The following is a 115,343-nucleotide window of genomic DNA, read 5'->3' on the forward strand; positions in this document are numbered from 1 at the left end:
TGGACCAAGACAAAGACCTGTCCCGGTTCAGCTCGCATTCTCTTTACAAGAATTGTGAGGGAATCTCCAGCATAGGAAGCAACCAAAGGTTGTCCAATGACACCACGGGCAAGTTCCGTTTCCTCGGGGGTAATAATCGCATAAGTCGTGTCATCAATGGTCTTGGCGAGCCACTTATCCGTAATAGCAATTTCAGGAATGTGCAGTTCTTCCAGATCCATACGACCTTCCTTATGGGTCAATCGCTTAATAGGATCCTTGGGATAGGCATTAAAGCACAAATGTTCCTGATTCACCACATAACTCAGGACCATACGGCTCTTCAAAAGCTCAATTTCAGCTTCTGCAGGGCTAGCAACATCCAGAAGTGCACCCATTTCACCCATGGCCTTACCAGCCTTGTTACCCTTGACGTCAATCTGCAAGAGCGCATCACTGGTATACTGGGGACGGGCCCAATTGGAGGCCAAAAAGCCAACACAACAACCAACCATAATGCAGAAAACGAGGAAAACCTTATGCTTCAAGAGAATGCCTAGCACTTCAAGGAGATCAATTTCATCATCCTTGGCTGTCGCTACCTGAGTCACATTCTGCACATTGTTCTGAGAATTCAAATCCATCATCTACCCATAAATCTAATTGACGAAAAGATAGTAAACTTCAATTAACAAAGAAAGGTTTTCGTAACATTAAAAGCATAAAAATAGGAAGGTTACGTTGAGTACAACGCAACCTTCCTTAATTTGCTTAAAAAAGTAGAAATTACTTAGACTTCTTAGCCTTTGCAGCCGGCTTCTTGGCCGGAGCCTTCTTTGCCTTAGGAGCAGAAGCCTTGCAGAAGTCAACGTATGCCTTCAGCACGTCGCAGAACACTTCGTCCGGAGTATTGTCGCCAACGATGTGAGAGATGATCTTCTTGTTGTACTTGGAAAGAACCTTAGCGGTGGATTCCTTGTAAACCTTCAGACGGTTCTTGATGACGTTTTCATCAGCGTCGTCCTTACGGCCTTCGATCTTGGCGCGGTTCAGGAGGCGAGCAACGATGGTAGCTTCGTCCTTAATGTCCAGAACGAAGATGTGCTTCACGTCAACGATGGATTCGATGAGCTTCACCTGTTCAACGGTACGAGGAATGCCGTCCAGAAGGAGGGTGTCCTTTTCCGGATTCAGCTTGTTGGTGTTCACGAGACCTTCAACATAGCGGCCGAAGATTTCGACGGTAGCTTCGTTAGGAACCAGGAGGCCCTTGCTGGAATAGGAAGCCAGGAGCTTGCCAGATTCGCTGGAGGGAGCGATGCCGCGGAAGATGTCACCAGTGGAGAGGTGCTTCAGAGAAGTAGTAGCAGCGAGCTTAGCGCCCACAGTGCCCTTACCGGAACCCGGTGCACCGAAGATAAGAACGGCAGAAATCTTTGCCATGATGTTGTCCTTTGGTTGATAGGTTAATTTTTCAAGCGCAATTATAGAAAAGTTATTCTAGCTGGGCAATGCCTCGGAGGTGAACTTCAGCTTCCCATCCACAACATCCAGAGTAATGGTAGAGAAGTCCTTGTAGATTCCAAGAAGCAGGCCTTCAGCGATTTCGTCTTCGATCAGCTGTTGGATAGAGCGGCGAATGGGGCGAGCACCCAGTGCGGAATCGTAATTGTGGCTCACCACAAATTCCTTTGCGGCCTGGGAAACTTCCAGGAGGATACCTCTTTCAGAAAGATTCTTCTGGAGGAAGGTCAGCTGAATGTCCACTACGGAGCTCAAATCAGACTTGGTGAGAGGACGGAATACGATTTGTTCGTCAATACGGTTCAGGAATTCCGGAGAGAACACGCGCTTGGTTTCTTCGCGGATTGCCGTTTCCATACGTTCGTAATCGTCGGTCTCCCCCATCTTGGTGAAGCCCATGCCGGAGCTATGACGGACTTCGCGAGCACCTGCATTACTAGTCATGATAATGATGGTGTTCTTGAAGTTGATCTTACGACCATAACTATCCGTAAGGATACCGTCGTCCAGAATCTGCAGGAGCAGATTGTACACGTCGGGATGAGCCTTCTCGATTTCATCCAGAAGGACCACGCAGTAGGGGCGCTTGCGCACCTTTTCGGAAAGCTGTCCACCGCTATCCTCAAAACCTACGTATCCCGGAGGCGCACCAATCAAGCGGCTAATGCTGTGCTTTTCCATATACTCGCTCATGTCGATACGAATCATGGAGTCTTCGCTACCAAACAGGGAAAGGCTCAGGACCTTTGCAAGTTCAGTCTTACCCACGCCCGTGGGGCCCAGGAACAGGAAGCTGCCCATGGGACGCTTCGTATCGCGAATACCGGCGCGGGTACGGCGAATAGCCTTGACAACAGCATCCACCGCCTGATCCTGACCGATCACGCGTTCCTTAATTTCGTTACCCAGCTTGAGAAGTTTCTGGGCTTCTTCACCAGCGAGACGGCTCACAGGAATGCCCGTCATCTTGCTGATGCAATCACGAATTTCATTTTCGTCAACTACCGGAAGTTCTGCAGCGTCTTCCTTATTCAAGGTTTCGCGACGTTCTGCAATCTGAGCCGTGAGGGCTTCGATCTTGTCACGAAGTGCGGCAGCAGATTCATACTGCTGTTCAGCAATGGCTTCTTCCTTCTGCTGCATGGCCTGAGCAAGTTCGTCTTCCATAGCCTTCAGGTCTTCCGGAGTGCGAATGGAATTCAGTCGGACACGAGCGCCTGCTTCATCCAGCACATCGATGGCCTTATCCGGAAGGAAGCGTTCAGAAATATAACGTTCCGCCAGGCTGACGGAAGCGCGGATAGCTTCCGGAGTGTAACGCACCTTATGGTGCTGTTCATACTTGGCGCGCAAGCCTTCCAGAATGCGGATCGATTCTTCGGAAGACGGCGGGTTTACTACGATGGTCTGGAAGCGTCTATCCAGGGCGGCATCCTTCTCGATATACTTGCGGTATTCGTCCAGAGTGGTAGCGCCAATGCACTGCAGTTCCCCGCGGGCCAGAGCCGGCTTGAAAATGTTGGAAGCATCCAGACTACCTTCAGAACCGCCAGCCCCTACGATGGTATGAAGTTCATCGATGAATAGGATGACGGAATTGTCCACGCGCTGAAGTTCCATAATGAGGCCCTTCACGCGTTCTTCAAACTGACCGCGGTACTTTGTTCCAGCGACCATAGCAGCCACATCCAGACTGACCACGCGCTTGTTAGCCAACAGTTCGGGGATCTTCTTCTGAGCAATCTTGAGGGCAAGACCTTCAATAATAGCGGTCTTACCTACCCCCGGTTCACCAATCAACGCTGGATTATTCTTCTTGCGGCGGCAAAGAATCTGAATCAGTCGTTCAATTTCCTGTTCACGGCCGATAATGGGGTCCAGTTTTCCCTGGCGAGCCATAGCAGTCAAATCACGTCCGAAATGTTCCAGAATCGGAGTCTTGGAGCGGGACTGTGCGCGAGCCTGCTGACGAGTTTCACCAACACGAGGTGCGCCCTCGCCCATTTTTTCAGCACCTTCACCCGCTTCGCCAGGCACCTGTTCATCAGTCACTTCCCGCTTAATCAGGGCCAAAGCCTGCTGGAAGTTTTCAAATGTCACACCGAAAGTGGACAAGGTACCTGCGGCAGGAGTATCGCTCTTCTGGAGAATGGCCAGCATCAAATGTTCAGGACCAATATACTGGTCGTCTTCGTCCTTGGCAATTTTAGCCGCATTAAAAAGCGCCGCCTTACAGGTTGCCGTAAAGGAGAGCAAGGAACCATGAGCATCGCCCACAGTCATAATGCCGCCATTGGAGGAAAGAGAACGCTGGACCGTTTCGCCCAGATCATTCAGGTTCACCTTAAGATACTTCAAGGTTTCTGCAGCGAAACCAGAATCTTCGCGAACCAGCCCCAAGAGTAAATGCTCCGTGCTGATACTATCACTGCCTAAGTTGCGGGCAGCCATACGGGCCGCCTGCAGGACAGCCTTAGCCTTCTTCGAAAAAATACCATTAATATCGGACATGTCTTACCTTATCGTTTCAGTATTTATCGCAACTAATTTCAAATTCGTAAAATCTATTCAATCGACTGGATGACGCCACCGTGCATGACCACTCGACGTTTGGCAAAACTAGCCAGTTTTTCGTCGTGAGTGACAATGAGGAAAGCCTGGTTAAACTTTTCATTCAGTTCCCCGAACAGTTCGTTCAACCTTGCCGAATTTTCTTCGTCCAGGTTACCGCTAGGTTCATCTGCCAAAACCAGGTCCGGCTTATTCATGAGCGCACGGGCAATGGCAATACGCTGACGTTCGCCACCGGAAAGTTCACGAGGCAAGTGCTTCAGGCGTTCCTTCAGGCCAACGGTTTCCAAAAGCATTTCCGCACGTTCGCGACATTCCTTTTCAGAAGTTCCCAGAATTCGACCAGGAACACAGACATTTTCCAACGCCGTAAACTCGCTAAGCAAGTGATGGAACTGGAACACAAAACCCACCTGAACACGATGGTACATATCACGTTCCAGACTGCTGAACTTGGACAAAGGCTTGCCCTTGAAAAGAATTTCACCGGAGGATGGAGTATCCAGCATTCCAACAAGATTCAGGAAGGTGGACTTACCAGAACCGGAGGAACCTGTAAGAGCCACCAGTTCTCCTTCATTCATGGAGAAATTCACACCCTTCAGGATTTCCAGCTTTTCGCCAGTTTCACTAAAGACGCGTCGCAGATCTCGGGTTTCTAACAAGATATTACTCATGACGAATCGCTCCCACAGGATCAAGTCTGCTGGCTTTCCAGGCAGGAAGAATGGTGGCAGCAACGCAAAGAGCAATGCCAATGACAAAAATCAGAACCACGTCAATCAAATGCACAGAAATGGGGAAATAGGGAATCACGTAAACGTCACCCGGCAGCTTGATGAAGTGATAGGCTTCCTGCAACTTGCAAAGAACAAGACCGATCGTTCCACCCACAATGGTTCCGCCCACGCCAATGAAACTTCCCATCAGCATGAACACTCGCATGATGCCAGCCTTGCTAAAGCCCATGCTACGAAGGATACCAATTTCCTTAGTCTTATCGATGACCACCATGATCAGGGAACTGATGATGTTAAATGCAGCCACCAGAATAATCAAGCAGATTACCGCTGCCACAATGAACTTTTCATAGTTCATCCATTTCAAGAGAGTGGAATTCTTTGTCTTCCAGTCAGTAGCATAGTAGGGATAACCTAACCAGGAACCCAAGCTATCCACCACTTCACCAGCAATCCAGTGGTCCGTCAGGCGGAACTGGACACCAGTTACAGCATCGCCAATACCCAGCAGTTTCTGTAATTCAGGAATTCCAATGTACGCCAAATTTCCATCATACTCGTACGTACCCGTCTCAAAGATACCGCTGACAACGCACATGAGCATCTTGGGGCCACCGCCGGCCACAACCGCATCGGGGCTCTGGAACGTCTGAAGAACAAGCTTATCGCCAACAACCACACGAAGTCTGTTTGCAAGACCGGAGCCCAGGATAATGCCCGGACGGAGCTTGCCGCTCAAGTCTTCCAGACTGTCAATGGAGTAGTTACCCCACTTGATGTACTTGTGGATGTCCGTTACCGTCTTGGCAGATTCAGTCTCGATACCGTAAATGACAATGCCGTCGTTTACCTTCTTGGAGCTGATGCCCACCTTATACACCAGGAAAGGAGACGCACCCGTCACACGAGGTTCACGAGCACGGACTTCCTTCATCAGGCTGTCGTAGGGAGCGATTGCTTCCCCATTGTAGGACATAATATCGAAGTGAGCATCCTTGCCAATCATCTGGGCAGTGACTTCTTCTTCGAAACCATTTACAGCAGCAAGAGCCACCACCAGCGCAAAAACGCCGATGGAAACGCCCAGCATACTGAAAACGCCAATAAGAGAAACAAAGAGGCTCTTACGCTGAGCCCCCAAGTATCTCCAGGCAATAAGCCATTCAAGTTTCTTCATACACAGTTACGAGAGACAAGTTACGAGATACGAGATATGAATTATGAATTAGGAGTTAAGAGAAAAACTCAGCTCTGATAATTCATAATTCATCACTGATTTACACTTCGGGCTTCATCAGCGGGAAGAGTTGCACGTCGCGGATGGTTTCCTGATTGGTCAAGAGCATGATCATACGGTCGATACCGAAGCCCACACCACCGGTAGGAGGCAGACCAGATTCGATAGCGTGCAGGAAGTTTTCGTCCATGGGGTGAGTTTCGCCTTCACCACCGCGGCCACGACGGACCTGGTCTTCCAGGAGTTCGCGCTGACGGATGGGGTCATTCAATTCGGTATAGGCGTTGCCCAGTTCCCAGCCGTTTGCGTACGGTTCAAACTGTTCGATGAGGCCTTCCTGGGTACGGTGCTTCTTGCAAAGCGGAGTAGATTCGGTAGGCATGTCGATAATGAAGGTAGGCTGGATCAGCTGTTCTTCAACAGTCAGTTCAAACAATTCCAGAATACCACGACCACGGCTGAATTCGCCATCCAGATGGCCACCCAGTTCATCGATCTTAGCCTGGATCTGTTCGTCGGACAGGTCATCCACCTTGATGCCGCCGAACTTTTCGATAGCACCCTTCATGGTGTAACGGGGCCACGGAGCCTTAAAGTCGATTTCCTTGCCCTGAGTCATGATCTTGGTGGTGCCGTTTGCAGCGATACAGGCGCGTTCGTAGATGTTTTCGAAGTGAACCATCATATCATTGTAGTCTGCATAGGCTTCGTAGAATTCCAGACCGGTGAATTCCGGGCTATGGGTACGGTCCATACCTTCGTTACGGAAGTTCTTGGAGAATTCAAAAACCTTTTCCATACCGCCCACAATGCAGCGCTTCAGGTAAAGTTCCGGAGCAACGCGCATGTAGAGGGTCATGTCGCAAGCGTTATGGTGAGTGGTAAACGGACGAGCGTTTGCACCGCCATAAATGGGCTGCAGAGTCGGGGTTTCCACTTCGATGTAGCCCTTTTCGATGAGGTATTCACGAATGGACTGCATGATCTTGGAACGCTTGATAAATACTTCCTTCACGTCGTCGTTCAGGGCCATGTCCACATAACGCTGACGGTAGCGGGTATCCACGTCGGCAAATTCGTTGAAAACAACCTTGTTGCCGTTTTCATCGATCTTTTCCTTGGCAACGGGCAGGGGGCGCACAGCCTTGGAAAGCATGGTCACCTTCTTCACGCGAACGGAGTATTCGCCACTCTGGGTTTCGAACATGGTGCCGTTTACGCCAATGAAGTCGCCAAGGTCGGTCATCTTTACGATTTCGTAGTTTTCTTCGCCAACTTCGTCGCGGGCGCAAACCACCTGCAAGCGGCCATAACGGTCCTTCAGGTGCATAAAGCACATCTTGCCCTTACGATTGAAACGAACCACACGGCCTGCAAAAGCAACTTCTTCACCGCTAGCGATCAGGGCGTCCTTGTTTTCCTTAAGGACCTTGGAATCGTGAGTGCGGTTGAACTTGTGGGGATAGGCTTCGATACCCATTTCCTTGAACTTTTCGAGCTTATCAAGGCGGGCCTTCACCTGGTCATTCATATCGGGCATATTGACGTTAATCATGTTATCTACCTTATTCTTGTAAAGGGATTAAATTTTGAACGTCAACAAGATAGAAATTTTACCAGGCGATTAAGCCTAACTCCAGAGCAAAGGTGTGGTTAATTGCAGTCGCTTCAATCCCCTTGATGTTATCTGCACGAACCCTATTCCCATCATCGTCATATTTATATGACCTGGACATCGTTTCAGAATCGTCAAAGGTACCGATTTGCATCATGTACTTGAAACGAACATTAAGTCCAAAGGAAATCGCTCCCATGTGGGAAGGTCTTGTGGCAATCAGGTGGGAATCAATATTGACCCCCAGAATATATTGGGGATCGATATACATTTCCATAGTCTCCAAGTCCGTAGATCCGTAGCCAAGGAAGGGGGTAACTTTCAAAAATCTAGAATCAAAAGCTGTATAGCCCAAGGTTACACCAACACTTTCATCCTCATAGGTTCCCCAAATCTGATAATTAAACTTAGGTTTCGTGACCAAGCCAAAAGACCAGAACACCCCAAGGGAAAAACGCTTGATTTGCAGTTCCGCTTCAACATAGAAGCTGGTTCCCATTCGATCCCTCAAGTAGTCCGTAGCCTCTCCACTAAGGAACCCGAGCCACTTACCCGCATAAACCCCAAGTCCACCTGTATAGTACTTGTGTGCCCAGGGGTCCCTAGCAAACAGGCGTTCTTCATCCATCACTCCCTGCACAAAGGGAATCGTCTGATTTTTTAGATACTCCGCATGTTCTGACATCGGGTATTTCCATACAAACTCTTTAGCTCGTTTCAGGAAATCTTCAGCCCTTATAGTATCGCGAACGACTCGATAGAAGAAAATTTTGCTTCCATATTCAATGGTCTGAATACCAATCACATGTTCTGCCGCCAGGAGGACTCCATAAAGGTCCTTATTTTCTTGACTGGCGTCAGACTGTACCGCACGATTGTAAAGGGAATCGCCAATTTCAGGAGTAAACGGTTTAAGGCCACGATAGAGGTATTTGCTTAAGTTATCCTCAACCGTAATGCGATTTTCCTGTTCCGGAGTATAGCTAGAATCCATAACCAAACGGCGGCGATTTGCATACTCGCGGATGGCCTCGTCATAGCGATTGAGTTCGGAGTAAATCAGGTATTCCTCAAAACGATTCAGAGGAGCCCCGTTGGAAACGCCGGCCTGCAGGTATTCAAATGCAGTGGCAGCCCTCTCCATGTCCTTATTTTCAAGAGCTTCTTTCAAGGCTTCGCGGGCACGGGAATAAAGTTCCTTCTTGGAAGGTTGTGAATTAGCCAGAAATGCAGGTTCCTGAGCAGTCTCTTCCGCAAAGAGAAAACTTGCAAGAAACAAAGCCAGGACAATCAATCGTTTCATCATATTACCACCAGTAAATACCTAAACCCACAGAGAACGCATGATTGGTATAATCTCCTGACACAGAATGATACACACCGTTCTCGTCGCGATATTTATCGCTATAGCTGGAGAACTTTGCCATATACTTCAGGCGAAGCTGGACAGAAGCGACGGGTGCTCTCATTCGGCGAGGAGTTGTAGTCCAAATGCGGATATCAAGATTTGATCCCATCAAGAAATGATTATGGGCATCTATTTCCAAGACTTCAATGGTGGTGGCACCAATACCGATAAAGGGTACGACCTTCAGGAATTTCGAATCAAAGACATCAAAACCAGCGGTAAAACCAATGCTGTAACCATCATCTTCATCATAGGACGGAGAATCACTATCAACGTATTTCCGTTCGGCATCAATACCATAAGCAACAAAAGCGCCCAGATTCACTCGCCAGAACTGCATTTCAAATTCCAGCATATAGGTACCCATATCCATCTTGATAAAGTTGGAAGCATCACCAGTAATACCACCCCACCATCTGGAATAATAAGCGCCATATCCGCCAGTATAGAACTTGTGCTTCAAAGGTTCCTTTTGGAAGTCGACATATTCTTGAGCCATGGGAATAAGGCCCTTTTTCAAATACCCCGCATGAACTGAATTAGGATACTTCTGGACGAAATCTTCAGCACGCTTCACAAATTCATCTGCATATGCAGTTTCCCTAACACCGATGGCAACATGATAAGTGCCAGGAACCATATAACCATTCTGTCCAAAAACCAGTTCCGAAAGCAGTAACACGCTAAACAGATCCTTACGTTCTTGATCAATATCCGTGGATGCAATCAAATTATCCAGAGAGTCCACTTGACTTCTCGTGATTTCATCAGCATTTGCGGTCAAGTAATAATTCAATCCGTCTTTTTCTTGAACTCTGGCATGAAGTGCCGGATCGTAAGGATTGTAGTCCATATCCAGGAAAAGCCTGCGCCCCTCAAAATAGGTTTCGAGAGCATCCCCGTAACGATGCATCCCCATATTGGCATAGTATTCCTCGTTTGCCGTCAGCGGGGCGCCATTATCCAAATTGGCCTTCAGGTAATCCAGAGCCTCCCCTGCCCGAGCAGTATCGCCACTTTCCAGAGATTCCTTCAGGACATCGCGGGCTCTACTAAACAATTCCTTCTTGGAAACCTGTCCGCCTTCTGCAAAGACGGATACAGCAAGAAGAACCAATAAATACAAGACAATTCTTTTCATGAATTACCAAAGATAAATGCCTAAACCCAAGGCAAAGAATGCTTCATAGCCTTCGCCCTTTGCAACATTCGTATCAATGTCCATAGAAGAAACACCAAACTTGCCCACCACAGAGAGGCTAGAAAGTTTACTGCTGGAGGCCAGGAAGTAAGCGGTAATAAACTTGAAATCCACATTGACACCAAGAATGCCACGGAATCCTTCTTCATCAAGTCCGGATGATTCGGAATTACCGGCAGGGCTTAAGCTCGTACCGCCCACCACATAGTTATTCTTGTAGCGGTAATTCATATAGGACGTTTCAGCGCCAAAATAAGGGCGAACCTTTAGATAACGGGAATCGTAAACCACCCAGCCCAGGCCCCATCCAAAGGAGGAAATTCCGGAAACCCCAGAATTGACCAGTTCCAGCAAGGCAGTAAAGCGGCCAAACTGGATATAGAATTCCCAGTTCACAGGAACAGGATCCGGTTCATAAATGTCATTACGATAGACATCCTCGTAACCAATCCCGAAACCACCCATGGCCAAATAAAGGTTGAAGCCAAAGCCGCCCGTATAAAGCTTATTCTCGATGACCGTCTCCTTATTTTCACGGCGCTTCAGCATCTTTAAATCCCAGATGCTCATGCGAGAAAGAGGTCCCAGAATGGTATGTTTCATCCAGGGTGCATCAGGATCATCGGGATACTTTTCCACAAAGGCTTCAGTCAGGGCACGGACATCCTGCCCCACCTTTTCATCCATATAGGCAAAGCGCAACATGGAAAGAATTTCCAGCTTGCGACGTTTCACATCGGGAAGCCTGGAGTTGTTGATTTTCGCAACAACCAATTCATAGGGAGCCTTTGTTGTATCCTGAGATTTCCAGAACTTGACCACATGAAGATATAGGGGATCGTCTTTGATGGTATGCACATCGGAATCATATTTGCCGGTATCCAGAAGAGTACGGTAATGATCCACATAGTGGTCCGTCAATTGGTCCAGCATATTCATTTCCGTATAAATAGTTTCCAATTCAAACGGCAAATAGGAAGCAACTCTTCTAGATTCCAAGCCTTTCAGCTGATTCACCAATTCCGCCACTTTCTTGGAATCTTTCTTCTGAACCGCTTCCAGAATCTGATCACGACAGACATAGATGGGTTCCAATTCCGTAGGCGATGTCATCAAGGATTTTTCAAATTCATCCAGAGAATTATTGCTTTCAACCGCCGTAGATTCCGTTGAATCCATCGATTCTGTTGAATCTTCAGAATTCTTTTCAGCGGCAGGCTTATCAAACAGGCTCTGTTCAAAACTGCTGAAGTCCTTTGCAAAAACAAGAGAAGACGTCAAAGCAAGAAGTGCAAATACAATATTCTTCATCTTTACACCCCTACTTTGTGGCCAACAGGTCAGCCGTTAAAACTTGACATTCTTCCATGCGGCTTACATAAATGCCACCCGCATAAAAGCCTCGACTCACAATCTTATTCTCGTACTTTTTCACAAATACAAGATCAGCACCAAGTTCCCTTGCCGCATTTTCAAGGGCAGCCACCGCATCATCTACCTTACAGTCAGAATTCGTATTGGTCTGCATCACCGCCACCAGTTCCGTATTCTCGGGAATAATGGGGAGTTCCGGCCCATAGATAAAACTCACCTTGGTAAGGGAATCCAGCGGAGCACGTTTTTCATCGGAATAACGCACCATGTATTCCGTAGAGGAGCAAGCCGTAATGAAAAAGAAAATTGCAGAAACAACAATCATCAATAAAGCAAATCGTTTCATCGGGCACTCCTTACACAGCGAACAGAATAATATTCACCAGACTGATAGTTCGTGTAATAAGCGTGGTCATCATCACCGGAAACCCACATGATGTAACCATCAACGGTCATAAATGCAGCGGCACTACCAGCTTCACGATACGCGATGTTATCCTTAAAGCCTGTAGGAAGTGCATTAAACCCAATGACATCCTCACCCTTGCGATTCTTGTCACCTACAAAAGTCTTGCTTTTGAGAGCCTTTCCTGCAACCACATAACCACCCACAATATCCCACAAGTCCTTATACTGATCCATATACGGGAGTTTAAAACCCGCTGGGCAAATACTATCCAGGGTAGAACCGGGGCCACCCACCATGTAATACCTAGTATAGAGTCTGCAGTTCTTTGCCCCCAGCAAGTTGACGCAATCATCATAGGTTGTGTTATTGCCGCCATCATAATCCAGATTTTCCGCCATCCATTCCAGGCCACCTACGATAACCGTCTTATAAGTACGGCCATCACGAGAATCCACGAAGGAACTGGTGGAATAATCAATTCTATTCGCAGGAACAGTCTGTCGAGCATCCGGATCATAATAAGGCAAGCCCTCTAATTCCGGAGCGGTGCTAGGCAGAGATCGAATTTCGGTCCAATCCTTGTCAATACAGGCATAGACTAGGGCGTTGCTCACCATATAAAAGAGCTTGCCGTCAAGAGAATCTGTGCACTTTGGCAGATAGGAATCATCCCTAGATACAGACCCCCAGAAACCATCTACAATGTAATCCACATTTTTGTCCGCATATTGCGGACGGGGGTCATAGCCAGCATCTGTGGTGCAAGCTACGAAAATTACGCTTATAAGCGCAAGAATCCAATATAATCCTCGCATAACCTTTTACCTCGCGAGGAAATATAGAATTTGGATAAAAAAAAGTCTAATAAACTAAAAAGTTAATCCTTAAAAACAAGCAAAAAACGTCTGCCGGTAAAGTTTTTTTACAACGTAGTATGTATCAGCTAGTGTTCAAAATTAAAGCTGATAGAACGGAGTTTCATCCTTATCGCGATACTCGTGCTTCTCGTAGTAGCCTATAAGTGTACCGTCTTCGTCGCGGAGGGCGACCATGTAGCCGTCCTTGTTCTGCTTGTCGTTGAAGAAGGTATGAACGCGGTTGTTGCTCGGGCTCTCGGCGAACCAGGCGATAACCTTGCGGATCTTTTCCTGGGAATCCGGATTATGGCAGTCCATAAGGCTACGGCTCACTAGGGCGGCTCCCCCACGCTTGGCATAACGTTCACAAGCGATCGGGTTCATGTACACAATCTTGTGGTCCAAGTCGCAAACAACAATGTTCGCGTTGTCCTGGTCGATGATAGATTTAAACAGTTTGTTGAGCATGTCGTAAATATAAAAAGAAGGCCACCCTTGCGAGTAGCCTTGCTGTAAAGGAAAGGAGTCCAGGGGAAAAACTTAGGTTTTCCCCTGCATCACCTTAGCAACCAAGCTTTGCAGCCAGGTATGCTTCCAGTTCGTCGATCTTAACCAGTTCCTGCTGCATGGAGTCACGTTCACGGACGGTGACGTAGCCCAGCTTTGCCGGATCGGATTCGCCTTCGCCAACGGTGTCGAAGTCGACGGTAACGCAGAACGGAGTACCCAGTTCGTCCTGACGGCGGTAACGCTTACCAATGGACTGAGTTTCATCGTATTCAACGTTCCAGCGCTGGAGCAGCTGTTCGTACAGTTCTTCAGCCTTAGCCTTGACCTGTCCCTTCTTAACCAGCGGGAGCACGGCAACCTTAACCGGAGCAACCTTCGGGTCGAAGTGGAGAACGGTACGTTCATCGTTTTCGAGCTTCTGGACTTCGTAGGCGTCGCAGAGGAGAACGAGGAGCAAGCGTTCCACACCCAGGGACGGTTCAACAACGTACGGAACGTAACGCTTGTTGTTCACCTGGTCGTTGTATTCCTGCTTAACCTTGGATTCGTTCTGGTGAGCAGTCAAGTCGAAGTTGGTACGGCTTGCGATACCCCACAGTTCGCCCCAACCGAACGGGAATTCGTATTCAACGTCGGTGGTACCGTTGGAGTAGTGAGAAAGTTCTTCCTTGGCATGTTCGCGGAGGCGGAGCTTGGATTCGTTCACGCCCAGGTCCTTGATGAGCCAGTTGAAGCAGTACTTGCGCCAGAAGTTGTACCAGTCAAGTTCGGTGCCCGGTTCGCAGAAGAATTCCAGTTCCATCTGTTCGAATTCGCGGGTACGGAAAATGAAGTTACCCGGGGTAATTTCGTTACGGAAGGACTTACCGATCTGACCGACGCCAAACGGAATGCGGGGGCGAACGTTGTCAACGATGTTCTTGAAGTCAACGAAGATACCCTGAGCGGTTTCCGGACGGAGGTAAACCTTGTTACCTTCACCTTCGATAACGCCGATTTCGGTCTGGAACATCAGGTTGAATGCGCGGGGCTTGGTGAACTCGGTCTTGCCGCAGCTCGGGCATTCGATCTTGTTTTCAACCATCAATTCTGCGATCTGGTCGAAGTTCTTGCCGGCGCAGCAGCCGTCACCCAGCTTTTCTTCCAGCAGGTGGTCAGCGCGGAAACGTTCATGGCAAGCCAAGCAGTCAACCAGCGGGTCAGAGAAGTTACCGACGTGGCCGGAAGCCTTCCAAACGCGGGGGTTCAAGAGAATGGAGCTATCAAGACCGAGAACATCCTTACGGGAAGTAACGAACTTCTTCCACCAGAGGTTCTTGATGTTGCGCTTCAGTTCGACACCATACGGACCGTAGTCCCAAGTATTTGCCAAACCATCATAAATTTCGGAACCCGGGAAAATGAAACCGCGGCGCTTGCAGAGGGAGATGATGTCCTTGAGGGCATCCTGTACTTTCTTTGCCATTTTATATATCCTTTTTCGGCCGAACCTGAACTTTGCAGGCATATCCTTTGGCCGGACTAGGAACCTACCTGGATGATAGGCCCTGACGGGGGGCAAATATAGAAAAGAAATACTAGAGCTTGTATTCTTGAGAACGTTTATAGAACACAAATTGATAGGTCAAACAACTAAATAGCTTACAATTATGACATTCAGGTAAAAAAAAGGTATCTTTGCCACCACTACCATGAATTTCAAGACGATCATTACCCTCTGTGCCCTGCCCCTGGCTATTTTCGCCCAGGATGCAAACACAGCGCCCAATGAAGCCGCCCAAAGCGTGGCTGTTACCGAAAGTGAATTTTCTGGCAATCCCGCCATTGACTCCGCCGACGCAGGCAACATCGATGCTCCTGCAAAGGCAATTTCCGAATCAGAGGCATCAGCAGCAGCTGTTGCAGCGGTTGACACCGAAGCCGATAGCACCTCCGAAGCCGATGACGAAAAGGAAATGTCCCAGGAAGAAGCGGACGCCGAACTGGCCGCTGCCATGGAAAGCGATGCCGCCAATGGCAACAGCAAGCTTGCCCTGGACATGAGCAAGGCCGCCATCCCCACCGAAAGCCGACGTATTGCAGGTCCCTATGGACTACGCACCTACCGCATGCACCGCGGTGTTGACCTGGGCTTGTGTCATGGAGAAGACCGCACCATCGTCGCAGCATTTGCAGGCAAGGTGAAGCTGGTTCGTAACCAGGGTCGCCGTAAAGGTTACGGCAAGTATGTGATTATCGATCACGGAAATGGCCTTACTACACTCTACGCCCACTTGGCTAGCTGGAAGGTAAAGGTGGGTGACGAACTCCAGGCTGGCGACACCGTAGGTGTTGGCGGCAACACGGGACGTTCCTTCGGCGCACACCTCCATTTCGAAATGAAGTATAATGGCGTCTATATTGACCCCACTACCGTCTTCAATTTCCAGGAAGGCAATTACGTTTCTGCCATGGCAGAAATCGACCCGGCGCAAATCCAGGCCGTGGAAGACGAATACCAGAAGGAACTTTCCAAGCACCGCTACTACAAGGTACGTCGTGGCGATTGCCTGGGTAAGATCGCCCGCAAGTACGGAACCACCGTAGGCAAGCTGAAACGCCTCAATGGCCTCCGCAGCGACAGCATCCGCCCGGGTCAAGTGCTGAAATGTTCCTAAATTAGCTGGACATGAAGCCAATCTACTTCGCTCCCCTTCAAGGATTTACCGAATGCGCTTACCGCCAAGCGCATTTTTCTTATGTAGGCGGAGTGGACGCGTACTACACCCCCTTCCTTCGGGTGGAAAAAGGTGAAGTCCGCCCCAAGGATTTGCGGAATCTACAGCAGGACCTGGAATTCATCAAAAGCCAACGAACCAATGAATGTCATTGCGAGAATCAGGCATACCAAGCAAGTGATGATGAAACCAGTCACTTTTACAACGTCATTCCGCAGGTCATCTGCCGCGACGCAGCAGAACTCCGCATTCTAATAGACGCTATCCAAAAGCAGAAACAAGATTACGGTTTTGCAGCCGATGAAGTCTTCCCGCAAATAGACATTAATATGGGGTGCCCCTTCCCCATGCAGGCAAAGTCGGGCCGCGGTTCCGGGCTCCTCCCGCGAGTAGACGCCGTAAAGGAAATCTTCCAGGAAATATCAAAACGAGCAACCCCTCGTCATTCTGAACGTAGTGAAGAATCCATTAAATTCAGCGTCAAGATGCGTCTAGGCTACACCTCCCCCGAGGAATGTCTAGCCCTATTGCCTCTCCTGAATGAAGCCCCCCTCGCCCACATCACGATGCACCCGCGGTTAGGCATCCAACAGTATAAGGGCGCTCTGGACTTCGAAGGATTCAAGGCGTTCTACGAGGGTTGCAAACATCCCGTTATATTCAACGGTGACATCTCCAGCACTAAGGACATTCAAGCCATCGCTGACCGCTTCCCGAACCTCAAGGGGATCATGATCGGCCGCGGCCTGCTGGCCAATCCCGCATTGGCAACGCAATATCAAGCTGGTTCAAAAAAAACAGGCAATCCCATCCCGGCGCTCATCAAAATACACAGTTCCCTTCTGGCCGATTACCGCAAGCGTCTCCAGGGCGATTCCCAAATCCTGGATAAGATTCGCCCCTTCTGGACATACGCCACAGAAGCCGCCCAGACCAATCCAGAAATGTCCAACTATCTCCCAAAGCACACTATAAAGAAAATCGCCAAGGCCAGAAACCTCAGCGAATATCTAGACGCAGTTAACGAGCTTGGTTAATCAAAAGAGAGACTGCATCCTAGCTCAACTCGCTTTCTGCTGCACAATCTTGTCGTATGCCTTAAAGATGGCGCCGTGGCTTAAGACGCCTATCACTTCCCCGTTCTTATTCTTAACGCAAAGTTCCTGCAGCGACGTGCGAACGAAAATCCGCAGAGCGGAATGCAAATCCATAGTATCCAGCAGCATGGGGGCCCTTACGGTACAGTCGGAAATCAGCAAGTGCTGAATCAAGTCCGGAGAGCTGATGTAAGCATTCTTCACGATGGACATATCCAGCAAGCCGATGTAAGTTCCCGTATGTTCGTGGCCGAGGGAAAGTCCCGCAGGTGTTCTGGAAGTACCTTCGTAAACGGGATAGACGTAGTCCACTTCAATATCCTTCAGGACGTCGGAAAGGGAATCTTCACCGCGGAGGGTTTTCATTTCGCAATGTTCAATCACATCGCCGACGGTGGTTACCTTCAACACATCCACATCCATGTCGCCACGGTGAGCAGGGGAAGCAAACTTGTTCAGGACCTGGCTCTTGTAAATGCTCCAAGGTCTGGAGAAGGCAATGTGCATCACGGCTGCAATCAAAAGTCCAGGCAGCAAGCTGTAACTTCCGGTCATTTCGCAAACCATGACCACGCCTGCAATGGGAGCCTTGGCAGCTCCAGCAAAGAAAGCGGCCATGCCTACCAAGATAAACATTTCGGGAGAACGAATCACGCCAGGGGCAACCAGTTCGCAAACGCCCGCAAAGGCAGCTCCCAGCACGCCACCGATAAACAGGGACGGTCCGAATACGCCACCGGATCCGCCGGAACCCACCGTCAATCCTGTTGCCACAATCTTTGCCAGCACAATGGCAAGCAGCAGTAAAACACCCCAGATGGTATGAGGCATCATGGCACCCATCACTTCGCCGATGAATTCAAAACCACCACCAGCCACTTCGGGGTAAGCCAGCACCAGCACAGAAATCATCAGGCCGCCAATAGCAGGCTTAATCCAGTTGGGAACTTGCCAGCGGGCAAATCGATTCTCGGATTCGCTATAGCAGCGCACATACAAGTAAGAGAAGGGGAAGCACAATATGCCAAGAACAGCACAGCATCCCAATTCCACCGCATTGGCAAAGGGGAACACCGGGACGCCCGCAATAGCAGGTTCCGTCCCCACAAAGGCAATATAGACAGTAAAGGCAACGACGGAAGAAACGATCGAAGTCGCAAATGCATTGGATTCAAAATCTTCGCGGTAAAGGACTTCCACAGAAGTCAACGCACCTGCCAGAGGAGCCTTGAAGATAGAGCCCAGGCCAGCGGCAGTACCTGCCAAAGTAAACTGGCGACGCAAACTCTGGGGCATTTTGAAGCCATGACAGAGGGTGGATGCCACTCCGGAACCAATCTGGGAAATGGGGCCTTCGTAACCAGCACTACCGCCAGTAGCCAGCGTGATAATACTGGTCAAGAATTTTACGGGAGCGACACGTTTACGAATCTTTCCACCTTCATGATGGAAGGACTTGATCATGTTATCCGTGCCCTGTCCCGCAGTTTCGGGAGCCTTGGCGATGACATAAATGATGACACCCACAATTAAGCCGCCAATGGCAGGCATAATGGCGAAAGTCCACCAGGGAAGAGCGTTTTCCCCTGTCCAGGGCATTTTCACCAAGGATGTTGCCAGTCCCAAACCAAAATGGAAGGCAACCGCCACAAGACCCGTCACAAAACCGATTACAGCCGCAAGGAAGATCTTCGGCATATAGCCGTTGACCACCAGGAATCTGTTAAACCGCTTAATAAATTGTGACATCGCGGCGCACAAGATAGAAAAAAAGAACCCCACGCATATTCTGCGCGAGGTTCTTCAATTGCGATTTACGCGAAGGGCTACGACACTAACATCATCGAGAACACCATGATGAACAAGGCAACGGTTTCACCCACGCCAAGCACCATCAGGCTGTTCACTAGACCCTTGCCGGTTTCGCCCAAACCGTTACAGGCATTAGATGCTGCCTTGCCCACATACCATCCGGAGAACATAATGCCCAGTCCACCGAAGATGCCCACACCCAGGCAAGCAGCCCAGTTGTGGAAATCAGGCTTGTTGCATGCATTCAAGATGGTATTCATCAGGAGCATGCCATAAATCGTCTGCGCAATAGGTGCGCCCACGAACACAAGCAAGGTGAACATAGCGTTCTTCCCCTTAAGGTAGGCTTTCTTCCACGATCCGATCGCCGCCATGCCGGCAGTACTGCAACCCATTGCAGAGCCGACTGCGGAAAGACCGAGAGCCGCGGCGGCGCCCATCTTGCCGAGAGTCACTATTGTTTCTTGATCCATTCTTTACCTCAAAGGTTACGAATCAATCAATTAAGCGAAGGTCTGGGTTGCGAACACCATGACGAACAGGGCAACAGTTTCGACCACACCGAGAACCATCAGGTAGTTCACCATGCCCTTGCCGGTTTCGCCCAAAGCGTCACAAGCAACAGCACCAGCCTTTCCCTGGAACCATGCGGAAGCCATCATGCCGAGGCCGCCGAAGATACCGGCACCGAGGCAAGCAGCCCAGTTGTTGAAGTTTTCAGCATTTGCTGCACCCAGGATGAAGTTCATCAGGAGCATGCCGTAAATGGTCTGGGAAATGGGAGCACCCACAAACACAAGGAGAGTGAAGAGAGCACTCTTGCCCTGAGCGTAAGCCTTCTTCCAGACGGTGATTGCAGACATACCAGCGGTACCGCAACCAAGGGCAGAACCGAGAGCACCGAGGCCGAGAGCTGCTGCTGCACCCATCTTGCCGAGAGTAACCATGGTTTCGTGATCTAACATATTTTTATCCTCTACTTGTTGTTATTAAACGTTTTTCCGTTTCTTGAACGGGTTAAAGCCAAAACCGCTCCACTGCAGGTCAAGGCCGTTAGAAAATTCAAGGGTGTTCAAACGCACTGCGTGAACCGCCACACCCATGACGGCAAGTGCAATGTTCAGGGCATGAACAAAGAGTAGCACAACGGCTGCACCAAGGAGACCGCCTACAGAACCGAACATGGGCGAAAGCATTTCGCTGAAGGATTCTGCAATGGCAGCACCGGAAAGGCCCACTGCGAACAGACGGATGTAGCTAATCACATCCACGAAGTTGTTCACGATGTTCAAGGCGAGCATAGGAATAGAAATCCATTCTTCCTTGAGCTTGGAAGGAGGCACAGAGAACAGCACCAGAAGCACTACACCAGCGATGAGCACATAGATCATCGGAGCGGAAGTAGGACCGCTGAAGAAGTTTCTGAACACTTCCGGGACCTTGTCGCCCAGCACCATGTTTCCTGCCAGGAAGAACATGTACCAGGTGGAGAACAGCCAGCCAACCTGAGCCAGAGCTGTAGTACTCTTACGCTGGATCTGGACAATCACATTCCAAACGTGTGCAATAGTCAGATGGACCACTGCAATGCAGAAACAGAAGAACTGCATGTTGGAAGACTGACGGATCCAATGCATGGCATTCTTCAGACCCTCGGGGCAGAAGGATGCATTCGCCAAATCAAGATTTGCAACCCAGGGAGCAATTTCCGGAGTCAAACCAAGATAGCTTGCATTCATGATGCCCCAAACGATGGTCGCACCACTCATAAGGTACATAAAGCTAAAGCCTGCACTCTTGGATTTCGGAGCCTTCTTGCGGGCAACGATAGTGAGTGCCAGGAACAGAGCTCCGTAGAAGGCATCACCAACGATGATGGCAAAGAACAGGCTGAAGAAAGCCAGGAACACTGCGGAAACGTCGATTTCCTTGTAGCCCGGAACGATACCGATAATATCGTACAGGAACTGCATGGGTTTCGCAATGGGCTTGTGGGTCAAAAGCGTGGGAACCATGTCGTCGTCGGAAGGATCTTCTTCACGGACGCCCCAGCCGTTTGCCTTTGCTGCTTCCTGAATTTCGTTCATGCGAGTAGCAGGAGCGAAACCCTGGATCATGGCGATGCTTGCACCTGCAAGCATACCGCTTGCAGCTTCCTGAAGATCATATTCTTCGTCGGCGTCAGCCAGTTCAGAATCGATTTCGGAACGCTTGGCAGCAAGACCTTCCAGAGTCTGGTCAGCCTTTGCAAGTTCAGCACTTGCGGCTTCCAGCTTCTGGCGCATTTCAGCCAGAGACATAGACGGCAGAGGAAGTTCCACAGCATCCTTGACGGCTGCAGGTTCTTCACCCTTGCTAATGACTGCATAAAGATTGCCAGTAAGGTTCTGGCCAAACGGCAGCACGACGGCGCCATCGGCAGCAGAAATAGTCTTGCTGGGATCAACTTCATAGAGTTTTACGAAAACACCGCTCTCTTCCAGAGACTTCACGGTCTCGGGATCCAGATTGCCGAAGTTGTTCAGGCGGTTCAAATCATTGTGGAGCTTAGAGATTTCGTCAGTAGCGTCCTTCTTGACCTGCACCATCTGGTGGACTGCTTCAACAGCAGGCATTTCAGCAACAGATGCGTCCAGAGCGACAGCATCCTTCCCTGCCTTGGCAGGAATTGCTTCAAGAGCCTTACGGATTCGGGTGACCTTGGACTTGGCAGCATTCAGCTTCACGCCCGTGGGGTTAACCAGCGGAGTGACATGAAGGATGCCCATTTCGCGGAGCTTTTCGAGAGAAGCTTCACGATCCTTGTCCAGGCAGAGAATGGTTACTTTCTTCATAGGAGTAATCATGCGGCTACCCCCTTATTCTGAGCGGCTGCGGCATCCTGTGCTGCGGCACGAGCGGTAGACTTGCCCTTGGCAAGCTTAGAACGTGCAACACCAGAAGTCTGCTGGTCACCCAGGAAGATGTTAATCTTACGGATGTTATCCTTGGCTTCGGGAATCTTGACCTTTTCGAAAAGATTCACACGCTGGCTGGTGGTACGGAGTTCCATGGAAAGCAATTCGTACTGCTTTTCGAGAACGCGGCGTTCCAGGCGCAGGGAGATAAGGCCCTGCAGACTACGGATACCGTCGTCCAGCCAAACCGGCGTAGTAAAGAAGTCAGGGATGGTCACATTAAAGTCTACCCCATCGAATGTAGGAATGCGGACACCGGCGATGTTTCCTTCGCCCTGGCGCACTTCCTTCACCGACAGGTACTTAGACCAATCGATAGGTTCGGCATACAGCGAAATCCAGGAGGACATGCTCTTACGGAGTTTGTCTTCCTCCTCTCGCTTTGCCATCACCCTCTCCTGGAGCGTACGCATTTCCATCTGCAGCTGTTGCTTTTTCAGCAAGAGCGTCGGCAGATAGCGCTGGAAGCGCTTCAATGCGTCGCGTTCCGCCTTGAGGGCGTTTTTGGTTAACTTGACTTTAGCCATGAATTACCCCTTCTTGGGCCAATACTGACTAATCATCTTGGAAGGAATACCGGTTTCTTCGGGTTCGAAGCAATCAGCAAGGATTGTCCAGCCCAGATCCAGAGCCTGTTCCAGAGGAATGTTCACAGACAGGTCCATCATTTCCTTTTCGAAACGAGTACCGTACTTCAACAGCTTCTGGTCCCAAGTACTCATGTTGAAGCCCATAGACTGCTTTTCAAGAGTTTCCTTGAAGGAAGCATAGAGCTGGATCATGGTATTCATGATGGTACGATGGTCGCTACGGGTCTTACCGTTCACCTGCTGCTTCAAACGAGACAGAGAACCGAACGGTTCGATACGGCCCTTACGGAGATAGAACTGACCTTCGGTAATGTAACCGGTGTTATCCGGAACCGGATGGGTCACGTCATCGCCCGGCATGGTGGTAACAGCGAGGATGGTAATAGAACCTGCGTCGGTGAAGTCCACAGCCTTTTCGTAACGGCTAGCGAGAGAAGAGTAAAGATCGCCAGGATAACCACGGTTAGACGGAATCTGTTCCATGGTAATTGCAATTTCCTTCATGGCGTCAGCAAAGTTGGTCATGTCGGTGAGGAGCACCAGCACGTTCTTGCCTTCGGTTGCGAACTTTTCGGCAACAGCAAGAGAAGCATCCGGAACCAGCAAGCATTCCACAATGGGGTCAGATGCAGTGTGCATGAACATCACGGTACGGCTAAGAGCACCGTTCTTTTCCAGGTAATCCTTCAGGTACAGATAGTCATCGTGCTTCAGGCCCATACCGCCAAGAACGATCACGTCCACTTCTGCCTGCAGAGCAATACGGGCAAGCAGTTCGTTGTACGGTTCACCAGCGATAGAGAAGATCGGAAGCTTCTGGGACACCACGAGAGTGTTGAACACGTCAATCATGGGGATACCGGTACGCACCATGGTCTTGGGAATCACGCGCTTTGCCGGGTTCACAGAAGGACCACCAATGGTAATGCGTTCGCCGTCTACTTCGGGACCGTTGTCACGGGGCATGCCAGCACCGTTAAATACGCGGCCAAGGAGAGCTTCGGAATAAGGAACCTTCATAGGTTCGCCAAGGAAGCGAACTTCAGAGTCGGTAGAAACGCCACGGGCACCTGCGAAAACCTGCAGGTCAACCATGTCACCGTCAATACGGATCACACGGGCGAGAGAAGTACCGAAAGAGCTAGTAACCTGAGCCAGTTCCTGGTTAGCAACGCCTTCTGCTCTCAGGGAGATCACAGAACCAGCGATGCGTTCAATACGATGGTAAGCAACATTATGCATTGACAGTTACCTCCTTCACGGAAGCAGTAATATTGGATTCGATGTCCTTGAATTCTGCAGAATCCATTGCCACACGGTTCCAGTCCTTAGTAGCCTGAGTCAGCTTCAGGAAGAAGGTACGTGCAATGTCCTTTTCTGCGAAAGTCATAGGAGTCTTCAAAATAGAGTAGACCTTGTCGAACACATACTTCTGACGGTCGCCGGTGCAGGCAGCGTCAATTTCGTGGTATGCGTCCTGCTGCAGGTAGACTGCATCAAGGTATTCAGACTTAAGATAGGTAATGAAGTCATCGATGGAGGTACCTTCTTCGCCCACCACCTTCATCATGTTGTTGACGTCAACGCCAGCAGCAAGAATCTTGCGAGCATCGGCAACCTTCTTCACATCGATAATGCCTTCGTACTTGGACCAGGAATCCAGCGGGTGGATTGCCGGGAAGCGGCGCTGGTCGGAACGTTCACGGGAAAGGCCGAGGAATGCGCCCACCACCTTCAAGGTAGCCTGGGTCACCGGTTCTTCGAAGTTACCACCTGCAGGAGAAACGGAACCGCCGATGGTCACAGAACCAGTGGAACCATCCTTCAGGCGAACAACGCCACCGCGTTCGTAGAAGGCAGCAATCACAGATTCCAAGTAAGCCGGGAAGGCTTCTTCACCCGGAATTTCTTCCAGACGGCCAGACATTTCACGAAGAGCCTGTGCCCAACGAGAAGTAGAGTCAGCAAGCAGCAACACGTTCAGACCCATCTGGCGATAGTATTCAGCCAGGGTCACGCCAGTGTAAACGGAAGCTTCACGAGCAGCCACCGGCATGGAAGAAGTGTTACAAATAATCAAAGTACGTTCCATGAGGGACTTACCGGTACGGGGGTCAATCAACTCAGGGAATTCGCGAAGGGTTTCCACCACTTCACCAGCACGTTCACCGCAAGCGGCCAGGATCACGATGTCCACGTCAGCATAACGGCTCATGAGCTGCTGCAGCACAGTCTTACCAGCACCGAAGGGGCCCGGAGTACAGAAGGTACCACCCTGCATCACAGGGAAGAAGGTATCCACAATGCGCTGCTGCATGGTCAAAGGCTTGGTGGGGCGAAGACGTTCTTCGAAAGCCTTGATAGGCATCTTCACCGGCCAGGTCTGGACCATCTTGATTTCAATCTTTTCGCCCTTTTCGTTCTTCACGACGGCAACAACGTCTTCCACGACGTGTTCGCCAGCGGCAACGACGGATTCTACGGTCACCTTGCCGAGAACCTTGAAGGGAACCATGATGCGGTGAGTGAACACGCCTTCGGGTACGGTACCGATGGTGTCACCAGCAACCAGCACATCACCCGGCTTAGCAACCGGAGTGAAAGCCCACTTGCGGTCACGGGGCAGAGCCGGCAGGTACTTACCGCGCTGCAGGAAGAAGCCGCACTGTTCGGCAAGTTCAGGCAGGGGGTTCTGCAGACCATCGAACACCTGAGTCAGAAGACCAGGTCCCAGTTCCACAGAAAGCAGTTCGCCAGTGAATTCGACTTCGTCGCCAGCCTTAAGGCCGGTGGTATCTTCGAACACCTGAAGTTCTGCATAATCGCCACGGATACGAATCACTTCGCTCTTCAGCGGGATAATTTCGGACTTGCCATCCTTAGTCTTGGAGGGCAACTTGGCGTAAGCCACTTCGTTCTGAGACACGGCGCTTTCGAACTTGACGCGAATCAAGTTACCGTTGACGCCGATGATTTTTCCGATACTAGCCATTGAAAATGGACCTCCGGTCATTCCTGAACAAAGTCAGGATCGTTTGCATTAATAACGTTGAGAACAGCTGCGTCGCCGGCCTTTTCGGAAAGGCGGGCCCAACGCGCACAAATTTGGAGCTTGATTGCGTATGCGTATACGTGCTTGACGGTTTCCTCCCCCACACCTGCGAGGCAGTCCACCAGCCAGAAACGAGCCTTGTCCAGATCCTGCTCTTTTTCCATAGGATTGGACTTGGCAAACGCATCCTGAACCATCTTGGCGAAGTAGACGTCGTAACCGGCAAAGCTACGTTCGCTGAAACGAACATCGGGGCCCCATGCCTGAGCGCGGAGCCTGCCGGAAACGTTCTTCATCTGGATTTCGTGAGCCTGGTAGGCCTGCACGAACTCATCGTCAGAAGGTTCATCGTTAATCAAGGCGTTCAGAGCTTCGATTTCAGCCTGGTCCAGGGCGCCTTCACAACGGCTACGGAAATCATCCATAGTCAGGGGCGGCACGTCACCCAGGTTGATCATCGGCAATGAAGCCATTAAATAAGAAGGAGAACTCATTGATTCGCCTTAATTACTTAGCCTGTGCTGCAGCGTTAACAACCTTGGCCAGCTGCGGGCGGAGCAATGCAGAAAGAGCGTCTGCCATTGCCTTTTCGGTAAATTCGTGGGTGACCTTGCCACCGTCCAGCTTGACGCGGAAGCCATACTTGACCCCCTTGTCGCTAGAAACTTCTACACCGTTGGAAAGCTGCTTTGCAAATTCGCCAGTGACGAAAGAGGCAAGCTTCTTGGCATCGTCTTCGCTGAAGTCTACTTCAACGTGGGCGGTGTAGCCCTTAGCCAAAGAAAGGAGCATTTCCTTGATGGTAGATTCGTCCAGGGACTTTTCCACCTGGAGGGAGAGCAGGTTAAGAATCATATCCTGAAGATTCTTGCCTACAGAGAGAAGAAGATCGCGTGCGGACTGTTCCAAAGTGCGTTCGCTACGTTCGGTAAATGCTTCTGCGTCCTTATCGGCCTTAGCAAGCTTTGCCTGAGCTTCAGCTTCGGCTGCCTTCACAATTTCGGCTGCCTTTTCCTTAGCCTTGGCAATAATTGCCGCTGCATCGTTTTCGGCCTTGTCAACTGCATCTTTCTGGATGCGTTCCATAAGGTATTGCAAATCTTCTGCCATATTATATCTCCAAATAAATCATTATCCCGATAAAAGCTCTTTCCATACGATTTCACACGGAAAAACGTCCGAAAGTAGCCTTTCAGAAAAAAGTTCGGTAAGAATATACAAGTAATTTTTGTAAAAAGGCGAGTTTTTCTTTAAAAAAAACAAAAAATCGGGATGAAAACCCCGATTTTACCGATGAAATGTAAAGTCCTTAAGCTCTTTTTTACAAAGACTGGATAAAGTAAAGAAATCTTTTCAAATTCTTATAATTATATGTTATTGAAATCCAAGGAAAAGATGATAAATCCTACTTTTTCATCCGATCCTTGCTCTTGGCAATGGCTTCCTTGGCCAATTTATCCACCAATTCGTTCCACTTGACCCCCGTATGGGCGGCAACTTTCTCGAACTTTACTCGATGAAGGAAAGGCTGGGCCGCAGAAACGTATCGTTTGGCAATATTGCTCTTGGCCTGCCACTCTCCCTTCGCCCAGCGGGCGATGCCTTCGTAGTCATGACAAATGACTCCATTCTTATCATTGGCGTCCAGCCACTTCATGGCCTGGTAGGAAGCCATAACCTCGCCATCAATGTTGCGGCTTTCGGCTTCAAAGGCAGTAATTCCAGACCCGCGGGCAATTTCTTCGTCATTTTCTGTCACGACAAAGCCCCAGCCGGAATAGGGAAAGCCAGGAGAAAAGGATCCGTCAACGAACACGCGGATTCCACCGGGAGCAGGGGCTGCCATGCCGGAAATCCAGGCTTCGGCTTCGGCCTTGGTGCCAAAGGACTTAAAAAGCACGCCTTTCACGCCGTGAGTGAGTTTCTGGCACTCATCCCAGGTGGTTACGATCTTGCTTTCCGTAGGAGTCTTAATTGCGTAGAACTTTGATTTAGCCATAAGACAAATTTAGTTAAAGTTTAGTTATATTTCGGCCCGTGAAACCATCTCTTTATTTTGCAGACCGATTCCGTTACTTTTTCAAGCGATTCTACAGCGACCTTAAGCTGTTTGAATGGTTTAAGGAACGTGCAGGCGAAGAATCCGATAGCATTTCCTATCCGGACATGGTGAAGGGATGTCCCAAGACTTTGATTTTCCTGTCCAAGGATGTTGAACATTCCTCCAGATTTCTGAAGGAACTGTCCAAGACTGTTACGCAGAATGCAAGGTTCTGTGTTCATGAAACCCTACAGACAACCGTTGCATCCCATCAGGGACACGCCTTCTACTATAGCGATTCTGAATGCCGCTATGGCGAAACCGCCTTTGAAACTCTGGAAGAAAAGATCCGAGAGTATGCACCGGAAATTTGCATCTACATTGGAGAGAACTTCCTCCCCCGCCTTTATCTGGCAAAGATCAGTGGCGCAAAATGTCGAATCGGCTTTAGATGCGAAGATGTTTATCCATTCCTGAATATCAGCCTGCAGCATGACAAATCCACCGAAGCCGCATTGCTCAACCAGTATTTCGAGGTGAAGTAATGCAGAAGGGCTTTTCTACCATCATTACGGAAAACGGCGGTTATGCGGATCTTCATCTGCATACCAAGCTTTCTGATGGTAGCCTGGACGTAGAAGAACTGCTGACCCTAAGCAAGCGCAAGGGACTCCGCTGCATTTCCATTACGGACCACGACAATCTGGATTCCTACAACCTGGCGATCGAACCCGCAAAGGCAATTGGTCTTGAGATTATCCCGGGTATCGAGATTTCTTCCGTATGGCAGGGAAAAGACATCCATATTCTGGGTTACTACTGTGACCCCACCAACTTGGCCCTGAACATGGAACTTCAGGATTTCGCCAAGCAGAGAATTACCCGAGCCAAGGCCATCATCAAGAAGTTGAACGCTCTTGGAATTGACATTACCTACGAAAAGGTCTTGAGCTACTGCAAGGGAAAGGTTATCGGACGCCCTCATATTGCCATGTCCCTAGTGGATGAGGAATATATCGGAAGTTTCTCCGAGGCATTTACCAAGTATCTGGGCGACGGCTGTGTGGCCTTCGTCGAGAAGAAGGGCCTTAACCCCCAGCAGACCATCCGCCTCATTGAAAATGCAGGTGGCATTGCGGTGCTCGCCCACCCCTACAAGTCCGGCGTCAGTGACGAATTCATCGAACAGATGGTGGAATGGGGCGTTCAGGGAATGGAAGTGTACTGCCCCTCCCAGAAGGGTGCGGTGGGACGTAAGTACAAGGAAATGGCCCAACATTTTGGCCTGGTAGGAACCGGCGGATCCGACTTCCATACGGAAAGCGGTACTTATCCGCCGAACTGCACCAAGATGCCTTATACCGTAGTCCAAGCCCTCAGGGAACGTCGTGAAAAGTTCCGTGCCGAATGGTAATGACTGATGGTTGGTCGTCTCCAACAGATTTTAACCCTCAAGTGCCTGCTCCTGCTGGTGCTGTTTCTTGCGGGTCTTACTCAGGCTGAAGTCCTCCATCAGGGAAAGGATACCCGCCCCACGCCTCAGGATTCTGTATTCCAGACACCTTGGGGAATTGACCCGGCCCCTCGTGAGACCGACGCCGGTCGTTGGGTCCTGCCCCTTCGGGAAGTGATGCAGCGGACTTATGATGTTTCCGGCCAGAAGTCGGAATGGGTTCTGGGAACCTCCATCCTGGGAAATCCGGAACTGGACGCAAGCTCCATGGGGATGGCGTCCCTTACCAAGCGCTATCCCAGCAAGTTGGCCGGACTTTACACCACCCGCTTAAGTTATGACGGATCCACCCTGAACTTGAATGGAGACAACGGAATCCTCCTGGAAGAGCCCAAGGGCATTGCCGTAGACACTCCCATTACTGACTTAGACTGGGAGCGGCCTGCCTTTAGTGGAAACGCTCTTCACCTGGATTTCAGGCGCTTGATTACAGATTCCGTAACACTGGACCTGGGACTTTCCGCCCACTCCAACGTGGATTCCAAGGAATACAGCTACACCAACGTGACCCACTCTCCCTATTTTGCCCTAGGTCGCGACTCCAGCCAGATTCCCTTTGGCGGACGAAACATCGCCATGAACAGCATGCATATCCAGCCCACCCTGACCTGGCGTTTTGGATACGGCAAGGCTTTTGCCAAGGTGAACTATTTCAGTCTAGAAAACGCAGACAACACCAACCACAAGGTGCTGTTGGATACCTTGGACAAGTCCATCAGAACGTTCCAGGCAGATCCCTACACCATTGACATCAAGGCAATGACCTACGGCGCTGGCGTGGAGTTCTACCCCATCAAGGGGCTCACCATCTCCACGGACATTACCTACGGGGAACACGAAATTGAGGAAGACTCCCTTGCAAGGATCGGCTTTGGCGTTAACGAGTATACCGACACTCTGGGATACCTTCACAGGGACACCTCCTTCTACGACACAGTAAAGACCATCAACTACCAGACCATCTATGGAAACGCAGGCATTTCCTACCAGAGCCTTTTGAACCCCGCCCTGAAGTTTAGTTACGAGTTTTTAAACGGCTATAGTGACGGAAGCCAGGTTGAAACCGTGACCTACATGCAGGACCGCGAACTTGGCTACCTGGAATTGTCGGATACTTTAGGGGGCTGGATCATGTTCCGAACCCAGACAGGTATGCAGAGAAATAGTTCCCTGCGAGACAGTGTGGATTTCGCCAAGGCCTATTCTGCAGATGTACTGGCCCTCCTCCCCTTCCACCTGCGTTTGAACGGAAGCTATAGGCACGACAATCGTTTCCCCGACATGGCACAACTGAAGTTTAACGAAACGGGCCGTCTGGCTTTTGCTAACCAGGATTTGAAATATGAAGAACGGGATCGAATGGCTCTGAATGCTGGCTGGCAGATGCGCGATGTATTCTACGGGCTGGGACTGCGTTATGAAAACGTGGACAACCTGATGAAGCCCGCCTGGGTGAAAGACGGAGCAGTAGATTCCACCAGCAATCTGAGCGATGTATACCGCTGGGAAAATATCAGCCACGTTACCTCCCTGGACTGGATCCTGCAGGTGGGCTTCAGACTGGGCAACTGGAAGTTCTATCTGGAACGTGGAGAAACGCTGGACAGAAACCGCATCCTTCTGGATACGCCTCGACTTTACTACAAGGGAAGCATTCACTGGCAGAACCGTTTTGTCCAGGATCGTCTGGGCGTCAGTGTCCGTGTGGACTGGCAATGGTTTGGCGACCGCTATGACTGCACCATTAACGAGAACGGCAAGCCCGAGCTGGAATACATGAAGAAGTATCTGGCTCTGGACTTTGAAGCCCGCATGCAGATTCTTTCCTTTGAACTTTACAGCAGAATCGAGAACTTCAACCACAGTATTTATATGCCGGAATCCGGCTATACTCCTGAAGGTCTGCGAATCGCTTATGGTATCGTATGGACCTTCGGAAACTAGCTCTTGCGATCTTTACCTGCGTGGGATTCGTTCTGGCTGCAGCGCCTGAAATCCAGCCTACCATTGTAGACTCCGTTTCCCACCCCATGAATCATTTCACCCAGGGGCTTTTCTTTGACGGGAAGGAACTGGTGGAAACCACGGGACTTTACGGCAAGTCCGGACTTTACCGCCGCACTTTGGACGGCAAGGTTCTGGATTCCGCCCGACTGGATGACCGCTATTTCGGGGAAGGTTCCATCGCCCTCGGGGATGACATTTTCTACCTGACCTGGAAAGCGAGAAAAGGTTTTATCTACAGCCGTAAGCCCTTCAAACTGAAGGGCGAATTCGCCATCCCTACGGAAGGCTGGGGCCTGACCTTCTGGCGTGATGTCCTGCTCATGAGTAACGGCAGCAACCAGCTGATTCAAATTCACCCCCGCACTTTTGCCGTACAGGGCGTCATCAACGTGATGGACGGAACCTCCGCAGTGACCATGCTAAACGAATTGGAACTGGTGGGCAATACTCTTTACGCCAACATCTGGCAGACGGATTTAATCGCGGTCATTGACTTGCCCAGCGGGAAGGTGCAGAAATATCTGGACTTTTCCAAGAAAGTAGCGGAACTCCGGAAGAAGTATCCCCGCATGGACGTGCTGAACGGAATCGCATTCGACGGCAAGGACATGTGGATCACCGGAAAGAACTGGCCCTACATCTACAAGATCAAGGGATTTTAGGAAGCGTTATGGGAGCCATCAAGGAACCGGCAAAGGTAAAAGTCATCGTAGGTATTCTTGCGAAGGATGCCGAGGCTGTTGAATCTGTGCGCGCAACCCTGAGAGAAAAGTTCGGCGAAGAGGACCTGAACCTAGCCCCCTTCCCCTTTACCTTCACCAATTACTACGTAGACGAAATTGGAGCCGCACCCGTCAGGGCGTTCTTTAGTTACGAAACCTTGATTGACCGCACGGAAATCGTGGATATTAAGCTCTGGACCAACGACGTTGAATTGGCCATCGCCGAAGCCGCAGGCACCCCGGGACTCCGTCCTGTAAATCTGGATCCGGGTTACATGACCTTGGGACAATTCTTTTTGGCCACCACCAAGGACCAGCGCCAGCGTGTGTACATGCAGCGGGGCATTTTCGTGGAGCCCACCCTCTATTTTCAGGAAGGACATTTCCATGCCTTCGACTGGACTTATCGAGACTACCAGAGCGAAACCTACATCAAGTACCTGGAACAGGTGCGTGCAAGACTCGCCTACCAGCACTCCACAGGCCGCCCCTACCGTTTGAGGAATGAAAAATGAAAGCCGGAATCTTTACCATACTTCTTCTCTGCTGCTCTAACGTCTTCATGACCTTCGCCTGGTACGGAAACCTGAAGCTGAAGGAACTGCATATTAGTACCGACTGGCCCCTGATTCTTGTGATTCTCGCAAGCTGGGGTTTGGCACTTCTGGAATACTGCTTTATGATTCCTGCTAATTCCATCGGCAGCCGCATTAACGGAGGCCCTTTTAGCCTGATGCAGCTGAAGATTATCCAGGAAGCCATCTCCCTCACCATCTTCACAGTGATTGCAGTGACGGTTTTTCATACGGAAACCTTACAATGGAATCATATTGTGGCTTTCCTCTGCATTATTGCAGCCGTATTCTTCGCTTTCCTGAAATAATAACTACCTTGTAACAACCATGGGAGTTACAGGTTCGTTCAAAAGAGTTAGCCTTCTTTTGGCTATGGGTCTTGCATTGTTGTGCATGAACGTTCCTGCTAATGCAAAGACTTCCGGAAAGGCAACAAGCCAAAAACAAACCACTGCCAAGGAAGAAGTCCAGAAGGATTCCGCAAAGGAAACGAAGAAGGACTCCAAGAAAAAAGCCTCCGCGAAAACGTCCACAAAGACCTCCGCAAAAAAAGAGACCGCTAAAAAAGAAACTGCTAAGAAAGAAAGCGGAAAGAAAGAATCCGCGAAGAAAGAGACTAGCAAAAAGGATTCAAAGAAGACTGCAAAGGATTCTTCCAAGAAGGATCCGAAGGCTGCTAAGAAGGATTCCAAAAAGGATAAGAAGGACAAGAAGTCCAAGAAAAAGAATCCTCCAAAGCACATCCGTACCGGCAAGGCGGAACTAGTCGACGACAACTTCGATCCCGAGGCAATTGCCGCAGAAGAAGCCCAGGATTCCAGCAAGGTGACCATCGAAGCGGACGACCCCAAGGCATTTACCAAGGCCCTGCTGTACGAGAAAGAAGGCGTGGACTTTGAAGTGGTGAACACCAATGAGGGAAAGGAAACCAACCTGGCCCAGCAGGATTCCGCCTTCTTGCCTTCCGTGGATTATTTTGATTTTTCCGATATGCTCATTCCCGTGACACACGAAGCGCTCCTGGGATCCCCCTACGGCGTCCGTAGCCATCGCCTGCATCGAGGCGTGGACGTAAACGTGATCATGAAGGAGCCCATTGTAGCGGCTTATCCTGGAACCGTCATTATGTCCAAATACAACAAGGGCGGCTACGGGCATTACGTGCTGGTGGAACACGAAAACGGACTGCAGACTCTTTACGGACATTTAGCCAAGAGAACCGTCAAGGTGGGCGACTACGTATATCCCGGCGACATTGTGGGTCTAGCCGGCAATACCGGGCGATCCTCCGGAGCTCACCTCCACTTTGAAATTCGTTATGGCGAAGTCAACATTGATCCGGCCACTGTAGTCAACTTCCCCAAGTGGGAGCTCCAACCTGGCGTCGACAAACTTTCCAAGAAGAAAGTCTATGACGAACACCGCAAGATGCAAGCCAAAGTGAAAAAAGAAAACACCTACGTGGTCAAGAATGGAGACACCTTGACCGATGTGGCCCTGTGGTTTAACATCTCCGAAGAAGCGGTCATCCGCATTAACAATCTCCCTCTGGACAAGCCCATCAAGGTGGGACAAGTCCTGAGAGGATGCAAATAAAAACGCATTAAAGCGTCGAGTTAGCCGCGGCGATTACAGCGCCAGAAAAGCGGCCTTCAGTTCACGAGTAGCGGCTTCTGGATCCGCAGATTTCTGAATGGCAGAAACCGCACAGATACCCTTGATACCAGAACCAGCCAGAACATGGATGTTATCCTTGTTCAAGCCACCGATTGCGTTTACGGGAATAGGCACAGCCTTTACGATTTCCTTCAGGGTGTCTACGCTAGTAAGAATGGTAACCACCTTAGTCGTTGTGGGATAGATTGCCCCAACCCCACAATAGTCCGCACCTTGTTCGTAGGCTTCAAGAGCCTGAGGCACTGTCTTGGTAGTGGCACCGATGATCTTGCCCGGTCCCATGAGCTTGCGAGCTACGGCAACCGGCATATCGGTCTGGCCCACATGAACACCCTCGGCACCTATGGCGAGAGCAACGTCCACACGGTCATCGATAATGAGGGGCACGTTGTAACGGCTAGTGACTTCATGAACCGCAGCGGCCAACTCCATGTACTCGCGGGTAGACTTGTTCTTTTCGCGAAGCTGAATGATGGTAGCGCCACCCTTGCAGGCAGCCTCTATAGAAGGCAAGAACTGTTCAGCAGGAACCGTGGAACTATCAGTGATGAAGTAAAGAGTAGTATCTAACATGATGATTTATGAGTTATGAATTACGAGTTATGAGGTCCTTTCGTAATTCATAATTCATCCTTCGTAATTGTCATTAAACGTATAGGTAATCATTCAGCACGGGTTGTAGGCCTTCGCCGCTGATGTCCTTGTACATGGCGTCAAAGCTGCGGGCATCGTTGATTTCGAACTGTTCGTCACCTTCAGCGTCGGAAGTTTCCTTGCCGGCATTCACGTCAGCCGTCTTGGTCTTAACTTCTTCCCCACCTTCCTTGTACTTTTCTTCGTGGTCGCCTACGCCGGTAGAAACGCCTGCGGAAACCTTGGTGGCACAGATCTTGACGATGCCGTTACGGAATTCCTTGGACTCGCGGCTGGAGACGGTAATACCCACGAAAGGCATAAAGATGCGGTAAGCGCAAAGCACCTGGCACAATTCCTTCTCGTGAACATCCAGCGGATTAATCTTATCGTTATTCACGATGGGACGGAGACGCGGGCAGGACAAGCTCATTTCGGCGTGAGGGTACTTCTTCTGCAGATAGAACACATGGAGGGCGCTGGCCAAGGCATCCTTACGGAAGTCGGACAAGCCAAGCAATGCAGAGAAACCGCAGCCGCGCATGCCTCCCATGAGGGCGCGTTCCTGAGAATCAAAACGGTACGGATAAATACGCTTATGCCCCATCAGGTGCAGCTGTTCGTAACGTTCGCTGTCGTAAGTTTCCTGGAAAACCGTCACGTAGTCTACCCCACATTCGTGGAGATACTTGTACTCGTCGGTATTCATGGGGTAAACTTCAACACCCACCATGCGGAAATACTTGTGAGCAATCTTGCAGGCTTCGCCGATGTATTCCACACTGCTCTTGGCGCGGCTTTCACCTGTAAGCAACAGGATTTCTTCCATGCCACTGTCGGCGATGACCTTCATCTCGTGCTCGATCTGTTCCATGGAAAGCTGCATGCGCTTGATTTTATTGTAGCAGTTGAAGCCGCAATAGACGCAATAGTTTTCGCAGTAGTTAGCAATGTAGATGGGCGTAAAGAAATACACCGTATTGCCAAAATGCTTGCTGGTTTCCAGCTTTGCCTTCTGGGCCATCTTTTCCAGGAAGGGCGCTGCTGCCGGAGATAGGAGCGCCTTGAAATCTTCCACGGTACAAGTGTGATGATCCAGAGCGGCAAGTACATCACGGGCGGTGTACTTGCTAAAGTCCACAGAATCCACATGGCTCATGACCTTCCCCGGGATTTCGGAGTGGATCACTTCCATATCCTTCATGTACTCCATGTGGTTGGTGCGAGCACTAGGATCCGTCTCAATACGGTGCTTACGCTCCAAAGCCGCTGGGGACAAAGAGTCAGAGTCAATAAAATAACGTTCGTCGTGATATTCTTTTTCAGACATAAAACAATCCCTATGTCATTCTGAGCGGAATGCCGTAGGCATGGAGTCGAAGAATCTAGATTCCTCGACTGCGCTCGGAATGACATTCACAAAAATTAGTCCCTCAGGAATCCGGTGAGGGGATCGCTGGCGGCGGCACCACGAACCAGCACGCGGCCCATGCCGGAGAGGTAAGCGTTGCGGCCGGCTTCAATAGCAGACTTGAAGGCGGCTGCCATGCGAGGCAAGTCACCTGCAGTTGCGAGAGCCGTATTGGCCATCACGGCGGCTGCGCCCATTTCCATGGCTTCGCAAGCCTGGGACGGCTTACCGATGCCGGCGTCCACGATGATGGGCAATTCAATTTCATCAATGAGAATCTGGATGAAGTCCTTGGCAGAAAGACCGCGGTTAGAACCGATGGGAGCCGCCAAAGGCATCACGGCTGCGGCACCTGCATTCACCAAGTCGCGAGCCACGTTCAAGTCGGCATGCATGTAAGGCAGCACAACGAAACCTTCCTTAGCCAGAATTTCGGTAGCCTTGATGGTTTCGTAGTTGTCCGGCAGCAGGTACTTGGAATCGCGCATGATTTCAATCTTCACGAAATCACCGCAGCCCAATTCACGAGCCAGGCGAGCAATGCGAACTGCTTCGTCTGCATTGCGGGCGCCAGAAGTATTGGGCAACAAAGTTGCACTCTTGGGGATGTAATCCAGAATGTTTTCGTGTTCCTTGGTATTGGCTCGGCGTACGGCGCAGGTAATGATTTCTGCACCAGCATACTGCACCGCAGCTTCAATCAGCTTCAGGGAGTACTTGCCAGAACCGAGAATAAAGCGGGAGTTGAACTCATGACCGCCAAGAACAAGTTTATCGTTTTCCATTATTCAATCCTTAATTATTAAACTCTTAGATCCTTCGACTTCGCTCAGGATGACACAGCGGATTCAAATCCACAGATGATTCGCACAATGGTTTGTGCTTGGTGGGCGGCGCAGGCCATGACGCGGGGGGCCACTAGCCCGATTCCATTGTTCACGTCACTGACGCCATCGCCACACAAATAAAAATTCTTCGACACGCGGCGGGTCTGGATGGAGTTAGCATCACCGAAGCCAGCCATTCCCGAGGCCGCCACCAGTACCTTGCCATTTTCCAAAACCGCATTCACCAGCATAGCCTTGGCTTCTGCATTATCAAAAGCCTCGCAAACCACATCAGCCTTCCCAACCAGTTCCATAACGTTTTCTTCCGTCACACGAGCCTGATGGGATTCCAATTCAATATAGGGAGCAATTTCGCGAAGGTTTTCGGGCAAGGCAACAGCCTTGGGCATTCCCACCTGGCAGGCTTTGTACTGCTGACGATGCAAGTTGGTCACGTCCACACAGTCAAAATCAACAAGCACCAAGCGACCAACACCAGCGCGAGCCAATGCAATAGCCACATTGGACCCGAGACCGCCCAAACCGCAGACCGCCACCGTGGCCGCCTGCAACTTTGCGACGTTTTCTTCTCCCTGGCGAGCAATCAAAGCGGCCAGCATGTCTTCCAGAGAAGGCATTAACCACCACCCATAAAGCAAACCACTTCCAAGGAATCCCCATCTTTAAGGATGGTCTCGGCGTACTTTGCCTTAGGCACAATTTCGTAGTTCTTTTCCACCGCGATACACTTGATGTTGTAATCGGTGGTGGCCAGATAATCAGCCACGGACTTTCCTGCGAAAACCTGTCCGTCTGCTTCGATGTCAATGCCATTGACTTTAATCATTATACCTCCGTTGGCATTATCCAAATCAGGTGCGGTAAGCAATCAGAACCCGGTCAAAAACAGTTCAATTGCACTCTCAGCCGGTTTTACCAGCTCCCGTATGGCACAAAGTTAAAAAAACTTGAAATTTTCGGCAACAGCGGATTCCATCACGAGACGACTCTACGCGGAACCTCCATTATTGATTCAAGCGAGATTCTTGTAGGAATTTATTCTTCGGTTTCCACCATTACACAACGAACGGATAGACCATTAGTTTTGCGAACAGGATAAATAGAATTATACGTATTTGAAGTCATTTGCAAACCAGACATAGATCTGATTGATGGATCATCAGAGCTTTCCACGGGATAATGCCAACATGTACTCTCATTCAAATCCACAAACCCTTCTTCCAAATTATATCCTGCACCAACGAGAGAGAAACCGCTATAATTAAGACCTCCAAAACCTTCTGAACGAGTCCCCTTTACCCCGGCATCGTTACCTTTTGCATTTACAATGATTTCATAGTCATCATAAGTCAACAGACGCCAACCATCCGGACAAATACCTTGGTGATTTTCCTTGATTAATTCAGCACAACTCTCCGTGTTACAACGGCTGGGCAATTGCATCATTTCAGCCCATTGGTACAATCCACCATATCGATCACATTTAGTGGTGTCATCATCATAACAATAACGTTCAATAATCGAATCATCCTTTTGATCTTCTACGCCAGGAACATCAACGCCGATATTCAAGTTTTCGGCCATGACTGTAATAGGAACGAATTTTTTAAGGTTATTCCTTCCATTGATTGTCAAATAGTAATACTTTCGGCCATTTCTTGCATCGGTAAACTGTTTGTACGCCCCAGAATGAATGCTATCTGAATAGAAAACCCTACTATGATTGTAAGGTTTATACTGGCTACTACTAGACACGATCACACTACTAGAAGAGGCCACAGAGCTGCTGCTCTTGCTCTCCGAGCTTAGACACTGCGCCTCGGCAATGCCGATGCAAGCATCGCCGCTGCTCTCGGCTTGAGGGTCTTTGGCTTCGGCGCTAGAGGTCGGTTTTACAGAACTGCTGGACTTGTCCTTGGTTTCTACACTAGAGCTCGAGACCTCGGTAGAAGAAGAGGACTTTGCTTCAGAGGAGCTGCTGCTCTTAGCTTCTTCGCTAGAAGAGCTGTTCTTGCTGCAGGAATCATCATCCTGAGCAACGCTAGAGCTGGATGGATCGTCATTATTTGCGTTTGAGCCATTATCGCCGCCACATGCGACAAAACCAACGACAAAAGCCATTACAGCCAAAGTCTTGAATACATTCATCTTAATCCTCCTAACTAAACCTATGGCAGTTTAAACCCAACAGGCAAAATATAATAAAGCCTCGAAAGTTTTTTTCTAACTTTCGAGGTTCATATCAAATATCGCGGCTAATACTACTAATGCCGAGATTCCTATGCATGACTAAAGGACCTTTAAGGATTTACAACCTTCAGAGTTTCTTTACCGGAACGGACTAGGAACGTTCCGCGCCCCACGTTATTCATCGATACTTGAGAGCCAAATCCACACTGGACAATATGCCCGTTCAGGCTAAATACAGTCCAATGCGCCTCCCCCGCCAGGCGCACCATTCTTGCAAGAGGATCATAGTTCATGGAACGAGACAAGACCTTTGTTGCAAGGTGCAATGAAGTTTCGGAGGAACTAGATCCCTCGACTGCGCTCGGGATGACACCAGAGGAACTGCTCGGGATGACGCTTGAAGATGAGCTCGGGATGACAGAGGAGGAGCTGCTAGATCCCCGATCGGGGTCGGGGATGACATCGGAGGAACTGCTGGATTCCTCGACTGCGCTCGGAATGACACTCGATACGAATTGGATTTTCTGGTTATCGGTTCCGGAGCGGACCCAGGTAATGAGGGGCATGCCGGGTTCCTTGGAAACGTTTAGAATGTCGCCCAGATAGTCGTCGTCGTAATTGGCGAACAGATAGTAACCCTTCTTTTCGGAGGCGTTTTCAATACGGATTTCGCAGGGTGTTGCGCTGGTGCGGACGGTATCCAGCAACACGGCCTGGGGGCAGTAATATTTCTTGGTGCCGTAATTCTGCAAAGTGTAATGGCGAGCGGTCTTCCCGGCGGCAACAATCCACAGCTGATTATCAGCCGTTTCGTCAGCAGTCTGCTGAATGACCATGTCACCATCATCCTGCAACGCCAAATTACTGTGGGAAACGGTCAAGCGATACGCACCATCCTTAATGAGGGCGTTGTTCACCTTGTCTACACCATCGGTGCGAACAATCTTCTGGATGTTTCCATCGCGATCATAGTACAGGTAGTCGATATTCACGGAACGGCGGTAAGTCCAGCCGCCAGGAGAATTGGCGCCGTGGTGCATAAAGTACCAGTGGCCCATGTACTTGAAAATGGCCTGATGATTGGTTTCGGAATTGTCTTCCTTGGCGTTAATCACGCCCTTCTGTGTCCAGGGGCCATTAATGGAAGGCGCCATGGAATAGTTGGTGGTAGAAGGATAACCGGAAGCATAACTGAAGTAATAGTTCCCGCGGAACTTGTGCATCCAGGGAGCTTCAAAGAAATCCTTGATTCCAATATCTTCCGGCTTGCTGGCCAGCTCAATCATGTTCTCTTTCAGCTTAACGCGGCGGCCGGCATTCCAGGAGCCCCAATACATCCAGATGTCGTCACCGTCATAGAAAATGGCGGGGTCAATATTCAGCTTGACATCATTTTCAGTAAGGTCCGTCACCAACGCATGACCGATGGCATCTACCCACGGACCCGACGGATGGTCGGCTACAGCAACACCGATTGCAAAGCCTTCATCCTGCTTGATGGAGCCGTGATGTACCGCCACATACCAGTAGTACTTACCATTTCGATATTCGCAGTGGCCCGCAAAGGCGCTTGCATCGGCCCACTTGAAAGTCTTGTAACTGAGCACGGCACCGTAATCATGGTAATTCTCCATGTCGGTAGTTACCAGAACGTGCCAGTCGTTCATCAAGAAGAACTTGTTGTTGGTACCCTGCGCCCCCTGTTCATCGTGGCCCGCAAAAATAAACAAGCTATCGTTATGAACCAACGCTGCAGCATCGGCAGAATAGAATGCAGTCGTAATAGGATTAGCTGCCTGTGCAACGGTAACCACACCGAACATTGCACAAGCAGTAACCCCCAAAAGTTTCCACAAACCCATCTTTTACTCCCTTTCAAAATCCTCAAAAATGCTAGATCCCCGATCTGGGTCGGGGATGACATTTGGGGACTTATTTCACCTTAACGATGTAATTTGCCTTAGGCAGATTTTCGAATCGGACTTCTGTACCAGCCATTGCCCCACGAATATCGCGAGAGGCAACAACCTGACCCATGGAATTCAGCAAGTAAACTTTCTGAGCCCCAGCAAGATTCAAGCGTACGAGATAAGAACCATCCATACGGGTAACGGTAAAGCCTCGTGCCGCAACAGAAGCAGTTACAAGTGCATCCTTGCTGTCACTACTAGATCCCTCGGCTCCGCTCGGGATGACAGAGGAAGAGGAGCCCGGGATGACATCGGAGGAAGAGCTGGAGATGACAGCGGAAGAGGAGCTGGGGATGACAGCGGAAGCCTTGAACATCATATTACCCACCACAACTTCACCGGATACGCCGCTTGCTGTGAGGTAGAAATCCTGAACGCCGGTCAATTTCTTGGAGCCACCTAAGGTTGAGCAAGTCACTTCGCTCCAGCCATTTGCAGCAGCCACACCCTTACTCAGGTCACATTCAGAAACCACAGTCCCCGCCTTGGAATCCAAGCGCAAAGCCAACTTTCCAGCGGAGCCCTTCACCATCACGCGAACGTCCGTACTCTTGATGGAATCCGTCACCACGTTTTCAAAAATCGCATAACCGCCATCCTTCATGGCCAACTGGTCATTTTCATCCAGACGAATACGGATACCGTTATCAAATCCGTTACCCGGGATGGTATCACGAATCACGCGCAAGAAGTCGATGCGGTCCAGTTCAGAGAAGTAGTTATTCGGAATGGGGCGCACTTCAATAAAGTTTCCGCCACGCTTCAAAGTCGCAGGAATCATCACCGTGGAATTTTCCGGGAAAGTTCCCCAGGAACCTGTAGGCGGAAGCTTCACCGTCTGTTCCTTACCGTTGATGGAAACGCCATGAGTTGCAGCGCCTTCACCGCCGTTAGCATAACGATAACGCAGCAAGTATTCACCCGCCTGAGGAATGTTCATGGGCAAGCGAATCTTGGAGCCTTCGGTATTCACGTAAGACAGGTATTCACCATTGGAAGCAGTCTTGCTGGTAGCGATAGCCAAGTCACCGCTTACCGCACGAGTCAAGGCACCATGTTCGGCTTCGGCGCTCAGGTAACGTCCCAGGAAAGGCTGACCCATTTCCGCCCAGTTGTCATCGGTGAACACCACGTCACGAATATGGATGTGATTGTACTTGTCGCCGGCGTTGTCATAATAATGATGGACAAAACGCACGCGGTTAATATCCTGGAAAGGTTCGCCACCGCCCGGGCCCACATAACGACCATAACGTTCCAGCAAAATAGTGCCGCCACCGCTAGCCAAATCCTTGCCGTCACGATCATAATAAGGACCAGTCACCTTATCAGCGCGGCCCATGGCAGTCTTGTAAGTGGTCTGCTCAATGTTTGCACCCTGCTGGCAGCACTTGTCCCAGGCGGTAAACAAAAAGAACTTTCCGTCATGTTCAATAAGGCTGGGACCTTCCACTGCGCCACCGCTTGCAGTTGTCACACGACGGGCAATGTTATACACCGTCTTATCGTCAGAAGCCTGATAGCCAGTTTCGCCGTTCAACTTAATCAATTGAATACCCAACCCGAAGGAGCCAAAAGCCATCCAGTATTCACCAGCAGAAGTCTTAATGACGTCGGCGTCAATTGCGTTATATTTGTCGGAAGCCACCGTATGGAACACATGACCCTTATCGGTCCAGCCATAGCCAGAAGTACCCGGCACCATGGATTTGGAAGCCGTATAACCAATGGCAGATGTGCGCTTGCCGAAAACGGAACCGCAATAATACACGCGGAACTCATCATCGAACTTGTAAATATCGGGAGCCCACACATCTTCCATGGTGGGAGCGTAAGTATAAATCCACTTGGGGAAAGAAGTCATGGTCTTGCCATGAGCCTTCCAGGAAACCATATCCTCCGTGGTCCACAGAGAAAGCTGGTTGTTGGTAGTCATGAGGGCATAACCGTCCTCGAAACGGACCATGCTGGGGTCGTGACCACCCTGCAAATTATCCTTGGCATACCAATCGGCGGCAGAAACAACGCCACAGGCAAACAAGCCGGCCAAGCACACAAACTTTGTTCTATTCATACAATTCACCCCACACGCTTTCGCGAGAAAACAACACCAATACTCTAAATATACCTTAAAGAATATTTAAAGTCAACGTTTTTATTAAAATAGCAACAAAATAAGCATTTGTAGACTTATTTAAATTATATAAAAGTCCACACTTTTGTAATAAAAATACAAGCAGTAACACCCCGCAGGTAATAAAAAAAGAGCGGTAAAACCGCCCTATTTTCTCAATTTCGCCAGTTTAAAGATTGTACTTGGGGATTTCTGGAACTTCCCCCAGGTGTATACCCATCTTTTTCAGGGTATCCGGATCCGAAAGTTGGGATAAATCATCCTCTTCCTCGTCCACAGTAGTCGCGACAACGCCACCTTCCTGACGGATATGAACCACTCGCTGAGGATAGGGAATCTCGATGTTCTTTTCGTCCAGAATGTTCTTGATAATCCCTAAATATTTTCGCTGCAGCTCTTGGTATTCGTAAGTACGTACCCACACCCAGATAGAAATGTTCACACCGCTGTCAGCCAGTTCCTCCACGAAAATCTTTGCCGGGGGAAGTTTCAGGAAGCGGGATTCCTCGTTGACCATCTTACGCAACACGCAAAAAGCCACATCCAGGGATGTTTCGTAGGATACTGAAACCGTCAAATCCAGGCGGCGAACCATGTTCCGGCTGTAATTCACAATGGGAGCCCCCCACAAGGAACTGTTGGGCGCAGAAACGTAAAGGCCATCCATAGTCTCGAAGGTCGTATTAAATAGTCCAATACCGCCAATTTTGCCCTTCACGTCACCACATTCAATGTAGTCCCCCGCCTTAAAGGGACTCAAGAACAGCAGCAAAATGCCGGAAGCCACATTAGAAAGGGTATCCTTCAGGGCGAGGCCCACCGCAAGGCTTGCGGCGCCAATCATAGCCAACAGGCCATTGGTATTCACGCCCAAAATGTTCAAGCAGAGCAACAGCCCCAGCACATAAAGGGTGTATTTAAACAAGTCAGAAACAAGGGGAATAGCCGCCCGGTCCAAGCCCTTTCGAGAAGCTCGATCCAGCCCTTTCTTAAAGCCCCAGGTCAAAATCTTGATGATTACAATGACGAGCACCACCAAAAGCAGCTGCTCTATAATCAAATCCTTAGGGATGAGTTCTCTAATCTTTTCCACGGGCCTAAATTTACATTAACCCCCTATCAAATTAAAGAGGGCGGCTCTAAGAACCGTCCTCAGTTTGAAATTCATCACATTTTGAAAGTTTTAGAAGAAAACTCTCACAATTACGGACCCAACAATGGTGGATACGATCACGCTGGTCATACCGGGGAGCATAAAGCTATGGTTCAGCAAGTATTTACCAATAACCGTAGTTCCAGAACGGTCGAAGTTCACCGTGGCAATGTCAGAGGGATAATTCGGGATGAAGAAGTAACCATAGACACTGGGGAGAACACCCAGAAGAACGACGCCATCAATTCCCAGGCTATAGGCCAGCGGGAGCATGGACACCACAACAGCGCCCTGAGAGTTGATCAGCACGGAAACAGCGAAGAAAGCAAAGGCGATTGCCCAGGGATAATGCTGGACAATATCCTTCAGGCCTCCCTGCATCACGTCCATGTAGTTGGCAAAATAGGTATCAGCCAGCCATGCAATGCCGTAAATAGCCACCACAGCCACCATACCAGACTGCCAGACAGCACCGGAAACAGCCTTCTTGGGCTGAGCCTTACAGAGAAGAATCATGAAAGCAGCAGCAGAAATCATCACGATCTGGATAATGACATTCATGCCGATGGGCTTCATCTGGGCAACGCCATCCACAATCTTACCTGTGGGAACAACAGGACGAATATCGTGACCCGCAATCTGGAACACAGAGAACATGACAATCACAGCAAGAGCAATCAGGAACACGAAAACAGAACGCTTAGCTTCCTTAGTCACTTCCTTATCCAGAAGAGAAGCGGTGTTGCCGTACATGTATTCCTTCATCTGCGGGTCCTTAAGGCGAGCCTGGAAGGCAGGGTCCTTATCCAGGTCGAGACCGCGCTTGTAGCTCAGGGCGGCAGCAGCCATCAAGCCGCAAATACAGGAGGGAATGGTAACAGCAATAACCTGCAGGTTGTTGATTTCAAAGCCATGGGCATTGGAAATCACCACGAAGGATGCCACCGCAGCGGCGATGGGAGAACAGGTAATACCCACCTGGGAAGCAACGGAAGCCACAGCGCAGGGACGTTCCGGACGGATCCCCTTCTTCAGGGAGATGTCACAGATAATGGGCATCAAGGTATAAACCACATGACCCGTACCTACGAGAACGGTCAGGAAGAATGTGCAAAGCGGAGCCAGGAAGATAATCTGGTTGGGGTGCTTACGCAATAGCTTTTCCGCCAGCTGGATCAACCAGTCCATACCGCCTGCGGCCTGCATAATACCGGCGCAGGTCACGGCTGCGATAATGATGTAAATAACATCGGTAGGCGGCTTACCCGGAGCCATCCCGAAGCCAAGCACTAGAATGGCAAGGCCAATGCCGGAAATCGCACCCAAGGCCAGGCTTCCATAACGGGAACCTACATAAAGAGCGGCCAACACAATCAAAAGCTGAATAATCATTAGCGCAGTCATAAAACCTCCGTCAACAAGTGTTATAAGCAACCCATATCAGTTTGATAAGGAATACTTATTGAAACTAAACAAAAGTTTCAACAAAAGACCGCAGATTTACAAAAAAAACGCAAAAAAACGCCCTCGGCTAAACCGAGAGCGTCTTTAAAATCGCGAGAGCGTGGAGCTAATTAAGTATTAGCATCAACCCATTCAGCGTTCTTCTTGCAAGCTTCAACAGACTTGTCGAAGGCTGCCTTCTGTTCGTCGTTCATCTTGACTTCGAAGATCTTTTCCACGCCGTTTGCGCCGATCACGCAAGGAACGCCGCAGTACAGGCCCTTAACGCCGTATTCGCCGTTCAGCTTAACAGCGCAGGTAAGAACGCTCTTCTTGTCCAGGAGGTAAGCTTCAGCCATCTTGATAGCGGAAGTTGCCGGGCTGTAGAATGCAGAACCGCGAACCAGGAGGTTAACGATTTCGCCACCAGCGTTAGCAGTACGAGCAGCCAGTTCGTCGAACTTTTCCTTGGTCATGAGCTGAGACAGAGGAATGCCACCGACGGAGACGCATTCGTAGAGAGAAACCATGGTGTCACCGTGGCCGCCCATAACGATAGCCTTAACGTCTTCAGCAGAAACGCCCAGTTCCATAGCAACGAAGCAAGCGAGACGAGAAGAGTCCAGAACGCCAGCCATACCGATCACCTTGGAGGAATCGAAGCCGGTAACCTTCTGCATGTTGTACACCATTGCGTCCAGCGGGTTGGTGATAACGATAACGAAAGCGTTCGGAGCAGTGTTCTTGATAGCTTCGCCAACAGTCTTGATGACGCCGCAGTTGATGCCCAGAAGGTCGTCACGGCTCATGCCCGGCTTACGAGGAACGCCTGCGGTCACGATAACAACGTCTGCACCAGCGATGTCAGCGTAGTCAGTAGAACCGGAGAGGTTGCAGGAAGTGCCCATAACGGAACGGCCTTCCATAATGTCGAGGGCCTTACCCTTCGGCATACCTTCAGTCATCGGAATATCGATGAGGACCACGTCACCCAGCTGCTTCTGAGCGAGGACGAGAGCCATAGTACCACCAATCTGACCAGCACCAACGAGTGCAATCTTCTTTCTTGCCATGATTTTACCTTCCTTATATAAGGTGTTGAAAAATTTACGCCTAAAATATAGCACAATTTGTGTAAAGAAACAACGTTGGAAAGGGGCCTGTGTGACGAAATATCAAGTAAATAAGAAGCCAAACCGCCCCTGGCGGCTCAAAAGGTCAAACAATAGCCATAAAGGGGCCTTTTAGCTAAATTTGCCCCGCATTATGGAACTTTCGGTTATTGGCATCTTATTTGGGATTAGCTGTATAGGCAGTTTTATCCAGCGGGTCAGCGGGTTCGGATTTGGCATTTTCGTCATGACCGTCCTCCCCTACCTCCTTCCCAGCTACGGGGAAGCTACCGCCTTGTCCGGAATGCTTGCCGGATCCATGTCCATCGTCGTTTTCCTCCGTATGCGAAAATATATCGTCTGGAAGGAAGTTCTCCCCATCCTGGGTATCTTTACGGTCATCAGTTTCTTTGCAGTGGGCGCTGTAGCCAGTTTAGACGGCAGGTTTCTGCGACACGTCCTTGGCGCGATCCTTATTATCATAAGCATCTACTTTTTCTTCTTCAGTGAAAAAATCAAGCTGAAACCCACTGTTTTCGTCCAATCTATTATAGGCGTCATCGCTGGCATCATGGGCGGGTTCTTCGCCATGCAGGGGCCGCCCTCCGTTCTGTATTTTTTGGCATCCTGCGAAACGAAGGAAAAGTACATCGCCCATAGCCAGGTGTATTTCGCCCTAGGCAACCTGATGATGACCTTCTTTAGAGCGGGTAACGGGTTCGTGACGCCTATGGTAGGAATGGCCTACGGTTGTGGCATTTTCGGCGTGGCTCTGGGCGTATTCATCGGAAGCAAAGTCTTCAAGAAGATTCCGCACAAAGTATTGAAAAAAGTCGTATACGTCTATATGGCAATAAGCGGTATTATCGCACTCTGCGCATAACTGTATTAGTTATGAGTTATGAGTTATGAGTTACGAGATATGAGTTATTAGTTATGAGATATGAATTATGAGGTTCAAGTTTCATAATTCGTAATTTATAATTTATAATTGTTCACTGTATGCGCGCTTTAATTCTTTCTGACATTCATGGATCTGCTATTGCAGCCCGCCAGGCACTCTCATTCTTCGAGAAGCTGAACTGCGACAAAATTTTCCTGCTGGGAGACACCCTTTATCACGGCCCTCGCAATCCTCTTCCCGAGGGACATGGCCCTATGGGCGTCGTAGAAGCCTTGAAACCTTACGCAGGCAAGATTGTTGCCGCCCGCGGGAACTGCGACGCCGATGTAGACCTGATGATGCTGGAATTCATCAAGATTGAGGACGAGTACGCCGTAGTGGAAGATCCTGCGGTAGACGGAGGCCGCCGCACCATCCGTCTGTTCTTAAGTCACGGTCACATTTTCCTTCCGGAATGTTTCCCGCCTAATGCGCTTGACCAGCTGGAACCTACCGAAGAAAAGGGACGTTCCATCGACGCCTATCTTTACGGTCACACCCACATTTGGGACTTGCACAAGAATTTCAAGAACATCCTGATGGTAAACCCGGGCTCCACCAGCCTGCCTAAGGGCGGTAAGGTTGCCTCATTTGGCGTCTACGAAAGCTATGATAAACCAGACCATCGCGGTAACCTAGCGAAATTTTCAATTCACGCGCTTGATACCGGCAGGGAAATCGCAAGCTTCGAAATCAACGACAGGAATAATGAGATATGAGTTATGAATTATGATTTGCATAACGATTTTTCATATTTCACCTTTCATTTTTCATTTATTAAAAACTTACTATAATTGAATATATGGTTCTGAACGTAATTTGGCTTATCTTTTTCTTTGGCGCTTTTATCGCCTGCGTCGTCCAGTGGTTGGCATTTGGCGATAGCGGTATTTTCAACAAGGCAATCCTGGGTGCTTTTGACATGTCCAAGACTGCGTTCGAAATCGCCCTGGGTCTTACAGGTATCTTGAGCCTTTGGCTGGGCATCCTGAAAATTGGAGAAAAAGCTGGCGCAGTCCAGATTTTGGCCAAGTTGGTTCAGCCCCTCTTTAGCAGACTTTTCCCGGAAATTCCTAAGGGACACCCCGTGGTGGGCACCATGCTCATGAACATCAGCGCCAATATGCTGGGTCTTGATAATGCGGCAACCCCTATGGGACTTAAGGCCATGAAAGAACTCCAGGACTTGAATCCCAACGAAGACAAGTCCGTCGCCAGCGATTCCCAGATTATGTTCCTGGTGCTGAACGCCAGCGGGCTTACCTTGATTCCTGTCAGCATCATGACTTACCGCGCCCAGATGGGTGCAGCCAACCCTAGCGACGTTTTCCTCCCCCTTCTGCTTTCTACGTTCTTTAGCACCATGGCGGGCATTTTCGCCCTCAGTTTCTTCCAGAAGGTCAAGCTGAAGGATCCTGTAACTGTAGCATGGCTGGGCGGCCTTTCCTCCGCCGTCATTGCCATCATGTTCTACTTCAGTCACCTGACAGCGGAAGCCATCGGTACCACCAGCCTCTTCATTAGCGGTATTGTGCTCTTCGGCGTAATTGTTGCATTCCTCGGCCTAGCCTGCTATCGCAAGGTTCAAGCCTACGAAGCCTTCGTGGAAGGTGCCAAGGACGGTTTCCATACTGCAGTGATGATCATCCCCAACCTGGTCGCCATTCTTGTGGGTGTTGCGGTATTCAGAGCTAGCGGAGCCATGGACCTTTTGATGAATGGTATTTCCGCACTGCTGGGTATGATCGGCGTAGGAAATGATGTAGTACCCGCCCTACCGACAGCGATTATGAAGCCATTAAGTGGTAGTGGCGCCCGCGGCATGATGATCGACGCCATGAAGACTCTTGGCCCCGATAGTTTTGCTGGCCGCCTGAGCTGTATGTTCCAGGGTGCCGCCGACACCACCTTCTACATTATCGCCGTATACTTCGGTTCTGTTGGCGTCAAGAAGACTCGTCACGCCGTGACCTGCGCACTCATCGCCGATGCCGTAGGCGTCATCGCCGCCATCGCCATCGCCTACATCTTCTTCCCGCCAGTTGGTTAACGTTTTTATCAAAGCCGAAATAAATAATTCAAGCATTAAAAAGGCCCCGTTCAAAAAATGAACGGAGCCTTTTTTCAATCTTGTAGTGTATTAAAGAACGCCGGTAGTCTTAAGGCCAAGGATAGTCAGGTACGCCACGTAGACCAGCAAGAGGACAATGCCGGCAACGCGGTTAATGCGACCATCACCCTTACGGCGGAATCCAAGCACCAGAAGGGACAAGGTCAAGATTCCCATAAGGGGCATATCGCGATAAAGGACTTCCCCATCAATCTGGTTCATAGGAGAAATGGAAGCGGCAATACCCACCACCATCAAGGTATTGAACAGATTGGAGCCGATAATGTTGCCGACAGCCAAATCGTCCTCCCCCTTACGAGCGGCAGCAATAGAGCTGGCCAATTCAGGAAGAGAAGTTCCAATGGCAACAATGGTCAAACCAATGAGGAGATCGCTTACGCCAAGGCTATGAGCGATATCCACCGCACCCCAAACCAGAGCTCGGGAACTTGCCACCAGAAGGCCCATACCCAGGACCAGCCAGAAAATGGACTTGCCCAAGCTCATAGGCTTTTCCGCAGATTCAGAGACTTCAGCTAGTTCACCGGCTTCGGCAGGTTCAGTAGCCTTATTGGCAGACTTCTTTTCCTTCCAGATGTTAAAGCCCATGACACCAAAGAAGACAGCGAGGAAAACCACGCCATCCAAACGGGAAACATCCCCATCCAGCAAAAGCAAGATGGAAAGAACGGTCACCCCTATCAGCAAGGGAAGGTCCTTCTTAAGTACAGAACGTTGCACCAGGATGGGTGAAATCAGGGCGGTCACACCTAAGATTAAAGCAATATTGGCGATATTGCTTCCGTAGGCATTACCAAGCGCCAACTGGGGGTTTCCCTGCACAGCAGAGAGTGCGGACACGACCATCTCGGGAGCACTAGTGCCAAAACCCACAATGACCATGCCGATGAGTAAGGTAGACATGCCGCAGAACTTGGCAACACCAACGGCGCCGTCCACGAACTTATCGGCACTCCATACCAATACAACTAACCCCACAATGACAGCCAGGATGGCCGGAAGCAAATCAACAATATTCATATTTTAGAACGGGTAAAGAGTTACACCAACACCGAAGCTGGAAGTACTCAGGTTCAGGTCCATAACATCCGTCTGGCCAGAAGCGCTGAGATAGCCATCATACAGATCATTCAGGCCCAATTCAGCACGAACATCCAGAGAGATATACTTATTTGCAAGAACAGAGAAGCCAAATACCAAGCTCCAGTCCATAGAGTTACGGTAATCTTCATCAATCATGTCAGCACTGCTCTTTACCTTCTTCTTGGTATCCGGATCGGTGAAGGAAACCTTCAGCTCATCCTGGAGAGGGATGGACACTTGGGCACCCATATCAAAGAAGAAGCGAGAACCTACAGACTTGAAGGTGAACAGGACAGGAATATCCAGTTTCTTCTGTTCAAACTTAAAGTGAGTGGCAACCCTGTCATCACCAGAGCCGATGTAGTAGTTTTCGCTAGCATTGCTCTGTTCATAGAGCAAACCAAGCTTTACACCCATGGTGTATTCATTGAGAGGAATGGTTGCGCTGATACCAGCTCGCCAGGCAAGGCCATCAAAGGATACTTCATCCCAGTCGCCATAACTGCCATTGCTCATGTAGTAGCTATGAACACTAGCCTGAGCGCCAATCTTAAATTCCATAGGAATACGACCACGGAGCTGATCCATGGTAACGGTATCCGGACCAGCCTGTTCAGCAACGTAAACCGTATGCACCGGAGTTCCGTCCATGCCAATATAGACTCGTTCTACATAAGTAGGCTTCTGTGCAGCGGGCTGAGCTGTACGAACGGCCTGAGGAGCGGGTTCTGCCGCGGGAGCAGCAACGGGAGCGGGAGCAGGTTCTGCAACAGGGGCTGCAGCTACAGGTGCGGGAGTTGCTTCAGTTTCGCCACGAACAGCAACCGGAGCGGCAGCCTCTTCAGCGGCAGGAGCTTCAGCTGCGGGTGCCGCAGAAGCTGTTTCAGGAACTTCCTTTTCAAGATTTGTATAAGCGGCTTCAGCCTTAGCTTCGGTAGCGGCCGGTTCTGCAGCAGGTGCTACAGCAGCGGGTTCCTGAGCAAAAGACATTGCAGCAAAGGTTGCAATAGCAAGTGCAGACTTCATTTTTAAATTCATAAAAATCCTCCATAGTTTTACATTAGCGTATTATAGCATTTTAGGTAAAGAAAAGACAACCTTATCCCCCATTTATTTGGATAAAAACACGATTTATCTAGACAAAATACTAGATTTCAACCCATGAAGATTAATATTGTCAAAGCAGCCTCGGGCAAGGCAAATGTTTCTGCCCTCTTTTTCGTAAAGCAGTCTGTTCAATTTTCCAATATTATTAGCGAAGCAGCTACCGTCCAGGTAGAATCCGTCCTGAAGGGAATGGTCGATGGGCCCTTCGAAGACCTGGAACTTCTTGAAATTGATGGAACCTCCACCATCTTCGTGAACGCCGCCAAGGAACGTGGCATTTCCAGTCTGGATCACCTGCGCATGGCAGCCTATCGCCTGGCCAAGAAGGCCATGGCCCGCCAGATTCCCGTGGTAAACATTATGCTTGCGGACGCAGCCGACGAACAGTTCAAGGCAATCGCCCACGGTTTGAACAGTGCCAACTACAAGTTTGACGCCTACAAGAGTAAGCAGAAGGATAATTTCCAGGTCACTTTTGAAATCGTCGCAGGTGACAAGTCTAGTGATTTTAAGGCCATCGAAGAAGAAGTTGCTGTGGAACAGACCGCAGTTACTCTAGCCAAGAATTTGGTAAACACTCCGGCAGCAGACCTGACTCCCGAAGACTTCGTGGAAAATGCAAAGACCATCGCCAAGTATACTCCAGGCCTTTCCATCAAGGTTCGTGACGTAAAACAGCTGGAAAAGGAAGGCTTCATGGGTCACGTTACCGTGGGTAAGGGCAGCGAGCGTCCTCCCTACATGGTAACCATTTCCTATGACGGCACCAAAAGTTCTTCTCGCGCAGGCAAGAAGAGCGAAAGAACCTCCGCCGACCATCTGGTTCTGGTAGGTAAAGGCCTTTGCTTCGATACAGGCGGTCTCTGCCTGAAGCCGCCTAAATCCATGCCCGAAATGATCAGCGACATGACAGGGGCCGCTACGGTCCTAGCAGCCATCCAGGCCATAGCCACCTTGAAGTTGCCCCTGAAGGTTAGTGCAGTTCTCTGCCTGGCAGAAAACGCCATCGGAAACAAGTCCGTGCTTCCCGGCGATATCTTTACCGCCAAGAATGGCAAGACGGTGATGGTGGACAACACCGACGCAGAAGGCCGCCTTGTCCTCAGTGACGGCCTGGCAGAAGCAGGTCTTATCGGCGCCACCCACATTGTGGATCTGGCCACCTTGACAGGCGCCATGGTCCGCGCTCTGGGATACGCCATTGCAGGCTTCTTCAGCAATGACGATCCTCTGGCACTGAACATCATTAACTCCGGCGAAGCATCCTGTGAAAAATTCTGGAGCATGCCTCTGGAAGAAGAATACGCAGATGGCCTAAAGGATAAATTCGCTGATTTGAAGAATACAGGCTCCGACGCTGGCGCCATCAGTGCAGCCCTGTTCCTCCAGGAATTCGTCCCGGCAGATACCGCATGGGCTCACTTGGATATTGCAGGCACCGCCTTTGTTACCAAGAAGTGGAAATACACCGAATATGGCGCCACCGGCTTTGGTGTACAGACTTTAATTGAACTTGCACGCAGGATGTCCAACGCCACCGCCGCATCCGAAGAATACAAGGAGATTTAATCATGTTCTCTTACGAAATGAAAGTGACCGATACCATCAAGTATGTTGGCGTAAACGACCACGAAATTGACCTGTTCGAAGGCCAGTTCGAAGTACCCCTGGGCATGGCCTACAACTCCTATGTAATCCTGGACGAACAGATTGCCGTGATGGATTCCGTGGACCAGAACTTCGGCGAACAGTGGCTCGCCAATATTGCCGCAGTCATCGGCGACAAGCAGCCTGCCTATCTGGTGGTGCACCACATGGAAATGGACCATTCCGCAAACATCCAGCTGTTCATGGAAAAGTATCCTGCAGCAAAGATCGTTGCTTCCAAGATGGCTTTCACCATGATGAAGAATTTCTTTGGTACCGACTACGCCGACCGTCAGGTTGTAGCTGGCGAAGGCACCAAGATCGAACTGGGCGCACACACCCTGAATTTCGTCACCGCAGCCAACGTTCACTGGCCCGAAGTCATCATGAGCTACGAATCCAGCGAAAAAGTCCTGTTCTCTGCAGACGCCTTCGGTAAGTTCGGCGCAAACGACGTGGAAGACCCGGAAGGCTGGGCCTGCGAAGCCCGCCGCTACTACTTCGGCATCGTAGGCAAGTTCGGCGCAAACGCCCAGGCAGTTCTCGCAAAGCTTGCCGGCATCCAAGTGGAAAAGATCTGCGCCCTCCACGGTCCCACCATCATCGGCGAAGTGGAAACCTACCTGAACTATTACAAGATCTGGACCAACTACGACGTAGAATCCGAAGGCGTCATGATCGCCTACACCTCCGTCTATGGCAACACCAAGAAAGCTGTGGAACAGCTGGCCGACATCCTGAAGGCCAAGGGCTGCAAGAAGGTCGTGGTGGCAGATCTCGCCCGCGAAGACACCTACGAAAACATCGAGAACGCCTTCCGTTACGGCAAGCTGGTTCTTGCAACCACCACCTACAACACCGGCGTGTTCCCCAAGATGCGTGAATTCATCGACCACCTGCTGGAACGCAATTACCAGAAGCGCACCGTCGCCTTTATGGAAAACGGTTCCTGGGCCCCTGCCGCCGCAAAGAATATGGCCGCCATGTTCGAAGGCGCAAAGGACATTACCGTTGCCCAGAACAAGGTCAGCATCAAGATCGCTGTGAAGCCCGAAAACGTCGCCCAGATGGAAAAAATGGCCGACGAACTGCTGGCCTAGCGTCATTCTCGAGAGGCAATTGTCATTCTCGCGAAAGCGAGAATCTAGCTAAAAAAAAGTTCTCTTCTTTAAGAAGGGAACTTTTTTACTTTTGGCGGAAGAAGGTAAAGGAACGTCCTTCAATCTTCTTGCTTTCGTAGGTACAGGAGTCCGCCTGCTGGTAAAGTTCGTTGAAGTCCACCTTACCGCCTCTATAGAAGGTAGCACCGAGACTTACGCTGATTTGATAATCTTCGTGACCTTCAATCACGGCATTGGACAGTTCCGCAAAGAAACGACCGAAGGCAAGACATCCCTGTTCTTCTGTAATGACCTTGTTCAGGAACACCATATATTCGTCCCCACCAAGTCTCAAGAGGATATCTCCATCACGGAAGGTTCGGCGCATGGCTTCTGCAACAGCGATGATCACCTTATCGCCGGTCTGATGTCCAAAGTTATCGTTTACATACTTGAACTTGTCTACGTCAAAAAGACAGAGCAAGCCTCTCTTATCCTCATGGAGAGCTTCCTTAATCTTGGATACGCCCCCATTACGATTTAAAAGACCGGTCATGGCATCGGTTTCCGCCTGGGAAATCAATTCCTTTTCGCGACGTTTCTGTTCATCAATATCTTCCACTGCAAACAGAACGAAACGAGGCAGTTCCCCCTTCTTGTCATAATCCACATTCACGTAACGAGCACGACACCAAGCGCCTTTCTTGGACAAGTATTCGTGGGTAATGGTTCGCTTGCCTTTAAGGCGTTCCGCTACGGTGGATACGTCCACAAATCGAATAGCGGCATCCTTGAAATCAGGATCGGCGCTAAATTCAATACCGCGAACCACCTGGCGACCAAAGTCACGATCCAACGAGCTATTCAGAACCTGATTCAAATCCTTGGTACTGCGGATTTCTGCATAGAGACCCGTTTTCAAATCCGCATGGTGCATACAGAGATAAATGGTCGAGATGGACTTCAGGTAGCGGGTCATCTGCTCCTGATTGGTCAGTTCTTCCACACGGTTTTCGAAAATGAAACGTTCCAGTCTGATTCGCATCATGTACATGCCGAGAATCAGGCCCACGCTGCTATAAACCAGCATATTTGCAACTTCAAGAACCCGCATATCCGCAGGCTTGAATAATGCAACCAGATGGACAAAAATAAGTCCCAACACAAAATACATGATAATGGTAACCGGCGGACGCACCGTAAAGAACATGGGCACAATGGCAAACATGATCAGTAAGGAGATGGTCAACTGGTTAGGAGTCGCCACAAAGGCCAAAATAAAGCCAAATCCAAACAAGCATAAGTTAAACAAATACACCAACCATATCAAAAGTTTGGGATATTTGGGTACAAGGAACTTGTTAACGAAAAAGATAATCAGGGAGGTAACAAAGCCAAAAGCATACCCAAGGTTCTGGGACATTTTAGCATCAACGCTTAACCCAGAAAAAACAATCAAGGCCAAAGCGAACATCACCACTGCAATACGGGAGAAGGCATGCAGGGCCTGCTGGTTACTACGGGCTACAGCGTCCTTGATCTTCGGGAAATCCCTGGGATCCGTCTGGGCGTTTAGTACGTAATCCTTACACCATTTAAAAGTTGCTTTTAACACATCAATAATGTAAGTAAATATTCACGGAAATGTTAACGAAAAACCCATCTTTTTCTATCTTTTGCCCCGTATGAAGAATGTAGATACTATTGCCGTTCTCGATTTTGGTGGTCAGTACGCCCACTTGATCGCAAACCGTGTCCGCCGTCTCGGCGTTTTCACCGAAATTCACTCCCCTAACTGCGACGTTTCCGAACTGGAAGGCGTTAAGGGCATTATTTATTCCGGTGGTCCCTCCAGCGTTTACGCAGCCGATGCTCCGGAATACAATCCCGAAATTTTGAGCCTGCCGGTACCCAAGCTGGGTATCTGCTACGGTCATCAGCTCATCGCCCAGCAGTTGGGCGGTCATGTTGAACCGGGCAAGGTCAAAGAATACGGTATTGCCGACTTGATCGTTGGCGACGAAAAGTGCCCCATCTTGAAGGACCTGCCCAAGGCCTCCCCCATGTGGATGAGCCATGGCGACCAGGTGACCAAGCTGCCCGAAGGCTACCGCATTGTGGCTAGCACCAAGGACTGCGAAATTGCAGCAGTTGCATTCGACGAACGCAAGATCTACGGCATCCAGTTCCACCCCGAAGTGACCCACAGTAAGTTCGGCATGAAGCTTCTCGAAAACTTCATCGACATTACCGGCGCACAGAAGACCTGGAACATGCACAGCTATCTGCCCCTCATTACCGCCCGCATCCAGGAACAGGTGAAGGACCGCAAGGTATTCCTGCTGGTTTCCGGCGGTGTGGACTCCACGGTGGCATTCGTTCTATTGAACCGCGTGCTTGGCCCCGAAAAGGTTCTGGGCCTCCATGTGGACAACGGCATGATGCGTCTGGGCGAATCCCAGAAGATCATGGACTTCCTCAAGGCCGAAGGCATGAACAACCTCCAGATCCGCGACGCCAGCGAACACTTCCTGGCAAAGTTGAAGGGCGTTACCGCTCCGGAAACCAAGCGCGGCATCATCGGCAAGGAATTCCTGGTCGTCAAGGACGAAGAAATGGCCAAGCTGAACCTTGACCCCAACCAGTGGATGATGGCTCAGGGTACCATTTACCCCGACACCATCGAATCTGGTGGCACCAAGAACGCCGACAAGATCAAGACCCACCACAACCGCGTCCAGGAAGTTCTGGACCTGATGGAAAAGGGTCTGGTTCTTGAACCTCTGGCAGACCTTTACAAGGACGAAGTCCGCGCCCTTGGCGAAGAACTGGGAATTCCCCACAACCTCGTCTGGCGTCATCCCTTCCCGGGTCCGGGTCTGGGCGTCCGCCTGCTCTGCAGCGATGGCGTTCTGACTGACGACATGGTGAAGTTTGAAGACGTGAAGGACACTCAGGGCGGCTCCCTGGCCGACTACCTGAAGGCAAACAACATTTCTGGCCGCATGCTCCCCATCAAGAGCGTTGGCGTTCAGGGCGATGGCCGTACTTACGCACAGCCGTTCCTGTTGACTACCGCCGGCCTCAGCTGGAAGGATTGCGAAAAGTTCTCCACCGAACTGGCAAACCGCTTTAAGGCCATCAACCGCGTGATCTATCAGATTGGTACTGTGGCTGATGAAGATCCGAAGCTGGTGGAACAGTTCGCTACCCGCGAAAACTTCGACACCCTCCGCAAGTTCGATGATATCTGCACTACCTTCTTGCAGGAAAACAAGCTGTACGAAGAAATCTGGCAGATGCCCGTTGTGTCTGTGCCGCTGCGCACCGCAGGCAAGCCCTGCATCGTGATGCGCCCGGTGAACTCCACCGAAGCCATGACCGCAAACTTCGCTGAAATTGACCAGGGCATGCTCGCAGGCCTCTGGCGCAAGTTCGAAGCGGTCGGTGCCGGCTCCCTCTGGTACGACGTCACCCACAAGCCTCCTGGAACTATCGAGTGGGAGTAAGCCGAATCCTGCGAAAACATGCTCGCATGTTTTCATAGGTGAGGCGCACGACACGCACTTTTGCGAAGCAAAAGTGCAATGGGAGTAGCGCGGAGCCAAGTGTCGCAAAAATGAGCTCGCTCATTTTTATGACCGAGGCGAACAAGCGGACGCTGGAGCCGCAGGCGTAAGCGTCAATAAGGCGAATCCTGCAAAAAAATCCGCAGTTTCAAAGCTGCGGATTTTTTCATTTCTTAACTAAACTTTTCTGCGGTCAAAGCCACTTTCGCGGTAGTAGTTACACTTGGCTTCGTACATCATCTTTTCAGCACGTTTCGCAACGTTTCGGATGGATTCCCCCGTCATTCCTTCCGCATATCCTACAGAGATTCCCACAGGGATATTCGAGCCCATTTCGATCTCGCGGCAACACCCGACCGCCCCATCCACTTCTTCACGAACCGTTTCCAGCGGGGTATCAAAGTATAGGGCAACAAATTCATCGCCGCCCACCCTATAGACTCGATAGGCGGACTTTAAGTTCTGCTGTAAATTCGAGGCAATTCTCTTGATGAGAAGGTCTCCATCCGCATGTCCCAGATTGTCATTGACAGTCTTCAGCCCATTGACATCACCCATCACGTAGATTAGGCTATCGCCTTTCTTCATTCGATCTGAGACTCTGTTTTCCACATCGTACTCATAGCAATTGCGGTTCCAGATTTTAGCCTTTTGATCGATAAAGGCCTTTTCCTTGAATTTGCCTACGGGATTTTCAATGGCAAAGAAAATTGCTGCAGCAATCAGAGTCATTGCCGGAGCCGTAAAGAAAAATTCTGGCACTAGAATCTGCAGGGCCATCAAACACATGGATACGATGGACAGCGGAACAAGGACCTTGGTAGTGGATTCACGAACCCACTTCTTGTTCAAGATAATGACAATATCTGCAACGATAAGGAATAGGAATGCCAGGCCAAAGGTTAAGAATGGGCCCACTCCGTGACTATACCTTGTATAGGAGCCCTGGATATATTCCAAGGGAGACAGGATGGTGGCCACAAAAACTACCGCAGCAACGGAATAGTATATCGCCTTGACATTCTTTGGGATTCGCCCACGAAGGTAAACCAAGGACAGGGCATATTCAAAGTAAAAGATGGAGAACAGCAACGCAAAGAAGAACAACATCAGGTGACAGACGTCATTCACAATCTTCGGAATCCATTCCATATTCACCGTAATCTCGGTTACAAGAGCGAAAACGCAATGGGCAAGACTGGCCAGGGCGAACTTGAAGAAGAAGTCCTTGCCCTTTCTGAACTGCGAACAATACCGGTCATAGACGATCAGAAATACCATGATAGTAATGGAGAATATTTCCGGTCTCAGAACAATCAAGACGTTCATTTACTTTTTTCCCAAAACACGCTAAAACTCAATTTACCGATGAAAACAAAGTAATGTAATTATAGTATTTACGATTCTTTTTGACAAATTCTTTTTTCAGTGCGATAATAGTTCTAGAAAGCCTTATGAAGGAGTATCAAATCATGGCTAGAAAGAAGAAAAATCATGAAGAAATGGATAGCAACATCCCCGAAAACGAAGATCTTCCCGAAGAAGAACGTGAAGACGAAATGGAAGAGGATGATTCCGAGGATATGGGTGTAGACGAGATGTTCGGAAATTCCACGCCCGGTAGTGCACACCGCGACCTGGACGTCTGGGGCAGCGAAGACTACGAAAGCTAAAAGAAATGTCTCAGGAAACTCCTGAGACATTTCTTTATTTAGTCTTGAATCGCTGAAATCTATAAAAACAAGGCCCCGCATTACTGCGGAGCCTCATTTAAGTTATTTAAGCTGTTAGGCTAAAATTACTTGGTGATAACGCGAGCCATTTCGCAAACCTTGTTGCTGTAGCCCCATTCGTTATCGTACCATGCGCAAACCTTCACGAAGGTCGGGTCGAGCTGGATGCCAGCCTTGACGTCGAAGATGGAGGTGCGAGAATCGTTGCGGAAGTCGGTAGAAACGAGAGCTTCGTCGGTGTAACCGAGGATACCCTTGAGTTCGCCTTCAGAAGCAGCCTTCATAGCAGCGCAGATTTCTTCGTAGGTAGCAGCAGTCTTGAGTTCGCAAGTCAGGTCAACGAAGGAAACGTCAGAGGTAGGAACGCGGAGGGACATACCGGTGAGCTTGCCGTTGAGCTGAGGAAGAACCTTACCCACAGCCTTTGCAGCGCCAGTGGAGGAAGGAATGATGTTTTCGAGAATGCCACGGCCACCGCGCCAATCCTTCATGGAAGGACCGTCAACAGTCTTCTGAGTAGCAGTTGCAGCGTGAACGGTGGTCATGAGGCCACGGACGATGCCGAACTTTTCGTCGAGAACCTTGGAAATCGGAGCCAAGCAGTTGGTGGTGCAGGAAGCGTTAGAGATGATGTCCTGGCCAGCATAGGTGTTGTGGTTAACACCGTAAACGAACATCGGGGTAGCGTCCTTAGAAGGAGCAGACATGATAACCTTCTTAGCGCCAGCCTGGATGTGCTTGCGAGCGAGTTCGTCGGTCAGGAAGAAACCGGTGGATTCAACAACGACGTCAGCCTGGAGAGCGCCCCAAGTGATGTTCAGAGGATCGCGTTCTGCGAAGATCTGGATCTTGTTGCCATCAACGATGAGGTAGTTCTTGTCGCCAGCTTCGAAGGAAACTTCGTGTTCGAACTTGCCGTGAACGGAGTCATACTTCAGCATGTATGCGAGGTAGTCGACAGAGAGGAGGTCATTGATACCGACAACCTGAATGTCCTTAGAGAAGTTTTCCACAGCAGCGCGGAACACCATACGGCCGATACGACCGAAACCATTGATACCGAGTTTGAGAGCCATTATTGGATCCTTTTTTATTAGTGAAATGTTTGCACCCCTACTACAGGAAGCGCTCAACTGACACCAAATTTATTAAAATTGCGTCAGTTGAGTAGGTCTTTTTAGAATTTTTTTTGCATTTTACCCTTATGAATTTGAATTTCGCCAAAAATTTTCGTCTAGTCCCCCTTTTCGGGCTGTTTTTTCTGGTTTCCTGTGCAGGAAACGGCCAACCCCTAACCGAGGCCGGTCCCCGAAATGGTTCTGGAGACACCCAGGTAAGTAAGCCAGGCACTACCGAGAGCTACTTCGACGACTATTCTCCCAGCGGAACTTCCAATCACCAAAGCGCCTCCACCCAGGCGTCCTCCCCTGCCGGTCAGGCTGTAGGAGCAATCCAGTCGGAAGGATTCAAGTTCAATCCCCCTAAGGGAGGCTGGGCACTCATTAGTGGACCGGAAGCTGGCGAAACAGGTATTCCCTACGAATTCTACAATGCAGGCTCTGGACGCCGCGCGGTTCTTATGGAAGTGGAACTTCCCAAGGGCGAACCTATGCGTCTGATGGACCGCGCCCAGATGGAAATGCAGGCATTTGAATCCAGCGGCAAGAAGGCAACCCTGGCAGAAACCTACCCCGGCGAAGCATTTGGCGCAACTGGCGCATTCTTTGACGTAGCGGGCAAGCGTTACGACACTCCCTACGAAGCGGTAGGCTTTGTGGCCGGAGGCAGCAATCGAGTTTACACCCTGACCCTTTCCGCCACCGACAACGTGCCCGAAACAGGCAAGCTGAAGGAAGAATGGCAGGAATTCTTTAGTGATTTCACCCTTTTTGAAGTGGCGGAAGAAAGCGGTCCGGAACTTTCCCCGGAACGTGTGCAGCAGTTCAATTCCCAGGAGTTGGGCTATAGCTGGAGCGTGAAGGACACCCTCTGGCACAACTGGATGGGTATCAGCCGTGAAAACGAGGACCCGGACCTGGTATTGACCAACAAGGCTGAAGACATTTCCCTATTTATATATGGTGCAAATGTACCCAGCGAAGAGGTAAGCCAGAGTGATTTATTCAAGGTCTTGCTGGTGCGTCTTGGCGTAGACCCCAACAATCCGACGCTGGAAGTCCACCGTCAGAAGGTGGGCGACCGCTATGCACAGGACTTTACCCTCACCCATGTGGTGAACAAGTTTGATTTCCACTACAAGGGACGTTTCTTCTATGACAATGGCCGCGGAGTGTTGATCGTTTCCTGGACTCAGGGCATCAACAAGTCCAAGTACGGCAAAGTGATGGACAACGCCATCGACGGACTTAAAATGGGGGCAGCCCCCACGGCCAACACAGGTTCTGCCGATGACGCCAAAAAACTGGCAAAGTTTAACGCCGCCCTCATGAGCCAGGTGGGCCTGCTGCGTCTGCTGGAAGACCAGCCCCTGGTGGCCTTGAGCTACTTTGAGCGCGCCAACAAGATGGATCCGGAAGAACCCCTGTACCTGATTAACTGCGGTTTCGTCTACCAGATGAAGGAACTGTACGGTCCGGGCATCAACCACTTCCAGAGCCAGATGGAGCTGGTCCGCAAGAACGGCAAACTACTGTCCGTTCTGGGCGAAATGTACGAAGCATTATTTGACTACGGACATGCCCGCGAATATGCGGAAGCAGCCCTGCGTTACACCCCAAACAATCCGGAATACGTCATTAACTTAAGCGATGCCCTGTGGGGCTTGGGCCAGCGTAACCAGTCCCTTATGGTGGTGCAGCGCCTTTACGATACTCAGCCCAATTCTCGACTGGGCGTTTACCTGGCAAAGACCTACATGGGTCTGGACCAGTATGCAGAAGCCGTAGATATTCTCTATGGTGTTCGTGGACGCTTTGGCATGAGCGTGGAACTGGGAACAACCTTGATGGACGCCCTGATGTTCCTGGGCCGCTATGAAGAAGCCCGTGCCATCGGCGAAGAGACCTTGAATAAGGATCGTAACGACTACAAGATCTGGACTACCCAAGGCAAGATTCTCTTCTACTCTCGTAACTATCGCGATGCGGAAAAAGCCTTGACCAAGGCACTTTCTCTCCGGGCCGATAACGAAGATGCCAAGAGTTTCCTTTCTGCCACCAAGGCATTCCTGGGTAAGGCAGACAACCGCACCCTGCAAAAGCCCATCGATCCGGTGGAACCCCGCACCGCAGACCTGAAGACCATGCTGAACAGCAAGGCCAAGGCCGAAGCAACGGATGGGGACTTCCCTGCCGTGATCCACTACCGCAAGGAAATGCTGAAGGCGGACAAGGGCGCCAGCTGGACTCGTTCCGAAGAAATGCTCATGGAAATCCTGGATACCCGCGGTACAGCAATCTATCGCGAATTCACCTTCGATTTCCTGCCAGGTTTTGACAGAATTTACCTGAATGCCCTGGAAGTTTACGACAGCAATTTCAAACTGAAGCAGAAGGCCAACCTGAACGGAGCCTACATTACCTACGCTACGGAAGTCGGCGGTGGAAACGAATCCCAGACAGCCCACTTCCCCCTGCAGGAACTGGCTCCCGGTGATTTTATCTACCTGCAGTTCAGCCGCACCAATATTGAAAACAAGGGCATGATTCCCTACACGGACTTCGTAAGCTCTAGGGACATTCCCATCGGTGAATCCGTATTCCGCATTTACGCCGACACATCCAAGTTCGTGACGGAAGAATACGGCGACATCAAGAAGAAGAACATCAAGGGCGGCGTGGAATGGTCCGTGGAAGATCCTGTGGTAATCCGCAAGGAACTTTACATGCCCGTCTATCAGGACTTCGGTTCCGGCATTCTCCTGACGGGAAAGCAAAAGTGGAGCGAAGTCGGCGAAGACTACGAAAACCTCATTAAGCACCAGTTCAAGCAGGCTGTCGCTGTCCGCGAGAAGGCTCAGGAAGTAAAGGGCCGTAAGGCAGGTGACAATGCGGTTCACGCCCTGGCAAGATTCGTCCGTAACGACATCCGTTATCGCGACATCCGCTTCGGCGGCCATAGCTTAATTCCCCAGACGGCAGAATCCACCCTGAAGCAGCACCGCGGTGACTGTAAGGATATGGCACTCCTCCTAAAGGAAATGCTCCAGGCAATTGGCGTCAAGAGTTATCTCACCGCCATCCACCTGAAGGAAGAAGGTTACGAACATCTGCCCACCATCCAGCAGTTCAACCACATGATCCTTTACGTTCCCAAGCAGGGCGACATTAGCGAAATGTGGATCGACGCTACGGACAAGACTGGAAACGACCGCCCCATTCCTCTGGATATGGAAGGCAAGGTGGCCTTGGTAATTGACGGAGAGAATAGCCATGTGGTCACTACTCCCGTTCTGGAAAAGAACCAGGAACATCAGATTGCCATTGAGCACCGCCTGTTTATCTCCAACAGCGGGGAAAGCCAGTTCCGCGATTCCGTTACCTTGGCAGGTAAGTTCGGCAGCGCCATGCGTAACCGTTTCTACGGCCGCGACGTGAAGGAACAGGAAAAGCTGATGGAAGAATTCCTCATGACCGGCATTCCCGACGTGAATATCGGCAACGTGAAGATTGGCAACCTGACGGAATTCAACAAGCCACTCACCTTGGTTGTAACATACGCCTCCAAGGGATATTTCGGCCAGGGTGGATCCGAACTGAAGGGACGCTTCCCCAACGTGTGGGAACGTAGCCTCTTCAAGTTCCCCAAGGTAAACAAGCGCCATCATCCCATCCGTATGCCTCAGGAAACGCTCTTCAGCTATACCATGAAGGTTACAGCCGAAGGTGGCCGCGACGTGGAAGTGGTTAGCCCCAAGTCCTTTAATCGCGAACCGGATTACGTGAGCTACGAAAAGGGCTGCAAGGACAATGGCGCCCAGAGTTGCATCAACTGGACCACTTTTGCCCTGTATGCAGATGCCAGCGAGTATGAAAAGATTCGTGAGGAATGGACCTACCTGCTCAGCGAAACTAGCCCCATGATTGTGGTAAAATAAATTTTAGAATCCAAATACATTTAATTTGTACAAATAAATGTATATTTGGGTTCTTCACATTGGGGTTTCATTATGGATAAAATTTACAGCAAGAACAAAGCTCTACTTACCGCAATCTTTCTAGGGCTTTTGGGAGTTCACAACTTCGTTTGGGGAAAGCCGGTCCAAGGCTTTGTCAAGATTGCCCTTTTTGCCGCCACAATCGTAGCAAAAAATATGGGCCAGGAGTTAGCCGACAGTGTCCTCGAACTGATTTTGGCGATTACCGTCTTTGTAGACCTGTTCAGCATCAAGAACGGATCCTTTTTCCAGTCCAACAACGTCCGGGAAGCTTCTGGAATCGTAAAGCTGATCATGTATATGTTCATTCTATTCATAGGCGGCCTTTCTCTGTACGGCCTTAAGTGCGATGTGGACGACGCCTTGATTAAGGATTCCGGAAAGACATTTACACCCTTTGACATTGCTGAAGCATACTATAAGAACGAAGTCAGCGCAGATGCGTTTTTCACAAAGAACCGCTTCAATATCGAAGGGCAGGTGGCATTCATCAAATCGGCAAAAGGCATCAACGTCATGCTGGAGCCACCTCAGCTCCCCAACAAGGAGATGTTCCTTCCCGTATTGAACTTCCCGACTTCTCAAAAAAACAGAATTGCCCTTCTTCAGCCAGGCTCTAGCATTAAGGCTTCCTGCATTGGAAAAGGAGCCGGATCGGGAATGTTCATTGCCACCAAGTGTAAAATTAAACTCTAAAGTATTCAAGGCAAAAGCCGCGCCAATTATGGCACGGCTTTTCTCGTATCACTAGCATTTTTTTATCTTTACGCCCACTATGAGTATTGCAATTCCCCAGCTGCCGAAAGGCACCCGCGATTTTTATCCTGAAGCACAGCGCATTCAGAACTATATCTTTGACACTTGGCGTAAAACCGCCGAAGAATTCGCCTACGAAGAATACGAAGGCCCCATGTTTGAACACCTGGAGCTGTACACCGGCAAGTCCGGCGAAGAAATCGTAAGCCAGCTTTACAACTTTGTGGACAAGGGCGACCGTGAAATCGCTCTCCGCCCCGAAATGACTCCGACCCTGGCCCGTTTAGTGATCCAGAAGGCTCGTGAACTGAAGAAGCCCTTCAAGTGGTTCTCCATGCCCCGCCTGTTCCGCTACGAAAAGGCTCAGAAGGGTCGCCTTCGTGAATTCTTCCAGCTGAACATGGACATCATCGGTACCGAAAGCATCTATGCCGAAGCCGACCTGATGGCAGCCATCGCTACCATGCTCCGCAAGTTCGGCCTGAAGGATGGTGAATTCGCCATTGGCGTTTCTAGCCGCAAGTTGCTGGCAACATACCTGGACGAAATTGGCGCACCGAATCCGGCACAGGTCTACCCCGCTCTCGACCGCCGTCTGAAAATCGGCCCGGAAGCCTTTGCCAAGGCTCTCGCCGATGCCGGCCTCACTGAAGATCAGGTGGCAAAGCTGGACGCTTTCATGAGCTGCAAGTCCATCGAAGAAGTGGCTGCCTCCGTACATAGCGAAGCTGCAACCGCCGCTCTCGACGAAATCAAGGACTTGTTCGCCACTCTGGAAGCCGCAGGTTACGGCGAATGCGTAAACCTGGACCTCAGCATCGTTCGCGGCCTGGCCTACTACACCGGCATCGTGTTCGAAGTGTTCGACAAGGGTAAATCCATGCGCGCTATTGCTGGTGGTGGCCGTTATGACAGCCTTACCGAAAAGCTTGGTGGCGACCGTATTCCGGGCGTTGGCTTTGGCATGGGCGACGTTGTGCTTGCAGACTTGCTCCGCGAACACAACCTGCTCCCCAGCCCCAAGCAGAGCGTCGACTTCTACATCGCAAGCTTCACCAACGACATGAAGAAGGTCTTTGAAGCAGCCCAGATCTTCCGCGCAGGCGGCAAGACCGTTTCCCACCCGCTGGCATCCATGAAGATGGGCAAGCAGCTGGACCAGGCAAACTACCAGGGCGCAAAGATTGTGGTTTATGTTGATGGCGACAAGGCACAGGCCGGCGAGTTCGAATACAAGGACCTCCGCGACGGCACCATGCACGTTGGCAACGTAGAAGCAATCAAGGCTGCACTATAAATGAAGTATGAAGGGTGAAAAATTAAGAATGGTTAACATCAAATTTTTCATCTTTCATCTTTCATCTTTCATTAATTATTCTCGGTTATAATGTCTCCTCTTAAAACTCTACTCAGTATTCTTAGCCTTTTCGTGGTACTTGGCCTGATGGCCGCAGTTTACCCAGAAGGCGGTATTTCTGTTGGTGATTATACACTTCGATTCCCGGCCCTTACGGATATTTTCGTGAAGGATGACGGACAGTCCAGCGATTCCGCAGGAGTCGCCCAGGCTGATCCGGAAGCAGCCCTCAAGGAAATGCTGGAAGCAACCCGCCAAAAGGAATTCGCAGAATTCTCCGACTCCCTGAATTTCTATGAAGAGTTTTTCCAGAAGGGACGAACCAGGTTCGATCTTCCCAACGACGACCCCACCTGGTTTGACCGTTTCTTCCTGCACTTGGAGCTGGCGGAAATGGACAGCACGGTGGTCCACATCGTTCACTACGGCGACTCCCAGCTGGAAGAAGACCGCATTTCCTCCACCATTCGCGAAGACCTGCAGTCTAAGTTTGGCGGAAATGGTCCGGGCATGTTGCCACCTATCCTGAATACTCCGTCCATGAACACCTCCTACTGGAACAATGGCGACCTGAAGCGTTTCATGGTGTACGCAACTGCGGATGACATGGCAACCCATAACCGTTATGGCATTCTTGCCCAGATGGCAGAATTGAACGGTAATGCAGTGATCGGTCTGAAGAAGCGTATTGAACGTAAGGACAAGTTCCCCCACGTTGGCGGCTACGCCACCATTAAGGTTCTTGCAGGCAATCGCGGCAACCTGAAGCTGAAGCTCACCTACGAAAGTTCCTATCAGGATTCCGTAGGCGTCAATGAAGACGGAACTGTAAAATACAAGAAGAAGACAAAGACTGTAGATGCAGGTGCTCCCCAGATTGAAAAGATGAAAAAGCTGGCGGTTTATACTTGGAAACTTGCAGATACAACCTCCAGCGCAAAAATCAACCTTAGTGGCAACACGGATATTTACGCCATCGCAGCAGATGGTAAGTACGGTGTCGCAGTGGACAACGTGGCCATGCGCGGAAGCTCCGGCACCATGTTCCATAAGATTGACGCAGAACTTCTGGCCGAATCCTACAAGGCAATGAACGCCCGCCTGATCATTATGGAATACGGTGGAAACCTGGTCCCGGGCACCAGTTCCAAGAACATCGATTGGACCAAGAAGATTATTACCAAGCAGATCAAGACCATCCAGGAAGCAAACCCCAATGCGGACATCCTGTTCATCGGCCCTGCAGATATGGCAAAGCAGGTGGATGGCAAGTGGCAGACTTATCCGGCATTGAATATGACCATCAAGGCACTGCGTGAAGTGGCTCTGGAAAACGGCCTCGCCTATTGGGACATGCACCGAGTCATGGGCGGTAACGGATCCATCATGAAGTGGGTCAAGAAGGAACCGCCTCTTGGCTTTACGGATCACGTCCACTTCACCCGCCGCGGAGCCGCCTACATGGGCGACCTCTTCAGCGAAGCTCTGAAAATGCATTACGATTACTTCAAGTTCCGCGACGTGCACAACATTAACGATGCGAAGTTGAAGGAAATCCACGATTACAAGAATTCAAAGGCAAAGGGCGCTGCACAAGAAAAGCCGGCACCCAAGAAAGCCAGCAAAAAAGCCCCGGAGACTAAGAAATGAAATTTGTAGCCGCCCTGTTGCTTCTTGTTTCGGTCATGGTCTGTGCTCGCCCCACAGACAAGCCGGGCGTCTATTCCACAAATGCAGAGAAGTACGATTTTATCGACACGTCCCTGAACATCATTCAGTTTCCTAAAGGGGATGCAAAATTCCAACCCTTATTCAACAAGTTGGATACGCTAGTATTTGAAAACCGCGGTCAGGTGAAAATTCTCCACATCGGTGGTTCACACCTTCAGGCGGATGTTATCTCCGGACGTATCCGCGAACATTTCGTGAAGGAATATCCGGGCGCTTCTGCAGGTCGTGGATTTATCTTCCCCTACTCTGCGGCAAGAACAAACACTCCTTCCAGCTATGCGTCAAAATACCAGGGCATCTGGGACAGAAGCATGAACATCATGCGTGAAGTGAATAAGCCTCTTGGACTTCTGGGAATCGCCGTAAGTACCAGCGACCCTCGCGCAGAAATCACCTTGCTGTTGAACAAGTACAATACCACTCCGATCTGGAACGAATCCAGCATCCGTCTGTTCGGCTATAGCGACAGCAACAATGTGGTTCCCGTACTGAAAGTGGACTCCATTGAAATTGAAGGCATCCACGATACCGCTAGCCATAGCTACGTGTTCACCCCACCCCATCCCATTGACACCATCCAGATCGCTTTCCGCTGGACGGACACTACCTACCAGAGTTCCATGTCCCAGTTTGTGACGGACTCCCTCATTCAGGATTCCATCACCCGCGTGCAGGACTCCATCCAGCACATTCAGGACTCTCTCGAAGCGTTAAAGAATCCCAAGGCAAAATCTTCTTCCAGCGCCAAGAGTTCTTCTTCTGCCGCACCTGTGGGAGTCGCAAAAACGGACATCCTGCTGAACAATTCCGAAGTGGCACTGGACTCCATGTTCGAAGGGGAATGCGACGTGCTGGACACCGCCTGTCTTGCCATGGAAGAACGTAGAAGCCTTGAAGAGGGAAAGCTGGTAGCAGACACTCTCGCTTCCGATTCCAACAAGGTTCGCGTCCGTCCCCGCTTTACACTCACGGGCCTCTTGACGGAAACGAACGCACCTGGAATTTCCTACACCAACGTAGGCATTAACGGAGCTCGCGTTCCCAGCTATTTCGAGGAAATCTGCCCGAACTTTGAAAACGAACTGAAGTTCTTCAAGCCGGACCTGGTGATTTTCGCCATCGGCATTAACGATGCCAATGTGGAAAAGTTTGACGCAGACGGATTCCGCAAGAACTATGAACAGCTTATTGCAAGAATCCAGAAGGTCAGCCCCAACACAGCCCTCATCTTTGAGACCAATAACGATATGTACCGCAAGGTGAAGCGTCGTTACGTTCAGCATCCCGTTGGAGAAACCGCCCGCAAGGCATTCTTCCAGCTGGCAGAAAAATACGGCGCCGGCGTGTGGGACAAGTTCTCCCTGATGGGTGGCCTCGGTTCCATGGCCCAATGGGAAAAGGCAAACCTGGCAAAGAAGGACAAGGTTCACTTCAACTTGAACGGCTACCACCTGCTGGGAGATTTGTTCTTCAAGGCATTCACCCAGGCATACCAGGAACATGTTGCAGCACTCCCCGCTCTGGAACCTGTAACACCTGCAGCAGACACAACAAAGCCTGCAGCCGCCCCGGCAAAACCTGCAACAGTCCCCGCAAAGGCAGCCACCCCGGCAGCAGCACCCGCAAAGAAATAGTTTAACGCTCTACTGATTATTATTATGGATTACATCCTTCCTTTCCTCACTAGAACTTTTGCTTTTGACCCCAATAGTCCCCTGCTCTTTACGCAGTTCTATTTCTGGGGATTCTTCGCAGTAGTCTTTGCTATCCTGACTTTGGTCCATAACAAGATCCTGATGCGCAACGCCTTCCTGTTTGCCACCAGTATGTTCTTCTACTACAAGACCAGCGGTAGCTATGTCTGTATTCTAGTCTTCTGCGTGGTGGCCAACTTCTTTATCGGTAAGTTCATTGACAATGTGGATGAGAAATGGAAAAAGAAAGCCTGGATGATCGTTTCCGTCATCATAGACCTTCTGGTTCTTTGCTACTACAAGTATGCCTATTTCTTCCTGGATGTGCTTTACGATATCTTTGGCGTAGAACTTCATGTCTATAACTTCTTTGCAGCCGCCAGCAACGCCATGTTTGGCACCAACTCCCTGGTGGATCGCATCGTCCTGCCGGTAGGTATTTCCTTCTTTACCTTCCAGGCAATGAGCTACTGCATTGACATCTACCGCGGTAAAATCAAGCCCGTGTCCAATATTCTGGACTTCGGCTTCTACCTGACCTTCTTCCCCCAGCTGGTGGCAGGTCCTATTGTCCGTGCAGATAAGTTCGTTCCCCAGCTTTACAAGAAGTTCTTCCTCCCCCGCCGTACCTTCGGTATTGCCGTATTCTGGATCTTGAACGGTCTTGCAAAGAAGATTATCCTCAGTGACTATCTGTCCACCAACTTTGTGGACCGCGTCTTTGACACGCCCCTGCTGTTTACCGGCTTCGAAAACTTGCTGGCACTTTTCGCTTACTCCCTCCAGGTTTACGCCGACTTCTCCGGCTATACGGATATCGCCATCGGTGTTGCCCTCCTCATGGGCTTCCGTCTGCCCCAGAACTTTAATAGCCCTTACAAGGCCCTGTCTCCTACGGAATTCTGGCGTCGCTGGCATATCAGCCTTTCCAGCTGGTTGCGCGACTACGTTTATATTCCCCTGGGCGGTAACCGCGAGGCAAGTGTGGGTACCTACTTCTGGATTGGCTTTATCAGCCTGGTAGCCATTATCCTTTCCGGTAGTGGCTGGGTCGGTCTCTGCATCGGTCTGTTCCTTCTCTACATTGCCTTGTTCGCCTACTTCAAGCCCGAATCCCGCAAGTTCATCACCACCAACATGAACGCCATGTCTACGCAGATTATCGGTGGTTGGTGGCACGGCGCCAGCTGGAACTTCATTATCTGGGGTGGTTTGAACGGCTTTGGCCAGGTATTCAACAAGTTCTGGGTCAAGCGCGGCCTTACCTTCCGAGCATCCGCAGCATTCGCACTGTTTGCAGTCAGCGCTATCCTCTGGAAAAATCTGGACTACCCCATCTTCGCCATCACCACCGTATGGTTTGGCGTTCTTTTCACAGGTATTTACGCCGTGATGATTTTCCGTCTGTTCAGCGACAAGACATTCCATTGGCTCTATACCGCCTGGAACGTGACGCTGACCTTCGTGTTCATCACCTTTACCCGTCTGTTCTTCCGCGCCGGTTCCAACCTGGATCCTGCAGAAGCCAACGAAGTGGCATGGAATACCGCCAAGAACATGGTGCAGCAAATGGGTACCGCCTGGAAGCTGGACAACCTCTGGGATCTGGCCAGCGCCCATATGAACATCATCCTGGTATTCATTGCCGGTATGCTGATCCACTGGGTTCCTAAGAAGGTCAAGTCCCGTTACCGCATCACATTCGCAAGCCTTCCCATTCCCGCCATGGTGGCTGCAACTGCAGTGATCATCTTCGTGATTTACCAGTTCATGAGCGCGGATTCCCAGCCCTTCATCTACTTCCAGTTCTAATAATACTAGCGGGCTGGACCTGCGGAGTAAAAAGTGAGAAAGCATCCCCCAAAAGGGATGTTTTTTCGTTTCATTCCATTTGAGACTATTTATTTCCTCAATAATCGAACAAAATCATCTATTCCAAAGCCACTACCATCATTATTTATTATAGTTTACACATATAAATTATTGGTTTTTGGATTAATGGACATTCAGTTTCAAATTTGCAGTTTGATTATCGTATCCATGATACTTGTGATTTATGGAACTCACAAGCGTCTGATGTTGCGTAGTGAACGTGTTTTCTATAGGGCACTGTTCCTTACGACGGTAATGCTCTTCCTTGATATTCTGACCATATCTACCGTTAGCCATATTGCCGACGTTCCAGCATGGCTTCCCCGAATTCTGTGCAAGGCTTTTGAGTCCGTTCTGATTCTCTGTTCGGGAACGGTACTGATCTACATGATGGCGGATGTTCTTTCGAAAGAAAAGTACCGCACATTCAACCGAAACCTACTTGCAGTCCTCGCTACAGAAATTATTGTCACCTGTACACTCCCACTGACCTTTTCGCCCAAGGGATATGCGGAAGGTTTGGCGATTCACGCAGGTTACGGTTGGTTTGTCATCAACTTCAGTATTACCCTGGCATTCCTGGCAAGAAGTTTCAACAAAATTACCAGACGTCGACGATTCGGCATTATGCTGTGGATCGGGCTTTGGGTCGTTCTGTCCCTGATTGAGATGTACAATCCCGAAATGACCTTGGTCAGTCTCGCGGTCACTCTGGGCATTCTGTTAATGTTCGGTCTTCTGGAAAAGCCTGAATCCAAGCTGGAAAGACAGTACGGATGCTTCAACTACTTCGCTCTTATGGGATTCCTGGACGAAATGGTCGAGGAAAAGACTCCCATTTCCATCATTTCAGTCTCTCTCAAGACCACGGACATCTTAACGGGGGACAATCTTTATCAAGAAGCCAAGCATGTCCTCAAGGTTCTGGAAAAGAACAAGGACATGTGGATTTTTAGAGGAGTCAACCAGGACTTCGTCTGTGTGGCAAAGAATAAGGAAACCATAGACAAGGTTTCCGAAGATCTAGAACAGGAATCCAAGCAATTCCCTCAAGCCGCATGTTACGCGAGAATTACCCGCAGTTACGACAATACGAGTTTCACATCCGCAGATGAAATCATCCAGTTTTTGAATTTCATTCGTAACAAGGATACGGAACAGAATCGCATCTTTGACGCATCCGCCGAACTGATGAATACATTCCACAAGAGGAAAATCATCGAAGTGGAATTACGAAACGCATTGATCGAAAACCGCGTAGAAGTATTCCTGCAGCCCATTTACAGCACTAAGGAAAAGCGCATTACCTCCTGCGAGGCACTGGCCCGCATTCGAAAGACCGACGGTAGCATTCTCATGCCGGGAGACTTCATTCCTGTGGCGGAAGACAACGGAAGTATTCTTGAACTGGGATACAAGATTTTCGAGCAGACCTGCAACTTTATCGCCCAGCACGGAGACCTGATTGAATACGTGGAAGTGAACCTTTCCGTGGTGCAGTGCGAAGATGAAGACTTGTCCCGCAGGCTCATCGAAATTATGGAACACTATAAGGTTGCTCCTCAAAAATTCAACTTGGAAATTACAGAAACCGCATCCATCGTGACCAAGCAGAAACTGCTGAAGAACATGGAACGGATGCTGGAATATGGCGTGACCTTCTCCCTGGATGACTTCGGCAAGGGTGAATCCAACCTGATGTATGTGGTGGATATGCCCATCTCCATCGTGAAACTGGATTTCGACATGAGCAAGTCCTACTTCAGAAATGAAAAGGCCAAGTTCGTGGTAAACGCTGTGGAACAGATGGCTCACGGTCTGAATCTGAAACTTGTGGCAGAGGGCATTGAAACCGCCGAAGAACTTGCCGCCATGGAAAAACAGAAAATCGACTACATCCAGGGATATTACTTCTCCAAGCCCTTACCCCAGGATCAGTTTGTGGAATTCGTCCAGAATTATAACAAGGACTAGATTATCTATCTTTGTAATATGGCTGACGAATTGAACAAATCCGCCCTAGAAAAAAGAATCAAGAAACACTTGATTGGAAAGCCCCACCGCTTTATGGCGGTGGCTCCTTTGGGTTTTGAAAAGACCCTGATGGATGAGTTGCTAGTGATCTTGGGTACCGAAGGTGCCGCAGAAATAAACGTGGCAGGTGACGGCAAAGTGGAGTTCGTCACCAAGCTTACGGAAGCCTGGAAAGTTGTTGCCTACAGCCGTATCGCCAATCGAGTCCTGATGGAAATCGATTCCTTCAAGGCAGAAAACTTCGGTCAGCTGGAAAAGGGCGTGAGCGCAGTTCCTTGGGAACTGTATTTACCACACGTCATCCTGGAGGGAGGAACTCCCGATAGGATCCAAGATGCGCTGAATATTCACGTGACTTGCAAGCATTCCAGACTTTATCACAGCGATGCTGTAGAAGAAAGAGTCCGGAAGGTCATCAATGTCAATGATGGGCCAGCCGAATCACCTACCGAGATGCAGCAACACCTGTACGTCAACCTTCTGGACGACCGCTGCACTCTATGGCTAGACTTGGCAGGTGAAGAACTTTACAAGCGGGGTCACGAACGTTTCGTAGCGGAAGCACCCCTGAAGGAAACCATCGCCGCTGCCATGATTTTTGAAGCTTCAAAACTAACCACTAACCACCAACCACTAACCACTATTCTGGACCCCATGGCCGGCAGCGGAACCTTCAGTCTTGAAGCAGCCTACATCGCAAACGGTCTTATTCCAGGTAAGTGCCGCGATTTCGCCCTGAAGCACCAGCCCGCCTTTAAGGAAGCCACCTGGAATTACCTGCTTAAAGCTGCAGATCGCGCACAGAGTCATCCTGAGCGGAGCTCTGCGGAGTCGAAGGATCTAGCAGTTCAACAAAGCGGTGATGAAGGAATCTCAATCATCACCTCCGACATCTCGCAGCGTCCCATCGACATTCTCCGGCATAATGCGGAAGTCTCCCCGCTCCCCGCCGGAGTCATCGACCCGCAACTGAAGGATTTTTTCAGCTACACCCTTTCTGATTTTCAAAAAAACTCTAGCGGAAATGTGGTCATCCTGCTGAATCCACCCTACGGAAAGCGCCTCGCCTTCGACGCCCCCAAGCTTTATACAAAAATCGGGAAAAAGCTGAACGAATTCAAGGGCTGTACGGTGGCCATTCTAGTACCCAAAGACTGCATGTCCAACCTTATCCGGGAATGCCCTGCGCTGGATTCAAGCCGCAATTTTGCAGCCAAGACAATCGAGACCAGTCACGGCGGGTTCAGTCTCAACGCAATCTTTGCAAAGATTTAACAAAAGCGTACTTCTTTATACAAGTTCATTTTCATATATTTAGCTCGGGTTGTTTCACAGCGAGTGAGTGATGCTAAGATTTCAAGATATTTCGTTGCTTGTGGCAGGGGTAATGATCGTCCCTATGATTCTGGGGATCATAAGTTCCTCCATGAAAAAGGGCGGTTCCTTTTTTACCGCAATCGCCGGCATAATGTCCGCACTGCCCCTGGCTCCTATCGGCTACTTTTTCATTGACAATTTTCTGCATCATCCGGAACGCTACGGCACCACCAACTGGACCGCATTCCTTGTCCTTTCCCTTCAATTCGCAACTCTTTCCCTGGCAATGATTGACGCCATTGTCCTTGGGGGAGCATTTTCCAAAGGCCCCGCCAGAACCCTCGTTTCAGTGATTGTATGTATCGCGGTCTGCAGCGCATTTATCTTTGGGCTTGATGTTTTTAACGACAGCACGAATCACGTCCATTTTGTACTGAAGGATGTGATGCACGTATTTGACGGACTATCTAAACCTGTTTAACGAGCCCCATTTGACAACCAAAATATCATTTTGTATATTATTAGCTGATGACAGGGTGGCAGGCCAGCCCACCTAAGATAAAAAAGAACGGCCATTGGATGACAGGGTGGCAGGCCAGCCCACCTAAGATAAAAAAGAACGGCCATTGGATGAAAATCCGCGTTTCGTATATCCCTATGAAACGCGGATTTTTTTTGTTTCTAAAGGAAAAACATATGAAAGAAATAAAAACCGTGGTTCTAACAAAGGATTTCTACGAAAGACATAAGGATCATAAGGAAATACTTTCCAATAAAGATGGACGTCCCTACCTTACCTTAGTCATTGAACATAAGGACAAGATGTTCGCCATTCCTTTCAGAACAAACCTTAAACACAAATTTGCATTCTATTTTTATTCTTCTGAAAGGAAAAAGGGAGACGGGAAAGGTCGTCCCGGTATTGATTATACAAAAGCTGTAATCATCCAGGAATCCGATGTGGAACGAAACAGTGCTATTGATAAGAAGGAATGGCTTGAATTAAAGAAAAACATCAATACGATTATCCGAGAATTTGAAGAATACGTCAAGGCATTCAAGCACAGTCTTGAAAATGGAGATTTTGGCGTAAGGCCGGTATTCAAGTTTTCCGCATTACAGTACTTCATTCAGGAAATTAAGGATTTTTAGGAAACGCCCCTTTACTATATTTTACCCGTTCAAATTTTTATGAGGTAACATTATGCCGAAACTTCGTTCGTTGAAGACTATGGAAGGCCGCGAAATGGCCGGTGCACGTGCCCTTTGGCACGCAACAGGTACCAAGGTGGAAGACTTTGGCAAACCGGTGATTTGCGTTGTTAACAGCTATACCCAGTTTGTTCCGGGTCACGTTCATCTGAAGGACGTTGGCCAGATCGTTGCCCGCGCTATCGAAGCTGCAGGTGGTGTTGCCAAGGAAATGAGCACCATCGCTGTGGACGACGGTATCGCCATGGGTCACGACGGCATGCTTTATAGCCTCCCCTCTCGTGACCTCATTGCAGACTCTACCGAATACATGGCTAACGCACACCGCGCCGACGCCCTGGTCTGCATCTCCAACTGCGACAAGGTTACCCCGGGTATGCTCATGGCTGCAATGCGCCTGAACATTCCTGCAATCTTCGTTTCTGGCGGCCCCATGGAAGCTGGCCACGTCACCACCAAGGACGGCAAGGACCGTGCCCTTGACCTGATTGACGCCATGATCGATTCTGCCGACAACTCCGTCTCCGACGAAGAAGTTGCCGCTATCGAAGCTAACGCCTGTCCCACTTGCGGTTCCTGCTCCGGCATGTTCACTGCAAACTCCATGAACTCCTTGACCGAAGCTCTTGGCCTTTCTTTGCCGGGCAACGGCACCATCGTCGCCACCCACTCCGAACGTAAGAAGCTGTTCGAAGCTGCCGGTAAGCGCATCGTGGAACTCTGCCACCAGTACTATGATTTGAACGACGAAAGCATCCTGCCCCGTAGCATCGCTACCATGGACGCCTTCGAAAACGCAATGCGCCTGGACATCGCCATGGGCGGTTCCTCCAATACCGTGCTCCACCTGTTGGCTGTTGCACAGGAAGCTGGCGTCAACTTCACCATGAAGGACATCAACCGTCTTTCCCTGAACACTCCATGCATCTGTAAGGTTGCTCCCACCGTTCATAACATCCACATTGAACAGGTGAACCGCGCTGGCGGTATCATGGGCATCCTCGGTGAACTGGACCGCATGGGCCTCATCCACAAAAATGCAAAGACTGTTCACGCAGCAACCATGGGCGACGCTCTGGAAGCTAACGACATTATCCGCGGCAACGCTTCTGAAGAAGTGAAGCAGCGTTACCTGGCTGGTCCGGGCCGCAAGTACAACCTGGTTGCCTTCAGCCAGAGCACCTACTACGAATCTCTGGACACCGACCGCGCTACCGGCGCAATCCGCGATGGCGAACACGCTTACACCAAGGACGGCGGTCTCGCTGTTCTGTACGGTAACCTGGCTCAGGACGGCTGCATCGTGAAGACTGCAGGCGTTGACGAATCCATCTGGAAGTTCACTGGCCCCGCAGTCGTGTTCGAATCTCAGGAAGACGCCGTGAACGGCATCCTGGGCGACAAGGTTAAGGCTGGCGACGTTGTGGTGATCCGTTACGAAGGTCCTAAGGGTGGTCCGGGCATGCAGGAAATGCTGTACCCCACTTCTTACCTGAAGAGCCGTCATCTGGGCAAGAGCTGCGCTCTCCTCACCGACGGTCGTTTCTCTGGTGGTACCAGCGGTCTTTCCATTGGCCACGCTTCTCCGGAAGCTGCTAACAAGGGTAACATCGGCCTGGTGGAAACTGGCGACGTGATTGAAATCGATATCCCGAACCGCACCATCAACGTGCAGCTCACCGACGACGAACTGGCAGCACGCCGTGCCGCTATGGAAGCTCGTGGTGCTAAGGCATGGCAGCCCGTTAGCCGCGACCGCGTGGTTTCCAAGGCTTTGCAGGCTTACGCTGCAATGGCTACCTCTGCTGACAAGGGCGCAGTTCGCGACCTGAGCCTCATTGGCGTAAAGTAATGCTAGATCCCCGCCTACGCGGGGATGACAACTGGCAACACAATTAAAGAATCCCGGCGGTTCACCCGTCGGGATTTTGTATTTCTGTAATTTTAATGTTGCTTGCTGGCTCCGCTTAAGAGTCGCAACAGTTCATCAGCCACATCACCCCACATGTCCAGCACCATCTTGCCAATTGCAGGATCATACATCTTGCCTAGATTCTTCTCGATTTCCTCACGGCAGAAGTCTAGGGACATGGCGTCACGATAACAGCGGCGACTTGTCATGGCGTCAATGGAATCCGCCACCGCAATAATGCGGGCGCCCAGAGGAATATCCTCGCCCGACAATCCTTCCGGATAACCGCGGCCATCGAAACGTTCATGATGATGCATCACAACGTTCACCAGTTCCTGGGTATAGTTGGACTGCATCAAGATTTTCGCACCGATCACAGGATGCTGCTTAATGACAGCAAATTCCTCATCCGTCAGTTTGCCCGGCTTACCAAGAATGGCATCGCTAATTCCCACCTTGCCAATATCGTGAAGGATGGCGGCATCTGTAATCAGCTTAACCGTACTATCGGAAAGTCCAAGCTTCTTCGCGAACAAGATGGAAAGCGCCTGCACACGGTCCGAATGATGGGCGGTGTAAGCGTCCTTTGCTTCTTCGATAGAAATCAAGCAGGATACCAATTCCCTCAGGTTTTGATTATCCCCGGTTTCTCGTGCATGATGAGTCGCGGACTTATCGCGATACATATTCAAGTCCGCATCCATTTTCCAGTCACTGATGGACTTGCGAGCACCAAATTCATTCTTCAATCGGCTTTCGCCTACGGCCACAGACAAGTGATACAAGGCTGTCTTGTTGTATTCCTCAATGCCCTTCTTCAAATTGCATTGAAGCTTGTACATCTTATCCAATCCGGCATCGGCAAGAACTACAAATTCATCGCCCCCAATACGGAAACAATGTCCAGAGGCCCCAAAGGCATCTGTAATGGTCTGGGCGGCAGCCACAATCAAGGCATCGCCTGCCAGATGACCGAAAGTATCGTTGGTGTACTTCAAGCCGTTCACGTCTATCATGAGCATGACCCAGTCAGACGGATTACGATCAGAATCAATCTTTTTCAGCAGATTATCGAAGGACAATCTATTTTCTAGCCCGGTCAGGGAATCTGTAGATGCAATTCCCTTCAGCTGCTGGTTATACACCTGAAGCTTGCTGTTAATTTCTTCCAATTCGAAAGAGGTCTCTCGAATAAAGGTTGCCATTCGGGCGGCCAAGGGCAGCTTGGTCACGGTATTATCCTGCTTCTGGTAGGCGGAAGCCTGCAGGCCCTTCCCGTAGCCTTCGCGCATGGCCGCAATCACTAGCGTAATATTGTGCTGATTCAAGTGTCCCTTTTCTCTCAGGAATTCACCATGAGAGAAGAAGCCTGTACAGCCGGCAATATTCTTGAAGGGATATATTTCATAGGTCGGTTCCTGGCTCGCCCAGAAAGCCTTACGGGCAGCGCAGGAGAAAATGTGCAGTGTATCCGGATTAAAGGACTTGATACGGTCACTTTCCTGACGAATGGAATCCACAATAGTCTGAGGTTCACCGTAAGAGAGTCTGATGATAGAGCCCACTTCCACGTCGGAACTCATGGTCAAGGATCCATCGGGATTGCTGGCTGCAGGAGCTCGAACGATGGTAGTTCCATTATGTTCATAAAGAACAGGAAATTCCAGAGCATTCTCAAAGAAGTGTTCATCGTTATTGATATTCAGATACTTGCGGTAAATTTCATAAGCAGGGACACCACCCATTTCATACAGGGTTCGCCCGGAGGCCCTTGTCACATGGAAGTTTCGACCAATGGGCTTCCATCCGCTAATCTTAAAGGACTCCACATAGAAATCTTCGCCACCGAAAAGCATCACCAGAAGTCCACTTTTGGAAAAGCCTCCCACAGAAGAGAATACGCAGGAATCGGAACTGGAGAGATCCGTGGAGCAGACAATGCCGCCAAACATCTGGATGTCCGGACGGAGAGGGTTCATCCCCTTGCAAAAGTTTGTCGTGGAAAAGTCAGCAATGGTATGGTACATTTCCAGGGCCTTCACCCAGGGCTGTCCATTGGCGCGGGTCACCAGATCAGATGCAATTTGTTCCACACTGAGTTTTTTCAGATCATACTGCAGCAACTCGAACTGGGAAGTACTTTTTTCAAAAACTGTGGCAGCCACGGAAATTTCGGGAGCCACATCGCAGTCCACAATGTTACCGCTGGTGGAATGTCCAAACCAGACCGCCTCGGGAAAAACACTTTCAATGGTTTTCCATACGGGCGTCAGCCGATCCTTATCAAGGATTGTTGAAAAAATCTGAAAATATACGGAAGGAACGGTCCCATTTTCAGACATCATGGGCAAAAGAGTGCTAAACGCCTCTAGATTATTCCTAAAATCATCTTCATTCTTAAAAATGAACGTTCTTTTTTGCATACTGATCCACAAACACGAACAAAAGAATTGTAACGTAATTTTAATATATACACAAAACCGCAAAAAACTGCTTTTTTCGCAAAAAAGGGAACAATTTTTTTTGTATTTTCCACCCTATGATTAAGGTATGGTTTAATAACGCTAAGGACTGGTGCATCCAGTACGCAAAATCCCTGAACTGGATCGTGCTTCTGGGCATCGCCGCATTCTGTATTGCACTTGCAATTATCAACAACATCCGTGTGGACGACGCTAAATCCGTCGAATGGATCGGCAGCCAGGAAATCCTGGAAAAGCCGGCGGAAATTCTTTAAGGAGCCCCCATGGAAAAGTTTACGAAAAAGACTGCATGCTCCTTGGTATTACTGCTCATTGCATCCGTCCTGGTTGCTTTTGGCGTTGCTGAAATTTCCTTCCCGGAAACCTTCCTGACCGTAACGGACAAGGACTGGCTTATCGACTTGTGGCCCAAGGCATACCGCTACAACGTACACGTAGGTGTTGGCGCCATCATCATCGCCTCAGGTCTTTGCGTTCCCGCCTACAAGCTTCATAAGGATTTCGCTGTTCGCGCTCTCGAGACCTTGTTCCGCGTGGGCATCGGCGGCATGTTCATCTTCGCAAGTATTTTCAAGATCCAGGATCCCCATCAGTTTGCAACTCTGGTGGCACAGTACCAGTTCTTCTCTGCGCTGCACCTGGATTTCGTCAACAACTTTTTCGCCCTGGTGTACCCGCAGTTTGAACTGTGGTTCGGTCTGGCAATGATCGTTACTCCCTTCGTGAAGGAGAGTGCATTTGCCATTTTCTGGATGTTCGTGAGCTTTATTATCGCGCTGTCTTGGGCATTGGGCAACGACCTGGGGATTACCTGCGGTTGCTTCGAACTGGAAGACGGCGACGCTCACGACAAGGCAGAAGCCTGGACCAGCCTGATCCGCGACCTGATTCTCATCTGGCCTACCCTGTGGCTCGCCCTGCGCAAGAACAAGAGCCTCATCAAGGTCTGGACGGAAAAGAAATAGCAAACGTCATTCTGGAGCCGAAGGCGATAGAATCAAGTCTTTTGAATCCTATCGGGCCATTGGCCCTCCAAGATGACATACGGATATAGAATCTAAGACCTCTCGTTGGAGAGGTCTTTTTTATAGCTGATAGTAAAGATCCTGCCATTCTGGATTCATGGAATGAATCAATTCTATCTTCTTTCTTCTGAGAAGATTCTTCAAGGATTTTTCCCGTTCTATCGCAAAGCGAATGTCAGTATGTTCTTCATAATAACCCAGCTTGTCTATACCGTATTTTTTCGTAAATCCTTCAAACACCTTTTCCTTATGCTGCGTAACCCTATTCTTTAAATCACTAGTTACCCCTACATAAAGGGATCCATTTTTCTTATTGAATAAAATGTACGTATATGATTTTTTCTGCATTATTTTTTCCTTATTATGCAGAAAAATATATTAACGAGAAAGTGTCATTTTAAGACACTTTTAAGATTTGCAGAATTGAACACATCTCGTTTTATTCTGGAGCAACTTATAAACATCATTCTGGAGCCGACTTTATTATGTCATTTTGGAGCCGAAGGCGATAGAATCAAGCCTTTTGGATCCTATCGGGCCTTTGGCCCTCCAGGATGACGTTAGGACAAAGCGTTTAATACGCGTTCCTTAAAGGATTTCATCGAGCAGTGGAGCAGGAGTTCCGCTGCTTTTTCTTCGTTTAGGACGTTCTCGCCGGAGATGACGCGGTCAATGACCTTGGCGTAGGCTTCTGCGTCTGTAGGCGGATCAATGAGGGGGGCGACCCCATCCAGATTTTCCTTGACAGCGGAGGTTGCTGCGCAAAGCGCGGGAGTGCCGCAGGCAATTGCCTCTATGGGAGGCAAACCGAAGCCTTCCAGCAAGGAGGGATAAACCATCAAGTCGGCATGGCGGTAAAGGTCCCGCAATTCATCGGCGTTCAGACGTTCAAAGTGGAACACGTTGTAAAGTTTCTTCACGTTGATGATTTCCCGGAGACGTTCCGAAAGCTTACCCACACGGACAAAAGCCACATCCGGGCGCAGTCTTGCGGTTTCAAAGTACGTGTCGATATTCTTTCGAGGTTCATCCAGACTTACGTTGACGCACATGCCCGTAAAGTTCCGCATGCCCTTCTTGCGACGGAACGCTTTCTTATCCTCGGCGGTGATTGCCACTTCTGGCTTATTGAACAGTTCACTATCGATGGGGCAGCCAATGACGGTACCAGGAGCGTTGGACATCTTGGGACCGAAATGTTTTGCAGCCTCTTCACGAGTCCATCCGGAGTTATACACAAAAGTACTGGCGGATACGCAACTGCGGATATAGAACAAATTAAGCAGAATGAACTTGGGACTGGTAGGGTACAAGGTTTCCGCAAAGGTATCGTGAACGAACATCACCGTGCGGCCGTTGTTCTTGCAGGATTTCAAGGCGGATTTTGCCACCGGCACCAGAAAGCCCAATTCCGGTCGAATGAAGAAAACCACATCCGGCTGCACGTCCTTCACCACCTTCTTCAGGGGGCTGCGGAAGGAGAAAAAGCCCGTGTAGAGGGACTTGCCCCACACTTCGTGAGAGGTATAGGAATCGGGCGAAACCACCGAGGCGGCACCCTGGGCAGATTTTTCCGCATCCGGGAAGAACTTCGGGGTCTTAAGCCACAGCACATGGGCCTCGAACTCGGGAGTTACGGCCTTGATCAAGTTCAAGGTCAGGCGACCAAAGCTGGTACACTCATTCTTATCGCAAACAAAAAGGATTTTCTTCACAAGTTCAATAATAAAAAAATCCATTTTTTATATTGTGGGCTATGAACAAGCACCTCTACTTTTACAGCGATGCGCCAGAATGGGGCGGCCAGGAAATTCTCGCAGCCCGCATTGCCAATATCCTGGCACAAAGCTATCAGGTGCATTTTTTCTTTGCCGCAGAGAAGTTCGATCGTGAACTGAGCCCCAGCGTGGAGCGCATTCCCCTTCCCTTCCATTCCCAAGGGCCCTTCCCTATTGTGAGGGATCGACTTTCCCGAAAGGCGGGAAAAGCCAGAAGAATCTTGCAGAAACATGGAGCAGGAAGCGATCACTTTAAGCAGCTGATTATCTGTCCGGGAAACATAGAGCGGTGTATTCCTGCGGTGGTGGCAGCCCGAAAGCTTAAGCTGGAAATTATTTCCTACTACCCCATGGCCTTTACCCAGAAGGAATCCCTGGCTACCCTAGGTTCCCTGAGGGACAAGTTGGCTTTGAGAGTCTACCCGAAGATTTCCAAGTGGATTGTGAATACGCCCTACCAGGAACGACTTCTTCGCAGGTTTATCCAGCCGGAAACGGTTGTATTCCAGTTACCCAACCCGCTGACCTACCAGGAAGATCTTCCCCCGAAAAAGCCCAAGATCTTGAAACAGGTGGCCACCATCGGTAGACTTTACTTCGGGCAGAAAGGCCAGGAGATTATTCCCGAAATAGCAAGTCTCCTGAAAGACAAGACCGACGTTCGATTCCATATTATCGGTCAAGGTCCCGATGCAGACAAACTAAAAGAACTAGCCCAGAGCAAGAACGTTTCCGACCGTATGATATTCACCAGCTGGGCTACAAAAAACGAAGTTCAAAACCAGCTGGCCCACCAGACCGACATTCTGCTTATTCCCTCCAAGTTCGAAAGCGGCCCCATGGTTCTATTCGAAGCATTGCAGTGCGGCATTCCCGTCCTTGCGGCCAACGAGGAATACATCCAGGATTACAAGCTTCCGGAATGGATGACCTACCAGCCAGGCAATGCCCAGGACGCCGCCCAGAAGATTTTGGATATGGCCAGTTCCTGGAACCTGGAGCAGCTGGAACAGGTACGCAAGTATTTATTTACAGGCCGTAGGGACAACGAGTTCCAACAGCAGGTTTTGGACATCTTCGCCCAGATCTAATTCAGCATAATTTATATATTGGGGCTATGAATTCTGTACACGTAGTCCTATGTACTTATAATGGCGAGCGCTTTCTCAAAGAAATGCTCCAGTCCATTGCGTGTCAGACCGTTCCCTCCAAATCTGTCACGATTTTGGATGACGCCTCCTCCGACAACACCTGCAGTATTGTGGAGAGTTTCGCAGAAGTTCTTCCCCTGCACTTTTATAAAAACACAAGCAATACTGGCCATCGGGCTGCATTTTCAAAAGCACTTGAATACGCCAGCCAGTTTGTGGAACCGGGAGACTACATCGCCCTGGCCGATCAGGACGACATCTGGGAACCGAATAAGAACGAATTGTTGCTGAAAGGCATCTGTGAAAGCGCCCTGGCATTTGGCGACGCTCAGATTATTGACGGAGAAGGCAAGAAAACCGCCGACTCCTGGCGAGCTCTAGCCCATATTAGCAAGGACACCAACATCAATCGACAGGTGGCAGGCATCAACAATGTGACCGGTATGATTTCCCTGTTCAAGGCGGAATTGCTCCAGGACATCCTCCCCATTCCTGAAGGTGTCACAGTACACGATCGCTGGATCGCCATGATGGCAGTCAAGAATGGTGGCATAAAAGCCATTGACCAGGTGGTCGCCAAATATCGCATTCACGGAAACAATGCCGTTGGCGGAGTGGCAACGCCCTGCATGAGCAAAACTCTGGCCACAGCCATTTCCTGGAATGAAACCATCCTAGATAACGCCAGCCGATTGAAGCTGACGGACGCAGAAATCTCCTTTGCGAAAAAACACTTGGCCTGGACCAAACGAAAAATGAATTGCGCAACAGCCCTCCGAGACTTGCCCTGGGTCATCGCCAATCGAGACAATCTTTTCTTAAAGACTTCCCCCGCTACACGGTTGAAGCAAGTACTTTTTAGTGCCTTTGGACTACCTCTGGCCAAGAAACTTTTTGGGAAGTCCTAATGGAAAAGAAGACCGCCATTATTCTGGTCACCTACAACGGGTGGGCTCTAACAGAAGCCTGCCTGAAAGATTTATCCGGATTGACTGATGGTCCGTTCGTCGTGGCCGTCGCAGATAATGGCAGTTCGGACGGAACTGTAGAAAAAATCCGCCAGCAGTTCCCTTGGGTTCACGTTTACCCGCAGGCAGGGAACCTGGGGTTTGGCGCGGCCAACAACGGCGCTATTCGCGGGCTCATTGCGGACGGAATCGAATTTGACGCAGTCTGCCTCCTGAATAACGACACCCGTTTTGATGCATGCGCCATCGTGAAATTGCGTGAAGATCTTGATAAAGCGGGCGGAGTCGTAGCCCCCACCACCTTAAATGCGGATGGCAGCAGGCAAAACAATTTCTTCGCAGGTCTTGGTCCCGATGGTATCGGCTCCCTGCAGTTTTTCCTCAACGCTTTCCGCGGGGAAGGCGGTGCAGCCAGAGTCCTGGAAGGAACGCCCCAGCCCGTTACCATCGAGGCAATCGAGCAGGCTTCTTCAGAGAACTGCGCAGAAGATGCCAGCGAGAACAGCGCCACGCTTCTGGAAACCCGCTGGACCAGTGCCGTCTGCTGGATCCTTTCCCGCAAACTTTGGGAAGCCGCCGGCGGTTTCGACGAAAAGATCTTTATGTACTACGAAGATGGGGACTTGGCCTTACGTCTCCGTGCATTGGGCGCCCGCTTCTTCATTAGCCAGGAAAGTGTCATCACCCACTTGGGCGGCGGTTCCGCAAGCAACAGCCTGAGCCGCGCTTTACAGCATGACCGTTCCCAGCAATATGTATTCCGCAAGCACTTCGGCATCCGCGGTCTTCTGCTTTCAAAAGCCTTCCGCATTACCCGCAGTCTTGTCCGTATGGGAAGTGTCCTGCCCCGCTGTTTCGTGGGGGCAAACGCCAAACAGAAACGGGAATACTTCCGCCATCATTTCGCCTTGTTGAAGGAGGCTCTCTCATGAGAATCGCAGCAGCTCTTTTAACTCTCGCATCCATCGCCCTTGCACATCCGGACTTTCAAGGTCCAGCCCACATTACGCTGCAGGACACGTCCCGCAACTATGAGGTGAATATCCGCGGGCAGCTGCTGGACTCTCTGGCCATTACCAATCTGGACAACGCCCCCACGCATTACGACAACTCCATGTCGGTCCGCCTGTTTCTGGACGGACACTTTACGGACGCCTTCCAGTTTGCCGCCCGAGTGAAGGTCAGCACCGACTTTACCAATCGTGACATTGCGGATCACTTCTACAATCCCAACGAAGGTATTCCCTACAACAAGCAGAGCGATACCAAGCGCACCTGGGACTTGTTTGCGGCACATGCCAGCTACCAGCTTTCTCCCGTGAAGCTAATGGCCGGATTTGATTATCTAGACATGGGTCCCGCCCGCCGTAACCACGTCATTCTTCGCGGGGAACAGGACATTTACCGCCCCTGGCAGGATTCCAGCAGCCGTATTCCCGACGCCGCACCCACCCCCTATTTTGGCTATCAGTTTGAAATTGGCCCCGTAGTATATTCCCAGTACGGAATGAAGCTTTTCGAAAAGAAAGGCGCAGGCAAGTATCTTCACGTCCATCGTCTGGACCTGAACCTGCCTAAGAACATTACCCTGGGGCTTTCTGAAACAGCCCTTTACGGCACCACCACCGAAGCCGCAGGAACCAATCCCAATCTGGACGCAGACAGCAGCGGCCGCGATTTCGAATGGGCCTACATGATTCCCTTTGTTCCCTACGTTTTCCAGGAACACTTGCAGGGCGATCAGGACAACATAGGTCTGGCATTTGACTTGAGCGTCAAGACAATTCCCCACTGGGAATTTTACGGAGAGCTGCTTTGGGACGACATGAAGTCCCCCACGTCCATGTTTGACGATACCTGGTGGGGCAATAAATGGGCCGCCTCTATTGGCGTCGCTCGTGATAGCCTGCGCCTAGGCAAGACGCTCTGGAACTGGTACGGCGAATACACCCGCGTGGAGCCCTGGGTATATACCCATCACAAAGGCGGTGCCTATACCTACGTGAGCTACGCCCAGAGTATGGGTACGGATTTAGGCCCCAACAGTCAAGAAATTTATACGGAAATCAATGGCACCTATAAGGTAGAATCCGGTTTCCTGAAGGATGCTTTGATTCGCGGCACCGTGCTTGCAAGCGCTGTGGCCAAGGATACTGCTTTCGGTGGAAATCTATCGGATATTCATACTCCGGAAAGCGCCATCGACAAAAAATACCTGAATGATGAAACCACATTCAGGTACTATGAAGTTGGCGGTAAGCTGGAATTCTATCCCTTCCATTGGATGAGTATTCGCGCAGGATATTCCCGTTTCTTCGGGGACTACGAAGGATTTAGAGCTTACGGCTTCGGATCAATCCAGTGGTAATTAACACCGCGAGAACGGCTACACAACCGTAATCGAACCAGCTTAAACCATCACCGTGACAAGCCATTCCCTTCATGGTAATGGAACTGAGGAAGGTATCCATCATAAAGGTGTCCACCACCCAGCCAAAGAAGAAAGCTCCCGCAGCGATGCTGAACAGGTAAGCTACCAGAGTGCGCTTGCCAAAGGTCTTACCCACCACCACCATGGAGGCGATGCTAGTTGCAGGACCAGCCATCAGTAACACCAGTGCGGCACCAGGAGGCAACCCCTTTGCCATAAGAGCCAAAGCCAGCGGGATAGAGCCTGTAGAGCAGGTGTACATGGGCATGGAAATCAACAGCATAGCGAACATGCAGAGAATGGGGTATTCGCGAATGGACATGAACAGTTCATTGGGAACGAATGCCGCAATCAAGGCGCCCAATACCAAGCCGATCAACAACCAGCGGGTAATTTCGGGAAGCAAGTCGCCGAAGCCATACTTGAAGGTATCCTTCAACTTACCCACGAAACCGTCATTGTGTTCAGATTCATCGTCATGACCGCAGCAACAACACTTGTGTTCTTCTTCGTGAGATTCTTCATGTTCATGACAGCAGCAGCAACCATGTTCTTCATGTTCTTCATGTTCCTCATGATCATCGTGGTCGTCGTCGCAACCACCGCAACAGCAACTTTCCTTAGGAACTTCAATCTTAGAAAGATCTTCTTCCTTTTCGCCGCGGGTCACAATATTTGTAAGCAGCCCACCAAACATGGACGAAACAAAAGCTGCCACTGGGCGAAGAATTGCAAAGGGCAAACCCAGCAGGGAGTATGTAGCCAGAATGGAATCCACACCTGTAGCCGGCGTAGAAATCAGGAAGCTGACGCTTGCGCCCTTGCTAGCACCTTCCTTGCGTAAGGCAACCGCCGTAGGAATCACGCCGCAACTGCAAATGGGCAGCGGAATGCCAAACAGCGCAGAAAGCAGCACCGACTTAAAGTTAGGCTTGCTAATCTTGGGCACGTACAGGGAGCGAGGCACCCAAACATGCAGAATACCTGCCAGCAAGAAACCCAAGAGCAGGAAGGGAGCCATTTCCGCAAACAGTTCCACTAACGCAGAAAGAAATGTTGTTATGTATTCCATAATTTATCCTTTTTTCAAATCCAATAGTTGAGCAATTCTTCAACTTTAAAAAAAAGAAATCGTCCTTTAATTCATTCAAAGCTTCCAGGGGGTTTTTAGGGGTGGCTCCCCTAATCCTCAAATACTTGCAACGCAAGTTTTGAGCAGGGGGTCCAGGGGGCGGAAGCCCCCTGCATCATTCTAACACATGGGCCATGCCCTGATTGAAAATGGTCTTTACATGTTCATCGGCTAAGGAATAATAAACCACGCTACCTTCCTTGCGATACTTCACCAGATTGGACTGTTTAAGGATTCGTAGCTGGTGAGAGATGGAAGACTTTGTCATATTCAACAGTACAGAAATATCACTGACACACATTTCCGGACGGCATTCGTAGCCGTGGTCCTTATGATCAACCATATGTTCCTCGGCACGCATTAGGGCACAAAGAATCTTGACGCGGGTAAAATCACTGAAAATCTTGAAGGTATCAGCCAGATCCATAAGAGATTCATCTTCAGGTAGCATAGGACGAATCGCATTCACCACTTCTTCATGAATAGTGCTGCAGTCTGATCCTTCGAATTCCATTTCCTTTTCTACCATATTACCTCACTTACTAAATCCTTCGACGCGCTTCGCTTGCTCAGGATAACGTCAACAATTAAAGAGTTGAATAATTGTTCAACTATTAATCTAGAAGAATCTTTATAAAAATTCAAGAGGTTGATTCAAATTTCCATAAAAAAAAGACCTCGCCATCGCGAAGTCCTTTTAAACACTGGATTATGGATCCGGCTTACTCAAATAGAGCCTTGATTTCCTCGTCACTCTTGACCGCCAGAGCTTTTGCCTTCCATTCGGGATCCAGCATTTTCTTGGCCATGCTGGCGATTACCGTGGTATGAGCCATGGCAGATTCCGCAGGAGACAAAAGCAAGCACATAAACTGAGCCTTCTCGCCACCGCGGATTTCGATATCGGTCAAGCCTTCGGGACAAACCACAAAAGCCATCAAGGGTTCTGCAAGTCCCGGCACGCGAGTGTGGGGCAACAACAAGCCCTCACCCATATACACACCCTGTTTTACACGTTCCACCACCCCTTTCCACGTAGCGTTGGCATCAAACTTACAAGGCCCATGAACCAAGGCATCGTAGGCAAAGCCAATGGCACGTCCAAAGGTTTCACTACTCGTATATAATTTCGTATAAACTAAAGCCATAATCACCTAGCGTCCTTCTAACCCACCCGATGATTAGCAAACAAGACAGGCTGCAGTAAAATACCGCAGCCTATTTCAAATAATCTATGCCAAAGCCTTTTCCATGAATTCAAAGACTTCCGGGCTAGTCACCTTGGCAATCTTCTTGAATTCACCAAACAGGACACGAAGCTGAGCCTTACCCGGTTCGATGTACTGCTCGAACTTCTGGATGCCATTCACCTTGGAAAGCTTGCAATAAGCGCCCATGGCCTGCATCACGCGCTGGAGACTTGCATGGATAAATGCTTCCCAAGCGTCTTCCTTAGTGTAAGTCTTGGTTTCGCGGAAAGAGGTTCGCCAGTATTCAAAGAAATCCTGAATTTCAGTCAGAGAGAGACCTACATACGGATCCCACAGGAGGCTAGCCAAATCGTAGAACATGGAACCACGACGGGCGCCCTGATAGTCCACGAAAGCAATATCGGAATCCGGCTTCACCATAATATTCTGGCTCTGGAAGTCGCGATGCATCAGCACCTTGGGCTGTGCGTCCACGGTCAAGGCCAACATGGAGTAGCAATTGCGGACAGACTCCGGAATTTCTGTAATGCCCTTATGGCCCATCAGGTAATGTTCCGTGAAGTAATCGGTTTCCCACTTGAGGGCAGCAAAGTCAAAACGACGGAGCCACAAGTCAGAACGAGCACTGAACAGGGAGCGGGAAACTTCCTGCCACTTGATCAAGGCGTCAATAATCACAGGATAAAGAATACGGACATTGCCGGACTTGCCCTGACCAGAAGGACGAACTTCGTCCAGCACGTTGTGAGCGCCCAGGTCTTCCTGAAGGACGGAAGCGGACTCTTCGTCTACGAAATAGACACTGGGGACCGGCAAACCGAAGTCCTTAAAGGCAACGGAATAATCAACAAAACGCTTAAAATCATCATCTACTGAAGCAGAAACCTGGAGAACGCAGGAGCGGTCACCACTTGCGATTCGATAATACTTGCGGCCCGAACCGGCACCGGCAATATTGGAAACTTCAAAATCGGCATCATAGCCATGAGAGAGCAAGAAATCTTTAACAGCAGGAGAAATCATATCGTTATTCATGTGAAGCAATATATATAAAATGAAGAATGAAATATGAATGATGAAAAATGATTTATTTGTTTTGCGTCATATTTTCATTCTTAATCATTCACTTTTTAGGAGAACTTGATTCGCGGATCCACTACGGTATAAAGAATGTCACTGAACAGGCGCCCCACCATGGCCATCAGGCTGCTGAGGAAGATGACACCCATGACCACGTTGTAGTCGCGGTTCACCATGGAGTTGTAATAGAGCAAGCCCATGCCATCAATATCGAAGACCTTCTCGATGAGAAGGGCCCCCGCAAACATCAAGGTACAGATTTCGGACAGACGTGTAGCAATGGGAATCAGGGCGTTACGTAAGGCGTGACGAACCAGAGCTTTTCTAAAACTCAAGCCCTTGGCAAGTGCGGTGCGCATATAATCTCTACCCAATTCCTCCAAAGCGGAGTTCTTCATGAGGAAGGTCAGGAAGGCAAACTCCCCGATCATATAGCAGAAGATAGGCAGCACCAGGTGATGAGCCAAATCCCCAATCTTCTCGAAGAAGCTGAAATCCTCGAAGTCGTCGGAGGTCAAACCTCCTAAGGGGAAGATATCCAGATAAGATCCGCCAGCGAGGAAAATGATTAGCAAAATACCAAGCGCATAACCAGGCATCACATAGCCCGAGAAGATGGCACCAGACGTAAAGGAATCCATCTTGCTGCCGTGGTGAACCGCCTTCCAGAGTCCAAGAGGGATACAGACTAGATAGCTCAGGAAGAAAGAGGTAAACCCGAAGAACAAGGAAATGGGGAAACGACTGGAGATGACGTCCCACACGGGAAGGCCGTAGGTATAGCTGGAACCAAAGTCCAGGTGGAGCACGTTCCAAAGCCAAGTCAGATAGCGCTGCCAGGCAGGCTTGTCAAAACCGAAGTAGGCCTGAATCTGAGCAATCTGATCGGGAGATAGAGCCTTAGACGCATCTACCCCACCCTTCATGGCGGCAGCGGCCTGGGCGCGGGAAATCATTTCTTCCACGGGGCCACCAGGCAACAGCTGAATCAGGATAAAGCACACCAATGAAATCCCGATGAGAGTCGGGATCATTAGCAGCAAACGTCTAAGGATATAGGAACGCATTACCTCATCTTACCGGAGCGGAGAACGTCCATCATGTTGAAGGGCTTTGCAGTGCCGTTGGCCAGCTGTTCAGCCAGGAAGTTCACGGCGTCCACAGTACCTTCGGCGTAAATCTTACGGCCGCAAACATTGTGCTGGAATTCGAAGTGAACGGTGCCGTCTTCGCTGTCCAGGTTGTAGGTGTGGAATGCGTGGCCGCCCAGGTATTCTTCGGGTACGTGCATACGTTCCATCTGGCTCTTTTCGTCACGAACCTTCTCGATATCGTCCGGAGTATAAGTGAAGCCCATCTTCTGGAAGGAACCAACCACTGCACGGGCAGTACCGCTGGTGTCAGCCTTGGTCTTCTGGTGGCTTTCAACCACAGAAAGCTTGTAGCCGCTGAATGCGGTGGGGAACTCGTTAGCCAGCCATTCGATCATGGTCTGGAAAGCAACAATCTGCTTGCTCATGTTGGGAGCAATCACGCTGGGATGGTTTGCATCGGCCACCAGCTTCAGCAGGGCGTCGCGGTCACCACCGGTGGTGCCCATCACGAAAGGAATCTTGTGCTTTACGTAGAAAGCGGCGTTGTCGTTTACTGCAGTAGGATGAGTGTAGTCCACGCAGATGAGGTTCGGGTACTTTTCCAAAACTTCACCGATGCGAGCTTCACGATTGCTAGGCTTCAAAAGCTGGATGGTCTTGCCGGCCACTTCAGATTCATTTTCAACAATGATTTCGCCAGTGAGAGAATACGGGACAAGTTCCAGGCCGCGCTTAACGCAGGTCTCTGCAACGATCTTACCCATGTTACCCGGGATACCATTCACCATTACATAAACGGACATAAAAAACTCCTGTAATTATTTACAGGAGCCAAGATAGAAAAATTTTAGTTTCGTATAAAAACGCCGCCTGAGCAAACGTAGCTTTCAACCACATCATTATTGTTTAAGTAAATGGAGCGACTAATTTCCTCCCCCTCGTAACGGCAATCGCGCTTAAACTGGGTAAGAAGATCCTTACAAGAAGGAAGATTTAGCTGAAGAGCTTCCTTAGTCTGGTTGCTATATCCAAATTTCATTAGGCAGGATGCCACCGCCCAGTCTACAGGAACATTCTTACCATCCCGAAGATAGTCGGAAATTTCAAACTTGATGGGTTCATATCGACTGACCAGTTCAATATTTTCCAGCCATTCCTCGTTCATTCCAGTCCAATGAAAACTCATCAAATAATCACGAGCCTTTGCTACAAGAGAACGGAAGGGATAAACAGCCACATCCCTTACATTTTTCACGTTCATGTTTCTTTTCTCTAAGCATTCCGTATTCCGTTTGTTTTCAACAAATTCATACACCATATTGTAACACTTAGACAGACTATCCTCTAGATCCTTTCCTCTGGAGGAAAGATCGCATTTATTCTCCGAATAGTAGCTATAAACAGAAATACCCAAAAAGCGATTTACACCCGCCGCATTTTTCTTGGTGTAAATTTCCTTTTTGTATTTATCTAATTCCTCGTTCCATTTATCCATACATCCTGGATTTTCTACTACGGCTGTATATACGGTATCAAATACTTCCTGCTCTGTAAACCTGAGATTATCGGTTTCATCCAAAAGTTTAAGATACTTCATCAATTGTTCAAGAGGAACACTATCAAGCCTATCGCGGCACAAATTCAACGACTCACGACTAGAACACAGTCGAGTCAACGCAGAGTCCAATCCGCCATTCGCAAAAGACAGTACGGAAAGAACGAGAACCAAAAAAGCAGTTCTTATCATTTCGTGAAGCCTATATCCATAAACACAGACAAAATATAGGCCTTTAATTGAGGTCTTTCAATACCAGTACGTGACATCCGTCACGAGATCCCTAGGACAAAAATCTTATTTTTTCGCTACTTCGTTTTCTCTACGATCTTGTAACGAAACTTTACAAAATTCATTTACTAAAAATTTACAAAGCCAGCTTGTAAATTTCCATAGTGGCAGCGGCATCCAGATCCATATAGCCGTGGAGAACAGCTCCCTTCAAATTATGGAGACGTTCGTTGAGAAGTTCCAGGTTGGGATTTGCAACACCCAGCTGTTCGAACGTCACAGGCATATGGAGCTTGTCGTGGAGCCAAGTCTTAAGGGCAAGTGCGGCAGCCATTGCATCAGCAGATGCGTCGCCGGAGTCGGCAATTCCAAGAACGCGATGACCCAGCTGGGCAATCTTGTGAGGATTGTGCTTTGCACCGTACTGCAGGAATGCCGGGAAAATCACCGCAAGGCCGGCGCCGTGGGTAACGTCGTACTCTGCAGAAATTTCATGTTCCATGGCGTGGCTGTTCCAGTCTTCGACGCGGCCCAAAGAGCAGGTATCGTTATGGGCGATGGTAGCACTCCACATAATGTTGGCGCGGGCTTCATAGTCCTGCGGGTTGGCAATGAGCTTTTCCGCACTTTCCATAATGGCAAGAAGCATACCTTCGGCAAGACGGTCGCCGATCTGCACGTCAAGAGTATTACTCAGGTAACGTTCCAGAATGTGGGCCATCATATCGCTAACACCGCTGGCCGTCTGCCATTCCGGCAAGGTCATGGTCAGCTCCGGATTCATTACCGCAAACTTCGGGCGAAGAATCATGGGATAGCGGATACCCACCTTCACCTTGGTGGCAGTATTTGTAATCACTGAATTGCCGGAACCTTCGGAACCAGCAGCAGGAATGGTGAGCACCACGCCAATAGGCAGCGCACGAGATGTCGTCGCCTTCTTCTTGCAGTTCACCATCTCAAAAAGGTCCCAGAAGTCACCTTCGTAATAGTAACCCACAGCCATAGCCTTGGCTGTATCGATAACGGAGCCGCCGCCCACCGGCAGCAAAAAGTCAGGCTTAAATTCACGGGCAATTTCAAGGCCCTCACGAACCTTGGTATCAACGGGATTGGGCTGCACGCCACCCATTTCAGTAAAGGTAATTCCAGCGGCAGTCAACGCAGACTTTACTTTGTCCAACAGGCCGGAGCGAACAACGCTTCCGCCACCGTAAATAATCATCACGCGGCTTGCGCCATGCTTAAGGCAAAGGTCCCCCACCTGAGATTCCGTGGAACGACCAAAAACAAATTCTGTTGGACTGTAGAAGGTAAAGTTATTCATGAGATTGAATATATAAAAGAAATGCCGGGGCAGAACATCGGCATCTCTTGAATATTTGTTTCAACTAGTCTTTTACGCAACGGATGGAGAAGGCTCCGTACTTATAAGATGTATTCAGTTCCATATCATCAAACAGCGCCTTCGCTTCCCAGATATAACAAAGCCGTATAAGTCGTTTCCCCTGGAAGACTTACTCCATTCTATTTGAGCTTTCAACTTTATTCCAGCAGAATCAACGCCGCCAATAGACTCAAATAGAGTTTTCCATTCAATCACATTCGGCAAATGCCAATTTTCAGGGCAAACACCACGATAAACTAGGTCATTACTGCAATTTACACCATAACCACAGCCTGCGTAACGGAATGTTAAAAAAAACAACATACCGTCAAACGGAAGCGACGTTTCCTCAATCATATATCTGCATTTTCGTGCAATTCCAACAAAAATATATCTGCATTTTCGTGTAATTTTTATTAAATTATATCTGCACTTTCGTGCAAAATAAGGAATAACATGCTTAAAAGAACCGCATATTTAAAGCTTCTAGAATGGAAAAACACCCGCAAGGGCACATCAGCCCTACTCATCAATGGTGCACGACGTGTCGGAAAAACATTCCTAATTAAGGAATTTGCCCAAAACGAGTACAAAAGCTGTATTTTTCTTGATTTCGGACATATTTCCAAACAGATTTTAGATCTTTTTGAAAACGATTCAGACGATTTCGACGTATTCTTTGCAAAACTATCGTCTTTCTGCAAGACGCCCCTCTATAAAAGAGAATCCTTGATTGTTTTTGACGAAGTCCAGCTATATCCAAGAGCAAGACAATTAATCAAGCATCTTGTTGCTGACGGACGTTACGATTATATTGAAAGTGGTTCCTTGATTTCACTGAGGCAAAATGTCAAAGATATCCTTATTCCTTCGGAAGAGGAATGGTTAGAACTCCATCCCCTGACTTTTGAGGAATTCCTTTGGGCCGACGGGGACGAAGTCAGTTATCCTGTCCTCAAAATGCTCTTTGAAAAAAAGATTCCTTTAGGCCCCGCACTTCATCGAAAAATGCTAAACCGTTTTCGCGAATATATGCTTGTAGGAGGTATGCCGCAAGCCGTCAACGCATATATGGAAAACAAGGACTTTGCAAAAGCAGACCGCGTCAAAAGAGACATTCTAAACCTCTATAGGAATGATGTCACCAAATTTGCCAAGGGGTACGAAGCAAAAGTCCTAGCCCTGTTTGACAAGATCCCCGCACAACTATCAAGAAAGGAAAAGCGCTACAAGTTTTCTACACTAGAAAAGAACGCACGCTTTCGATCATATGAAAACGCCTTCGTTTGGCTCAACGAAGCAATGGTTATTAATCCATGTTTCAACGCAACCGATCCTAATGTCGGCCTTGCGTTAAGCGCAGATATATCCACCCAAAAATGCTACATGGCAGACACCGGACTTCTAGTTACACAGACTTTTATGGATAAGTCCTACACCAGCAATGAGCTATACAGGGCGATTCTTTTTGACAAGCTGGACATCAACGAAGGCATGATCATGGAGAACGTTGTGGCGCAGATGCTACGAGCGAAAGGACACAAGCTTTACTTCTATTCCAGATCCGATTCTGCCAACAGGAAGAACAACATTGAAATTGACTTTTTACTCCGAGAACAAATTGGAATTAAGGAAAAAATTTGTCCTATAGAAGTCAAGTCCGGCAGTTACAAGCAGCACGTTTCACTTGATAAATTCTGGGGAAAATTCCACAAGAATTTAACACAGCCATACATTCTATACACAAAGGATTTAGAAGTCCGTAAAACAGACTACGGAGAAATCCTTCATTTACCGCTGTATATGGCAGGACTGCTATAAAAGAAATGCGGCCCAATTCAGGGCCGCACTTCTTAATTGCTAGATCCTTCGCATTCGCTCAGGATGACACAGAGTATCAATTTCGCTTTAGAACAATTTTTCGTTGAGATGTTATTTCACAACAAGAATCCGTTTTGTTCTAGAGTCAAGTGAGACAAGGCGCGAGCCCCCGTAGCGTACTAATCGTACGTGAGGGAGCGAGCAACGCTGTATCACGCAGGCTATAGGACAAAACTAGACTTTCAACTCACCTGCGTCAATGTTGTTCCAGTCAGCCACTGCATCGATAGCGGGGCGGACTTCTTCGGTCACGAACTTCACGACCTGGCCAGGAGCACGACCAACGAACTTCTTCAGGTCGAGGATTTCCTTCAGCTTTTCTTCGGTGATGCCGAGAGCCTGGAACTTTTCGTTCTTGAGGACGCGTTCGAGGAGGTCATTGTCCTTACCCTGTTCCTTAACAACCTTGCCAGCTTCCATGGACATCACGCGGATTTCTTCGTGGAGTTCCTGACGGTCGCCGCCATTCTTCACGCCTTCCATGATGATGTTTTCGGTAGCCATGAACGGGAGTTCTGCCATGATGCGCTTTTCGATCACCTTGGGGTAAACAACAAGACCGTTGGTCACGTTTTCAGCGATGATGAGCATTGCATCCATAGCGAGGAATGCTTCGGGGATGGCGAGACGCTTGTTAGCGGAGTCGTCCAGAGTACGTTCGAACCACTGGGTAGCCTGAGTGATGGCGGTGCTGTTCACCTGAGCCATCACGAAACGGGCCAGAGAGCAGATACGTTCGGAACGCATGGGATTACGCTTGTAAGCCATTGCAGAGGAACCGATCTGAGTCTTTTCAAACGGTTCTTCCACTTCCTTGACACCCTGCATGAGGCGCATGTCAGTTGCAAACTTGTGCAAGGACTGTGCGATGGAAGAGAGCACCTGGTTTACGCGGTTGTCCCACTTACGAGTGTAGGTCTGGCCGGTGATGGTGAGAACGCGCTTGAAGCCAGCCTTAGCGGTAACGCGGCGGTCCAGTTCCATGATCTTTTCTTCGTCGCCGTTGAACAGGTCCATGAAGGAAGCCTGGGTACCGGTGGTGCCCTTAACGCCGCGGAACGGCAGCACTTCGATAAGGAAGTTCACTTCTTCCAGGTCGATAAGCAGGTCCTGGAGCCAGAGGCAAGCGCGCTTACCAACGGTGGTGAGCTGAGCAGCCTGGAAGTGAGTAGCACCCAGCTGAGCCATGTCCTTGTATTCCATGGCAAACTTGGAAAGCTTGTCCATGACGCGGCAGAGGCGCTTACGAACGATGATCAAAGCCTGCTGCATCTGGATGAGGTCGGTATTGTCGCCAACGAAAGCGGAGGTAGCACCCAGGTGGATGATGCCCTTAGCCTTGGGGCACTGCACACCGTAAGCGTAAACGTGGCTCATCACGTCGTGACGGCGGCGCTTTTCTTCTTCTTCGGCAACGTCAAAGTTGATATCGGTAGCGTGAGACTTCAGTTCGTCCACCTGTTCCTGAGTAATGGGCAGGCCAAGTTCCTTTTCGGATTCGGCCAGGTAGATCCACAGCTTGCGCCAAGTCTGGAACTTGTACTGCGGGCTGAAGATGAAACTCATTTCCTTAGAAGCATAGCGCTGAATCAGCGGGCTTTCGAATTGGTCACGCATTTTGACGTCCTTTTTTTGTGTTTTAACGGGTCAAATGTAGAAAATTTGAGAATTTTTACAATACCTTGGCAAATTCAGCCATAGGCTTGCGGGCTTCATGGCGGGGAGAGGGGCCACCCTGTTCCGGATCGGCGTAACCCACATCCAAAATACAGGCCACATGGGTGTTTTCCGGAAGATCAAAAGCCTTGGCCACATCGGCGGCGTTAAAGGCACGGGCCCAGAGGGTATCCAAGCCCACGTTTTTTGCGGCAAGAGCCATATGAGTGGTCACAATACTTGCGTCCATATCGCCTGCGTCAAAGTCGTCATTGTAGTTCTTGGCCTTCCAGCTAATGTCCGTGTTGTAGCAAACCACAAGAATCAAGTTTGCATTGTAAGTCATGCGAGTCAATGCACGGAGCTTATTCAGAGATTCTTCGGATTTCAGGACCAGAACCGTTACCGGTTGGGCATTAGTGGCCGTAGGCGCCAGACGACCCGCCTCCAGAATGTATTGAAGCTTATCTTCTTCTACTGTTTTTTCCAAAAACTTGCGGCAACTATAACGGGCCTGGGCCAATTCATTAAAATCCATAAAAACATCCTCTTGGAACTTTGGATTATAAGATAGCACTAAAATAAACGAATGATTCTTATTTCCCTAAGGGAGCACACTGTTTAGTAAACAAATATATCCTATATTTCCACCCAATAGGAGGATTTATGAAATTTGCAAAGTTTGCAATGCTTTTGGCGGCTTTAGCCACATTTTCGTTTGCGGAATGGGACGGCACTTCAAAAGAGCCGGAGAAAGTCAACAAGATTTATGAAGTAACAACCCCTGAAGAACTGATATGGGTCTTAGACCATTGCTACTTTCCCGATTCATGGAATCTTGCTAACGACATCGTTTTCGGAAAGGATACTGCAAGTCTATCCCCCATCGTCTGGAATGTTCAGGAACATTTCAATTGCGACAGAAACAATCTTTATCTTTATGGTTCTTTCGATGGAAACAACCACACCATCTATGGAATAAACAGCCACCAGAGTTTATTTGCCTACATTAGCGGTTTTAAGAATCTGACCATAGCCAACTCCCAGTTCGGGGGATTTGATATTGATTCCGTTGCCCCTCTCGCGCTCACTGCAGAAGGACAACTCAAGAATATTGAAATCCGAAACACAAAGATCATGGCCGCCAAATATGCCGCAGGCGTGGTGGTAGAGAATAAATTCTACGTCATTCCAAATGATAAAACCGGAGGTATCAAACTAGATACAGTTACCTCAGTACAAGACATTCGCGTTATCGGCGGTTCCGTTGAATCCATGGGCCATGCCGCAGGTATTTTCAATGTAAACGGTCTTGCCGCCACGAATCTGTACAACTCCAGTTCCGTCACCGTCATTGATACATCTACAGATTGTTCAGGCTACCAGACCGATAAAATCGCAGCAGGACTGATTGGTCAAATGGACGCCTATTACGCCACCTACAACAGCAGTCTGGAATCCATCTCCAACTCGGTAAACGAGGGTGATGTCAAAGTCATCAGCAAGTGCGGTAACGTTTACGCCGGTGGTATCGCCGCAACCACCAATGGCGTATTCCGGAATGTAGAAAATAAAGGAAACATCTACGGAAAAACCACAACGAGCACAACCTATGCAGGCGGTATCCTGGGCCACCAGGACAAAACAGAACTCGGCTACTACTTCAACAACAAAAAGTTAAGTAACAAGGGCGACGTCTATGGGGAATCATCCCTCTATGACTACGTCGGCGGTATTTACGGTTACACCACAGGAACCGCTCTGGACTCGGCCTTTAACGAAGGGAGCATCACCGGTGTTGCCACGGGAAAGGATTCCTCCTACGCAAATGTTGGCGGTATCATCGGTTATGCCATTAGATTGAGTTCCTATGGTCACTTTGCAAATCTAGGCAACTGGGGCAAAATTCAGGGTAAATCCGAAAAGTTCGTTGCCGCCGCAGGTGTAATCGGTCGTTTCGGAAGTCCAAGTAATTATCCCTCCTCGGCCTTGTTAGCCGCGCTGAACTATGGTGACGTAGACGCACATATTACAACTAGAAGCACCTACGACGCCAAGCTGTATGCAGCTGGCATTACCGCCTATAGCAAGTTCGCCCCGATATACGCAGTATACAACTACGGAAACATTACCGGGGATACGGACATCGAGAATAGTATTGTAGCTGGCCTCATGGCTTACGGGACCTCCTCGACAGACTACGTCACAAACGGCTACAACGTGTCTCCGAAAATCATCGGCAAGAAGAACGGAGCCCTCATTGCCTACGGTCCCCTGTCCCGTTACGATTTCACCAACTGTTTCAACGACAAGGACGTGAACCCCATGAAAATTCTGGTGGACACCAGCGCCGTCACAGAAGAACAATTGGCTGAAGCAAACGTAAGGAACCTGACTACAGAAGAACTGCAGTCCGACACCCTCCTCAATATGTTCAATTCCTACCAGAACCAGTTCTACGACGAGGTCCTCTGGAAGAAAGGCTCTCGCGGCTACCCTGTATTCCTCTTTGACACTACCCAGGCGTCCCGAGATTCAAACAGCACAGGAGAAATCGACCCGCCTTTGATTTGTCATAAGACACAAGCCAATGTTACAGGCTTTACAGTGGCGATCTCAGGACACGACGTAACCCTCATGAACGCTAAGGACGAGGTATCCGTCTTTGACCTGCAGGGAAACAGGATTGCCCGGGTGAAAACCATCCAGGGGGCCGCCCAGTTCCAGTTTCCGGCTACAGGAAGCTACATCCTGAAATCAGGACGGCAAGCCCAGTCTATTACCATCAAATAAGTCCATTTCTACCAAAAGTCGCCCCAAAAGGCGACTTTTTCTATTTCAAGAGAATGCTATTAGCGGTTGGAATATGATTTTTCATATTCCATTCATCATTTTTCAATTTCTGCATTATAAATATAGATGGGTATAGTAGTAGGAATTAAAATAATGAAGAAATTAATTCTTTATACAAAGAACGGCGTGAGCGACAAGGTGTTGGAAGACATCTTGAAGGAATGCTACGATTGCCAGTTCTTCGATATTGATTCCTGCGAAGACATCTGGGGACTAACCTCCCAAATCAGCCCCGACATTATCCTGGTCATGTCCAATGCGGCTCTGGATCAGGATTACAGAGTCCTGAAGATATTACAGTCCAAAAAGACCCTCCTTCCCTCCTCCGTGCTGGTTGCTACCCAAGCCACCCCTACAGAGGACGAATTCAAATGTCTGGACTACGGCGCCCTGGACTTTATTATTGCGCCTTTCAGAAAGAAACTGATTCTCAATCGCCTGGACAATCTGACAAACGTCAGAAACTCCATCCACCTTCAGGAACTGGAAAACATCCTGAAGCGTCTGCCCTCCAACATCTTCCTGAAGGATGCGGAAGGCAAGTACGTTTTCTGCACCCACTATTGGCATCACCTCCACGGAGCCGATGAACCGGGCTGGACCATCCGCGGGAAAACCGACGTAGAAATCCGCAAGGATACGGAAAACGCCAAGATGGCCATGGAGAAGGATAAGGAAATTATCCGCACAGGCAAGGGCACGAATTACGTCATTGAAATCAACGCCGACGGTATCCAGGAATTCATGGAAATCATCAAGGAGCCCGTTCACGATGACGAGGGTAACATTTACGGTATCGTGGCCTTGATCAACAACGTGACGGAGCAGGAACTTCTAAAGCGAAAACTCCACAAGCTGGCCATTACCGACGAAATGACGGGGCTTTACAACAGGACCTACCTTCAGGAAGTACTGAAAGAAATTGACAACGAAAAGAATCTGCCCCTAGGGTTTATTTCTGCGGACTGTAACTACCTGAAGATGATCAATGACTACTACGGTCATATGATGGGCGACGAATACATCCGCCTGGTGGGCGTGCTGTTCAAGATGGTGCTGCCCAAGGAAGCCCTCATGTTCCGTGTAGGCGGTGACGAATTCCTGGCCATAATTCCCAATACAACGGAGCCCCAGCTCCTAAATTACGTCCTCCAGATGAAGGAACAGGCAAAGACCTTCCAGATTAAGGGAAAGAAATTCAGCGCAGCCTTCGGTTACTCCTTCATGGAAAACAACGACGAAGACATCATGTGCTACCTGGAAAAGGCGGACCGCGAAATGTACGTGGACAAAGCCGAAAAAAGACGCCTTTAGCGCCTTTTTTTAATTCTCATCCAACCATCTTTGAAGAATAATTTGTGCGGCCAGCTGATCGATGACTGCCTTATTTTTCTGTTTTTTCTTCTTACTGAAGTGTGATGTGCAAGCCTGGGCCTGGACACTGGAGTAGGATTCGTCCTGTGTGTACACGGGCATTCCAGGGAAACGTTCCTTTAAATCCTGAACGAACTTCTCCACCACCACATTCTTACCATTGGCTCTACCATCCGGATGATAGGGCATTCCAACCACGAAGGCATTCACCTTGTTCACCTTCACCAGTTCATCCAGGCGGACCCACAGGTTTGTAGTCTTCTGGTCGATGGTTTCTCGGGCAAATGCGAATTTTAGTTCAGAATCGGCAAAAGCAACGCCTACGCGATGTTCACCATAGTCAAGAGCAAGATAATTCATAACCCAAAATTAAAAATTTTTCTAAATTTCGCCCCACTATGAGTATTTCTACAAATGATTTATGGGTCGGTGTTGACGTCGGTTCTACTACCGTAAAGATTGCCGTCGTCGATCCGGAAACCTCCAAGCTTTTGCACTATACGTACCAGCGTCACAATGCCATGCAGGCACAGAAGGTGTACGAGGTACTGCGTGAAGCCCACGGTCTTTTCCCGGGCAAGAACTTCAGAGTAGCATTCTGCGGCAGTGGCGGTCAGCCCTTTGCAGACGCAACCCATTCTTTCTTCGTACAGGAAGTGGTTGCCAACGCTCTCGCCGTCCGTGCAACTTATCCCGATACAAAGGTCGCTATTGAACTGGGTGGTCAGGACGCCAAGGTGGTGTTCTTCGAAAAGGATCCCACCACAGGCAAGCTGATTGCAAGCGACATGCGTATGAACGGTGTCTGTGCCGGTGGTACCGGTGCATTTATCGACCAGGTGGCAGAACTCCTCCGTATCAAGACCGAAGCCTTCGAAGGTTTCGCCAAGCGCGGCCAGAAGGTTTATGAAATTTCCGGCCGTTGCGGCGTGTTCGCCAAGACCGACATTCAGCCCATGCTGAACAACGGTATCGCCAAGGAAGATATCGCCCTTTCCAGTTTCCACGCCATTGCAAAGCAGACCATCGGTGGTCTTGCCCAGGGTATGGAAATCAAGCCCCCTGTCATTTTCGAAGGTGGCCCGCTGACCTTTAACCCGACCTTGGTTCGTGCATTCAAGGAACGTCTGGGTATTACCGACGAACAGGCAATCGTGCCTGAACATTCCGAAGTGCTGGTTGCCATGGGTGCAGCCCTTTCCGTAGGCTCCATGTTCGCCGGTCAGGAATGCTACTACCGCGAAGAAGGCTCTCTGGACTCCCTGGTCCACTTCAACGAAACTCGCCAAGCCGAACATAAGGCCAAGGCTGCCGCAGACCTGTTCTTCAAGAACGACCTTGAATACAAGCAGTTCCTGGAAGATCACAAGATGGCTGGCAACAACTACCCCCAGCCCGCTTCCGGTTCTGAACTGAATGTCTATCTGGGTATCGATGCCGGTTCTACCACCACCAAGTTCGTTCTTATGGACGAACAGGACAATATCGTCGACGGTTTCTACGCCTCTAACGATGGTGAACCTCTGGCCGTGCTGAAGCGCGCCATGAACGAGCTCATCGACCGTTACGAAGAATACGGCTGTAAGTTGAACATCCTGGGTGTGGGTACTACCGGTTACGGTGAACAGCTGTTCGCCAAGGCAGTCCACGCCGACTACCACACTGTGGAAACCGTGGCTCACGCCAACGCTGCCCAGCGCCTCTGCCCCGACGTATCCTTCATCCTGGATATCGGTGGTCAGGACATGAAGGCCATCTCCGTTACCGACGGTGTGGTTACCGGCATTATCCTGAACGAAGCCTGCTCCTCCGGTTGCGGTTCCTTCATCGAAACCTACGCTCGTTCCCTGGGTATCCCCATGGAAAAGATTGCCCAGATGGCTTTCGATGCCAAGAGCCCTTCTCAATTGGGTTCTCGCTGCACCGTGTTCATGAACAGCTCCATCATTACCGAACAGCGTGATGGTAAGCAGCCTGAAGACATTATCGCAGGTATCTGCCGCTCTATTATTAATAACGTGTTCACCAAGGTGATTCGTATCCGTAACCTCAACACTCTGGGTAAGAAGGTTGTGGTCCAGGGCGGTACCTTCAAGAACAACGCAGTGCTCCGCGCCTTTGAACAGTACACCGGCCTCAAGCCCATCCGTCCGGAACGTCCGGGTGAAATGGGTGCAATCGGTATCGCACTTCTCACCAAGAAGTACATGGAAGAAAAGCGCAAGACCGATCCGGAACTGAAGTCCAGCTTCATCGGTCTGGAAGCTATGAAGACCTTCAGCTGGCACAACCAGCCGGGTCAGCTCTGCCAGTACTGCACCAACCATTGCTCTCGTACCATCGTGACCTTTAGCGATGGCCAGAGCTTCGTTACCGGCAACCGTTGCGAACGCGGTGAAGTGACCGCAGATCCCAACGACCCGAAGACCAAGGCTTTGATTGCAGAAATCAACAAGAAGATGCTTTCCGTGCCTGACATGATCAAGCGTACCAACCAGCTGTTGGTAAAGGACTACGCTCCTGCCAAGCTGGTAGAACCGCAGCTGAAGGCTGATGGCACTCAGAAGACCATCGGTATTCCTCGCGCTCTTGAATTCTGGGCAAGCCTCCCCTTCTGGAAGGCATTCTTCACCAGCCTCGGCTATACCGTAGTCGTCAGCCGTAGCTCTGACTACAAGATGTTCGAAGCAGGCCTCCATAGCGTGCCATCCGACACCGTCTGCTTCCCGGCCAAGCTGGTTCACGGCCATGTGCTCTCCCTCATCGACAAGAAGGTGGACCGCATCTTCTTCCCCATGATGGTAGCTATTCCCAGTGACCACACCAAGTTTGACGCAACGGCAGTCTGCCCCGTGGTCCAGGCCTACCCCAATGTCTGTAAGAATACCGACGAACCGGAAAAGAATTACGGCGTCCCCATGGATCAGCCCATCTTCCACTGGTTCAACGCAAAGCTCCGTCGCTCCCAGACCATCGACTGGTTCAGCACCAACTGGGGCCTGGACAAGAAGCTGATCAACAAGGCTGTGGACGAAGGCGAAAAGGCCCTCAACAACTACCGCACCACCTTGCTGGAAGAAGGCCAGAAGATTCTGGACGACGTCCGTGCAAAGAACAGCTTCGCCGTGGTCATCGCAGGTCGCCCCTACCATGTGGACCCGCTGATCAACCACAACATTGCAACTCACTTTACCGCCATGGGCATTCCGGTTCTTACTACCGAGTCTCTCCCGGGCGTGTACGATCAGGATGTTCCCAACCACACCCGCGTGGAAATCAAGAACACCTTCCACCTCCGTATGCTTGGCGCCACCATGATTGCCGCTAAGGATCCCAACGTGGAACTGGCTCAGATCGTAAGCTTCGGCTGCGGTCACGACTCCATCCTGACCGACGAAATGATGCGTATGCTCCATCGCGATTCCAACAAGGAAATGCTGATGCTGAAGCTGGACGAAGGCGACGCCCGTGGTCCTGTGGGTATCCGTATCAAGAGCTTTATCGAAACCGTTAAGGCCCGCCGTGCAGCCAACCTGCCGGACAAGCCGGAATCCAACGAACCGCTGTTCACCACTCCCTTCACCAAGGAAGACAAGGACAAGCGTACCATCCTGGTTCCCAACCTGTCCCCCGCATTCAGCGTGCTGGCAGCAGCCTACATGCGCGCCAAGGGCTACAAGGCATCTCCCCTGCCTGTTGCCGACAAACGCGCCATCGAACTGGGCAAGAAGTTCGTCCATAACGACATCTGCTTCCCCTGCCAGGTGAACATCGGTGAAAACCTCCTGTGGCTGGAACAGCATCCTGAAGCAAAGCAGGAAGAAGTCTCCATCGGTCTTGCCAAGAACTGCGAAAACTGCCGTGCCGTGCAGTACGCCGTACTTGCCCGTAAGGCTCTGGACGAAGCAGGATATCCCAACGTTTCCATCATCACTACCGGTTCCGACAACAAGAACATGCATCCGGGCTTCCAGCTGGGTCTGGACTTCCGCCTCCATATGTTGTGGGGTCTGGTGACCATGGACGCCATCGAAATCATGTACCGCGCACTCCGTCCGTACGAAGTGAACAAGGGCGACACCCAGAAGGTATACGACGAATGGATGCCCAAGGTCATGAACCGCGCCGCAGTTCTTTCCAAGCTTGAATTGGCAAAGCCCACTGCAGTGATCAACCTGTTCCGCGAAACTATCGCAGCCTTCAATACGGTTGAAATTACCGAAGACCGTAAGAAGGGGCTCCGCAAGCCTCGCGTCGCTGTGCTTGGTGAAATTCTCATGAATTACCATCCCAGCGCCAACGGCTACATCGAAGAATACCTGATGAACAACGGCATGGAAGTCTACCTGCCGGGTATGACGGACTTCTTCCGTGTGGACGAAATCGTCCGTGCCGAAAAGATCAAGCGTGGTTTCTCCGCCAATCCTATCGAAGACCGCATCATCGGTGGTGCAACCGCCAAGGTTTACACCCACGCTCTGGAAGTGGTCCGTAAGGAAATGGAAGCAAACTTCAAGCTGTACGAACATCATGCAGACTGCTATGAATTGATCAACATGGTTGGTGACATTATTGACCCCACCTACAACACCGGCGAAGGCTGGCTGATTCCGGGCGAAATTCTGTACAACTCCCAGCATGGCATCAACAGCCATATCATTCTGCAGCCCTTCGCCTGCTTGGCTAACCACATTTCCGGCCGCGGCCTGACCAAGGCTGTGAAGGAACGTTGCCCCCATATTCAGGTGCTGTCTCTGGACTACGATCCGGATACCAGCTTTGCAAACATCGAAAACCGTTTGCAGATGCTAATCATCAACGCCCGCGAATTGGAAAAGGCAAACCAGCAGTAAGCTGAGAGCGATGAGCAAAAACTCATAACTCATAACTCATAATTCATAACTCGTAACTCGTAACTCGTAACTCGTAACTCGTAACTAAAAAAGGTCGTCGGCTTAGGTCGGCGCCCTTTTTTACGCTCGTAAACAAAAATTGAACGAAATAACCCGCCCCTCCCCCGCTTAAAAACCTAATTTTCCTATAACAAGATTTGGTGTGAGGTTATATGAAGAGCAAGATTCTTACCGCTGCAATTTTTGCCATCTGCGGCGCAATTTCTACCCCGTTTGCCGTAATGGACATTCCCAATACCCAGCCCAAGGTAGACGCAAGTTTTTGGAACCAGGTGCTGGACAAGACCTGGAGTGGACTGAAGAAGCGCAATATTGAACCTTACGAAAACGGTGTAGGTGCAGGTCTCATCCATCGTCCCAAAAGCGAATATCCTGGCGACGCCGTCAGCGAAGCGGTAGGATACGGCATGCTGGTGGCGCTTTACGCCAATGACCAGGAAACCTTCAACAAGATTTGGGAAGCCGCCAATAAGAATATGTGGAACGGCAGTTACTACGATTGGCAGCTGAAACTTTCCGGCAGCAAGAGTGAAGGTGCAGCCACCGACGCCGAAGAAGACATCATCATGTCCCTGGTTTTTGCCGACAAGTTGGTTCAAGCAGGCAAGTGGCAGGACTTCACCACCTCCGATGGCCGCAAGTACCTGGATCACGCCAAGAAGATGATGGGCAAGATGTGGGAAACCAGCCAGATTACTTCTCAGGGAACACTAGCTCCTGGGGCCGGCTGGGGTGGAGAAAACTTCGTGAACGTAGGCTATTTCTCCCCCGCCTGGTACAAGATTTTTGCAAAATACGATAGCAACCACGACTGGAACAAGGTGGTGGACCGCAGTTACGAAATCATCGGCAACAGCCCCGGATACGCACTGGGCATGGTACCCGACTGGATGAAGCCGGACGGAAGTCCCTCCGGTTCACTGGGCTACAACGCCTACTTTAATGCCAAGGCTTTCTTCAAGGACGCCATCCGCATCCTGTGGCGTGTGGCCATTGACGCCATCTGGTTTGACGAGCCCCGCGCCAAGAGTTTCCTCCAGAATTCCATGAAGTTCATCAACTCCATCGGTGGTGCGGAAGCAGCCAACTTCTTCCAGATGGACGGACAGTTGCTCCCTGCAGAAGACGTATGGGAAGACATGCTTGCCGGCACTATTACCCGTCACCGTCGAGAACACAGCCCTCTGACCATTGGCATGTGGGCAACCGCCGCCATGGCCGTCGGTACGGATGACGACAAGAAGGCCTTCAGTATGGAAATGGCAAAGTTCTACGACAAGGACGCCGATTACTTCGGTCTAGCAGTAGACCCTAGTGGCGCCGAAGAAGACACCCTCCACAACGAAATGTACTTCGAACAATTCCTGGGCTGGTTCGGCACTTCTCTCATGACGGGCGTATTCAGCAACATCATCGACGACATCGACAATCCCAAACAGAACGCCCCGGGATTAACCACAGAAGTCTCCACCCCCAAGGAAGAAACCCCCGAGGAAAATCCCAACGACAATCCAGACAAGGAACCTGGTAAGGAACAAGACGCCATCGGCAACTCCATGGCAACGCCTGTTGCAGAAAGTTCCATCCGCGTCCAACGCAAGAATGGACAAATCCAGATTTTCCGCAAGGATTCCGAAAATCACTGGACCGTGTACGGATTGAACGGTAAGAGACTCTTTAAGGTTCAATAAAATTTTTCTAAATTTGGCGCCATGCTCAATGTTTCTAATGTAAGTCTTCAGTATGGCAGCCGCGTCCTTTTCAAGGAAGTGAACCTTTCCTTCAAGCCCGGTAACTGCTATGGCGTTATCGGCGCAAACGGCGCAGGCAAATCCACCTTCCTCAAGATCCTTTCCGGCGATCTTGAACCCAACACTGGTGAAGTCACCAAGAACCCTGGCGAACGTATCGCAGTCCTTAAGCAGGACCACTTCGCCTACGAACAGAACACCGTTCTCGAAACCGTCATGATGGGTTTCCCGGAACTGTACGAACTGGGCAAGAAGCGTGAAGAACTTTACGCTCTTCCCGAGATGACCGACGAACAGGGCGAAGAAGCCATCAAGGTGGAAGAACGCTTTGGTGAAATCGGCGGTTACGAAGCCGACTCTAGCGCCGCAGTGCTCCTGAAGGGCCTCGGCATTCCTGAAGAATTCCACTACAGCCTCATGGCAGACCTGGACGGTAACCAGAAGATTCGCGTGCTTTTGGCACAGGCCCTCTTCGGCAACCCCGACATTCTGCTTCTTGACGAACCTACCAACCACTTGGACCTGGATACCGTCGCCTGGCTGGAAGACTATCTGGAACGTTTCGAAAACGTGGTGATCGTGGTGAGCCATGACCGTCACTTCCTGAACACCGTCTGTACCCACACTTGCGATATTGACTACGGCAAGATCAACATCTACGGTGGTAACTACGAATTCTGGTATGCAGCTAGCCAGCTGGCCCAGAAGCAGCGTAAGGACCAGAACCGCCGCGCCGAAGAAAAGATCGAAGAATTGAAGGCCTTTATCCGCCGCTTCGCATCCAACGCAGCAAAGGCAAAGCAGGCCACCTCCCGTAAGAAGCTCCTGGACAAGATGTCCGTGGAAGAAATGCCCGCCTCCAGCCGTAAGTTCCCCTGGGTCAACTTCAAGATGGATCGCGAACCGGGCAAGATCGTGCTGGAAGTGAACAACGCTACCATCGATGGCGGCGACGGCATTATCTGCAAGGGTCTGAACTTCAAGCTGAACGCAGGCGACAAGGTTGCTCTCGTTGGCGAATACGGCACTCTCAAGACCGCATTCTTCCAGCTGATCGCTGGTGAAACCCCGGCACCGGAAGGTGTCATCAAGTGGGGCAACACCATCACTCAGAACTACTTCCCCAAGAACAACGACGCCTACTTCCAGAGCGAACTCTCCCTGGTTGACTGGCTCCGTCAGTACAGCAAGGAACAGGACGAAACCTTCATCCGCGGCTTCCTGGGCCGTATGCTCTTCACCGGCGAAGAAGCCCTGAAGTGCTGTAACGTCCTTTCCGGTGGTGAAAAGGTCCGCTGCATGCTCTCCAAGATGATGCTTTCCAACGCAAACTGCTTGCTGCTGGACGAACCGACCGCTCACCTTGACTTGGAAGCAATTACCGCCCTGAACAACGGCCTCACCGCTTTCCAGGGACCCATCATCTTCTGTACCCAGGACCATGAATTTGCACAGACCGTTGCAAACCGCGTTCTGGAACTGACACCGGATGGTGTTCTCGACCGTTCCATCACCTTCGATGAATGGTATGCGTCGAAGCCGAAGAACAAGAAGAAGTAATACTCGCTTTTTCTTTTGAGTCCGCGGAAATAATACCGCAAGTAATTAAAAAATCCAGCAGGTTAAACCCGCTGGATTTTTTAATCCCTAGATTCTTCAGCCTAACGGCTTCAGAATGACGTCTTGCTATCGAGCGATCATCACGCGGTTGCTGAACAGCACCTGCTTACCGCTTTCTACACGCACGTAGTAACTGCCCTTGGCGCGGATCAGTTCCTTCAAGGGAACGCTTACAGAGCCGTTGTATTCACGAGCCAGCAGCAGCTTACCCTCCATGTCGAACACAGAAACTCGGGCGCCTGCATTCTTCAGAGTCAGCTCCAGGTTGCCGTGGGCATATACAGCCTTGGCGCCGGAAACCGCGGGAGTTTTCTTTTCCACAGTCAGGGTGCCGTTGGAAGTAGAGCTAGCCATTTCCCAGTTATCGGGAACACGCACTGCAATACCGCGACCCGCCGTACTCATGTACACGACGCCGTAGGTATTCATGTCACCCATCACGAATTCGCCATTAGCAAGACCGCCATATTCATGGCCGTCATCGTTCACGCGGGTCCATGTGGCACCCTTATCGTCGCTGCCAAACACGCCGGTCACGCCATCAATAGTGGCATACACGTAAATCGCAGGATATCCGCCCTTGGTCTTGGACGCGCCAAAACCAACGGCTTCACAGTAACCTACGCCGGCCACCGCAGTCCAGGTCTTGCCCCCGTCGGTAGAGTGCTGCAGGCTTCCGCTAACGCCAGCACCGGTGGAAGGATCCTGCACAGCAATGGGTAACCACAAGTCACCTTCAAAGCCCGGAATGGCACGGAACTTCTTGAAGGCACTTACACCAGGAGCACTCACAGCGGCAAAGCTTACACCCTTGTCCGTACTCTTGTAGAACTTGCCTTCCGTCTTGTTGAAGGCGTAGAATACATCTGCATTCTCGGGATCGCCCACCACGAAGGAGCCATTGTCAATGCCAGTGACTTCATCGTAGGCTGCATTGCTATAGCGATAAATCTTAGTACTACCTTCCATAGGCACAAACAGAGCGACAGCACCATCGGTAGAAATAGCGGCAGTACCGTTAGCAATCTTTTCATCAAGCTTGCAGTAGGTGCCAACAGTCCAAGTCTTGCCGGAATCGCTGGAGAACTGCAATGGTTCAATAGGAACGTCACTATACTTGCCCTCGTACTTACGAGCGTTAGCAACCTTTACCAGCTTACCAGACTTGTGGGCATATGCCAGGCCCTGGGTCGTTCCCAACGGGACTGCCGTACCACTTACATTGGTCATATGGCGGTACTGGGGGAACTTGGTCACATCCTCATGGCGGAAACCGTCATAGTCACCAATGATGGAAATCATGGGGCCGCCAGGAATGCTCACCACTTCGAAGGGAACCGTTTCTTCCACGCCATGAGCACTAAAATGCCACACCTGGTTCATAGTAATCTGGTCTTCTTCCCAGGAGTTTTCCGCCTTCTGGATAGTATAATCGGACAGGTTGTCCGTACGGAAAAGACCATTACCAGAAGTGACAAAAACGCGGTCATGGTCAAAAGGATCCATGGCAACGCTACCGGCCCAATGAATGGAACCGTCGTGCATCCAGCCAATGCCATTGGCATCCATCTGCTGGGTAGTGGGATAAACACCGCCTTCCATCCAGTAATATCGGAAAGAAGCCACCCAAGTTTCGCCACCGTCTGTAGTGTGGAAAATGTTGGAGCCCCAACGGTCACTCCACACATCCTTATCGCCATCCTTCTTGTACCAGAACTGAGGGCCATTGTAGCCTTCCGTGGTCACCACCATTTCCTGGTCATCGTTAGGATTGATGGTAATGCCACCGTAAGGTGCGATATATTCGTACTCGGCCGTGTTAGAGTAGTCCGTCATATCGTACTTGGCCTCCCCTTCCCCATCCAGATAATCTGCAGGAGAAACATCGGTCCAGGTACCGGTGGTCAAGTCGCACTTCAATACGGAGCCACGACCAAAGCCGTCCCAGATGGGGCCCCAGCCTTCGTCCCAACCCATAGAATGAGGGCCAGCACCATCAGCAAAAGTCACCACCATGGATTTTCCATCCTTGGTAATTACCGCACGCTGAGGCATCAGGCGAACAACACCCCCGCCCTTCGTGGTACGTAGGCTATCAGGAATGGGCAAAGCCTTCCAGGTAGTGCCCCCATCTTCGGACTTAAATACGTTTTCAAAAGTCTTCCCGGCAGTAGTTCCTTCACGAAGGAAGCCGGCGTAAATATTCTTGGAACTACCGGGAGCATACTGCACAAAGCTAAAACCGGAACCGTTCCATGTGGTATCAGAGCCGGCAGCCTTCGTCCAGGCCTCCACATGAGTCCAGCTAGATCCGTTATCCTCGGATTTCCACAGGCCCCTATTCTTGGAACCATAGAACATAATCTTGGAATCATT

94 protein-coding genes and 1 riboswitch (2 of these 95 cut by a window edge) are annotated in these 115,343 nt (G+C 50.0%); of the genes, 39 read left to right on the forward strand and 55 right to left on the reverse strand.

What is annotated here, in order from left to right; genetic code table 11:
- The 13 genes from BUB59_RS01725 to BUB59_RS01785 all read right to left on the reverse strand — a co-directional run.
- Positions 1–626, reverse strand: partial view of a polysaccharide biosynthesis tyrosine autokinase gene (locus BUB59_RS01725; protein ID WP_073225062.1) — the beginning only. 1,537 nt of this gene lie to the left of the window's left edge; only the first 626 of its 2,163 coding nucleotides appear in the window; its start codon is at positions 624–626; the stop codon falls past the left edge of the window.
- Positions 627–765: 139 nt separating this feature from the next.
- The gene (locus BUB59_RS01730; RefSeq protein WP_234979895.1) at positions 766–1,422 is read right to left on the reverse strand and encodes an adenylate kinase family protein; all 657 of its coding nucleotides are present in this window, start codon (positions 1,420–1,422) and stop codon (positions 766–768) included.
- Positions 1,423–1,479: 57 nt separating this feature from the next.
- Positions 1,480–4,014, reverse strand: a complete 2,535-nt coding sequence (locus tag BUB59_RS01735) for an ATP-dependent Clp protease ATP-binding subunit (protein WP_073225064.1) — start codon at positions 4,012–4,014, stop codon at positions 1,480–1,482.
- Between the two features lie 53 nt (positions 4,015–4,067).
- Positions 4,068–4,751 carry an ABC transporter ATP-binding protein gene (locus BUB59_RS01740; protein ID WP_073225066.1) on the reverse strand — a complete coding sequence of 228 codons (684 nt, stop codon included), beginning with the start codon at positions 4,749–4,751 and terminating at the stop codon, positions 4,068–4,070.
- The gene (locus tag BUB59_RS01745) at positions 4,744–5,991 is read right to left on the reverse strand and encodes an ABC transporter permease (protein ID WP_073225068.1); all 1,248 of its coding nucleotides are present in this window, start codon (positions 5,989–5,991) and stop codon (positions 4,744–4,746) included. Before BUB59_RS01745 ends, BUB59_RS01740 begins: the two co-directional genes overlap by 8 nt.
- Positions 5,992–6,091: 100 nt before the next feature.
- A complete protein-coding gene (gene lysS, locus BUB59_RS01750; protein ID WP_073225069.1) occupies positions 6,092–7,606 on the reverse strand; it encodes a lysine--tRNA ligase in 1,515 nt (504 codons plus the stop codon).
- Positions 7,607–7,664: 58 nt separating this feature from the next.
- Positions 7,665–8,972: an outer membrane protein assembly factor BamD gene (locus BUB59_RS01755; protein ID WP_143160177.1), complete on the reverse strand. Its 1,308-nt coding sequence runs from the start codon at positions 8,970–8,972 to the stop codon at positions 7,665–7,667.
- A gap of 1 nt (position 8,973) precedes the next feature.
- On the reverse strand, positions 8,974–10,215 hold the full coding sequence (locus BUB59_RS01760; protein ID WP_143160178.1) for a hypothetical protein: 1,242 nt from the start codon (positions 10,213–10,215) through the stop codon (positions 8,974–8,976).
- Positions 10,216–10,218: 3 nt separating this feature from the next.
- Positions 10,219–11,586: a hypothetical protein gene (locus BUB59_RS01765; RefSeq protein ID WP_073225075.1), complete on the reverse strand. Its 1,368-nt coding sequence runs from the start codon at positions 11,584–11,586 to the stop codon at positions 10,219–10,221.
- Positions 11,587–11,596: 10 nt separating this feature from the next.
- The gene (locus BUB59_RS01770; RefSeq protein WP_143160179.1) at positions 11,597–11,995 is read right to left on the reverse strand and encodes a hypothetical protein; all 399 of its coding nucleotides are present in this window, start codon (positions 11,993–11,995) and stop codon (positions 11,597–11,599) included.
- On the reverse strand, positions 11,992–12,873 hold the full coding sequence (locus tag BUB59_RS01775) for an FISUMP domain-containing protein (protein WP_083540121.1): 882 nt from the start codon (positions 12,871–12,873) through the stop codon (positions 11,992–11,994). Before BUB59_RS01775 ends, BUB59_RS01770 begins: the two co-directional genes overlap by 4 nt.
- Positions 12,874–13,014: 141 nt before the next feature.
- A complete protein-coding gene (locus BUB59_RS01780) occupies positions 13,015–13,383 on the reverse strand; it encodes a PAS domain-containing protein (protein ID WP_073225080.1) in 369 nt (122 codons plus the stop codon).
- A 94-nt stretch (positions 13,384–13,477) separates the two neighbouring features.
- Entirely contained in the window at positions 13,478–14,890 is a 1,413-nt protein-coding gene (locus tag BUB59_RS01785) for a glycine--tRNA ligase (RefSeq protein ID WP_073225082.1), read from the reverse strand.
- A gap of 226 nt (positions 14,891–15,116) precedes the next feature.
- On the opposite strand from BUB59_RS01785, the gene BUB59_RS15735 reads away from it, so the two are divergent.
- The gene (locus tag BUB59_RS15735; RefSeq protein ID WP_073225083.1) at positions 15,117–16,082 is read left to right on the forward strand and encodes a peptidoglycan DD-metalloendopeptidase family protein; all 966 of its coding nucleotides are present in this window, start codon (positions 15,117–15,119) and stop codon (positions 16,080–16,082) included.
- A gap of 11 nt (positions 16,083–16,093) precedes the next feature.
- Positions 16,094–17,179 carry a tRNA-dihydrouridine synthase family protein gene (locus BUB59_RS01795; protein WP_073225084.1) on the forward strand — a complete coding sequence of 362 codons (1,086 nt, stop codon included), beginning with the start codon at positions 16,094–16,096 and terminating at the stop codon, positions 17,177–17,179.
- A 24-nt stretch (positions 17,180–17,203) separates the two neighbouring features.
- Here the strand turns inward: BUB59_RS01795 and BUB59_RS01800 are convergent, their stop codons facing one another.
- From BUB59_RS01800 to BUB59_RS01845, 10 genes are all read right to left on the reverse strand, one after another.
- Positions 17,204–18,988 carry a chloride channel protein gene (locus BUB59_RS01800; RefSeq protein ID WP_083540122.1) on the reverse strand — a complete coding sequence of 595 codons (1,785 nt, stop codon included), beginning with the start codon at positions 18,986–18,988 and terminating at the stop codon, positions 17,204–17,206.
- Positions 18,989–19,065: 77 nt separating this feature from the next.
- A complete protein-coding gene (locus BUB59_RS01805) occupies positions 19,066–19,524 on the reverse strand; it encodes a V-type ATP synthase subunit K (protein ID WP_073225086.1) in 459 nt (152 codons plus the stop codon).
- A gap of 30 nt (positions 19,525–19,554) precedes the next feature.
- Positions 19,555–20,016, reverse strand: coding sequence for a V-type ATP synthase subunit K (locus BUB59_RS01810; protein ID WP_233488164.1), 462 nt, complete (start codon positions 20,014–20,016; stop codon positions 19,555–19,557).
- Between the two features lie 24 nt (positions 20,017–20,040).
- The gene (locus tag BUB59_RS01815) at positions 20,041–21,897 is read right to left on the reverse strand and encodes a V-type ATP synthase subunit I (RefSeq protein WP_073225087.1); all 1,857 of its coding nucleotides are present in this window, start codon (positions 21,895–21,897) and stop codon (positions 20,041–20,043) included.
- Entirely contained in the window at positions 21,894–22,535 is a 642-nt protein-coding gene (locus BUB59_RS01820; RefSeq protein WP_073225089.1) for a V-type ATP synthase subunit D, read from the reverse strand. Before BUB59_RS01820 ends, BUB59_RS01815 begins: the two co-directional genes overlap by 4 nt.
- A gap of 3 nt (positions 22,536–22,538) precedes the next feature.
- Entirely contained in the window at positions 22,539–23,840 is a 1,302-nt protein-coding gene (locus tag BUB59_RS01825) for a V-type ATP synthase subunit B (protein ID WP_073225090.1), read from the reverse strand.
- Positions 23,833–25,590, reverse strand: coding sequence for a V-type ATP synthase subunit A (locus BUB59_RS01830; RefSeq protein ID WP_073225091.1), 1,758 nt, complete (start codon positions 25,588–25,590; stop codon positions 23,833–23,835). The genes BUB59_RS01825 and BUB59_RS01830 overlap by 8 nt, the downstream gene beginning before the upstream one ends.
- A 17-nt stretch (positions 25,591–25,607) precedes the next feature.
- On the reverse strand, positions 25,608–26,144 hold the full coding sequence (locus tag BUB59_RS01835; protein WP_073225092.1) for a DUF2764 family protein: 537 nt from the start codon (positions 26,142–26,144) through the stop codon (positions 25,608–25,610).
- Between the two features lie 13 nt (positions 26,145–26,157).
- Positions 26,158–26,760: an ATPase gene (locus tag BUB59_RS01840; RefSeq protein ID WP_073225093.1), complete on the reverse strand. Its 603-nt coding sequence runs from the start codon at positions 26,758–26,760 to the stop codon at positions 26,158–26,160.
- Between the two features lie 295 nt (positions 26,761–27,055).
- Positions 27,056–27,649, reverse strand: a complete 594-nt coding sequence (locus BUB59_RS01845; protein ID WP_073225094.1) for a ribonuclease H1 domain-containing protein — start codon at positions 27,647–27,649, stop codon at positions 27,056–27,058.
- 38 nt (positions 27,650–27,687) lie between these two features.
- On the opposite strand from BUB59_RS01845, the gene BUB59_RS01850 reads away from it, so the two are divergent.
- The 7 genes from BUB59_RS01850 to BUB59_RS01880 all read left to right on the forward strand — a co-directional run bounded on the left by BUB59_RS01850 (position 27,688) and on the right by BUB59_RS01880 (position 34,104).
- Positions 27,688–28,236 (forward strand): hypothetical protein, encoded by a 549-nt coding sequence (locus BUB59_RS01850; RefSeq protein WP_073225096.1) that lies wholly within the window; start codon positions 27,688–27,690, stop codon positions 28,234–28,236.
- Positions 28,236–29,105 carry a PHP domain-containing protein gene (locus tag BUB59_RS01855; RefSeq protein ID WP_073225098.1) on the forward strand — a complete coding sequence of 290 codons (870 nt, stop codon included), beginning with the start codon at positions 28,236–28,238 and terminating at the stop codon, positions 29,103–29,105. Before BUB59_RS01850 ends, BUB59_RS01855 begins: the two co-directional genes overlap by 1 nt.
- Positions 29,106–29,111: 6 nt before the next feature.
- A complete protein-coding gene (locus BUB59_RS01860) occupies positions 29,112–31,148 on the forward strand; it encodes a hypothetical protein (RefSeq protein ID WP_073225100.1) in 2,037 nt (678 codons plus the stop codon).
- Positions 31,130–31,873, forward strand: coding sequence for a glutaminyl-peptide cyclotransferase (locus BUB59_RS01865; protein ID WP_073225102.1), 744 nt, complete (start codon positions 31,130–31,132; stop codon positions 31,871–31,873). Before BUB59_RS01860 ends, BUB59_RS01865 begins: the two co-directional genes overlap by 19 nt.
- An 8-nt stretch (positions 31,874–31,881) precedes the next feature.
- Positions 31,882–32,448: a DUF4416 family protein gene (locus BUB59_RS01870; protein WP_073225104.1), complete on the forward strand. Its 567-nt coding sequence runs from the start codon at positions 31,882–31,884 to the stop codon at positions 32,446–32,448.
- The gene (locus tag BUB59_RS01875) at positions 32,445–32,816 is read left to right on the forward strand and encodes a DMT family protein (RefSeq protein ID WP_073225106.1); all 372 of its coding nucleotides are present in this window, start codon (positions 32,445–32,447) and stop codon (positions 32,814–32,816) included. Before BUB59_RS01870 ends, BUB59_RS01875 begins: the two co-directional genes overlap by 4 nt.
- 64 nt (positions 32,817–32,880) lie before the next feature.
- Complete coding sequence (locus BUB59_RS01880; RefSeq protein WP_073225108.1) at positions 32,881–34,104, forward strand: peptidoglycan DD-metalloendopeptidase family protein; 1,224 nt, start codon at positions 32,881–32,883, stop codon at positions 34,102–34,104.
- A gap of 33 nt (positions 34,105–34,137) precedes the next feature.
- Here the strand turns inward: BUB59_RS01880 and thiE are convergent, their stop codons facing one another.
- The 11 genes from thiE to mdh form a co-directional block, all read right to left on the reverse strand.
- Positions 34,138–34,758, reverse strand: coding sequence for a thiamine phosphate synthase (gene thiE / locus BUB59_RS01885; RefSeq protein ID WP_073225110.1), 621 nt, complete (start codon positions 34,756–34,758; stop codon positions 34,138–34,140).
- A gap of 73 nt (positions 34,759–34,831) precedes the next feature.
- Entirely contained in the window at positions 34,832–36,148 is a 1,317-nt protein-coding gene (gene thiH, locus BUB59_RS01890) for a 2-iminoacetate synthase ThiH (protein ID WP_073225111.1), read from the reverse strand.
- A gap of 95 nt (positions 36,149–36,243) precedes the next feature.
- Positions 36,244–37,014, reverse strand: coding sequence for a thiazole synthase (locus tag BUB59_RS01895; protein ID WP_073159283.1), 771 nt, complete (start codon positions 37,012–37,014; stop codon positions 36,244–36,246).
- Between the two features lie 44 nt (positions 37,015–37,058).
- Positions 37,059–37,694: a thiamine biosynthesis protein ThiF gene (gene thiF / locus BUB59_RS01900; protein ID WP_073225113.1), complete on the reverse strand. Its 636-nt coding sequence runs from the start codon at positions 37,692–37,694 to the stop codon at positions 37,059–37,061.
- Positions 37,694–37,903 carry a sulfur carrier protein ThiS gene (gene thiS / locus BUB59_RS01905; RefSeq protein ID WP_159433305.1) on the reverse strand — a complete coding sequence of 70 codons (210 nt, stop codon included), beginning with the start codon at positions 37,901–37,903 and terminating at the stop codon, positions 37,694–37,696. The genes thiF and thiS overlap by 1 nt, the downstream gene beginning before the upstream one ends.
- Positions 37,887–38,013: riboswitch (TPP riboswitch) on the reverse strand. It overlaps the preceding gene by 17 nt.
- A 99-nt stretch (positions 38,014–38,112) precedes the next feature.
- Positions 38,113–39,225 (reverse strand): FISUMP domain-containing protein, encoded by a 1,113-nt coding sequence (locus tag BUB59_RS01910; RefSeq protein ID WP_073225117.1) that lies wholly within the window; start codon positions 39,223–39,225, stop codon positions 38,113–38,115.
- Between the two features lie 152 nt (positions 39,226–39,377).
- Positions 39,378–41,129 (reverse strand): glycoside hydrolase family 43 protein, encoded by a 1,752-nt coding sequence (locus tag BUB59_RS01915; RefSeq protein ID WP_234979896.1) that lies wholly within the window; start codon positions 41,127–41,129, stop codon positions 39,378–39,380.
- A gap of 70 nt (positions 41,130–41,199) precedes the next feature.
- Positions 41,200–43,311: a family 43 glycosylhydrolase gene (locus BUB59_RS01920; RefSeq protein WP_073225119.1), complete on the reverse strand. Its 2,112-nt coding sequence runs from the start codon at positions 43,309–43,311 to the stop codon at positions 41,200–41,202.
- A 229-nt stretch (positions 43,312–43,540) separates the two neighbouring features.
- Positions 43,541–44,464 carry a mechanosensitive ion channel family protein gene (locus BUB59_RS01925; RefSeq protein ID WP_073225121.1) on the reverse strand — a complete coding sequence of 308 codons (924 nt, stop codon included), beginning with the start codon at positions 44,462–44,464 and terminating at the stop codon, positions 43,541–43,543.
- Between the two features lie 90 nt (positions 44,465–44,554).
- Positions 44,555–45,928: an anaerobic C4-dicarboxylate transporter gene (locus BUB59_RS01930; protein WP_073225122.1), complete on the reverse strand. Its 1,374-nt coding sequence runs from the start codon at positions 45,926–45,928 to the stop codon at positions 44,555–44,557.
- A gap of 170 nt (positions 45,929–46,098) precedes the next feature.
- Positions 46,099–47,040, reverse strand: a complete 942-nt coding sequence (mdh, locus tag BUB59_RS01935) for a malate dehydrogenase (protein ID WP_073225123.1) — start codon at positions 47,038–47,040, stop codon at positions 46,099–46,101.
- A gap of 193 nt (positions 47,041–47,233) precedes the next feature.
- Between mdh and BUB59_RS01940 the strand changes: the two genes are divergently transcribed.
- The 3 genes from BUB59_RS01940 to BUB59_RS01950 all read left to right on the forward strand — a co-directional run bounded on the left by BUB59_RS01940 (position 47,234) and on the right by BUB59_RS01950 (position 50,072).
- Positions 47,234–47,962 (forward strand): sulfite exporter TauE/SafE family protein, encoded by a 729-nt coding sequence (locus BUB59_RS01940; RefSeq protein ID WP_073225125.1) that lies wholly within the window; start codon positions 47,234–47,236, stop codon positions 47,960–47,962.
- A gap of 119 nt (positions 47,963–48,081) precedes the next feature.
- On the forward strand, positions 48,082–48,741 hold the full coding sequence (gene yfcE / locus BUB59_RS01945; protein ID WP_073225127.1) for a phosphodiesterase: 660 nt from the start codon (positions 48,082–48,084) through the stop codon (positions 48,739–48,741).
- 83 nt (positions 48,742–48,824) lie between these two features.
- Positions 48,825–50,072, forward strand: coding sequence for a nucleoside recognition domain-containing protein (locus BUB59_RS01950; protein ID WP_073225129.1), 1,248 nt, complete (start codon positions 48,825–48,827; stop codon positions 50,070–50,072).
- 90 nt (positions 50,073–50,162) lie between these two features.
- Here BUB59_RS01950 and BUB59_RS01955 read toward each other — a convergent pair whose 3' ends face one another.
- The gene (locus BUB59_RS01955) at positions 50,163–51,173 is read right to left on the reverse strand and encodes a calcium/sodium antiporter (protein ID WP_234979897.1); all 1,011 of its coding nucleotides are present in this window, start codon (positions 51,171–51,173) and stop codon (positions 50,163–50,165) included.
- A gap of 3 nt (positions 51,174–51,176) precedes the next feature.
- The gene (locus tag BUB59_RS01960) at positions 51,177–52,274 is read right to left on the reverse strand and encodes a porin family protein (protein WP_143160181.1); all 1,098 of its coding nucleotides are present in this window, start codon (positions 52,272–52,274) and stop codon (positions 51,177–51,179) included.
- 123 nt (positions 52,275–52,397) lie between these two features.
- Between BUB59_RS01960 and BUB59_RS01965 the strand changes: the two genes are divergently transcribed.
- Both BUB59_RS01965 and BUB59_RS01970 read left to right on the forward strand, forming a co-directional pair.
- Positions 52,398–53,912 carry a leucyl aminopeptidase family protein gene (locus BUB59_RS01965; protein ID WP_073225132.1) on the forward strand — a complete coding sequence of 505 codons (1,515 nt, stop codon included), beginning with the start codon at positions 52,398–52,400 and terminating at the stop codon, positions 53,910–53,912.
- 2 nt (positions 53,913–53,914) lie between these two features.
- On the forward strand, positions 53,915–55,090 hold the full coding sequence (locus BUB59_RS01970; RefSeq protein ID WP_200778792.1) for an FprA family A-type flavoprotein: 1,176 nt from the start codon (positions 53,915–53,917) through the stop codon (positions 55,088–55,090).
- A gap of 85 nt (positions 55,091–55,175) precedes the next feature.
- Here the strand turns inward: BUB59_RS01970 and BUB59_RS01975 are convergent, their stop codons facing one another.
- The gene (locus BUB59_RS01975; protein WP_073225134.1) at positions 55,176–56,705 is read right to left on the reverse strand and encodes a sensor domain-containing diguanylate cyclase; all 1,530 of its coding nucleotides are present in this window, start codon (positions 56,703–56,705) and stop codon (positions 55,176–55,178) included.
- Positions 56,706–56,775: 70 nt separating this feature from the next.
- On the opposite strand from BUB59_RS01975, the gene guaA reads away from it, so the two are divergent.
- Positions 56,776–58,599: a glutamine-hydrolyzing GMP synthase gene (guaA, locus tag BUB59_RS01980; protein ID WP_073225136.1), complete on the forward strand. Its 1,824-nt coding sequence runs from the start codon at positions 56,776–56,778 to the stop codon at positions 58,597–58,599.
- 237 nt (positions 58,600–58,836) lie between these two features.
- Here guaA and BUB59_RS01985 read toward each other — a convergent pair whose 3' ends face one another.
- On the reverse strand, positions 58,837–59,940 hold the full coding sequence (locus tag BUB59_RS01985; RefSeq protein ID WP_159433306.1) for a GGDEF domain-containing protein: 1,104 nt from the start codon (positions 59,938–59,940) through the stop codon (positions 58,837–58,839).
- A 191-nt stretch (positions 59,941–60,131) separates the two neighbouring features.
- On the opposite strand from BUB59_RS01985, the gene BUB59_RS01990 reads away from it, so the two are divergent.
- The gene (locus tag BUB59_RS01990; RefSeq protein ID WP_143160182.1) at positions 60,132–60,332 is read left to right on the forward strand and encodes a hypothetical protein; all 201 of its coding nucleotides are present in this window, start codon (positions 60,132–60,134) and stop codon (positions 60,330–60,332) included.
- Between the two features lie 125 nt (positions 60,333–60,457).
- Here the strand turns inward: BUB59_RS01990 and gap are convergent, their stop codons facing one another.
- The gene (gene gap, locus BUB59_RS01995; protein ID WP_073225141.1) at positions 60,458–61,468 is read right to left on the reverse strand and encodes a type I glyceraldehyde-3-phosphate dehydrogenase; all 1,011 of its coding nucleotides are present in this window, start codon (positions 61,466–61,468) and stop codon (positions 60,458–60,460) included.
- 128 nt (positions 61,469–61,596) lie between these two features.
- On the opposite strand from gap, the gene BUB59_RS02000 reads away from it, so the two are divergent.
- The 11 genes from BUB59_RS02000 (at position 61,597) to ilvD (ending at position 79,333) form a co-directional block, all read left to right on the forward strand.
- Positions 61,597–65,448 (forward strand): transglutaminase domain-containing protein, encoded by a 3,852-nt coding sequence (locus tag BUB59_RS02000; protein ID WP_073225142.1) that lies wholly within the window; start codon positions 61,597–61,599, stop codon positions 65,446–65,448.
- A 72-nt stretch (positions 65,449–65,520) separates the two neighbouring features.
- A complete protein-coding gene (locus BUB59_RS02005; RefSeq protein ID WP_073225144.1) occupies positions 65,521–66,204 on the forward strand; it encodes an NINE protein in 684 nt (227 codons plus the stop codon).
- 79 nt (positions 66,205–66,283) lie between these two features.
- The gene (gene hisS / locus BUB59_RS02010) at positions 66,284–67,561 is read left to right on the forward strand and encodes a histidine--tRNA ligase (protein WP_073225146.1); all 1,278 of its coding nucleotides are present in this window, start codon (positions 66,284–66,286) and stop codon (positions 67,559–67,561) included.
- A gap of 90 nt (positions 67,562–67,651) precedes the next feature.
- Positions 67,652–69,271 carry an SGNH/GDSL hydrolase family protein gene (locus BUB59_RS02015; protein WP_083540124.1) on the forward strand — a complete coding sequence of 540 codons (1,620 nt, stop codon included), beginning with the start codon at positions 67,652–67,654 and terminating at the stop codon, positions 69,269–69,271.
- Positions 69,268–70,986: a GDSL-type esterase/lipase family protein gene (locus BUB59_RS02020; protein ID WP_073225148.1), complete on the forward strand. Its 1,719-nt coding sequence runs from the start codon at positions 69,268–69,270 to the stop codon at positions 70,984–70,986. The genes BUB59_RS02015 and BUB59_RS02020 overlap by 4 nt, the downstream gene beginning before the upstream one ends.
- Before the next feature lie 24 nt (positions 70,987–71,010).
- Positions 71,011–72,858 carry an MBOAT family O-acyltransferase gene (locus BUB59_RS02025; protein ID WP_234979898.1) on the forward strand — a complete coding sequence of 616 codons (1,848 nt, stop codon included), beginning with the start codon at positions 71,011–71,013 and terminating at the stop codon, positions 72,856–72,858.
- 213 nt (positions 72,859–73,071) lie between these two features.
- Complete coding sequence (locus BUB59_RS02030) at positions 73,072–74,892, forward strand: EAL domain-containing protein (RefSeq protein ID WP_159433307.1); 1,821 nt, start codon at positions 73,072–73,074, stop codon at positions 74,890–74,892.
- An 18-nt stretch (positions 74,893–74,910) separates the two neighbouring features.
- A complete protein-coding gene (locus BUB59_RS02035) occupies positions 74,911–76,227 on the forward strand; it encodes a THUMP domain-containing class I SAM-dependent RNA methyltransferase (protein WP_073225153.1) in 1,317 nt (438 codons plus the stop codon).
- Positions 76,228–76,339: 112 nt separating this feature from the next.
- Positions 76,340–76,750 carry a hypothetical protein gene (locus tag BUB59_RS02040; protein WP_073225155.1) on the forward strand — a complete coding sequence of 137 codons (411 nt, stop codon included), beginning with the start codon at positions 76,340–76,342 and terminating at the stop codon, positions 76,748–76,750.
- A 47-nt stretch (positions 76,751–76,797) separates the two neighbouring features.
- Positions 76,798–77,421 carry a type III toxin-antitoxin system TenpIN family toxin gene (tenpIN, locus tag BUB59_RS02045; protein WP_143160183.1) on the forward strand — a complete coding sequence of 208 codons (624 nt, stop codon included), beginning with the start codon at positions 76,798–76,800 and terminating at the stop codon, positions 77,419–77,421.
- A gap of 52 nt (positions 77,422–77,473) precedes the next feature.
- Positions 77,474–79,333 carry a dihydroxy-acid dehydratase gene (ilvD, locus tag BUB59_RS02050; RefSeq protein WP_073225157.1) on the forward strand — a complete coding sequence of 620 codons (1,860 nt, stop codon included), beginning with the start codon at positions 77,474–77,476 and terminating at the stop codon, positions 79,331–79,333.
- A 92-nt stretch (positions 79,334–79,425) separates the two neighbouring features.
- Here ilvD and BUB59_RS02055 read toward each other — a convergent pair whose 3' ends face one another.
- On the reverse strand, positions 79,426–81,738 hold the full coding sequence (locus tag BUB59_RS02055; protein WP_143160184.1) for an HD domain-containing phosphohydrolase: 2,313 nt from the start codon (positions 81,736–81,738) through the stop codon (positions 79,426–79,428).
- Positions 81,739–81,932: 194 nt separating this feature from the next.
- Here BUB59_RS02055 and BUB59_RS02060 point away from each other — a divergent pair, with 194 nt between their 5' ends.
- On the forward strand, positions 81,933–82,130 hold the full coding sequence (locus BUB59_RS02060) for a hypothetical protein (protein WP_073225159.1): 198 nt from the start codon (positions 81,933–81,935) through the stop codon (positions 82,128–82,130).
- Positions 82,131–82,139: 9 nt separating this feature from the next.
- Entirely contained in the window at positions 82,140–82,841 is a 702-nt protein-coding gene (locus BUB59_RS02065; protein WP_073225161.1) for a MauE/DoxX family redox-associated membrane protein, read from the forward strand.
- A 120-nt stretch (positions 82,842–82,961) separates the two neighbouring features.
- On the opposite strand, the gene BUB59_RS02070 is transcribed toward BUB59_RS02065, so the two are convergent.
- The gene (locus BUB59_RS02070; RefSeq protein ID WP_073225163.1) at positions 82,962–83,249 is read right to left on the reverse strand and encodes a GIY-YIG nuclease family protein; all 288 of its coding nucleotides are present in this window, start codon (positions 83,247–83,249) and stop codon (positions 82,962–82,964) included.
- A 212-nt stretch (positions 83,250–83,461) separates the two neighbouring features.
- Positions 83,462–84,616: a glycosyltransferase gene (locus tag BUB59_RS02075; protein WP_159433309.1), complete on the reverse strand. Its 1,155-nt coding sequence runs from the start codon at positions 84,614–84,616 to the stop codon at positions 83,462–83,464.
- A 41-nt stretch (positions 84,617–84,657) separates the two neighbouring features.
- Here BUB59_RS02075 and BUB59_RS02080 point away from each other — a divergent pair, with 41 nt between their 5' ends.
- From BUB59_RS02080 to BUB59_RS02095, 4 genes are read left to right on the forward strand one after another with little or no spacing between them, the layout of a single operon-like run.
- Positions 84,658–85,770 (forward strand): glycosyltransferase, encoded by a 1,113-nt coding sequence (locus BUB59_RS02080; protein ID WP_073225166.1) that lies wholly within the window; start codon positions 84,658–84,660, stop codon positions 85,768–85,770.
- Positions 85,771–85,796: 26 nt separating this feature from the next.
- Positions 85,797–86,738 (forward strand): glycosyltransferase, encoded by a 942-nt coding sequence (locus tag BUB59_RS02085; RefSeq protein ID WP_073225167.1) that lies wholly within the window; start codon positions 85,797–85,799, stop codon positions 86,736–86,738.
- The gene (locus BUB59_RS02090) at positions 86,738–87,730 is read left to right on the forward strand and encodes a glycosyltransferase family 2 protein (protein WP_073225170.1); all 993 of its coding nucleotides are present in this window, start codon (positions 86,738–86,740) and stop codon (positions 87,728–87,730) included. The genes BUB59_RS02085 and BUB59_RS02090 overlap by 1 nt, the downstream gene beginning before the upstream one ends.
- Positions 87,727–89,166 carry a hypothetical protein gene (locus BUB59_RS02095; RefSeq protein ID WP_073225172.1) on the forward strand — a complete coding sequence of 480 codons (1,440 nt, stop codon included), beginning with the start codon at positions 87,727–87,729 and terminating at the stop codon, positions 89,164–89,166. The genes BUB59_RS02090 and BUB59_RS02095 overlap by 4 nt, the downstream gene beginning before the upstream one ends.
- Here BUB59_RS02095 and BUB59_RS02100 read toward each other — a convergent pair.
- From BUB59_RS02100 to BUB59_RS15795, 9 genes are all read right to left on the reverse strand, one after another.
- Positions 89,132–90,301 carry an SO_0444 family Cu/Zn efflux transporter gene (locus tag BUB59_RS02100; RefSeq protein WP_083540126.1) on the reverse strand — a complete coding sequence of 390 codons (1,170 nt, stop codon included), beginning with the start codon at positions 90,299–90,301 and terminating at the stop codon, positions 89,132–89,134. The two genes, BUB59_RS02095 and BUB59_RS02100, sit on opposite strands and share 35 nt — an antisense overlap.
- 175 nt (positions 90,302–90,476) lie before the next feature.
- The gene (locus BUB59_RS02105; RefSeq protein ID WP_073225175.1) at positions 90,477–90,890 is read right to left on the reverse strand and encodes an ArsR/SmtB family transcription factor; all 414 of its coding nucleotides are present in this window, start codon (positions 90,888–90,890) and stop codon (positions 90,477–90,479) included.
- Positions 90,891–91,083: 193 nt separating this feature from the next.
- On the reverse strand, positions 91,084–91,509 hold the full coding sequence (locus BUB59_RS02110; RefSeq protein WP_073225177.1) for a PTS sugar transporter subunit IIA: 426 nt from the start codon (positions 91,507–91,509) through the stop codon (positions 91,084–91,086).
- A gap of 84 nt (positions 91,510–91,593) precedes the next feature.
- Positions 91,594–92,607: an aminoglycoside phosphotransferase family protein gene (locus BUB59_RS02115; RefSeq protein WP_073225179.1), complete on the reverse strand. Its 1,014-nt coding sequence runs from the start codon at positions 92,605–92,607 to the stop codon at positions 91,594–91,596.
- 95 nt (positions 92,608–92,702) lie between these two features.
- The gene (locus BUB59_RS02120; protein ID WP_073225182.1) at positions 92,703–93,719 is read right to left on the reverse strand and encodes an ABC transporter permease subunit; all 1,017 of its coding nucleotides are present in this window, start codon (positions 93,717–93,719) and stop codon (positions 92,703–92,705) included.
- Positions 93,719–94,549, reverse strand: a complete 831-nt coding sequence (gene dapB, locus BUB59_RS02125) for a dihydrodipicolinate reductase (RefSeq protein ID WP_073225183.1) — start codon at positions 94,547–94,549, stop codon at positions 93,719–93,721. Before dapB ends, BUB59_RS02120 begins: the two co-directional genes overlap by 1 nt.
- A 44-nt stretch (positions 94,550–94,593) precedes the next feature.
- Positions 94,594–95,325: a hypothetical protein gene (locus BUB59_RS02130; protein WP_143160185.1), complete on the reverse strand. Its 732-nt coding sequence runs from the start codon at positions 95,323–95,325 to the stop codon at positions 94,594–94,596.
- Positions 95,326–95,668: 343 nt separating this feature from the next.
- Positions 95,669–96,859 carry an iron-containing alcohol dehydrogenase gene (locus tag BUB59_RS02135; RefSeq protein ID WP_073225187.1) on the reverse strand — a complete coding sequence of 397 codons (1,191 nt, stop codon included), beginning with the start codon at positions 96,857–96,859 and terminating at the stop codon, positions 95,669–95,671.
- Positions 96,860–96,973: 114 nt separating this feature from the next.
- Positions 96,974–97,276, reverse strand: coding sequence for an FISUMP domain-containing protein (locus BUB59_RS15795; protein ID WP_073225189.1), 303 nt, complete (start codon positions 97,274–97,276; stop codon positions 96,974–96,976).
- 99 nt (positions 97,277–97,375) lie between these two features.
- On the opposite strand from BUB59_RS15795, the gene BUB59_RS02145 reads away from it, so the two are divergent.
- Positions 97,376–98,740 carry an ATP-binding protein gene (locus BUB59_RS02145; RefSeq protein WP_073225191.1) on the forward strand — a complete coding sequence of 455 codons (1,365 nt, stop codon included), beginning with the start codon at positions 97,376–97,378 and terminating at the stop codon, positions 98,738–98,740.
- A 234-nt stretch (positions 98,741–98,974) separates the two neighbouring features.
- Here the strand turns inward: BUB59_RS02145 and purB are convergent, their stop codons facing one another.
- A complete protein-coding gene (purB, locus tag BUB59_RS02150) occupies positions 98,975–100,417 on the reverse strand; it encodes an adenylosuccinate lyase (RefSeq protein ID WP_073225192.1) in 1,443 nt (480 codons plus the stop codon).
- A 55-nt stretch (positions 100,418–100,472) separates the two neighbouring features.
- The gene (locus BUB59_RS02155; RefSeq protein WP_073225194.1) at positions 100,473–100,994 is read right to left on the reverse strand and encodes a nitroreductase family protein; all 522 of its coding nucleotides are present in this window, start codon (positions 100,992–100,994) and stop codon (positions 100,473–100,475) included.
- A 128-nt stretch (positions 100,995–101,122) separates the two neighbouring features.
- Between BUB59_RS02155 and BUB59_RS02160 the strand changes: the two genes are divergently transcribed.
- The gene (locus BUB59_RS02160; protein ID WP_073225195.1) at positions 101,123–103,249 is read left to right on the forward strand and encodes an autotransporter outer membrane beta-barrel domain-containing protein; all 2,127 of its coding nucleotides are present in this window, start codon (positions 101,123–101,125) and stop codon (positions 103,247–103,249) included.
- A gap of 153 nt (positions 103,250–103,402) precedes the next feature.
- Positions 103,403–104,623 (forward strand): sensor domain-containing diguanylate cyclase, encoded by a 1,221-nt coding sequence (locus BUB59_RS02165; protein ID WP_234979899.1) that lies wholly within the window; start codon positions 103,403–103,405, stop codon positions 104,621–104,623.
- 9 nt (positions 104,624–104,632) lie between these two features.
- On the opposite strand, the gene ruvX is transcribed toward BUB59_RS02165, so the two are convergent.
- Complete coding sequence (gene ruvX / locus BUB59_RS02170) at positions 104,633–105,043, reverse strand: Holliday junction resolvase RuvX (protein ID WP_073225197.1); 411 nt, start codon at positions 105,041–105,043, stop codon at positions 104,633–104,635.
- A gap of 38 nt (positions 105,044–105,081) precedes the next feature.
- On the opposite strand from ruvX, the gene BUB59_RS02175 reads away from it, so the two are divergent.
- From BUB59_RS02175 to BUB59_RS02185, 3 genes are all read left to right on the forward strand, one after another.
- Positions 105,082–109,536: an acyl-CoA dehydratase activase gene (locus BUB59_RS02175; protein ID WP_073225198.1), complete on the forward strand. Its 4,455-nt coding sequence runs from the start codon at positions 105,082–105,084 to the stop codon at positions 109,534–109,536.
- A 212-nt stretch (positions 109,537–109,748) separates the two neighbouring features.
- Positions 109,749–111,287 carry a glycosyl hydrolase family 8 gene (locus BUB59_RS02180; protein WP_073225200.1) on the forward strand — a complete coding sequence of 513 codons (1,539 nt, stop codon included), beginning with the start codon at positions 109,749–109,751 and terminating at the stop codon, positions 111,285–111,287.
- Between the two features lie 21 nt (positions 111,288–111,308).
- Positions 111,309–112,907 carry an ABC-F family ATP-binding cassette domain-containing protein gene (locus BUB59_RS02185; protein WP_073225201.1) on the forward strand — a complete coding sequence of 533 codons (1,599 nt, stop codon included), beginning with the start codon at positions 111,309–111,311 and terminating at the stop codon, positions 112,905–112,907.
- A 126-nt stretch (positions 112,908–113,033) separates the two neighbouring features.
- Here the strand turns inward: BUB59_RS02185 and BUB59_RS02190 are convergent, their stop codons facing one another.
- Positions 113,034–115,343: the 3' portion of a hypothetical protein gene (locus tag BUB59_RS02190; protein ID WP_143160186.1), read on the reverse strand. The gene runs 513 nt beyond the window's last position; only the last 2,310 of its 2,823 coding nucleotides appear in the window; the start codon falls outside the window, past its right edge; its stop codon occupies positions 113,034–113,036.

The sequence above is a fragment of the Fibrobacter sp. UWEL genome (assembly GCF_900142535.1).
GTDB lineage: Bacteria > Fibrobacterota > Fibrobacteria > Fibrobacterales > Fibrobacteraceae > Fibrobacter.

Coding starts and splice junctions, on each gene's coding strand:
- BUB59_RS01730 (WP_234979895.1), bottom strand. CDS start 1,422: ATGGCAAAGATTTCTGCCGTTCTTATCTTCGGTGCACCGGGTTCCGGT.
- BUB59_RS01735 (WP_073225064.1), bottom strand. CDS start 4,014: ATGTCCGATATTAATGGTATTTTTTCGAAGAAGGCTAAGGCTGTCCTG.
- BUB59_RS01740 (WP_073225066.1), bottom strand. CDS start 4,751: ATGAGTAATATCTTGTTAGAAACCCGAGATCTGCGACGCGTCTTTAGT.
- BUB59_RS01745 (WP_073225068.1), bottom strand. CDS start 5,991: ATGAAGAAACTTGAATGGCTTATTGCCTGGAGATACTTGGGGGCTCAG.
- lysS (WP_073225069.1), bottom strand. CDS start 7,606: ATGATTAACGTCAATATGCCCGATATGAATGACCAGGTGAAGGCCCGC.
- BUB59_RS01755 (WP_143160177.1), bottom strand. CDS start 8,972: ATGATGAAACGATTGATTGTCCTGGCTTTGTTTCTTGCAAGTTTTCTC.
- BUB59_RS01760 (WP_143160178.1), bottom strand. CDS start 10,215: ATGAAAAGAATTGTCTTGTATTTATTGGTTCTTCTTGCTGTATCCGTC.
- BUB59_RS01765 (WP_073225075.1), bottom strand. CDS start 11,586: ATGAAGAATATTGTATTTGCACTTCTTGCTTTGACGTCTTCTCTTGTT.
- BUB59_RS01770 (WP_143160179.1), bottom strand. CDS start 11,995: ATGAAACGATTTGCTTTATTGATGATTGTTGTTTCTGCAATTTTCTTT.
- BUB59_RS01775 (WP_083540121.1), bottom strand. CDS start 12,873: ATGCGAGGATTATATTGGATTCTTGCGCTTATAAGCGTAATTTTCGTA.
- BUB59_RS01780 (WP_073225080.1), bottom strand. CDS start 13,383: ATGCTCAACAAACTGTTTAAATCTATCATCGACCAGGACAACGCGAAC.
- BUB59_RS01785 (WP_073225082.1), bottom strand. CDS start 14,890: ATGGCAAAGAAAGTACAGGATGCCCTCAAGGACATCATCTCCCTCTGC.
- BUB59_RS15735 (WP_073225083.1), top strand. CDS start 15,117: ATGAATTTCAAGACGATCATTACCCTCTGTGCCCTGCCCCTGGCTATT.
- BUB59_RS01795 (WP_073225084.1), top strand. CDS start 16,094: ATGAAGCCAATCTACTTCGCTCCCCTTCAAGGATTTACCGAATGCGCT.
- BUB59_RS01800 (WP_083540122.1), bottom strand. CDS start 18,988: ATGTCACAATTTATTAAGCGGTTTAACAGATTCCTGGTGGTCAACGGC.
- BUB59_RS01805 (WP_073225086.1), bottom strand. CDS start 19,524: ATGGATCAAGAAACAATAGTGACTCTCGGCAAGATGGGCGCCGCCGCG.
- BUB59_RS01810 (WP_233488164.1), bottom strand. CDS start 20,016: ATGTTAGATCACGAAACCATGGTTACTCTCGGCAAGATGGGTGCAGCA.
- BUB59_RS01815 (WP_073225087.1), bottom strand. CDS start 21,897: ATGATTACTCCTATGAAGAAAGTAACCATTCTCTGCCTGGACAAGGAT.
- BUB59_RS01820 (WP_073225089.1), bottom strand. CDS start 22,535: ATGGCTAAAGTCAAGTTAACCAAAAACGCCCTCAAGGCGGAACGCGAC.
- BUB59_RS01825 (WP_073225090.1), bottom strand. CDS start 23,840: ATGCATAATGTTGCTTACCATCGTATTGAACGCATCGCTGGTTCTGTG.
- BUB59_RS01830 (WP_073225091.1), bottom strand. CDS start 25,590: ATGGCTAGTATCGGAAAAATCATCGGCGTCAACGGTAACTTGATTCGC.
- BUB59_RS01835 (WP_073225092.1), bottom strand. CDS start 26,144: ATGAGTTCTCCTTCTTATTTAATGGCTTCATTGCCGATGATCAACCTG.
- BUB59_RS01840 (WP_073225093.1), bottom strand. CDS start 26,760: ATGGCAGAAGATTTGCAATACCTTATGGAACGCATCCAGAAAGATGCA.
- BUB59_RS01845 (WP_073225094.1), bottom strand. CDS start 27,649: ATGGCTAAATCAAAGTTCTACGCAATTAAGACTCCTACGGAAAGCAAG.
- BUB59_RS01855 (WP_073225098.1), top strand. CDS start 28,236: ATGCAGAAGGGCTTTTCTACCATCATTACGGAAAACGGCGGTTATGCG.
- BUB59_RS01860 (WP_073225100.1), top strand. CDS start 29,112: ATGGTTGGTCGTCTCCAACAGATTTTAACCCTCAAGTGCCTGCTCCTG.
- BUB59_RS01865 (WP_073225102.1), top strand. CDS start 31,130: ATGGACCTTCGGAAACTAGCTCTTGCGATCTTTACCTGCGTGGGATTC.
- BUB59_RS01870 (WP_073225104.1), top strand. CDS start 31,882: ATGGGAGCCATCAAGGAACCGGCAAAGGTAAAAGTCATCGTAGGTATT.
- BUB59_RS01875 (WP_073225106.1), top strand. CDS start 32,445: ATGAAAGCCGGAATCTTTACCATACTTCTTCTCTGCTGCTCTAACGTC.
- BUB59_RS01880 (WP_073225108.1), top strand. CDS start 32,881: ATGGGTCTTGCATTGTTGTGCATGAACGTTCCTGCTAATGCAAAGACT.
- thiE (WP_073225110.1), bottom strand. CDS start 34,758: ATGTTAGATACTACTCTTTACTTCATCACTGATAGTTCCACGGTTCCT.
- thiH (WP_073225111.1), bottom strand. CDS start 36,148: ATGTCTGAAAAAGAATATCACGACGAACGTTATTTTATTGACTCTGAC.
- BUB59_RS01895 (WP_073159283.1), bottom strand. CDS start 37,014: ATGGAAAACGATAAACTTGTTCTTGGCGGTCATGAGTTCAACTCCCGC.
- thiF (WP_073225113.1), bottom strand. CDS start 37,694: ATGCCTTCTCTGGAAGACATGCTGGCCGCTTTGATTGCTCGCCAGGGA.
- thiS (WP_159433305.1), bottom strand. CDS start 37,903: ATGATTAAAGTCAATGGCATTGACATCGAAGCAGACGGACAGGTTTTC.
- BUB59_RS01910 (WP_073225117.1), bottom strand. CDS start 39,225: ATGAATGTATTCAAGACTTTGGCTGTAATGGCTTTTGTCGTTGGTTTT.
- BUB59_RS01915 (WP_234979896.1), bottom strand. CDS start 41,129: ATGGGTTTGTGGAAACTTTTGGGGGTTACTGCTTGTGCAATGTTCGGT.
- BUB59_RS01920 (WP_073225119.1), bottom strand. CDS start 43,311: ATGAATAGAACAAAGTTTGTGTGCTTGGCCGGCTTGTTTGCCTGTGGC.
- BUB59_RS01930 (WP_073225122.1), bottom strand. CDS start 45,928: ATGACTGCGCTAATGATTATTCAGCTTTTGATTGTGTTGGCCGCTCTT.
- mdh (WP_073225123.1), bottom strand. CDS start 47,040: ATGGCAAGAAAGAAGATTGCACTCGTTGGTGCTGGTCAGATTGGTGGT.
- BUB59_RS01940 (WP_073225125.1), top strand. CDS start 47,234: ATGGAACTTTCGGTTATTGGCATCTTATTTGGGATTAGCTGTATAGGC.
- yfcE (WP_073225127.1), top strand. CDS start 48,082: ATGCGCGCTTTAATTCTTTCTGACATTCATGGATCTGCTATTGCAGCC.
- BUB59_RS01950 (WP_073225129.1), top strand. CDS start 48,825: ATGGTTCTGAACGTAATTTGGCTTATCTTTTTCTTTGGCGCTTTTATC.
- BUB59_RS01955 (WP_234979897.1), bottom strand. CDS start 51,173: ATGAATATTGTTGATTTGCTTCCGGCCATCCTGGCTGTCATTGTGGGG.
- BUB59_RS01960 (WP_143160181.1), bottom strand. CDS start 52,274: ATGAATTTAAAAATGAAGTCTGCACTTGCTATTGCAACCTTTGCTGCA.
- BUB59_RS01965 (WP_073225132.1), top strand. CDS start 52,398: ATGAAGATTAATATTGTCAAAGCAGCCTCGGGCAAGGCAAATGTTTCT.
- BUB59_RS01970 (WP_200778792.1), top strand. CDS start 53,915: ATGTTCTCTTACGAAATGAAAGTGACCGATACCATCAAGTATGTTGGC.
- guaA (WP_073225136.1), top strand. CDS start 56,776: ATGAAGAATGTAGATACTATTGCCGTTCTCGATTTTGGTGGTCAGTAC.
- BUB59_RS01985 (WP_159433306.1), bottom strand. CDS start 59,940: ATGGTATTTCTGATCGTCTATGACCGGTATTGTTCGCAGTTCAGAAAG.
- BUB59_RS01990 (WP_143160182.1), top strand. CDS start 60,132: ATGGCTAGAAAGAAGAAAAATCATGAAGAAATGGATAGCAACATCCCC.
- gap (WP_073225141.1), bottom strand. CDS start 61,468: ATGGCTCTCAAACTCGGTATCAATGGTTTCGGTCGTATCGGCCGTATG.
- BUB59_RS02000 (WP_073225142.1), top strand. CDS start 61,597: ATGAATTTGAATTTCGCCAAAAATTTTCGTCTAGTCCCCCTTTTCGGG.
- BUB59_RS02005 (WP_073225144.1), top strand. CDS start 65,521: ATGGATAAAATTTACAGCAAGAACAAAGCTCTACTTACCGCAATCTTT.
- hisS (WP_073225146.1), top strand. CDS start 66,284: ATGAGTATTGCAATTCCCCAGCTGCCGAAAGGCACCCGCGATTTTTAT.
- BUB59_RS02015 (WP_083540124.1), top strand. CDS start 67,652: ATGTCTCCTCTTAAAACTCTACTCAGTATTCTTAGCCTTTTCGTGGTA.
- BUB59_RS02020 (WP_073225148.1), top strand. CDS start 69,268: ATGAAATTTGTAGCCGCCCTGTTGCTTCTTGTTTCGGTCATGGTCTGT.
- BUB59_RS02025 (WP_234979898.1), top strand. CDS start 71,011: ATGGATTACATCCTTCCTTTCCTCACTAGAACTTTTGCTTTTGACCCC.
- BUB59_RS02035 (WP_073225153.1), top strand. CDS start 74,911: ATGGCTGACGAATTGAACAAATCCGCCCTAGAAAAAAGAATCAAGAAA.
- BUB59_RS02040 (WP_073225155.1), top strand. CDS start 76,340: ATGATCGTCCCTATGATTCTGGGGATCATAAGTTCCTCCATGAAAAAG.
- tenpIN (WP_143160183.1), top strand. CDS start 76,798: ATGACAGGGTGGCAGGCCAGCCCACCTAAGATAAAAAAGAACGGCCAT.
- ilvD (WP_073225157.1), top strand. CDS start 77,474: ATGCCGAAACTTCGTTCGTTGAAGACTATGGAAGGCCGCGAAATGGCC.
- BUB59_RS02055 (WP_143160184.1), bottom strand. CDS start 81,738: ATGATGTCTGAAAATGGGACCGTTCCTTCCGTATATTTTCAGATTTTT.
- BUB59_RS02060 (WP_073225159.1), top strand. CDS start 81,933: ATGATTAAGGTATGGTTTAATAACGCTAAGGACTGGTGCATCCAGTAC.
- BUB59_RS02065 (WP_073225161.1), top strand. CDS start 82,140: ATGGAAAAGTTTACGAAAAAGACTGCATGCTCCTTGGTATTACTGCTC.
- BUB59_RS02070 (WP_073225163.1), bottom strand. CDS start 83,249: ATGCAGAAAAAATCATATACGTACATTTTATTCAATAAGAAAAATGGA.
- BUB59_RS02080 (WP_073225166.1), top strand. CDS start 84,658: ATGAACAAGCACCTCTACTTTTACAGCGATGCGCCAGAATGGGGCGGC.
- BUB59_RS02085 (WP_073225167.1), top strand. CDS start 85,797: ATGAATTCTGTACACGTAGTCCTATGTACTTATAATGGCGAGCGCTTT.
- BUB59_RS02090 (WP_073225170.1), top strand. CDS start 86,738: ATGGAAAAGAAGACCGCCATTATTCTGGTCACCTACAACGGGTGGGCT.
- BUB59_RS02095 (WP_073225172.1), top strand. CDS start 87,727: ATGAGAATCGCAGCAGCTCTTTTAACTCTCGCATCCATCGCCCTTGCA.
- BUB59_RS02100 (WP_083540126.1), bottom strand. CDS start 90,301: ATGGAATACATAACAACATTTCTTTCTGCGTTAGTGGAACTGTTTGCG.
- BUB59_RS02105 (WP_073225175.1), bottom strand. CDS start 90,890: ATGGTAGAAAAGGAAATGGAATTCGAAGGATCAGACTGCAGCACTATT.
- BUB59_RS02110 (WP_073225177.1), bottom strand. CDS start 91,509: ATGGCTTTAGTTTATACGAAATTATATACGAGTAGTGAAACCTTTGGA.
- BUB59_RS02115 (WP_073225179.1), bottom strand. CDS start 92,607: ATGAATAACGATATGATTTCTCCTGCTGTTAAAGATTTCTTGCTCTCT.
- BUB59_RS02120 (WP_073225182.1), bottom strand. CDS start 93,719: ATGCGTTCCTATATCCTTAGACGTTTGCTGCTAATGATCCCGACTCTC.
- dapB (WP_073225183.1), bottom strand. CDS start 94,549: ATGTCCGTTTATGTAATGGTGAATGGTATCCCGGGTAACATGGGTAAG.
- BUB59_RS02135 (WP_073225187.1), bottom strand. CDS start 96,859: ATGAATAACTTTACCTTCTACAGTCCAACAGAATTTGTTTTTGGTCGT.
- BUB59_RS15795 (WP_073225189.1), bottom strand. CDS start 97,276: ATGATTGAGGAAACGTCGCTTCCGTTTGACGGTATGTTGTTTTTTTTA.
- BUB59_RS02145 (WP_073225191.1), top strand. CDS start 97,376: ATGCTTAAAAGAACCGCATATTTAAAGCTTCTAGAATGGAAAAACACC.
- purB (WP_073225192.1), bottom strand. CDS start 100,417: ATGCGTGACCAATTCGAAAGCCCGCTGATTCAGCGCTATGCTTCTAAG.
- BUB59_RS02155 (WP_073225194.1), bottom strand. CDS start 100,994: ATGGATTTTAATGAATTGGCCCAGGCCCGTTATAGTTGCCGCAAGTTT.
- BUB59_RS02160 (WP_073225195.1), top strand. CDS start 101,123: ATGAAATTTGCAAAGTTTGCAATGCTTTTGGCGGCTTTAGCCACATTT.
- BUB59_RS02165 (WP_234979899.1), top strand. CDS start 103,403: ATGAAGAAATTAATTCTTTATACAAAGAACGGCGTGAGCGACAAGGTG.
- ruvX (WP_073225197.1), bottom strand. CDS start 105,043: ATGAATTATCTTGCTCTTGACTATGGTGAACATCGCGTAGGCGTTGCT.
- BUB59_RS02175 (WP_073225198.1), top strand. CDS start 105,082: ATGAGTATTTCTACAAATGATTTATGGGTCGGTGTTGACGTCGGTTCT.
- BUB59_RS02180 (WP_073225200.1), top strand. CDS start 109,749: ATGAAGAGCAAGATTCTTACCGCTGCAATTTTTGCCATCTGCGGCGCA.
- BUB59_RS02185 (WP_073225201.1), top strand. CDS start 111,309: ATGCTCAATGTTTCTAATGTAAGTCTTCAGTATGGCAGCCGCGTCCTT.